General features: G+C 63.8%; 101 protein-coding genes, 1 tRNA gene and 1 pseudogene (1 of these 103 only partly in view). 48 read left to right on the top strand and 55 right to left on the bottom strand.

Translation table 11 applies throughout. The annotated features are described in order from the left end of the window. Nucleotides 1-524: the beginning of an NHL repeat-containing protein gene (locus EJA05_RS10270; RefSeq protein WP_125858151.1), read on the bottom strand. The gene continues 688 nt to the left of window position 1, outside the view; the window shows 524 of its 1,212 coding nt (coding positions 1-524); it begins with the start codon at nt 522-524; its stop codon lies beyond the left edge, outside the window. 490 nt (nt 525-1,014) lie between these two features. Here EJA05_RS10270 and EJA05_RS10275 point away from each other — a divergent pair. Continuing rightward, nucleotides 1,015-1,089, top strand: a tRNA-Gln gene (locus tag EJA05_RS10275). 35 nt (nt 1,090-1,124) lie between these two features. Here the strand turns inward: EJA05_RS10275 and EJA05_RS10280 are convergent. From EJA05_RS10280 to EJA05_RS10290, 3 genes are read right to left on the bottom strand one after another with little or no spacing between them, the layout of a single operon-like run. Next, nucleotides 1,125-3,533 carry a response regulator gene (locus EJA05_RS10280; RefSeq protein WP_125858152.1) on the bottom strand — a complete coding sequence of 803 codons (2,409 nt, stop codon included), beginning with the start codon at nt 3,531-3,533 and terminating at the stop codon, nt 1,125-1,127. 10 nt (nt 3,534-3,543) lie between these two features. After that, nucleotides 3,544-3,993 carry a response regulator gene (locus EJA05_RS10285; RefSeq protein ID WP_125463512.1) on the bottom strand — a complete coding sequence of 150 codons (450 nt, stop codon included), beginning with the start codon at nt 3,991-3,993 and terminating at the stop codon, nt 3,544-3,546. Nucleotides 3,994-4,007: 14 nt separating this feature from the next. Further along, nucleotides 4,008-6,254: an ATP-binding protein gene (locus EJA05_RS10290; RefSeq protein ID WP_223811899.1), complete on the bottom strand. Its 2,247-nt coding sequence runs from the start codon at nt 6,252-6,254 to the stop codon at nt 4,008-4,010. A 263-nt stretch (nt 6,255-6,517) separates the two neighbouring features. On the opposite strand from EJA05_RS10290, the gene EJA05_RS10295 reads away from it, so the two are divergent. The 7 genes from EJA05_RS10295 (at nt 6,518) to EJA05_RS10325 (ending at nt 12,850) form a co-directional block, all read left to right on the top strand. After that, nucleotides 6,518-7,042, top strand: coding sequence for a Csu type fimbrial protein (locus EJA05_RS10295; protein WP_407692092.1), 525 nt, complete (start codon nt 6,518-6,520; stop codon nt 7,040-7,042). Between the two features lie 29 nt (nt 7,043-7,071). Then, complete coding sequence (locus EJA05_RS10300; protein WP_125466171.1) at nt 7,072-7,605, top strand: Csu type fimbrial protein; 534 nt, start codon at nt 7,072-7,074, stop codon at nt 7,603-7,605. A 17-nt stretch (nt 7,606-7,622) separates the two neighbouring features. Beyond that, nucleotides 7,623-8,156 carry a Csu type fimbrial protein gene (locus tag EJA05_RS10305; RefSeq protein WP_125858155.1) on the top strand — a complete coding sequence of 178 codons (534 nt, stop codon included), beginning with the start codon at nt 7,623-7,625 and terminating at the stop codon, nt 8,154-8,156. A gap of 3 nt (nt 8,157-8,159) precedes the next feature. Beyond that, on the top strand, nt 8,160-8,663 hold the full coding sequence (locus EJA05_RS10310; protein ID WP_125858156.1) for a Csu type fimbrial protein: 504 nt from the start codon (nt 8,160-8,162) through the stop codon (nt 8,661-8,663). Between the two features lie 40 nt (nt 8,664-8,703). Then, entirely contained in the window at nt 8,704-9,477 is a 774-nt protein-coding gene (locus tag EJA05_RS10315) for a fimbrial biogenesis chaperone (RefSeq protein ID WP_190306047.1), read from the top strand. Nucleotides 9,478-9,551: 74 nt separating this feature from the next. Further along, entirely contained in the window at nt 9,552-11,879 is a 2,328-nt protein-coding gene (locus tag EJA05_RS10320) for a fimbria/pilus outer membrane usher protein (RefSeq protein WP_407692098.1), read from the top strand. Between the two features lie 38 nt (nt 11,880-11,917). Beyond that, nucleotides 11,918-12,850, top strand: a complete 933-nt coding sequence (locus EJA05_RS10325) for a Csu type fimbrial protein (RefSeq protein WP_125861279.1) — start codon at nt 11,918-11,920, stop codon at nt 12,848-12,850. A 125-nt stretch (nt 12,851-12,975) separates the two neighbouring features. On the opposite strand, the gene EJA05_RS10330 is transcribed toward EJA05_RS10325, so the two are convergent. The 3 genes from EJA05_RS10330 to EJA05_RS10340 form a co-directional block, all read right to left on the bottom strand. Beyond that, nucleotides 12,976-14,124, bottom strand: coding sequence for a M14 family metallopeptidase (locus tag EJA05_RS10330; RefSeq protein WP_125858158.1), 1,149 nt, complete (start codon nt 14,122-14,124; stop codon nt 12,976-12,978). Nucleotides 14,125-14,355: 231 nt separating this feature from the next. Next, nucleotides 14,356-14,871 (bottom strand): DUF4880 domain-containing protein, encoded by a 516-nt coding sequence (locus EJA05_RS10335; protein ID WP_125858159.1) that lies wholly within the window; start codon nt 14,869-14,871, stop codon nt 14,356-14,358. Nucleotides 14,872-15,303: 432 nt separating this feature from the next. Continuing rightward, entirely contained in the window at nt 15,304-15,618 is a 315-nt protein-coding gene (locus EJA05_RS10340; RefSeq protein WP_125463519.1) for a DUF6124 family protein, read from the bottom strand. A gap of 130 nt (nt 15,619-15,748) precedes the next feature. Between EJA05_RS10340 and EJA05_RS10345 the strand changes: the two genes are divergently transcribed. Next, on the top strand, nt 15,749-16,402 hold the full coding sequence (locus tag EJA05_RS10345; RefSeq protein WP_125861281.1) for a LexA family protein: 654 nt from the start codon (nt 15,749-15,751) through the stop codon (nt 16,400-16,402). A 355-nt stretch (nt 16,403-16,757) separates the two neighbouring features. On the opposite strand, the gene EJA05_RS10350 is transcribed toward EJA05_RS10345, so the two are convergent. The 4 genes from EJA05_RS10350 to EJA05_RS10365 all read right to left on the bottom strand — a co-directional run bounded on the left by EJA05_RS10350 (nt 16,758) and on the right by EJA05_RS10365 (nt 22,421). Then, nucleotides 16,758-18,713: an acetyl/propionyl/methylcrotonyl-CoA carboxylase subunit alpha gene (locus tag EJA05_RS10350; RefSeq protein WP_125463521.1), complete on the bottom strand. Its 1,956-nt coding sequence runs from the start codon at nt 18,711-18,713 to the stop codon at nt 16,758-16,760. Next, a complete protein-coding gene (locus EJA05_RS10355) occupies nt 18,710-19,525 on the bottom strand; it encodes a gamma-carboxygeranoyl-CoA hydratase (protein WP_125858160.1) in 816 nt (271 codons plus the stop codon). Before EJA05_RS10355 ends, EJA05_RS10350 begins: the two co-directional genes overlap by 4 nt. Nucleotides 19,526-19,528: 3 nt before the next feature. Then, entirely contained in the window at nt 19,529-21,136 is a 1,608-nt protein-coding gene (locus EJA05_RS10360) for a carboxyl transferase domain-containing protein (RefSeq protein WP_125463523.1), read from the bottom strand. Between the two features lie 121 nt (nt 21,137-21,257). Continuing rightward, the gene (locus EJA05_RS10365; RefSeq protein ID WP_125858161.1) at nt 21,258-22,421 is read right to left on the bottom strand and encodes an isovaleryl-CoA dehydrogenase; all 1,164 of its coding nucleotides are present in this window, start codon (nt 22,419-22,421) and stop codon (nt 21,258-21,260) included. Nucleotides 22,422-22,643: 222 nt separating this feature from the next. Here EJA05_RS10365 and EJA05_RS10370 point away from each other — a divergent pair, with 222 nt between their 5' ends. Further along, nucleotides 22,644-24,347 carry an AMP-binding protein gene (locus EJA05_RS10370; protein WP_125858162.1) on the top strand — a complete coding sequence of 568 codons (1,704 nt, stop codon included), beginning with the start codon at nt 22,644-22,646 and terminating at the stop codon, nt 24,345-24,347. On the opposite strand, the gene EJA05_RS10375 is transcribed toward EJA05_RS10370, so the two are convergent. Further along, nucleotides 24,289-24,564 (bottom strand): acyl carrier protein, encoded by a 276-nt coding sequence (locus EJA05_RS10375; RefSeq protein WP_125858163.1) that lies wholly within the window; start codon nt 24,562-24,564, stop codon nt 24,289-24,291. The genes EJA05_RS10370 and EJA05_RS10375 overlap by 59 nt on opposite strands. A gap of 112 nt (nt 24,565-24,676) precedes the next feature. Next, entirely contained in the window at nt 24,677-24,838 is a 162-nt protein-coding gene (locus EJA05_RS28180) for a hypothetical protein (protein ID WP_190306048.1), read from the bottom strand. Nucleotides 24,839-24,977: 139 nt separating this feature from the next. Here EJA05_RS28180 and EJA05_RS10380 point away from each other — a divergent pair, with 139 nt between their 5' ends. The 3 genes from EJA05_RS10380 (at nt 24,978) to glgB (ending at nt 32,798) form a co-directional block, all read left to right on the top strand. Continuing rightward, the gene (locus EJA05_RS10380) at nt 24,978-26,996 is read left to right on the top strand and encodes an alpha-1,4-glucan--maltose-1-phosphate maltosyltransferase (RefSeq protein WP_125858164.1); all 2,019 of its coding nucleotides are present in this window, start codon (nt 24,978-24,980) and stop codon (nt 26,994-26,996) included. Nucleotides 26,997-27,124: 128 nt separating this feature from the next. Next, nucleotides 27,125-30,442 (top strand): maltose alpha-D-glucosyltransferase, encoded by a 3,318-nt coding sequence (gene treS, locus EJA05_RS10385; RefSeq protein ID WP_125858165.1) that lies wholly within the window; start codon nt 27,125-27,127, stop codon nt 30,440-30,442. A gap of 142 nt (nt 30,443-30,584) precedes the next feature. Next, nucleotides 30,585-32,798 (top strand): 1,4-alpha-glucan branching protein GlgB, encoded by a 2,214-nt coding sequence (glgB, locus tag EJA05_RS10390; RefSeq protein ID WP_125858166.1) that lies wholly within the window; start codon nt 30,585-30,587, stop codon nt 32,796-32,798. Nucleotides 32,799-32,870: 72 nt separating this feature from the next. On the opposite strand, the gene EJA05_RS10395 is transcribed toward glgB, so the two are convergent. The 10 genes from EJA05_RS10395 to EJA05_RS28185 all read right to left on the bottom strand — a co-directional run bounded on the left by EJA05_RS10395 (nt 32,871) and on the right by EJA05_RS28185 (nt 47,945). Then, on the bottom strand, nt 32,871-33,791 hold the full coding sequence (locus EJA05_RS10395; RefSeq protein ID WP_125858167.1) for a hypothetical protein: 921 nt from the start codon (nt 33,789-33,791) through the stop codon (nt 32,871-32,873). A gap of 399 nt (nt 33,792-34,190) precedes the next feature. Next, nucleotides 34,191-35,267 (bottom strand): autotransporter domain-containing protein, encoded by a 1,077-nt coding sequence (locus EJA05_RS10400; protein WP_125858168.1) that lies wholly within the window; start codon nt 35,265-35,267, stop codon nt 34,191-34,193. 330 nt (nt 35,268-35,597) lie between these two features. Continuing rightward, a complete protein-coding gene (locus EJA05_RS10405; protein ID WP_125858169.1) occupies nt 35,598-36,392 on the bottom strand; it encodes an endonuclease/exonuclease/phosphatase family protein in 795 nt (264 codons plus the stop codon). 182 nt (nt 36,393-36,574) lie between these two features. After that, the gene (gene glgX / locus EJA05_RS10415; RefSeq protein ID WP_125858171.1) at nt 36,575-38,728 is read right to left on the bottom strand and encodes a glycogen debranching protein GlgX; all 2,154 of its coding nucleotides are present in this window, start codon (nt 38,726-38,728) and stop codon (nt 36,575-36,577) included. Nucleotides 38,729-38,881: 153 nt separating this feature from the next. Then, a complete protein-coding gene (locus EJA05_RS10420) occupies nt 38,882-39,127 on the bottom strand; it encodes a DUF2934 domain-containing protein (protein ID WP_125858172.1) in 246 nt (81 codons plus the stop codon). Between the two features lie 17 nt (nt 39,128-39,144). Further along, nucleotides 39,145-41,919: a malto-oligosyltrehalose synthase gene (locus tag EJA05_RS10425; RefSeq protein WP_125858173.1), complete on the bottom strand. Its 2,775-nt coding sequence runs from the start codon at nt 41,917-41,919 to the stop codon at nt 39,145-39,147. After that, complete coding sequence (gene malQ, locus EJA05_RS10430) at nt 41,916-43,985, bottom strand: 4-alpha-glucanotransferase (RefSeq protein ID WP_125858174.1); 2,070 nt, start codon at nt 43,983-43,985, stop codon at nt 41,916-41,918. The genes EJA05_RS10425 and malQ overlap by 4 nt, the downstream gene beginning before the upstream one ends. After that, on the bottom strand, nt 43,982-45,724 hold the full coding sequence (treZ, locus tag EJA05_RS10435) for a malto-oligosyltrehalose trehalohydrolase (protein WP_125858175.1): 1,743 nt from the start codon (nt 45,722-45,724) through the stop codon (nt 43,982-43,984). Before treZ ends, malQ begins: the two co-directional genes overlap by 4 nt. Nucleotides 45,725-45,738: 14 nt before the next feature. Next, nucleotides 45,739-47,298 (bottom strand): glycogen synthase GlgA, encoded by a 1,560-nt coding sequence (glgA, locus tag EJA05_RS10440; RefSeq protein ID WP_125858176.1) that lies wholly within the window; start codon nt 47,296-47,298, stop codon nt 45,739-45,741. A 479-nt stretch (nt 47,299-47,777) separates the two neighbouring features. Further along, entirely contained in the window at nt 47,778-47,945 is a 168-nt protein-coding gene (locus EJA05_RS28185; RefSeq protein ID WP_167409825.1) for a DUF6026 family protein, read from the bottom strand. Between the two features lie 201 nt (nt 47,946-48,146). Here EJA05_RS28185 and gnd point away from each other — a divergent pair, with 201 nt between their 5' ends. From gnd to EJA05_RS10465, 5 genes are all read left to right on the top strand, one after another. Further along, nucleotides 48,147-49,130 (top strand): phosphogluconate dehydrogenase (NAD(+)-dependent, decarboxylating), encoded by a 984-nt coding sequence (gnd, locus tag EJA05_RS10445; RefSeq protein WP_125858177.1) that lies wholly within the window; start codon nt 48,147-48,149, stop codon nt 49,128-49,130. Further along, nucleotides 49,127-50,635 carry a glucose-6-phosphate dehydrogenase gene (gene zwf / locus EJA05_RS10450; protein ID WP_125858178.1) on the top strand — a complete coding sequence of 503 codons (1,509 nt, stop codon included), beginning with the start codon at nt 49,127-49,129 and terminating at the stop codon, nt 50,633-50,635. Before gnd ends, zwf begins: the two co-directional genes overlap by 4 nt. 201 nt (nt 50,636-50,836) lie before the next feature. Further along, complete coding sequence (locus tag EJA05_RS10455; protein ID WP_125858179.1) at nt 50,837-52,648, top strand: glycoside hydrolase family 15 protein; 1,812 nt, start codon at nt 50,837-50,839, stop codon at nt 52,646-52,648. Between the two features lie 386 nt (nt 52,649-53,034). Next, on the top strand, nt 53,035-53,283 hold the full coding sequence (locus EJA05_RS10460; RefSeq protein WP_309475590.1) for a DUF1737 domain-containing protein: 249 nt from the start codon (nt 53,035-53,037) through the stop codon (nt 53,281-53,283). Then, on the top strand, nt 53,280-53,735 hold the full coding sequence (locus EJA05_RS10465) for a GNAT family N-acetyltransferase (protein WP_125858180.1): 456 nt from the start codon (nt 53,280-53,282) through the stop codon (nt 53,733-53,735). Before EJA05_RS10460 ends, EJA05_RS10465 begins: the two co-directional genes overlap by 4 nt. Before the next feature lie 590 nt (nt 53,736-54,325). Here EJA05_RS10465 and EJA05_RS10480 read toward each other — a convergent pair. Then, on the bottom strand, nt 54,326-55,171 hold the full coding sequence (locus tag EJA05_RS10480; RefSeq protein ID WP_223811900.1) for an EamA family transporter: 846 nt from the start codon (nt 55,169-55,171) through the stop codon (nt 54,326-54,328). 107 nt (nt 55,172-55,278) lie between these two features. Here EJA05_RS10480 and EJA05_RS10485 point away from each other — a divergent pair, with 107 nt between their 5' ends. The 4 genes from EJA05_RS10485 (at nt 55,279) to EJA05_RS10500 (ending at nt 56,867) form a co-directional block, all read left to right on the top strand. Continuing rightward, a complete protein-coding gene (locus EJA05_RS10485; RefSeq protein ID WP_228711101.1) occupies nt 55,279-55,770 on the top strand; it encodes an Lrp/AsnC family transcriptional regulator in 492 nt (163 codons plus the stop codon). A 102-nt stretch (nt 55,771-55,872) separates the two neighbouring features. Beyond that, complete coding sequence (locus EJA05_RS10490) at nt 55,873-56,151, top strand: type II toxin-antitoxin system RelE/ParE family toxin (RefSeq protein WP_125463547.1); 279 nt, start codon at nt 55,873-55,875, stop codon at nt 56,149-56,151. A gap of 14 nt (nt 56,152-56,165) precedes the next feature. Next, on the top strand, nt 56,166-56,453 hold the full coding sequence (locus EJA05_RS10495) for a HigA family addiction module antitoxin (RefSeq protein ID WP_125463548.1): 288 nt from the start codon (nt 56,166-56,168) through the stop codon (nt 56,451-56,453). A gap of 132 nt (nt 56,454-56,585) precedes the next feature. Next, the gene (locus tag EJA05_RS10500) at nt 56,586-56,867 is read left to right on the top strand and encodes a hypothetical protein (RefSeq protein ID WP_125858183.1); all 282 of its coding nucleotides are present in this window, start codon (nt 56,586-56,588) and stop codon (nt 56,865-56,867) included. Nucleotides 56,868-56,881: 14 nt separating this feature from the next. Here the strand turns inward: EJA05_RS10500 and EJA05_RS10505 are convergent, their stop codons facing one another. The 10 genes and pseudogenes from EJA05_RS10505 to EJA05_RS10550 form a co-directional block, all read right to left on the bottom strand. Then, a complete protein-coding gene (locus EJA05_RS10505) occupies nt 56,882-57,427 on the bottom strand; it encodes a hypothetical protein (protein WP_223811901.1) in 546 nt (181 codons plus the stop codon). 38 nt (nt 57,428-57,465) lie between these two features. Next, entirely contained in the window at nt 57,466-57,771 is a 306-nt protein-coding gene (locus EJA05_RS10510) for an NIPSNAP family protein (protein ID WP_125463550.1), read from the bottom strand. A gap of 69 nt (nt 57,772-57,840) precedes the next feature. Then, the gene (locus tag EJA05_RS10515; RefSeq protein WP_125858184.1) at nt 57,841-58,395 is read right to left on the bottom strand and encodes a lipocalin family protein; all 555 of its coding nucleotides are present in this window, start codon (nt 58,393-58,395) and stop codon (nt 57,841-57,843) included. A gap of 70 nt (nt 58,396-58,465) precedes the next feature. Then, complete coding sequence (locus tag EJA05_RS10520) at nt 58,466-59,044, bottom strand: hypothetical protein (protein WP_125463552.1); 579 nt, start codon at nt 59,042-59,044, stop codon at nt 58,466-58,468. Between the two features lie 100 nt (nt 59,045-59,144). Next, a pseudogene (locus EJA05_RS10525) lies at nt 59,145-60,160 on the bottom strand (XdhC family protein). 169 nt (nt 60,161-60,329) lie between these two features. Beyond that, complete coding sequence (locus EJA05_RS10530; RefSeq protein ID WP_125858185.1) at nt 60,330-61,670, bottom strand: c-type cytochrome; 1,341 nt, start codon at nt 61,668-61,670, stop codon at nt 60,330-60,332. Between the two features lie 16 nt (nt 61,671-61,686). Then, nucleotides 61,687-63,933, bottom strand: coding sequence for a xanthine dehydrogenase family protein molybdopterin-binding subunit (locus EJA05_RS10535; protein ID WP_125858186.1), 2,247 nt, complete (start codon nt 63,931-63,933; stop codon nt 61,687-61,689). Further along, a complete protein-coding gene (locus EJA05_RS10540; RefSeq protein WP_110993707.1) occupies nt 63,933-64,388 on the bottom strand; it encodes a (2Fe-2S)-binding protein in 456 nt (151 codons plus the stop codon). Before EJA05_RS10540 ends, EJA05_RS10535 begins: the two co-directional genes overlap by 1 nt. 318 nt (nt 64,389-64,706) lie before the next feature. Continuing rightward, nucleotides 64,707-66,671 carry a hybrid sensor histidine kinase/response regulator gene (locus EJA05_RS10545; RefSeq protein ID WP_125858187.1) on the bottom strand — a complete coding sequence of 655 codons (1,965 nt, stop codon included), beginning with the start codon at nt 66,669-66,671 and terminating at the stop codon, nt 64,707-64,709. A 204-nt stretch (nt 66,672-66,875) separates the two neighbouring features. Next, the gene (locus tag EJA05_RS10550; RefSeq protein WP_125858188.1) at nt 66,876-67,337 is read right to left on the bottom strand and encodes a GNAT family N-acetyltransferase; all 462 of its coding nucleotides are present in this window, start codon (nt 67,335-67,337) and stop codon (nt 66,876-66,878) included. 132 nt (nt 67,338-67,469) lie between these two features. On the opposite strand from EJA05_RS10550, the gene EJA05_RS10555 reads away from it, so the two are divergent. After that, nucleotides 67,470-67,964, top strand: a complete 495-nt coding sequence (locus tag EJA05_RS10555) for an NUDIX hydrolase (RefSeq protein ID WP_125858189.1) — start codon at nt 67,470-67,472, stop codon at nt 67,962-67,964. Here the strand turns inward: EJA05_RS10555 and glsB are convergent. Continuing rightward, nucleotides 67,933-68,853, bottom strand: coding sequence for a glutaminase B (gene glsB / locus EJA05_RS10560; protein WP_125463559.1), 921 nt, complete (start codon nt 68,851-68,853; stop codon nt 67,933-67,935). The two genes, EJA05_RS10555 and glsB, sit on opposite strands and share 32 nt — an antisense overlap. Nucleotides 68,854-69,078: 225 nt before the next feature. Here glsB and EJA05_RS10565 point away from each other — a divergent pair, with 225 nt between their 5' ends. From EJA05_RS10565 to EJA05_RS10580, 4 genes are all read left to right on the top strand, one after another. Next, nucleotides 69,079-70,308 (top strand): DUF1835 domain-containing protein, encoded by a 1,230-nt coding sequence (locus EJA05_RS10565; RefSeq protein ID WP_125858190.1) that lies wholly within the window; start codon nt 69,079-69,081, stop codon nt 70,306-70,308. A gap of 221 nt (nt 70,309-70,529) precedes the next feature. After that, complete coding sequence (locus EJA05_RS10570; protein WP_125858191.1) at nt 70,530-72,029, top strand: sensor domain-containing diguanylate cyclase; 1,500 nt, start codon at nt 70,530-70,532, stop codon at nt 72,027-72,029. 70 nt (nt 72,030-72,099) lie between these two features. Then, nucleotides 72,100-73,056 carry a bifunctional helix-turn-helix transcriptional regulator/GNAT family N-acetyltransferase gene (locus EJA05_RS10575; RefSeq protein WP_125858192.1) on the top strand — a complete coding sequence of 319 codons (957 nt, stop codon included), beginning with the start codon at nt 72,100-72,102 and terminating at the stop codon, nt 73,054-73,056. Between the two features lie 155 nt (nt 73,057-73,211). Next, nucleotides 73,212-73,853 (top strand): LysE family translocator, encoded by a 642-nt coding sequence (locus tag EJA05_RS10580; RefSeq protein WP_125858193.1) that lies wholly within the window; start codon nt 73,212-73,214, stop codon nt 73,851-73,853. Between the two features lie 3 nt (nt 73,854-73,856). Here the strand turns inward: EJA05_RS10580 and EJA05_RS10585 are convergent, their stop codons facing one another. Genes EJA05_RS10585 through EJA05_RS10600 form a run of 4 tightly spaced genes read right to left on the bottom strand, consistent with a single transcriptional unit; the run spans nt 73,857 to nt 77,380 of the window. Beyond that, complete coding sequence (locus tag EJA05_RS10585) at nt 73,857-74,786, bottom strand: LysR family transcriptional regulator (RefSeq protein ID WP_125858194.1); 930 nt, start codon at nt 74,784-74,786, stop codon at nt 73,857-73,859. 17 nt (nt 74,787-74,803) lie between these two features. Continuing rightward, nucleotides 74,804-75,313 carry a flavin reductase family protein gene (locus EJA05_RS10590; protein ID WP_125858195.1) on the bottom strand — a complete coding sequence of 170 codons (510 nt, stop codon included), beginning with the start codon at nt 75,311-75,313 and terminating at the stop codon, nt 74,804-74,806. Between the two features lie 25 nt (nt 75,314-75,338). Further along, nucleotides 75,339-76,370 carry a methionine synthase gene (locus EJA05_RS10595; protein WP_125858196.1) on the bottom strand — a complete coding sequence of 344 codons (1,032 nt, stop codon included), beginning with the start codon at nt 76,368-76,370 and terminating at the stop codon, nt 75,339-75,341. Between the two features lie 26 nt (nt 76,371-76,396). Next, on the bottom strand, nt 76,397-77,380 hold the full coding sequence (locus tag EJA05_RS10600; protein ID WP_125861283.1) for a DUF1852 domain-containing protein: 984 nt from the start codon (nt 77,378-77,380) through the stop codon (nt 76,397-76,399). Nucleotides 77,381-77,666: 286 nt separating this feature from the next. Between EJA05_RS10600 and EJA05_RS10605 the strand changes: the two genes are divergently transcribed. Further along, entirely contained in the window at nt 77,667-78,596 is a 930-nt protein-coding gene (locus EJA05_RS10605) for a malate dehydrogenase (protein ID WP_125858197.1), read from the top strand. Nucleotides 78,597-78,620: 24 nt separating this feature from the next. On the opposite strand, the gene EJA05_RS10610 is transcribed toward EJA05_RS10605, so the two are convergent. Both EJA05_RS10610 and EJA05_RS28190 read right to left on the bottom strand, forming a co-directional pair. Continuing rightward, a complete protein-coding gene (locus EJA05_RS10610; protein WP_125858198.1) occupies nt 78,621-79,328 on the bottom strand; it encodes a tellurite resistance TerB family protein in 708 nt (235 codons plus the stop codon). A 101-nt stretch (nt 79,329-79,429) separates the two neighbouring features. Then, nucleotides 79,430-79,606, bottom strand: coding sequence for a hypothetical protein (locus EJA05_RS28190; RefSeq protein WP_190306049.1), 177 nt, complete (start codon nt 79,604-79,606; stop codon nt 79,430-79,432). A 165-nt stretch (nt 79,607-79,771) separates the two neighbouring features. Here EJA05_RS28190 and EJA05_RS10615 point away from each other — a divergent pair, with 165 nt between their 5' ends. Beyond that, on the top strand, nt 79,772-79,930 hold the full coding sequence (locus EJA05_RS10615; protein WP_125858199.1) for a DUF2986 domain-containing protein: 159 nt from the start codon (nt 79,772-79,774) through the stop codon (nt 79,928-79,930). Between the two features lie 65 nt (nt 79,931-79,995). Here EJA05_RS10615 and EJA05_RS10620 read toward each other — a convergent pair whose 3' ends face one another. The 6 genes from EJA05_RS10620 to EJA05_RS10645 all read right to left on the bottom strand — a co-directional run bounded on the left by EJA05_RS10620 (nt 79,996) and on the right by EJA05_RS10645 (nt 84,811). After that, nucleotides 79,996-80,493: a GNAT family N-acetyltransferase gene (locus tag EJA05_RS10620; RefSeq protein WP_125858200.1), complete on the bottom strand. Its 498-nt coding sequence runs from the start codon at nt 80,491-80,493 to the stop codon at nt 79,996-79,998. Between the two features lie 69 nt (nt 80,494-80,562). Continuing rightward, nucleotides 80,563-81,834 (bottom strand): sensor domain-containing diguanylate cyclase, encoded by a 1,272-nt coding sequence (locus EJA05_RS10625; RefSeq protein ID WP_190306050.1) that lies wholly within the window; start codon nt 81,832-81,834, stop codon nt 80,563-80,565. Between the two features lie 102 nt (nt 81,835-81,936). Continuing rightward, nucleotides 81,937-82,413, bottom strand: coding sequence for a surface-adhesin E family protein (locus tag EJA05_RS10630; RefSeq protein ID WP_125858201.1), 477 nt, complete (start codon nt 82,411-82,413; stop codon nt 81,937-81,939). Continuing rightward, the gene (locus EJA05_RS10635; RefSeq protein WP_125858202.1) at nt 82,410-83,057 is read right to left on the bottom strand and encodes a hypothetical protein; all 648 of its coding nucleotides are present in this window, start codon (nt 83,055-83,057) and stop codon (nt 82,410-82,412) included. The genes EJA05_RS10630 and EJA05_RS10635 overlap by 4 nt, the downstream gene beginning before the upstream one ends. Nucleotides 83,058-83,129: 72 nt before the next feature. Continuing rightward, the gene (locus tag EJA05_RS10640; protein ID WP_125858203.1) at nt 83,130-84,152 is read right to left on the bottom strand and encodes an LLM class oxidoreductase; all 1,023 of its coding nucleotides are present in this window, start codon (nt 84,150-84,152) and stop codon (nt 83,130-83,132) included. Between the two features lie 23 nt (nt 84,153-84,175). Beyond that, nucleotides 84,176-84,811 carry a glutathione S-transferase family protein gene (locus tag EJA05_RS10645; RefSeq protein WP_125858204.1) on the bottom strand — a complete coding sequence of 212 codons (636 nt, stop codon included), beginning with the start codon at nt 84,809-84,811 and terminating at the stop codon, nt 84,176-84,178. Between the two features lie 124 nt (nt 84,812-84,935). On the opposite strand from EJA05_RS10645, the gene gcvA reads away from it, so the two are divergent. Next, on the top strand, nt 84,936-85,829 hold the full coding sequence (gcvA, locus tag EJA05_RS10650; protein ID WP_125858205.1) for a transcriptional regulator GcvA: 894 nt from the start codon (nt 84,936-84,938) through the stop codon (nt 85,827-85,829). 89 nt (nt 85,830-85,918) lie between these two features. On the opposite strand, the gene cuyB is transcribed toward gcvA, so the two are convergent. Together cuyB and EJA05_RS10660 are read right to left on the bottom strand one after the other, a co-directional pair. After that, nucleotides 85,919-87,391, bottom strand: coding sequence for a cysteate racemase (gene cuyB / locus EJA05_RS10655; RefSeq protein WP_125858206.1), 1,473 nt, complete (start codon nt 87,389-87,391; stop codon nt 85,919-85,921). 44 nt (nt 87,392-87,435) lie between these two features. Continuing rightward, nucleotides 87,436-88,716, bottom strand: coding sequence for a dicarboxylate/amino acid:cation symporter (locus tag EJA05_RS10660; RefSeq protein ID WP_125858207.1), 1,281 nt, complete (start codon nt 88,714-88,716; stop codon nt 87,436-87,438). Nucleotides 88,717-89,153: 437 nt separating this feature from the next. Here EJA05_RS10660 and EJA05_RS10665 point away from each other — a divergent pair, with 437 nt between their 5' ends. The 4 genes from EJA05_RS10665 (at nt 89,154) to EJA05_RS10680 (ending at nt 94,136) form a co-directional block, all read left to right on the top strand. Next, a complete protein-coding gene (locus tag EJA05_RS10665) occupies nt 89,154-90,059 on the top strand; it encodes a LysR substrate-binding domain-containing protein (RefSeq protein WP_125858208.1) in 906 nt (301 codons plus the stop codon). Nucleotides 90,060-90,164: 105 nt separating this feature from the next. Then, entirely contained in the window at nt 90,165-90,494 is a 330-nt protein-coding gene (locus EJA05_RS10670) for a DHCW motif cupin fold protein (RefSeq protein WP_125858209.1), read from the top strand. 773 nt (nt 90,495-91,267) lie between these two features. Next, nucleotides 91,268-92,572, top strand: coding sequence for a DUF1254 domain-containing protein (locus EJA05_RS10675; protein WP_223811902.1), 1,305 nt, complete (start codon nt 91,268-91,270; stop codon nt 92,570-92,572). Between the two features lie 76 nt (nt 92,573-92,648). Continuing rightward, nucleotides 92,649-94,136 (top strand): DUF1254 domain-containing protein, encoded by a 1,488-nt coding sequence (locus tag EJA05_RS10680; protein ID WP_125858211.1) that lies wholly within the window; start codon nt 92,649-92,651, stop codon nt 94,134-94,136. Between the two features lie 498 nt (nt 94,137-94,634). Here EJA05_RS10680 and EJA05_RS10685 read toward each other — a convergent pair whose 3' ends face one another. The 3 genes from EJA05_RS10685 to EJA05_RS10695 form a co-directional block, all read right to left on the bottom strand. Beyond that, on the bottom strand, nt 94,635-95,297 hold the full coding sequence (locus EJA05_RS10685) for a hypothetical protein (RefSeq protein WP_125858212.1): 663 nt from the start codon (nt 95,295-95,297) through the stop codon (nt 94,635-94,637). Nucleotides 95,298-95,601: 304 nt separating this feature from the next. Then, the gene (locus EJA05_RS10690) at nt 95,602-96,207 is read right to left on the bottom strand and encodes a hypothetical protein (protein ID WP_125858213.1); all 606 of its coding nucleotides are present in this window, start codon (nt 96,205-96,207) and stop codon (nt 95,602-95,604) included. A gap of 318 nt (nt 96,208-96,525) precedes the next feature. Then, nucleotides 96,526-97,440 (bottom strand): LysR family transcriptional regulator, encoded by a 915-nt coding sequence (locus EJA05_RS10695; RefSeq protein ID WP_125858214.1) that lies wholly within the window; start codon nt 97,438-97,440, stop codon nt 96,526-96,528. A 102-nt stretch (nt 97,441-97,542) separates the two neighbouring features. Here EJA05_RS10695 and EJA05_RS10700 point away from each other — a divergent pair, with 102 nt between their 5' ends. The 4 genes from EJA05_RS10700 to hutH all read left to right on the top strand — a co-directional run bounded on the left by EJA05_RS10700 (nt 97,543) and on the right by hutH (nt 101,804). Continuing rightward, nucleotides 97,543-98,511 (top strand): ABC transporter substrate-binding protein, encoded by a 969-nt coding sequence (locus EJA05_RS10700; protein ID WP_125858215.1) that lies wholly within the window; start codon nt 97,543-97,545, stop codon nt 98,509-98,511. 75 nt (nt 98,512-98,586) lie between these two features. Continuing rightward, complete coding sequence (locus tag EJA05_RS10705) at nt 98,587-99,438, top strand: ABC transporter permease (protein ID WP_125463585.1); 852 nt, start codon at nt 98,587-98,589, stop codon at nt 99,436-99,438. Beyond that, complete coding sequence (locus tag EJA05_RS10710) at nt 99,435-100,268, top strand: quaternary amine ABC transporter ATP-binding protein (RefSeq protein WP_125858216.1); 834 nt, start codon at nt 99,435-99,437, stop codon at nt 100,266-100,268. Before EJA05_RS10705 ends, EJA05_RS10710 begins: the two co-directional genes overlap by 4 nt. Before the next feature lie 12 nt (nt 100,269-100,280). Then, nucleotides 100,281-101,804: a histidine ammonia-lyase gene (gene hutH / locus EJA05_RS10715; protein WP_125858217.1), complete on the top strand. Its 1,524-nt coding sequence runs from the start codon at nt 100,281-100,283 to the stop codon at nt 101,802-101,804. Nucleotides 101,805-101,849: 45 nt separating this feature from the next. On the opposite strand, the gene EJA05_RS10720 is transcribed toward hutH, so the two are convergent. Beyond that, nucleotides 101,850-102,344, bottom strand: coding sequence for a GNAT family N-acetyltransferase (locus EJA05_RS10720; protein WP_125858218.1), 495 nt, complete (start codon nt 102,342-102,344; stop codon nt 101,850-101,852). Between the two features lie 246 nt (nt 102,345-102,590). On the opposite strand from EJA05_RS10720, the gene EJA05_RS10725 reads away from it, so the two are divergent. The 8 genes from EJA05_RS10725 (at nt 102,591) to EJA05_RS10760 (ending at nt 109,576) form a co-directional block, all read left to right on the top strand. After that, the gene (locus EJA05_RS10725) at nt 102,591-103,268 is read left to right on the top strand and encodes a thermostable hemolysin (RefSeq protein WP_125858219.1); all 678 of its coding nucleotides are present in this window, start codon (nt 102,591-102,593) and stop codon (nt 103,266-103,268) included. After that, a complete protein-coding gene (locus tag EJA05_RS10730; RefSeq protein ID WP_125858220.1) occupies nt 103,258-104,724 on the top strand; it encodes an AMP-binding protein in 1,467 nt (488 codons plus the stop codon). Before EJA05_RS10725 ends, EJA05_RS10730 begins: the two co-directional genes overlap by 11 nt. A gap of 8 nt (nt 104,725-104,732) precedes the next feature. Further along, a complete protein-coding gene (locus EJA05_RS10735; protein WP_125858221.1) occupies nt 104,733-105,413 on the top strand; it encodes a TenA family transcriptional regulator in 681 nt (226 codons plus the stop codon). Then, nucleotides 105,400-106,206, top strand: a complete 807-nt coding sequence (locus EJA05_RS10740; RefSeq protein ID WP_125858222.1) for an SDR family oxidoreductase — start codon at nt 105,400-105,402, stop codon at nt 106,204-106,206. Before EJA05_RS10735 ends, EJA05_RS10740 begins: the two co-directional genes overlap by 14 nt. After that, entirely contained in the window at nt 106,203-106,844 is a 642-nt protein-coding gene (locus EJA05_RS10745; RefSeq protein WP_125858223.1) for a hypothetical protein, read from the top strand. The genes EJA05_RS10740 and EJA05_RS10745 overlap by 4 nt, the downstream gene beginning before the upstream one ends. 2 nt (nt 106,845-106,846) lie before the next feature. Beyond that, on the top strand, nt 106,847-107,509 hold the full coding sequence (locus EJA05_RS10750) for a response regulator (RefSeq protein ID WP_125858224.1): 663 nt from the start codon (nt 106,847-106,849) through the stop codon (nt 107,507-107,509). After that, on the top strand, nt 107,506-108,870 hold the full coding sequence (locus EJA05_RS10755) for a sensor histidine kinase (RefSeq protein ID WP_125858225.1): 1,365 nt from the start codon (nt 107,506-107,508) through the stop codon (nt 108,868-108,870). Before EJA05_RS10750 ends, EJA05_RS10755 begins: the two co-directional genes overlap by 4 nt. Before the next feature lie 166 nt (nt 108,871-109,036). After that, nucleotides 109,037-109,576, top strand: a complete 540-nt coding sequence (locus EJA05_RS10760; RefSeq protein WP_125861286.1) for a cytochrome b — start codon at nt 109,037-109,039, stop codon at nt 109,574-109,576. A gap of 101 nt (nt 109,577-109,677) precedes the next feature. Here the strand turns inward: EJA05_RS10760 and EJA05_RS10765 are convergent, their stop codons facing one another. After that, nucleotides 109,678-110,085, bottom strand: a complete 408-nt coding sequence (locus EJA05_RS10765; protein WP_125858226.1) for an ACT domain-containing protein — start codon at nt 110,083-110,085, stop codon at nt 109,678-109,680. Nucleotides 110,086-110,748: 663 nt separating this feature from the next. Between EJA05_RS10765 and EJA05_RS10770 the strand changes: the two genes are divergently transcribed. Together EJA05_RS10770 and EJA05_RS10775 are read left to right on the top strand one after the other, a co-directional pair. Further along, entirely contained in the window at nt 110,749-111,348 is a 600-nt protein-coding gene (locus EJA05_RS10770; RefSeq protein WP_223277193.1) for a GNAT family N-acetyltransferase, read from the top strand. Further along, nucleotides 111,338-111,697 (top strand): cupin domain-containing protein, encoded by a 360-nt coding sequence (locus tag EJA05_RS10775; protein WP_125858227.1) that lies wholly within the window; start codon nt 111,338-111,340, stop codon nt 111,695-111,697. Before EJA05_RS10770 ends, EJA05_RS10775 begins: the two co-directional genes overlap by 11 nt. Nucleotides 111,698-111,730: 33 nt before the next feature. Here the strand turns inward: EJA05_RS10775 and cynR are convergent, their stop codons facing one another. Next, nucleotides 111,731-112,642: a transcriptional regulator CynR gene (gene cynR / locus EJA05_RS10780; protein WP_125858228.1), complete on the bottom strand. Its 912-nt coding sequence runs from the start codon at nt 112,640-112,642 to the stop codon at nt 111,731-111,733. Nucleotides 112,643-112,673 lie beyond the last annotated feature (31 nt).

The raw sequence follows: 112,673 nt of genomic DNA on the forward strand, positions 1-112,673 counted from the left end.
TCCAGATCGAACTGAGCAAGGCCGGAGTTTACTGCTTGACGCAACTTGCCATCGGGGAACTGGGGTACGCTACCGGCATATCCTGCAGCGCTGTCATTGTGCTGTGCAATGCTCGGGAGACCTGGCTCTTCAGGGTAAGCGCTGAGCTTGAAACCACGGTGACCAAAATTTACGTCCTGCACGCCCGTGCCTTTGTCCAGTTGGAAAATGGCAAAGTGTTCATTGGTGCGAAGTGCAACCCCACAAGTTAGGACATCACCGTTTTCGACGAAGCATAGCCAGTCACCTCGTTCGCCTGGCATGGTGATACGGACGGTCCCTTGCAGGCCAAATCCGGTAACGATGTGACCGGCGGGGGTGTGCTTGGTGATGACCATAGAATGTTGTCCCGTATCGTCCACGGCTGCGATCGAACTATAGAAAAAACCGCCCACAAAGTAAGGAGGCCGGCTGATGATCTCATTGGGTTGATCCGGTGGAAGTGGCAGGTCGATGCGAGTCCACGCTTGTTTGTCGGTAGCCATCTCTGGGTGCTCCTGCTAAGTGAGTGCACAGTTAGCGGCAGCTATGCAAAACCGTCACCTGGCAAAGTTATCAGTTGCCAGGCAAATTCTGGGTGCTATACGTGTGCCCATGCACGCCATGCATTGCATCCCCAACATCAGGCCAGTGGCCGCGCTGTAGACCGATCACGACAAGAGCGCCCAGGGCGGACAGTCCATGCTTTCAACCTTTGCGCTCCAGTTGTCGCTCGATCATGTTGTGCTGAAGCGAGGCGGGAGAAAAACGACGGACAGCCGCTTTGCGCCACCTCGCGAGCCATCCCGCGCCTACGTGCAAACCAGTGACAAATCGGTGAGCTTGAGTAACCTGCTGTTTTCCAGAGATTTTTTTCAAAAAAAGCTTCCCAACCGAAAACTTCGCTGGTAAAGTGCCGGCCATTCCCGAACAGAAACAATCTGAACGGTGAATGATCAGATCGACAGTGCATCAGTCACTTGTCATATCCGATACAGGGGCGTCGCCAAGCGGTAAGGCAGCAGGTTTTGATCCTGCCATGCGTTGGTTCGAATCCAGCCGCCCCTGCCATTTTCTCTATCTCTAAGCAGTATCTCGCCATCGCCTCAGGGCGATTTTTTCGTTTCTGTTCCCCGGTTTTTCAGCAGCTCGGCCAGTGCCAGGGCCAGCACGTGCTCGTGCACCGGTTTCTGGATCAACAGGCTGTTCGGCAGCTCCATGTTGTCCAACTCGGCGTAACCGGTGAGGAACACCACCGGCAGTTGCGGGAAATGCTCGCGGGCCGCCAGGGCCAGTTGCGCGCCATTGAATTCGGGCATGGCGAAGTCGGTAAGCAGCAGGTCGGTGCGCTCGTCGAGCTGGGCCAGGGCCTGTTCGCCGCTGTGCGCCTCGCGTACCTGGTAGCCCAGGCGGCGCAACAGGTCGCCGATCAGTTCACGTACCAGATGGTCGTCATCCACCAGCAGGATGTGGTGGTTGCCGCCGTCGGCCAGTTGGCTGCCAACCCTGGGCGGGGCTGGCAGCGTGGCGCTGGCCTGTGCCCGGACGGCGGGCAGGTACACGCTGACCTGAGTGCCGCGCCCGGGTGTAGTCTGCAGGCTCACGCCGCCTCCGGATTGCTTGGCGAAGCCAAACACCTGGGCCAGGCCCAGCCCCGAGCCCTTGCCGACGCCCTTGGTGGTAAAGAATGGCTCGAACACCTTGGCCGCGACCTCTTCGCTCATGCCGCAACCGGTGTCGCGAATGCTCAGCATCACGTACTCACCGGGCTCTGGGTCTTGCGGGTTGCGCGGCGAGGCGCTGATACGGGTGTTGCGGGTGGCCAGGGTCAGTTGGCCGCCGCCGGGCATGGCATCGCGGGCGTTGATCGCCAGGTTGAGGATGGTCATCTCGGTCTGGGTCGGGTCGGTCAGCGCTTGCCACAGCTGGGTGTCCAGCTCCAGGCGTACCGAGACGCTGCCGCCCAGGGTGCGCCGCAGCAACTCCTCGAGTCCGGACAGGGTCCGGTTGAGGTTCAACGGCACGGGCTCCAGGCGCTGCTTGCGCGAGAAGGCCAGCAGTTGCGCGGTCAGCTTGGCGCCGCGCTCGCCGGCCTCGCGAATGTTCTGCAGGCGCTTGGCGGCCTTGTCCAACCGGCCGTTGTCCAGCTCGTTCTGGAGGAAACTGGCGCCCGTGAGAATCACCGTCAGCAGGTTGTTGAAGTCGTGGGCCACCCCGGCGGTGAGCTGGCCAACCGCCTCCAGCCGTTGCATCTGTTGCAGCGCGGCTTCGACGCGCTCACGCTCGGCGATTTGCTCACGCAGGCGTTCGTTGGCCTTGGCCAGGTCCAGGGCGGCTTCGCGCTCGCTGCTGATGTCGCGGGCTACCACGTGCAACAGCGTGTCGTCCGCCACCACCACCCAGGACAGCCAGCGCTGCTGGCCGCTGGCGTGCAGAATGCGGCCGATGAAACGTGCGCTGCTGTGGCCGAGCGACAAGGCGGCGAGCTGCGTGAGCAAGGCGTCCTGATCATCCTCGGGCAGCAACTGCAGCAGCGAGATCTGCCCCAGGCGTTCACGGCTGAAGCCCAGGCAGGCCTCCCAGGCCGGATTCAGCGCCACGGGGGTGAGGTCCTTGTTCAGTACCGCCAGCAAGTCCTGGGACAGCTCCCAGGCGCGGTCGCGTTCGCGGGTGCGGCGCTCGACGCGCTCACCGAGCATTTCATTGAGTTGCTCCAGGGCACGGGTGGCCTGGCGCTGGCTGTGGATGTCCTGCAGCACCCCGGAAAACCGCACGCAGCGGCCCTCGCTGAACTGGGTCTGGCCGCTGGACAGCAGCCAGCGTGGCTCCGGGCTGCCGGCCTGGGCAATGCGGAACTCCACCCGGTAGCTGCCATCACTGTCCGGGTGCATGGCTTGCTCGACCGCCTCACGCACCCGCGGCAGGTCATCGGGGTAAATGCCGGCATAGAACAGGTCAAGGCTCATTGTGGCGTCGAGCGGCAGGCCGAACAGCAACTTGCAGCGTTCATCCCAGCGCATCAGGCCATCTTGCGGGTGATAGTCCCAGGTACCCATGCCAGCGGCATCGATGGCGATACGCGCGCGCGCCTCGACATCCGCCAGGGCTTGTTCGGCCTGGCGCCGGCGCTGACGCTCCTGCACTTCGCCCAAGGCCCGGCGCACGGCCTTGGGCAGCAGTGTCAGGTTCTTTTTCAGCACATAGTCGGTGGCGCCCAGGCGGATCATCTCTACCGCGTGTTCTTCGCCGTAGATTCCGGACAGGAAGATGAACGGTACGTCCGGTGCCAGGCGCTGGGCCGTGGCCAGCACGTCGGCGCCGGACGAACCCGGCAGCACGCAGTCGCAGAGGATCAGGTCGAAGCGGCCCTCACGCAGAGCCTGCTCGGCACCGACATGCTCGAACACCTGCGTTGGCTGCACCTGCAGCCCGCTGCGCTCCAGGCGTATCAGGATCAGCTCGGCATCCATGCTGCTGTCTTCGACCATCAGCAGTTTCAACGGTGTTTGTTGCATCGTGCCGGCCTCAGTGGTCCAGGTGCTTCGCGCCGGGCGCGGGTTCGTCGAGCAGTGCCCGGAACACCTCGAGGCCGGCGATCGCGCTGACGAAGTCCTTGAACTCCACGGGCTTGACCAGATAAGCGCTGACGCCCAGTTCATGGGCGCGCTGCAGATCGGGCTGCTCCTGGGACGAGGTCAGCATGACGATCGCGATACTGCGCAGTTGCGGGTGGGCGCGCACCTGCGCCAGTACCTGCAGGCCATCGACCTTGGGCAGTTTGAGGTCGAGCAGCATAGCGGCCGGGTTGCCCTCGGCACGCCCGGCGTAAGTGTTGCGCCGCAACAGGTAGTCCAGGGCATCGGCACCGTCGCGCAGCACGATCACCTCGTTGGCCAGCTGGCTGCGCTCCAGTGCCAGCAGGGTCAGCTCCAGGTCCCTGGGGTTGTCTTCGACCAGCAGGATGGGCTTGAGCATGATCGTCAGCGGCCTCAGGCAGTCGTCGGTTGGTGGGGCAGGGTGAAGTGGAAGCTGGCGCCCTGGTCGGGCTGGCCGTTGGCCCACACCCGGCCATCGTGGCGCTCGATGATTCGCCGCACGCTGGCCAGGCCGATCCCGGTGCCTTCGAACTCCTCCATGCGGTGCAGGCGCTGGAACACGCCGAACAGCTTGTCGACGTAGGCCATGTCGAAGCCTACCCCGTTATCGCGCACGTACACCTCGGTTTCGTGGCGGTGGCGCACGGCGCCGATCTCGATATGGGCGGATTCGCGGCCACGGCTGTACTTGATGGCGTTGGCGATCAGGTTGTGCAGGACCATGTTGATGAACGCCGGGTCGGCGATCACCTTGGGCAGCGGTGCCACCGCCCAGGTGATCGTCCGCCCGGCGTAGTCCGGTGCCAACTCCGTGCGGATTATCTCGACCAGCGCATTCAAGTCGACATCGCACAGACGCAGCGCCGAGCGGCCCATCTGCGAGAAGTTGAGCAGGTTGTCGACCAGGGTGCCGGCAAATTGCGCGGCTTCCTCGATATGGCCGAGGAAGCGCTTGCCACGCTCGGTCAACTGACCGCCTTCGATCTCGCCCAACAACTCGCTGTAGCCGGCGATATGCCGCAGCGGTGCGCGCAAGTCATGGGACACGCTGTAGGAGAACGCCTCGAGTTCCTGGTTCGAACGCTTCAGCTCGCCTGCCAGTTGCGCTAGCTCCTCGGCCTTGCGCAGGACAATACCCAGCACCGCGCCGCGCAGTTCGGTCACGCCTTCGATGATCAGTGGGTCCCAGGCGGCACTGAAGTCACGGACCTCCTGCTGCCAGCAGTCGAAACTGTGCCGCGGGTTGAGGTTGCCCAGCGGGCCTGCCTGTTTATCCGGGCGCCCGGCCCAGTTCACCGTGTGTGCCTGTTCGGGGCGGAACCACAGCAGGTAGTGCGAATGCAGCTGCGAGATGGCCACCGCCAGCACGCCGGCGGCATGCTCGGCCAGCTCTGGTAGCCCCTCGACGTCGCGGCGTGCGTTGTCGGTGTGGAACAGCGTCTCGTCGCCACGCTCGGCCAGCCAGCGCACCAGGGCATTGACCTGCGCCGCCGGCGGCGTTTTGCCAATCAGGTCGCAGCGCTCGGCGCTGATGATCGCCGCCCCCGAGGCCCCGGCAAACTGCAGCATCACCTCGGGCAGGGCCAGCAAGCCTGCGCTGACGCTGTCGTGGTCGGCCATCGACGCAAGCATGCGCACGATGTGCTGGCGCAGGTCGAGCAGCCGATGCGTGCTGGCATGCTTCTCGTGGGCTTCGATCTGCAGCGACAGCACATTGGCCAGCAGCTCGCAGGCGGTGCGGGTCTGGAAGCCTACTGCGCGGGGTTGGTCGTGGTGGCAGGAGATCAGCCCCCAGAGCTGGCCATCGACCACGATCGACAGCGACATCGAGGCCTGGGTGCCCATGTTGCGCATGTACTGCAGGTGCACCGGCGAGACGCTGCGCAATGCCGCGAAGCTCATGTCCAGGGCCCTGCCGGTGCGCGGGTTGGCGGCAGGCAGCAGCGGGGAGGGCTGGTAGTCGGCGTCCTCGATCACCCGGATGCGGTTGATGCGGTACAGCTCGCGGGCCTGGCGCGGGATGTCCGAGGCCGGGAAGCACAGGCCCAGATAGCGCGGGTAGCCGGGGTCGGCGTCTTCGGCGAGCACCGTGCCGATGCCCTGGGCATCGAAACGGTAGGCCTTGACCCGGCCGAAGCCGGTGATGCGCTTGATCTGCCGCGCCGATCGCTGCAGCAGTTCTTCGATGCTGGTGGCCTGGTGCAGGGTGCTGATGAAGGCACGTACCAGCGGGTAGTAGTCGCCTTGCTGGGCATCCGTTTCGCGACAGGTTTCGAATTCGAGGATGAGTACCTGGTCGTGGCGGTGGGCCAGTATCCGCAGTGTGGCCTGGCAGGGCGCTTGCGCGTGCAGGCGCACGTCACCGACATGAAAGGGGAAGACCTCGTCGACGGGCAGGCGGCCCAGCTGGCCACGCAGGTCGAAGGTACTGTCGAGCAGCGCGGGCAGGGCCTGGCCAAGCAGTTCGCTGGCTGACATGCCCAGCCATTGGTCGATGTTTTCGCTGGCCTGCAGGATGCGCAGGTCATGTTCGTCCAGTACCAGCAGAAAACCCTGGGGCTGGATGCTGCCAGGCACCTGGATCGGCTCCTCGGCGCAACGCTCGATGGCTTGGTCGAGCGGGTTGGCGGTAGTGCTCAAAGTTATCTCCTGCTGGTTCCGTCCATGCATGAGGCATGACGGTAACAGAAGGCTGGCTGTTTTTGTCGGAACAAGGTGTTTTGGGGTGTGGGATGTATTGATGCCCCCTGCGGTCAAGGTGAATTTCCGCAGAGGTTGTTGCGTGTTTCCCGCGCGTTGCCAGCCCTTTTCATTAATGCCAAAGAGAGGGATCCCACGGCTGTTCGGATCCGATCGCGCTGCTACGCTCAAGCTCAACCCTTCCAGACAAGGATCGACCGCTGATGCAACGCTTTATGGCCGCGCTGTTGGGCCTGTGGTTGAGCGGCAGTGCCGTGGCTGCAGAGTTTCTCGTGGACGTGCAGGTGCGCGTGCAACGCGGCTGCATGCTGGTCGGCCAGCAGCGCGAGGCAGGTGCCCAGGCTCTCGGGGTGATCGACCTGGGCAGCGCAGCCCGGCTGGACGGGCCGGGCGCGCCCTTGAGTGGCGCATTGTTCAGTCAGCGCCCGCCGCGGCTGGAGTGCAATCCTGACACCCCTTATCAAGTGCGCGTCGATGGCGGCCAGCATGGCGGTACCGGTGCGCTGCGTTACCTGGCCAGCGACGACCGCCAGGCCAAGCCGATCCCTTATCGCTTGTTCCGCGACGCCGCCTGGCGCGAGCCGCTCGAGGTGGGGGTGGCGCAGTCGGCGCGGGTGCCGGGCAGCGGCTCGGTGGAGTTGCCCCTGTTTGCGCGGATCGACACCCTGGCCTGGGTGCCGCGCGCAGGCCTGTACGCCGACCTGCTCAAAGTCACGGTCACCTGGTGAGGAGCCACGCCACCATGCACAAGGACGCGCTGCAACGCACTTCGCTACTGCTGCTCACCCTCGGCCCGCTGTTGCTGCCCAGTGGCGCCGCCCATGGCACCAGCACCGGCTTCATCCAGGCCCGCCTGGTGATCAGTGCGGCCTGCCAGATCGACAGCGGCCAGCAGCCGGCGTCGCTGGGTAACCCCGGGCTGATCGACTTCGGCGCCCGCGGCCCGACCTGGGACCAGGCGCTGACCAGCCGGGTGGACGAGGCGGGCGGCGAGGGCAGCCTGCAGATCAGTTGCTCGCCGCAGGTGCGTGCCTTCAGCGTGCGGATCAATGGCGGGCTCAATGGCAGCGACGGCGTGCGCCGGCTGAGCAATGGCCGTGAACTGATCCCCTACCAACTGGCGGTCGACCCAAGCGGCAACGGCCGCTATGTGGTCGGCCAGGCCCGTACCTTCACCATCAGCGGCACGCAGCAGGTGCCCGTGCCTATCTACGGCGTGGTGGTCGCGCAACCGCGCGCGCTGCCTGCCGGGCTGTATCGCGACACCCTCAGGGTGACACTGGACTGGTAACACGCAAGGAGACCCTCATGCCCAAGCACATGACCCGCTGCATCCTCGTCGGCCTTGGCCTGGCGCTGACAGCCCAGGCCCAGGCGGCCACGGTTACCGGCACCATCAACTCGACCCTGACGCTGACCGCTGCCTGCCAGGTCAACGGCACCGGCGGCACTTCGGGGCTGAACTTCGGCAACCTCAATTTCGGCACCCAGGATTCGCTGTTCACCACAGCCAACGGGCAAGTGCTCGGTGGCGGCGGTGGCGCCATGAGCATCCTCTGCTCTTCGGGCACCATACCGGTGATCAAGGTGCGCGGCGGCTCCCATGACGGGCAGTCAGCCGGTGGTACCCGCGCGCTGGCCGATGGCTCCGGCAACTTCGTGCCCTATGACTTCTACACCGACGCCGGGCACACGACCCCGCTGGCCATCGACGGCACCATCACCCTGCCGACCAGCACTGGCGTGGCGCAGACCGTCAACCTGTATGGCCAGGCACGCGGCAAGGCGGGCCTGCCGGCTGGGGTATACACCGACACGGTGGCGGTCGAGCTGAGCTTCTGAGCCATGCCAGGCGCATGGCGGCTGCCGGTTGTCGGGCTGGGCCTGCTGCTGGCGCAAGGCGCGCTGGCCGCGACCGGCAGCACCTTTCAGGTGAGCGCGCAGATCGTTGCCGGCTGCCTGGTGGTTGGCGGGGTGACTACCTATGGCGTGCTGGACTTCGGCACCAGTTCGGCATTGTCCACGGCCACCTTGAGCACTTCGCTCGGCGGCACCACGGTGACCTTCCAGTGCACCCCCGGGGTGGCCATGAGCATGAGCCTGGACGGCGGCCAGAACAGCGCCAGCGGCACCCGCAACCTCAAGCGCAGCGGCGGCAGCCAGCTGCTGGCCTACCAGCTGTTCCGCGACGCCGCCTTCAGCCAGAGCCTGGCCATCGGCAGCAGCGTCACCGTGAGCTACAGCGACCCGACGGCGATCAAGTTACCGGTCTACGGCCGTACCACCTTGCCCGGCACCCTGCCGGCGGGGACCTATACCGACGTGGTGCAAGTGACGGTGAGCTGGTGAAGCCGGCGCCGTGAACCATTGGATGCAGAAGGAGAGGGGCATGGGGGCAAGCGCGAAACTGGCGCAAACGCTATTCGGGATGCTGCTGGCCGGTACCCAGGCCATGGCGGCGACGTCGGTGCTGATCTGGCCGATCGACCCGGTGCTGGAGGCCGAGCAGAAGGCTGGCGCGCTGTGGCTGGAAAACCGTGGCACGGCGCCGGCCAGCCTGCAGGTCCGGGTATTCGCCTGGCGCCAGGGGGAGTACCAGGAGCAGTTCCAGGCCCAGCGCGAAATCATCGGCAGCCCGCCGGTGGCCAACATTGCGCCGGGGCAGAAGCAACTGATTCGCCTGACCCGCACCGGCAGTTCGCCGGTCGGCCAGGAGCAGGCCTACCGCATCATCATCGACGAAATCCCGTCGCCGATGCCGGCCGACACCGCCAGCGACGGGCCGAAGGCGGCAATCCGCCTGCAGATGCGCTATTCGGTGCCGTTGTTCGTCTATGGCGAAGGGCTGTGGGGCAAGCCCGACCCGGACGGCAAGCGCAGTGCCGAGGGCGTGGGCAAGCCGCAACTGAGCTGGCGCGCGGTGACGGTGCAGGGCAAGCCCTATGTCGAACTGCGCAACACCGGCCCGGTGCACGCCCGGCTCACCGATGTGGTGTTGCAGCAAGGCGGGCAGGACAAACCCCTGGTCGAGGGGCTGCTGGGGTATGTGCTGCCGGGTGCGAGCATGCGCTGGCCGGTGCCGGCCGCACCCGGTGCGGCCAGTGTGCTCAAGGGGCGGGTCAACGGTCAGGAGGTTGCGCAAGCCATCCGGCAAGGGCAGTGACGCGGCATTGAACGAACGACAGGGGCCAGGGAGGACCCGACAATGGTTGGACATCGTGCGTGAGTTGGGTGCGGGTGGCAGCGCACCGTGTGTGGCTGGGCCTGGCGGTACTGGTGCCCGGTGTGGGCGTGGCCGACGAATTGCCGCCGCCACCCACCGAGCAGGCCGCCATCACCGATGCCACGCTGTACCTCGACCTGTTGGTGAACCAGGTGGGCAAGGCTGAGCTGGTGCCGGTGCAGCAGCGCGCCGGGCGCCTGTACCTGGACAGCGAGGTGTTGCGCGCGGCCGGCATCAAGCTGCCCGGCGAGCCCCAGGGCGAGGTGGCGCTGGACGCCATTGCCGGCTTGCACACCGACTACGACAGCCAGAACCAGCGCCTGCTGCTGCAAGTGCCAGCGGCCTGGCTGCCCGACCAGCAGGTGGGCGGGCGCAGCCTGTACCCGGCCAGCGATACCCGCACCAGCTTCGGTGCCTTGTTCAACTACGACGCCTACCTCAACGACACCGATGACGGTGGCACTTATCTGGCCGCCTGGAACGAGCTGCGCCTGTTCGACGATTGGGGCACGTTGTCCACCACCGGGCAGTGGCGCCAGGCCTTCAACGGTGCGCAAAGCGATACCCGCCAGGGCTTTTTGCGCTACGACACCACCTTCCGTTACACCGACGAGCAGCGCCTGCTGACCTATGAAGCCGGCGACCTGGTCACCGGCGCCTTGCCCTGGAGTACCTCGGTGCGTATCGGTGGCTTGCAGCTGTCCCGCGACTTCGGGGCGCGTCCCGACCTGGTCACCTACCCGCTGCCGGCCTTTGCCGGTGAGGCGGCGGTGCCCACCTCGCTGGACCTGTTCATCAACGGCTACAAGAGCAGTACCACCGAGCTGCAGCCGGGCCCTTACACCCTGACCAATGTGCCGTTCATCAACGGCGCCGGCGAGGCGGTGGTGGTGACCACCGATGCCCTGGGCCGGCAGGTATCGACCACCTTGCCGTTCTATGTCACCAGCAGCCTGTTGGCCAAAGGCCTGACCGATTATTCGGTGGCCGCCGGCAGCCTGCGCCGCGATTACGCCGTCCGCGATTTTGCCTATGGGCCGGGCGTCGCCTCGGCGAGCCTGCGCCATGGCCTGTCTGACTACTTCACCGTCGAGACCCATGCCGAAACCGCCGCGTCGATGATGCTTGCCGGCCTGGGCGGCAACCTGCAACTGGGCACCTTCGGGGTACTCAACGCCGCCGTGGCCCAGAGCCGTTTCGACGGCGACACTGGCCAGCAGGTGGCGCTGGGCTACCAGTACAACAGCCGCCGGCTGGGCTTCAACTACCAGCGCATCGAGCGCCATGGCGACTATGCCGACCTGTCGCTGGTGGACAACCCCTACACCCGGCTGAGCCGACGCAGCGAACAGGCCACCGTGAGCCTCAACCTGGACAGCTACGGCAGCCTGGGCGCCGGCTATTTCGACATACGTGCCGGTGATGGCACGCGCACCCGGCTGATCAACCTGAGCTGGAGCAAGCCGTTGTGGGGTAACAGCAGCCTCTACCTGTCGGCCAACCGCGATGTCGGCGACAGCCAGTGGGCGGTGCAGGCGCAACTGGTGATCCCCTTCGACCTGCACGGCACCCTGGCCTTCAGCGCCGAGCGCAGCAAGGACGGCCAGGACCTGCAACGGGTCAACTACAGCCGCGCGGTGCCGGTGGGCGGTGGCGTCGGCTACAACCTGGGCTATGCCACGGGCGGTACCAGCGGTGACTATCGTCAGGCCGACCTGACTTGGCGGCTGCAGTCGGTGCAGTTGCAGGCCGGGCTGTATGGCAACCCCGAGCAGATGACCCGTTGGGCTGACGCCAGCGGCTCGGTGGTGCTGATGGATGCCGGGCTGTTCGCCGCCAACCGCATCGACGACGCATTCGTGGTGGTCAGCACCAACGGTTATGCCGATGTGCCGGTGCGTTACGAAAACCAGGAAATTGGCCGAACCGACCGCAACGGTCACTTGCTGGTGCCTTACAGCAGCGGCTACTACCGCGGTAAATACGAGATCGACCCGATGGAGCTGCCAGCCGATGTGCTGGCGCCGGAGGTGGAGCAACGCGTGGCGGTGCGCCGCGGCAGCGGCTACCTGCTGGAGTTCCCGCTCAAGCGCGTGCTGGCGGCGAGCCTGGTGCTGGTCGACGGCAACCAGCAGGAACTCAAGCTGGGCAGCCGGGTGTTGCACCGGGAAAGTGGCGCCGAAGCGGTGGTGGGCTGGGATGGCCTGGTGTACCTGGAGAACCTGTCGCCGAGCAATCATCTGCAGGTGAGCAAGGCCGATGGCGGGCAATGCCAGGTCGCGTTCGAACTGCCCGACGGGGAGGGGCCGATCCCGCTGATCGGCCCGCTGGTGTGCCAGTGAGGGCGGCGGCGCGTTGCCTGTGGTTGCTGGCCGGTTGGATGCTGCCGGGCGCGGCCTGGGCCCTGTGCTCCTCGGTGGCGACGGCGCCGGCGGCATTCGGCACGATCAATTCGACCCTGGTGCGCACCACGATACAGAGCGCTTCATCCAGCAACGCTGGGTTGCAGTGCACCGGCTCGTTGCTGTCGCTGCTGGCTACCAACGATCACTTCTATGCCACCATCACCTCCAGCACCAGCGGGCTGGTAGGGCCGACGGGCGACGTGATCCCCTACACGCTGTATGCCAATGCCACCACGAGCTACCCGATCAGCCGTGGTGTGCAGTTCGATTTCGCCCGTAACGGCATCATCGACGCCTTGGGGCTGCTCAATGGCACCACGCCCAAGAGCGTGCCGCTGTACCTCAAGACCGTGATCGGCGCCAACGTGGCGGCAGGCTTGTACCAGGAAACGCTGAACATCGCCTGGAGCTGGAACTACTGCGCGGGCGTCGGCGCCTTGGGCGCCTGTGTGCTGGGGCGCGATATTGGCAGCGGCAACCAGACCCTCACCGTCACCCTCACGGTCAGCAACGACTGCCAGATCACCAGCCCCAACATCAGCTTCGCCAGCGCGCCGGTGGTGGCCGGGTTCGGTACGGTGAACCAGAACATCAGCCTGTCGTGCACCAAGGGCAGCAGCTACACGGTGGGGCTGGATGACGGGCAGAACGTGGCGGGCGGGCGACGGCGGATGAAATCCAGCGCCGGCAACTACCTGGCCTACGACATCTTCAAAAGTGGTGGCAGCGTGCGCTGGGGGGTGCTGTCGTCGGCGCGGCGCTCAAGCAGCGATGCCGATGTGAATCCCGGCAATGGCACCGGCACGGGCAGCCAGACGTTCAACTACAACGCCAAGGTGTATACCGACCAGGCCACGCCGCCGGCGGGGAGCTATCTCGACAATGTGATCCTGGATGTGCAGTTCTAAGCCGGCCGGGGGATCGTGGGAGCGCCGGTGCGCCGCTGCGACTTGCCCCGCGATTGGCGTCAGAATACCTGGCATCGTTGCCTGACCTGGCGCCAATCGCGGGGCAAGCCCGCTCCCACGGTGGTTCAGCGCAGATCGTCGACCATCTTCAGTAGCGTCTCCAGCACCGCGCCCGCCAGTGCCTTCGACCGCTCGCCGGACCAGCCGGTACGCGGATTCGGCGCATCGTCGTGGTCCTTGAACGGCATCTCCAGGGTCAGCGACAGGCAGTCATGGGCTTGGCCCACGGCGTTGCAAGCCAAGGTCATGTTGGCCTGGCCGGGTTCGTCGCGGGTGTAGCCGTACTTGGTTTGGAAGTCCGGCGTCAGGCTGCACAGCGTGCTGCGGAACTGCTCTTCCAGCTTGGCGATACGCGGCGTGTAGCCCGGGTTGCCCTCGCAGGCAGCGGTGAATACGTGGGGGATTTCCTCGTCGCCATGGGCATCGACGAAGGCGTCCACGCCATGCAGTTTCATCTGGCTCTGGGCGAAGAACACCTCGGGGCTCAGTTCGACACTGGCGTCCTGCCAGGCGCGGTTGAGGTCTTTGCCCTTGAAATTGGTGCGCAGGTGGCCGAGGAAGGCGCCGTCCGGGTTCATGTTGGGGATCAGGTACAGATCGGCCTTGGTCAGCAATTGCTGGATGACTTCATCGTTGGCCTGCAGGCGATCGATCACGCCTTCCATGAACCATTCGGCCATGTGCTCGCCCGGGTGCTGCTGGGCGATGATCCACAGCTTGCGCTTGCCGACGGCACCGTCGCCTGCCCGCAGCAGCGGGATGTCACGGCCCTGCACGCTGCGCCCGTTGGCCAGCAGCGTTACGCCGGGGATCTGCTGGGCACGTTCGATCAGTTGGTTGTGGCGGGCGCGGGTGTAGGGTTCGAAGTAGGCGAACCACACCTGACTTTGCTCGGCCTTCAATTCGAAGCTCAGTGCCTTGCCGTCAAACTGGCTTGGTACGCGGAACCAGGTCTGCTGGTCGTAGGAGGCCACGGCGTGGTAACCGGTCCAGGCATTCTTGTAGGAGGACTCGGCAGCGTTATCCAGGCTGAAGCGATGGACCTGGCCAGGGGTGAGGCCGCTGACCTTGAAGTGGAACCACTGGAAGTGGCCACTGTTGGTGTCCGGGCGAATGTTCAGGCGGACCTGCGCGGGGTTGCTGGCGTCCAGCACCCGGATGTTGCCGGAATCGAAGTCGCAGTCGATCTGCAGCGGGGACAGCGTCACGGTCATTGCCAGGCTCCTGTCTTGGCGTTGTTGTGACGGTACTGTACACCGCATGGTGGCGGCATTGTGCAGCGAATGCTCTCAAGGGCTGACGTGATCCCTGTGTAGGAGCGGCCTTGTGTCGCGATAGGGGCGCGTAGCGCCCCCAGCAATCTACGCGGTGACGCTGAGATCCTGGGGCCGCGTTGCGGCCCTATCGCGACACAAGGCCGCTCCTACACAAAGATCGCGTAGCCTTCAGGCCCACAAACCCAATGCCACCAGTGCGGCGACACCCAGCCCGAGCGCAATCGAACACCCACCCAACGACAATGCGGCGCGCCCTTGCCGATACCAGCCGTCGTCACCCAGTTGGCGTGCCGGCGCGAGCAGGCTGCGCCAGCGCAGTTCGGTTTGCTGGAAGGCGTGCAGATGTTCGGGGGCCGCATCCAGCCAGCGGCGGAAGTCGATGCGTTCGCTGGCGGTCACTTCAGGGCTTTGCAGGCGCACATACCATTGCCCGGCAAGGCTGGCCACGGCATCGCCTTGTGCGCGGGTGGTCTGCAGGGCCTGGTTCATGTGGCGCTCGATGCTGATCAAGGGCAGGTCGAGGCGTTCGGCGATGGCGGCGAAGCCCAGCTGGTCGAGACGGTTGAGCAGAAAGACTTGCTGCACCCGGCGCGGCAGGCGCTTGAGCGCATGCATCAGGTTGTCCTGATCATGCTGCTTGGCGATTTGAGGGTCATGCTCAAGGGGCAGTAGCAAGCGGGTCATGAACAGCTCCTTGCTCATTGGGGGAGGGGGTGGGGGCATCTTCCTTGACGCGAGATCAGCTTAAGCTTAACGAGATTGATTCTCAAGTGCTGATTCGGCAAAGATTTGTAATGAGCGTTCACGTCCTGACACAGTTTTGCTATCATCGCCGGTATTAACGATCTTCATTAGCCTGAAGAGCCAAAAAAAATGACCCGGCAAAAAGCCGGGTCAAAAACCGTGATTAGCCTGATGAGGAGATAATCTGAGCGTCCGACCTGAGGACGTTGCAGGTTATCCAGCGGGTCTCGCGACCTGCTGAGCGCAATAATAATGGTTATCATTTGCCAGTCAAATGATTTTTCCAGCTATCGGTAAAAAAATCTTCCTGACGCGCTCCTCGTCCCCGGCAATCGGGGCTTTTGCCGTTCGTCGGCTGTCACGTTCTCCCTTCTATATCGCCCCTTGTTCCGTGGTTTTGCGCTGTTCCAGCAGGGCCCGCGCCATGTTGACCATGTGCATCAGGGCAAATACCACATCCCGTGTCGTGCCCTGCAGATGGGCGCCCGTTTCCTGTGCGGTGGCTGCCGCGCAGCGCAGCAGGGCCATGGCGTGTTCGTTTGCTTGCTCGCCGGTGACGCCTTCGCGCAGGGTCCACAGTGGGCGCTGCAGTTCCGACGGGGTAGGGGTGGGGTTGAGGTAGAAGTCGAGGGCGCGGCGGGCGGCCTCTTCGTCGAGATCTGTTTCTTCTTTTTTCGAATTGCTCATGACTGCACCTATGAAATCCGTTCCAGGACAATGAGCGAATGATGTTAGGTCATTCTGTATTATTGATATCTGTTAAGATAATTCAGGATGTGTATTGAAGCCATTCATCCAGTCCGTATCGTTCACAACCATGGAAAACTGGATCGAATTTCTCTCGCGCTACAAGCGCGAGCACAACCTCAAGCAATATCAACTGGCCGAACGCTTAGGGATGACCCAAGGCGGTCTCGGCCATTGGTTGCGTGGCACGCGCCGGCCGACCCTGGAGACCGTCAACGAGAAGCTGGAGCAGCTTGGGCTGGTGTCTCTGGAGGCCAGGGTGATGGTGGTCGAACGGAGTATCACCCGCGAAAGCCGAGGCGTTTATGCGGTGGACCGGCCGTTGCCGGTGAACGCACTGCGCCATGCCAGTTTCCGCTTCCCGGTGTTGAGCTGGGCCGAGCTGCAGGGGCCATTGCCCGAGTCCAGTGAAACCCAGGAACTGACTGGCTATATGCCTGCCGGCAATGCGTTCTGGTTACCGGTGGAGAATGACTCGATGAACGCCACCAGTGGCAGGAGCTTGCCGCAGGGGGTGCTGGTTTTGGTGGATGCCGGGATCGAGGTTGCGCCAGGCAGGCTGGTGGTGGCCCGGCAACCGGGCAAGCCAGCGGTGCTTAGGGAGTTGATCGAGGAGGGCGGGCAGCGGATGCTCAGGCCGCTGAATACCTTGTATCCCACCGTGCTGTGCGAGGAGGGGTGCGAGTTTTTGGGTGTTGTGGTGCGGATGCACGGGGTGCTCTAGGTTTGCTCGGGGACCGCGTTGGGGCTGCGAGGTGCCAGGCGGTAGCCTTGCAGCGCTCTTGAGATCGAGCGCCGCCCGCGCGGCGCTTCGCGGGTAAACCCGCTCCCACAGTTTGTTTCGGGCCAGTCTTTCCTGGGCCATCACCTGGTCCGCCTTGTTGGTACGACGCGGTTTCAGTGTGGGCGTTGCCGCCGCCCCACATGACTCAAGGCATGCACCAAGGCAGGCACCGGTACTTTCACAGGAATAATTGGCCCGAAACAGACTGTGGGAGCGGGTTTACCCGCGAAGCGCCGCGCGGGCGGCGCTCGATCTCATAGGCGCTGCAAACCTTTCGGCTAGCGCATTGCAGCCATCACTCCCCCTCCAACTCCACCAGCACTGTCCCCTCGCTGACCATATCCCCTTCCTGGCAGAACAACGCCTTCACCGTCCCGCCATGGGGCGCGCGAATGCTGTGCTCCATCTTCATGGCTTCAAGCACCACCAGCGCGGTGCCGGCCTCCACCACCTGCCCCGGCTCGACCAGCACACGCACGATGCTGCCGTTCATTGGCGCACCCAGGCCACCCTGATGACCATGGCTGGCTTCAGCAGCGGCAATCGGGTCATGCACGCTGACCGCATGCAGCTCGCCGTGCCATTGCAGGTACAGGGTGCCGCCCCGGCGCACGGCCAGATGGCGACGACGGATGCCGTCCTGGTCGTGGCACAGCTGTTCGCCAACCAGCTGGTAGGCAGACGGCGCAGTGCGCTCCAGGGCGACCGCCTGCTCATGCCCCTCACACTGCAAATGCAGGCTGCTACGCGCTGGCAGACCCAGACGCAGCCCCTCGTGGGCGGCCCACGGCGAGGCCGGGTCGTCCTCGCGTTGCAGGGCCGGCGCGCTTTGTAGCCAGGCTTCGGCGGCAGCTTCCCAGAACGGCGCGGGCAGGGCTTCGACCGCTGGCAGCAGGACGTCCTGGTGACGTGGGATAAACCCTGTGTCCAGCTCCGCCGCGGCAAACGCCGGGTGGGCGAGGATGCGGCGCAGGAAGGCGATGTTGGTCTTCAGGCCACCGATGGCGAATTCATCGAGCATCGCCAGCAGCCGCAGGCGCGCTTGCTCGCGGTCCTGGCCCCAGGCAATCAGCTTGCCCAGCATCGGGTCGTAGAACGGCGACACCACATCGCCCTCGCTGACCCCGCTGTCCACCCGCCGCCCTTCACCCGGCGCCGACTCGCGGTACAGCGCCAGGGTGCCGGTGGCCGGCAGGAATTCGTTGGCCGGATCCTCGGCGTACAGCCGCACTTCGATCGCATGGCCGAGCAGCGGTACCTGCTCCTGGGTGATCGGCAGCGCTTCGCCACAGGCGACGCGAATCTGCCAGGCCACCAGATCCAGGCCGGTGATGGCCTCGGTGACCGGGTGCTCCACCTGCAGGCGGGTGTTCATCTCCATGAAGAAGAACTCGCCACGGGCGTCGAGCAGGAACTCCACGGTACCGGCACCCACGTAGCCGATGGCCTGGGCCGCGCGCACCGCCGCCTGGCCCATGGCCTGGCGCAGTTGCGGGGACAGGCCCGGGGCTGGCGCTTCCTCCACGACCTTCTGGTGGCGACGCTGGATCGAGCAGTCGCGCTCGTTCAGGTACAGGCAATTGCCGTGCTGGTCGGCGAACACCTGGATCTCCACATGGCGTGGCTTGAGCACGTATTTTTCCACCAGCATGCGCGCATCGCCGAACGACGACTGTGCCTCACGCTGGGCCGAGGCCAGGGCGTCGGCCAGCTGGCTTTCCTCCTCGACCACCTTCATGCCCTTGCCACCACCGCCGGCGCTGGCCTTGAGCAGCACCGGATAGCCAATGCGTTCGGCGGCGGCGCGGAAGGTGTCGATATCCTGCGCTTCACCGTGGTAACCCGGTACCAGCGGCACGCCGGCAGCCTCCATCAGCGCCTTGGCCGCCGACTTGCTGCCCATGGCGTCGATGGCGCTGGCCGGTGGGCCGAGGAAGATCAGCCCGGCCTGTTCGATGGCGCGGGCGAAGCCGGCGTTCTCCGATAAAAAACCATAGCCCGGGTGGATGGCCTGGGCGCCGCTGGCCTTGGCCGCGGCGATCAGCTTGTCGATCACAAGGTAGCTGTCGGCGGCCTTGCTGCCGCCCAGGTCGACGCGGATGTCGGCTTCGCGGCTGTGGCGGGCGTCACGGTCGGTGGCGCTGTGCACGGCCACGGTGGTCAGGCCCAGGGCCTTGGCGGTGCGCATCACCCGGCAGGCGATCTCGCCGCGGTTGGCGACCAGCAGGGTGGTCAACGTGGGACGGCTCATGGGCGCGGTTCCTTCTTCTGTTCGGTTTGCCAGGCGGGGCGGCGTTTTTCCAGGAAGGCGCGCAGGCCCTCCTGGCCTTCGGCGCTGACGCGGATACGGGCGATGGTGTTTTCGCAGTAGCGGCGCAGGGCCGGGCTCAGCTCGCCGTCGTCCACTTCGCGCAACAGGTCCTTGGTGGCGCGCAGGGCCTGGGGGCTGTTGTGCAGCAGGTTGTCCACCCAGGCTTCGACCTGGGCGTCCAGTTCGCCGGCCGGGTACACCTCGGCCAGCAGGCCCAATTCACGGGCACGTACACCGCTGAAGCGCTCGGCGGTGAGGGCATAGCGGCGTGCGGCGCGCTCGCCGATGGCCTTGACTACGAACGGGCTGATCACCGCCGGGGCCAGGCCGATGCGCACTTCCGACAGGCACAGCTGCGCGTCTTCGGTGCCGATGGCCATGTCGCAGCAACTGATCAAGCCCAGCGCGCCACCAAAGGCCGCGCCTTGCACCACGGCCAGGGTCGGGGCCTTGAGGCGGTGCAGGGCATACATCAGTTCGCCCAGTTCATGAGCGTCATCGAGGTTGGTATTGAAGTCCAGTTGCGCCGACTGCTGCATCCAGGCCAGGTCGGCGCCGGCGCTGAAATGCCGGCCACGGCCACGCAGCAGCAGGAAGCGCAGGCTGCCGTCTTCGGCCAGCCGGTCCAGCGCGACGATCAGCTCGCGGATCATCTGGGCGTTGAAGGCGTTGTTCTTGTCTTCCCGGCTCAGCCACAGGGTAGTGAAGCCGCGGGGGTCGTGTTCCAGCTCGATAGTGGCGAAATCGGTCATGGGTCACATCCGGAAAATGCCGAAGCGGCTCTGTTCGATCGGGGCGTTCAGCGCGGCGGACAGCGCCAGGCCGAGCACGTCGCGGGTCTGCGCCGGGTCAATGACGCCGTCGTCCCACAGCCGGGCGCTGGAGTAGTAGGGGTGCCCCTGGTGCTCGTACTGGTCGAGGATCGGCTGCTTGAGCTTCTTCTCGTCTTCCAGGCTGAACACTTCGCCGCTGCGCTCGCTCTGCTCGCGCTTGACCTGGGCCAGTACGCCGGCCGCCTGTTCGGCACCCATCACGCCGATCCGCGCATTGGGCCACATCCACAAAAAGCGCGGGTCGTAGGCGCGGCCGCACATACCGTAGTTGCCGGCACCGAAGCTGCCGCCGATGATCACCGTGAACTTCGGCACCTGGGCGCAGGCCACTGCGGTTACCAGTTTGGCGCCGTGCTTGGCGATGCCGCCTTCTTCGTACTTCTTGCCGACCATGAAGCCGGTGATGTTCTGCAGGAACAGCAGCGGAATGCCGCGCTGGCAGGCCAGCTCGATGAAGTGCGCGCCTTTTTGCGCGGCTTCGGCGAACAGGATGCCGTTGTTGGCCAGGATCGCCACCGGGTAGCCGTGCAGGTGGGCAAAACCACAGACCAGGGTGGTGCCGAACAGCGCCTTGAACTCATCGAACACCGAACCATCGACCAGGCGCGCAATCACCTCGCGCACATCGAATGGCTGCTTGGCATCGGCCGGTACCACGCCATACAACTCTTCGGCGCCATACAGCGGTGCAATCGGTGCCTGGCATTGCAGCTTGCCGAGCTTGTGCCAGTTGAGGTTGGCCACGCTGCGCCGGGCGATGGCCAGGGCGTGTTCATCGTTGTCGGCATAGTGGTCGGCCACGCCGCTGGTGCGACAGTGCACGTCGGCGCCGCCGAGGTCCTCGGCGCTGACCACTTCACCGGTCGCGGCTTTCACCAATGGCGGGCCGGCCAGGAAGATGGTCGCCTGCTGGCGCACCATGATCGCCTCGTCGGCCATGGCCGGCACATAGGCGCCACCGGCGGTGCACGAGCCCATCACCACGGCGATCTGCGGGATGCCCAGCGCACTCATGTTGGCCTGGTTGAAAAAGATCCGCCCGAAGTGCTCGCGGTCGGGGAACACCTCGTCCTGGCGTGGCAGGTTGGCCCCGCCGGAGTCCACCAGGTAGATGCACGGCAGGCGGTTCTGCAGGGCGATGGTCTGGGCGCGCAGGTGCTTTTTCACCGTCAGCGGGTAGTAGGAGCCGCCTTTGACCGTGGCGTCGTTGGCCACGATCATGCACTCCACGCCCTCGACGCGGCCGATACCGGCGATCACGCCTGCGGCGGGTACGTCCTCGCCGTACACCTCATGGGCGGCCAGCTGGCCAATCTCGAGGAACGCCGAACCCGGGTCGAGCAGGCGGTCGATCCGCTCGCGCGGCAGCAGCTTGCCCCGTGAGGTATGCCGCTGCTGGGCCTTGGGCCCGCCGCCTTGACTGACTTGGGCGAGCAGGCCGCGCAGGGCCTGGACCTGCGCCGCCATGGCGGCCCGGCTCTGCGCGAACTCTGGTGACTTAACGTTCAACTGTGACTTCAGGATCATCATGACTCCTCGCGCAGAATCAAGCTTCAAGCTTCAAGCTTCAAGCTGCAAGATGGTTCAGTGTTGTGGCTACAAGCGTGCAGGGCTGTTACTTGCCGCTTGTAGCTTGCTGCTTGAAGCTTCTTCAGCGGGTTTCGTTGAACAGTTCGCGACCGATCAGCATCCGGCGGATCTCGCTGGTGCCGGCGCCGATTTCGTACAGCTTGGCATCGCGCAGCAGGCGGCCGGCCGGGAACTCATTGATGTAGCCGTTGCCGCCGAGGATCTGGATCGCCTCCAGGGCCATCTGCGTGGCGCGCTCGGCGGTGTACAGGATCACCCCGGCGGCGTCCTTGCGGGTGGTCTCGCCGCGGTCGCACGCCTGGGCCACGGCGTACAGGTAGGCGCGGCTGGCGTTGAGCTGGGTGTACATGTCGGCGATCTTGCCCTGGATCAGCTGGAACTCGCCGATGCTCTGGCCGAACTGTTTGCGGTCGTGAATGTAGGGCACCACCAGGTCCATGCAGCTCTGCATGATGCCGGTCGGGCCGCCCGAGAGCACCACGCGCTCGTAGTCCAGGCCGCTCATCAGCACCCGCACGCCGCCGTTGAGCTGGCCGAGGATGTTCTCTTCCGGTACTTCCACGTCATCGAAGAACAGCTCGCAGGTGTTGGAGCCGCGCATGCCCAGCTTGTCGAACTTGTTGCTGCGGCTGAAACCCTTCCAGTCGCGCTCGACGATGAACGCGGTGATGCCGTGGGGGCCCTTGTCCAGGTCGGTCTTGGCGTAGATCACATAGGTATTGGCGTCGGGGCCGTTGGTAATCCAGGTCTTGCTGCCGTTGAGCACATAGCGGTCGCCGCGTTTTTCGGCGCGCAGCTTCATCGACACCACGTCGGAGCCGGCGTTGGGTTCGCTCATGGCCAGGGCGCCGATGTGCTCGCCGCTGATCAGCTTGGGCAGGTACTTGAGTTTCTGCTCGTGGGTGCCGTTGCGGTTGATCTGGTTGACGCACAGGTTGGAGTGGGCGCCGTAGGACAGGGCCACCGAGGCCGACCCGCGGCTGATTTCTTCCATCGAGACCACGTGGGCCAGGTAGCCCAGACCGGCGCCGCCGTACTCTTCCGAAACCGTGATGCCCAAGAGGCCCATGTCGCCGAACTTGCGCCACATGTCGGCGGGGAACAGGTTGTCGTGGTCGATCTGTGCGGCGCGCGGGGCCAGCTCGGCGGCGACGAAGGTGCGCACCTGGTCGCGGAGCATGTCGATGGTTTCGCCCAGGGCGAAGTTCAGGCTGGGGTAATGCATGTGGGCACCTTCTTGTTCTTGAAATGGGAGCGGTTGCTGCGGCGTTGTGGGAGCGGCGCACCGCCGCTCCCACAACGCCGTCATGCTTATGGTTGACGTTAACGTAAACCTGCCTCTCGGCACTGTCAATCAGATCATTACCTTTACGTAAACGTAAATCTGCGCCAGAGTAATCGCCGCCTGCTTCAGTCATGCCCAGAACAACCACAAGAAGGGACAACCATGCCTCAACCAAGCTATACCCGCGGCCGCCAGGACCATCCTCTACTGACCCTGACCATCGGCCAGGCCTTCGACGCCACCGTGGCCCGCCATGCCGAGCGCGAGGCGCTGGTGGTGCGGCACCAGGGCCTGCGCTACAGCTGGCGCGAACTGGCCGTACAGGTCGAGCTGCACGCCCGGGCGCTGATGGCGCTGGGCGTGGCCGGCGGCGAGCGGGTGGGCATCTGGGCACCCAACTGCGCCCAGTGGTGCATCCTGCAGCTGGCCACGGCCAAGGTTGGCGCGATCCTGGTCAACATCAACCCGGCCTATCGGGTGGGCGAGCTTGAGTATGTGCTACGCCAGTCTGGCTGCCGTTGGCTGGTGTGCGCCGATGCATTCAAGACCTCCGACTACCACGCCATGGTGCAGGCGCTGGTGCCGCACCTGGCCGAGCATCCCGTCGGCCAGTTGAGCAGCGAACGACTGCCCGATCTGCGCGGGGTGATCAGCCTGGCCGCCGAGCCGCCCGCAGGCTTCCTGCCCTGGGCTGCGCTGGCTGGGCGGGCAGGGGAGACCGACCCCGCCACCTTCGAGCAGCGACAAAACAGCCTGCAGTTCGACCAGCCAGTGAACATCCAGTACACCTCCGGCACCACCGGCGCGCCCAAAGGGGCGACCCTGAGCCACTACAACATCCTCAATAACGGCTACATGGTCGGCGAAAGCCTTGGTCTCACCGAACACGACCGCATGGTGATCCCGGTGCCGCTGTACCACTGCTTCGGCATGGTCATGGCCAACCTCGGTTGCATCACTCACGGCAGCACCATGGTCTACCCCAACGACGCCTTCGACGCCGAGCTTACCCTGCGCGCCGTGGCCGAAGAGCGCGCCAGCATCCTCTATGGCGTGCCGACCATGTTCATCGCCATGCTCGACCACCCGTCGCGCCCGCAGCTGGACCTCTCGACCCTGCGCAGCGGCATCATGGCCGGCGCCACCTGCCCGATCGAGGTGATGCGCAAGGTCATCGAGCAGATGCACATGGCCGAGGTGCAGATCGCCTACGGCATGACCGAGACCAGCCCGGTGTCGCTGCAGACCGGCCCTGATGACGAGCTGGAACTGCGCGTGACCACGGTCGGCCGCACCCAGCCGCAGCTGGAAACCAAGCTGGTGGACGCCGACGGTTGCATCGTCCCGCGTGGCGAGATTGGTGAACTGTGCACCCGCGGCTACAGCGTGATGCTTGGCTACTGGGACAACCTGCAGGCCACCCATGACGCCATCGATCCGGCCCGCTGGATGCGCACCGGCGATCTGGCAGTGATGGACGAGCAGGGTTACGTGCGCATCGTCGGGCGCAACAAGGACATGATCATTCGCGGCGGCGAGAACATCTATCCGCGTGAGCTGGAGGAGTTCTTCCATACCCACCCAGCGGTAGCCGAGGCGCAGGTGGTGGGGATTCCGTGCAGCAAATATGGCGAGGAGGTGGTGGCCTGGGTTCGCCTGCACCCTGGGCACAGCGCCACGGCTGATGAATTGCAGCAGTGGTGCAAGGCGCGGCTGGCGCATTTCAAGGCGCCACGGCATTTCCGCTTCGTCGATGAGTTCCCGATGACGGTGACGGGGAAGGTGCAGAAGTTCAGGATGCGCGAGATCAGTGTCGAGGAGCTAGGCGCCGCGGCTGGGCATCAATCGCCTGGCGCACCAGCTTGAGCAATTGATCGAAGGTGACGTCGACGGAAATCTCCGTTTCGATCAGGATGTGCAGCTCTTCCTCGATCCGTGCCTGCAACTCGACCATGTCGAAGCTGTCGGCGCCCAGTTCGCCCATGCCATAGCCAGCCCTGAGCGCCTTGTGCCTGCCATTGAGTTCAAGGAAGTCGTCGATGATCCACAGCAGGATCGAGGTGACACGGTCGTCGGCGGGCATGAGGGCGGCTGGCGTCAGGGGGTGAGTGCTCTGTTTAACCAGCTTCGCCCGCCTGCGCTACTGGCAAAAATATCAGGTGCCCCGCCAGCCTCACCCCCAGCCTTGTCTATCCTCAAGCTTTCACCGGCGGCTCCTCGCTCGGCGGGTCGCCCACCGTGGGCGGCACGCTCGGCTTGATCGGCGCTTCGTCCGGATCTTCCTCGGGCACCGGCGGCGGTAATGTCGGGTCGTCGATGTTCGGGTCGGGTGTCTCCGGTGGAATGGGAATACTCATGGGCCTGACCTCGCGGGATGAATGAAGAGGTGTCGCAGGCTTCGACCCACGCCTGGCACCATTCGCTCAATTTTATTGAACCCCACCCTCGGGCACGGCTCTGAACCCTTACCGCCACAATCCCCACGGAGCGAGTGCGATGACAGGTAGTGAGCCCTTCGAAAGCGTACCCATGGCAGGTGACCACCCGGACCAGGCCATCAGCCTTTCCCAGGCGTTGCTGGCGCCACGCATCGTGATTGAGGACGCGACGCCCGTGATAGACGGCGGTACCTTTGCCGCCAAGGCAGTGCGCGGGCACAAGGTCGACGTCAGCGCCAAGGTGTACGCCGACGGCCACGACCGCCTGGCGGTGATGCTGTACTGGCGCCAGGCCCACAGCCGTCGCTGGCACGGTGTGGCCATGCACTCGCCGGGCAACGACCTGTGGCTGGCCGACTTCACACCCGGCGAGCTGGGCCTGCACCTGTTCAGCATCGAAGCCTGGATCGACCCGTTCGCCACCTATTGCCACGACCTGGAGAAGAAGTACGCCGCAGGCCAGGACGTACAGCTCGAACTGCAAGAGGGCCGTGTGCTGCTGGGGCAGGGCATCCAGCGCAGCGAAGGCCTGTTGCGCGAGCAGTTGCAAGCCTTGCAGCAGCGCCTGCCGGAGTTGTCGGTGGATGACCAGGTGGCGCAGCTGCTGCACCCCGATGTCACCCGGTTGATGAGCGAGGCCGAGCACCGCAGCTACCTCACCCGCAGCCCCGAGTTCCCCCTGGACGTGGACCGCGAAGCCGCGATGTTCGCCAGCTGGTACGAGCTGTTCCCACGTTCGGTCACCGACGACCCCGAGCGCCACGGCACCTTCAACGACGTGCACCAGCGCCTGCCGATGATCCGCGACATGGGCTTCGACGTGCTGTACTTCCCGCCCATTCACCCCATCGGCCTGCAACACCGCAAGGGCCGCAACAACGCTTTGCAGGCCGAGCCCGGCGACCCCGGCAGCCCCTACGCCATTGGCAGCCCCGAAGGCGGCCACGATGCCATCCACCCACAGCTGGGCAGCCGCGAAGACTTCCGCCGCCTGGTGGCCGCCGCCGCCGAACACGGCCTGGAGATCGCCCTGGACTTCGCCATCCAGTGCTCCCAGGACCACCCCTGGCTGAAGGAGCACCCCGGCTGGTTCAGCTGGCGCCCCGACGGCACCATCCGCTATGCCGAGAACCCGCCGAAAAAGTACCAGGACATCGTCAACGTCGATTTCTACGCCGCCGAGGCGGTGCCCAGCCTGTGGCTGGCCCTGCGCGACGTGGTGGTCGGCTGGGTCGAGGAGGGGGTCAAGACCTTCCGCGTCGACAACCCGCACACCAAGCCGCTGCCGTTCTGGCAATGGCTGATCGCCAATGTGCGCAGCCAGCACCCCGAAGTGATCTTCCTCGCCGAAGCCTTCACCCGCCCGGCGATGATGGCGCGGCTGGGCAAGGTGGGGTACGCCCAGAGCTACACCTACTTCACCTGGCGCAACAGCAAGCAGGAGCTGCGCGAGTACTTCGAAGAACTGAACCAGCCGCCGTGGAGCCTGTGTTACCGGCCCAACTTCTTCGTCAACACGCCGGACATCAACCCGTTCTTCCTGCACACCTCTGGCCGGGCAGGCTTTCTGATCCGCGCTGTGCTGGCGACCATGGGCTCAGGGCTGTGGGGCATGTATTCGGGTTTCGAACTGTGCGAAGGCACGCCGCTGCCCGGCAAGGAGGAGTACCTGGACTCGGAGAAGTACCAGATCCGCCCGCGCGACTTCAACCAGCCCGGCAATATCGTCGCCGAAATCGCCCAGCTCAACCGCATCCGCCGGCACAACCGGGCCCTGCAGACCCACCTGGGCGTGCTCTTCCTCAACTGCTGGAACGAGCAGATCCTGTTCTTCGCCAAGCGCACCGCCGAGCGTGACAACTACATCCTCGTCGCCATCAGCCTCGACCCGCACAACGCCCAGGAAGCCAGCTTCGAGCTGCCACTGTGGGAGCTGGGCCTGGATGACAACGCCGACACCCAGGGCGAGGACCTGATGACCGGCCACCGCTGGACCTGGCACGGCAAGACCCAGTGGATGCGCATAGAGCCCTGGCACCAGCCGTTCGGCATCTGGCGCATTGAACGGATGGGGTAAGCGATTTTGTGGGAGCGGGTTTACCCGCGAACACCGGCAACGCCGGTGCCACACACCGCGGAGTCTGTTTCGCGGGTAAACCCGCTCCCACAGGGGCGCGTCAAACCGAGAACCGAAAGGAGTCGCACATGGCCAAGCGTTCCCGCCCGGCAGCCTTCATCGACGATCCCCTCTGGTACAAGGACGCGGTGATCTACCAGCTGCACGTGAAATCGTTCTTCGACGCGAACAACGACGGCATCGGCGATTTCGCCGGCTTGATCAGCAAGCTCGACTACATCGCCGAACTTGGCGTCAACACCCTCTGGCTGCTGCCGTTCTACCCCTCGCCACGGCGCGACGACGGCTACGACATCGGCGAATACAAAGCTGTGCACCCGGACTACGGCGGCATGGCCGACGCCAAACGTTTCATCGCCGAGGCCCACAAGCGCGGCCTGCGGGTGATCACCGAACTGGTCATCAACCACACCTCCGACCAGCACCCCTGGTTCCAGCGCGCCCGCCACGCCAAGCGCGGCAGCAAGGCTCGGGATTTCTACGTGTGGTCGGACGATGACCAGAAGTACGACGGCACCCGGATCATCTTCCTCGACACCGAAAAGTCCAACTGGACCTGGGACCCAGTGGCCGGCCAGTACTTCTGGCACCGCTTCTACTCGCATCAGCCGGACCTGAACTTTGACAACCCGCAGGTGCTCAAGGCCGTGATCGGGGTGATGCGCTTCTGGCTCGACATCGGCGTCGATGGCCTGCGCCTGGACGCCATCCCCTACCTGATCGAGCGCGACGGCACCAACAACGAGAACCTGCCTGAGACCCATACAGTGCTCAAGGCGATCCGCGCCGAGATCGACGCCAACTACCCCGACCGCATGCTGCTGGCCGAGGCCAACCAGTGGCCGGAGGACACCCGGCCGTACTTCGGCGAAGGTGAAGGCGACGAATGCCACATGGCCTTCCACTTCCCGCTGATGCCGCGCATGTATATGGCCCTGGCCATGGAAGACCGCTTCCCGATCACCGATATCCTGCGCCAGACTCCAGAGATCCCTGCCAACTGCCAATGGGCGATCTTCCTGCGCAACCACGATGAGCTGACCCTGGAGATGGTCACCGACCGCGAGCGCGACTACCTGTGGAACTACTACGCCGAAGACCGTCGCGCGCGCATCAACCTAGGCATCCGCCGCCGCCTGGCGCCCTTGCTGCAGCGCGACCGGCGGCGCATCGAGCTGCTGACCAGCCTGCTGCTGTCGATGCCCGGCACGCCCACGCTGTACTACGGCGACGAACTGGGCATGGGCGACAACATCTACCTGGGCGACCGCGACGGCGTGCGCACCCCCATGCAGTGGTCGCCGGACCGTAACGGCGGTTTCTCCAAGGCCGAGCCGCAGCGCCTGGTGCTGCCCCCGATCATGGACCCGCTGTACGGCTACCAGACCATCAACGTCGAGGCCCAGGCCCACGACCCGCACTCGCTGCTCAACTGGAACCGCCGCCTGCTGTCGGTGCGCAACCAGCAGAAGGCCTTTGGCCGTGGCACCTTGAAAATGCTCACCCCGAGCAACCGGCGCATCCTCGCCTATATCCGCGAGTACACCGATGCCGAGGGCAACAGTGAAGTGGTGCTGTGCGTGGCCAACGTTTCACGCGCCGCCCAGGCCGCGGAGCTGGAGCTTTCGCAGTACGCCGAACGGGTGCCGGTGGAGATGCTCGGTGGCAGCGCGTTCCCGCCCATCGGCCAGTTGCCGTTCCTGCTTACCCTGGCGCCATACGGCTTCTACTGGTTCCTGCTGGCCGCCCACGACCGCATGCCCAGTTGGCATGTGCAGCCCACCGAAGGCCTGCCCGAGCTGACCACCCTGGTGCTGCGCAAGCGCATGGAAGAGCTGCTCGAAGCACCGTCCCGGGGCGCCCTGGAAAGCGCGATCCTGCCCCAGTACCTGCCCAAGCGGCGCTGGTTCGCCGGCAAGGAAGGGCCGATCGACCAGGTGCACCTGCGGTACGGCGTACGCTTCGCCACCGCGACCTTGCCGGCATTGCTCGGCGAGCTGGAGGTGCACAGCAACGGGGTGGTGACCCACTACCAACTGCCGTTCGGGTTGTTGCCGGAGGAGCAGATCAACGCCGCGCTGCCCCAGCAACTGGCGCTGTCGCGGGTGCGCCGTGGTCGTCAGGTGGGGCTTATCACCGATGCCTTCGTCCTCGAGCCCTTCATCCGTGCGCTGCTGCGCGGTTGCCAGGACGGCCTGCGCCTGCCCTGTGGCAACGGCATGGGCGAACTGCGCTTCCAGTGCACCAAGCAGCTGGCGGCGCTGGCGCTCGATGAGCAGAGCGAGGTGCGCTACCTGGGCGCGGAGCAGTCCAACAGCTCGGTGGTGGTGGGCGGCAGCCTGGTGCTCAAGCTGATCCGCCGGGTCAACCCGGGGATCCACCCGGAGCTGGAGATGAGCGCCTACCTCACTGCTGCCGGTTTCGCCAATATTTCACCCTTGCTGGCCTGGGTCAGCCGCGTCGACGATAGCGATCAATCAACCCTGCTGATGATCGCCCAGGGCTACCTGAGCAACCAGGGCGATGCCTGGGACTGGACCCAGAACACCCTGGAACGGGCGATCCGCGACGAGATGGAACCGACCCGCAACGAGCAGGAAGCGCACACCGACGCCCTGGCCGAACTCACCGGCTTCGCCGCCTTGCTGGGCCAGCGCCTGGGCGAGATGCACCTGCTGCTGGCGGCGCCCACCGGTGATCAAGCGTTCCAGCCGCGGCCGAGCGATGCCCGCGACAGCGAGCGCTGGAGCCGGCAGATCAGCACCGAGCTCGAGCATGCCCTGGACCTGCTGGCCGAGCACCGCAACAGCCTGGACGGTGACAGCCAGGCCCTGGTCGACGACCTGCAGCAACAGCGCCAAGGCTTGCGGCAGCACATCGACAACCTGGCCCGCCAGGCCCAGGGCGGGTTGTTGATGCGCGTGCACGGCGACCTGCACCTGGGCCAGGTGCTGGTGGTGCAGGGCGATGCCTACCTGATCGATTTCGAGGGCGAGCCGGCGCGGCCGCTGGACGAGCGCCGGGCCAGACACAGCCCATACAAGGATGTCAGCGGCGTATTGCGATCCTTCGACTATGCTGCTGCCATGATCCTGCGCAGCGCCTCGGCGGTAGACCTCTCCGACGCGGCGCGCCAGGCCCGTCAGCGGGTTGCCCGGCAGTACCTGCACCAGTCGCGTCACGCCTTCGTCGAAGCCTATGGCCTGGCCACTGCCGCCATGCCCCATGCCTGGCAGCAGGCCGAGGGCGAGCGCGCCGCACTGGAACTGTTCTGCCTGGAAAAAGCCGCCTATGAAATCAGCTACGAAGCCGAGAACCGGCCGAGCTGGCTGGCCGTGCCTTTGCATGGCCTGCATGGGTTGATCAGCACCTGGGGGGAGTCATGAGTTTCGTAGTTTCGTGGGAGCGGCGGTGCGCCGATGCGACTTGCCCCGCGATGGGGCCGCTACCCTCATCGCGAGGCAAGCTCGCTCCCACGCCCCAAAGGTCGTCAAGCAATCTTGTGAATACATGGAAAGGGGCAGTGAGATGAATGCAACCACGCGTGACAACGGCAGCCTTCGGCAACGGGACCTGGACGCCCTTGCCAGCGCCACGCACGCCGACCCGTTCGCCGTGCTCGGCCCGCACCCCGATGGTGCAGGCGGTCAGTTTATCCGGGCCTTCCTGCCCAACGCCCTGAATGTGCGCGTGCTGGCCCGCGATGGCGGGCACGTGCTCGCTGAAATGCAGCAACAGCGCCTGCCAGGGTTGTTCACCGCGCACATCGACGATGCACAACCGTATCTGCTGCAGATCGGCTGGGCCGGGGGCGAGCAGGTCACCGAAGACCCTTACAGCTTTGGCCCGCAACTGGGCGACATGGACATGTACCTGTTCTCCGAAGGCAACCACCGCGACCTGTCCGGCCGCTTCGGTGCGCAACCGACCCAGGCCGACGGCATCGACGGCGTGTGCTTCTCGGTGTGGGCGCCCAACGCCAGGCGGGTTTCGGTGGTGGGCGACTTCAACAACTGGGACGGCCGCCGCCACCCCATGCGCCTGCGCCACAGCGCCGGGGTGTGGGAATTGTTCGTGCCGCGCCTGGGTGTCGGCGAAACCTACAAGTTCGAAGTGCTCGGCGCCGACGGCGTGCTGCCACTCAAGGCCGACCCGCTGGCCCGCGCCACCGAGCTGCCACCGAGTACCGCCTCGAAGGTGGCCGGCGCCCTGGCCCACGACTGGCACGATGAGCAATGGATGGCGCAGCGCGCCCAGCGCCACGCCTACAACGCACCGCTGTCGATCTACGAGCTGCACGCCGGCTCCTGGCGCTGCGAGCTGGACGATACCGGCGAGGTCGCGCGCTTCTACAACTGGCGCGAACTGGCCGAACGCCTGGTGCCTTACGTGCAGGAACTGGGCTTCACCCATATCGAGCTGATGCCGATCATGGAGCACCCGTTCGGCGGGTCCTGGGGCTATCAGCCGCTGTCTTTGTTCGCCCCGACCTCACGCTACGGCACGGCGGAAGATTTCGCCTTCTTCATCGACGCCTGCCATCAGGGCGGCATCGGCGTGATCCTCGACTGGGTACCGGCGCATTTCCCCACCGACGAACACGGCCTGGCGCGCTTCGACGGCACCGCGCTGTACGAGTACGACAATCCGCTGGAAGGCTTCCACCAGGACTGGAACACGCTGATCTACAACCTCGGCCGCAACGAGGTGCGCGGCTTCATGCTGGCCTCGGCGCTGCACTGGCTCAAGCATTTCCACATCGACGGCCTGCGCGTCGATGCCGTGGCGTCGATGCTCTACCGCGATTACTCGCGCAAGGCCGGCGAGTGGGTGCCCAACCGCCATGGCGGGCGCGAGAACCTCGAAGCCATCGACTTCATCCGCCACCTCAACGGCGTCGCGGCCCACGAGGCACCGGGCGCATTGATCATCGCCGAGGAATCCACCGCCTGGCCCGGCGTCAGCCAACCCACGCAACAGGGCGGCCTGGGCTTTGCCTACAAGTGGAACATGGGCTGGATGCACGACACCCTGCATTACATCCAGAACGACCCGATCCACCGCACCTACCACCACAACGAGATGAGCTTCGGGCTGATCTATGCCTACTCCGAGCACTTCATCCTGCCCATCTCCCACGACGAGGTGGTGCACGGCAAGCACTCGCTGATCGACAAGATGCCCGGCGATCGCTGGCAGAAGTTTGCCAACCTGCGCGCCTACCTCGCGTTCATGTGGGCCCACCCAGGCAAGAAGCTACTGTTCATGGGCTGCGAGTTCGGCCAGTGGCGTGAGTGGAACCACGACAGCCAACTGGACTGGTACCTGCTGCAATACCCCGAGCACCAAGGAGTACAGCGCCTGGTCGGCGACCTCAACCGGCTGTACCGCGAGCAACCGGCACTGCATGAACAGGACTGCCAGCCCCAGGGCTTCCAGTGGCTGATCGGCGACGATGCGCACAACAGCGTGTACGCCTGGCTGCGCTGGAGCAGCCAGGGCGAACCCTTGCTGGTGGTGGCCAACTTCACCCCGGTGCCGCGCGAGGGCTACCGGATCGGCGTGCCGTTCGGCGAACGTTGGCAAGAGTTGCTCAACAGCGATGCCGGGCTGTATGCAGGGTCGAACGTGGGCAACCTGGGGGCGGTGGCCAGTGATGAGATTGCCAGCCATGGGCAGCCATTGTCGCTGGCGCTGAACCTGCCGCCGTTGGGGGTGTTGGTGATGAAGCCGGCTGGTTAGCTCCCGGTAATGACTTCTTGGCGGGGTCTCCCGCCAAGAAGTTGCCTGAGCTACAGCGTTGAAGAAAAGCGGCTAGCCCCGGCGCGTATTATCTTCGATAAATTCCCGTTTAACGATGACTTGCAATGCGACTTGACCATTGGAGACCACGCCTTCCCTAGTGCTGGTTGCTTCATTTTGTATGTTGTCTATTAACTCGTTGAAGGATTTGGATTTTAGAGTCGATGGTAGGTCAATTGGTGTCACTGAAATTGAGAATATATAGGTCCCGCTGTAGTCTGGACTTTCAGTGCTGCGATTGATCTGGAATCCGATGTCTTTATTTGAAGCGTGCAATAATTCGGCGCAATGTACAGCGTCGGTGAACATGGTGGCGTAATGTCCAGGTATGCCATTAATCCCGTAGATCTCCATCCCTGCAAAGGGGCCTGGGGATGCTAGGTATAAAAAACTGCGATATTCTTCTAGGAATGATTCGGCTTTGCTGGCTGCGAAGATCTTCAACGCCTCTATGAATTCGTAATGATCGGTTTCTGGTATCGGAGTCAACGTGCTATCTGGTAGGTCCTCTGTTTCGAGTAAGTTTGAAATGCTATTGTTGTATGCTTTCAGGAATTCGCTATTATACAAGTATCTATTGCTAAGCGAGGTGTCATTAAATGGATTTGAAAATTCGGCGAATGTCCTCTTGAAGTGAGTGCTTGTCACAGGCTGTGTTACTTTAACTTCGGCTCGTTCAAGGTCTGCTTTAGTTGCATCGCTTGGTTCTTCCAAGGCGCGCCGGATGGCAGCATTCATCAATAACGAGTGATGGTTTTTGGTGAGATCTTCTGGCGCGCGTTGCGTAGCCAGGGCGGCGATTACAGGATGAATCAGATCGAGGAACTTGTATGCCTGTTTCAGTTTGTTCGGGTCATTGATGGCGTATATATTGTTTAATTGCTCGATGTATTTTTTGCTTTGTTCTTCGTCCGCCAAGGGTTCGGTTGTCATGATGTTTTCCCTCAAATCTATGCTTCAGTTAGGCTGGGTGGCTACCTGGGGTCGATATCAATTTCCAAGTGGATTTTTTCGCAGTGGCAATTGATCGACCTGCAGAGTTTTTTCGCCGGTTCATAGAGCACGGCAACTGATAAAAATGTCAGGTGCGACATAGCGCTGGCGGCTTTATCATGGCTATTCAGGCCGCCAGGCAGTGTCCGGAAACAGAGTGCGCGATGCTTGCAAGTATTGATGTCGGCATTCAAGTGAGCCTGTCGGAATCTGCTACCGCGTTTTGCAAATTCGAGCATGGCTCTATCTGTTTTCACCTCGCGTGGCTGATATCCAGCGTCGTGAATAACCCGCAAGCCAGAGTTCCAGTGTGCCTGGGCAATGGGTGCGTTCGCTTGTCTACCAGCGCATCCTCACCCCGAGGCTGCCAATCAGCCCATTCAGATCGTTGTCATCCACGTCGCTGCTGTAATCGGCACTGACGAACAGCGCCACGTTCGGCGTGACCCGCGCCACCAGCCCCAACCCCAGGTCCACCGAGGTCGAACTGCGCGAGCTGGAGATCTTGTCGACCTGGTCCAGCTTCACCGAGTCGCTGTTGCTGAAGTCGTACCAGACGTTGGTGCGCACATAGGGCTCGATGGGCATGCCTTTCACTTCATAGCGCGCCGACAGCTTGGCACCGACCCGGCCGCTCCAGCTTGGCTGGCTGTCGAACGCCTGCAAGGTTTCCTCCTGCACCTGGCTGCCAGGGAAGAACTGCTGGTTGATCAACTGCGCCTGGGGCTCGATCACCCAGCCGCCCCCCAGGCCGATGGGGAAACCACCCTCCACCGAAAAGGTCATCGCATGGCCACTGTCGTCCACTCGCTGGCCGGCCTGGGAGCGGCCATTGACGTCGATGCGCGTACCCATGGCCACGGCGTCCACGTGCCAGCCCTGCTCATGGGTCATGCTCCAGTACACGCCCAGGCTCTCGCCGCTGAGGTTCACCGCATTGCGTTGTTTGTCACCGAGCAAGGGGCGCATGCCGTTGAAGCTGCTCTGCAGGTTGTTGTGGCCGACGAAGATCCCGGCACGGTGAACGTTGCCTGCGCTGGTTTCGCGCACGAACAGGTCGGGGCCGATCATCAACTGCTGGCTGGGCGCCTCCAGCTGCGCCGGCGCCTGGGCTGCTGGCCTTGGTGTGCCGGGGAAGAACTGCGCCCACTGGCTGGCGATCATGTCGCTGGCCAGTGGGCCGTGGCGCTCGCTCATCTGCGTGGAGAATGCCGAGAGCATGCCCTGGTTGAGGCCATTGACGCTCAGCGGGTCGAGTGAGAGTTGGGGGACCTCGGGCTGTTCCAGGAACCGGGCGAAGGGTTCGCCCTCCTGCAGTTCGAAGGCGAAGGTTTCCACCGGGGTTGCCAAGAGCAGCGACGTGGAAACCGCGCAGCAAAAAGCTTCGAAACGCAGGGGGTTCGAGGTGCTTTTCATGGCGGATCTCCTGTTGTTGTGTGTTGGACAGCACGTTGAACAGCCGGGCAATCTGGCCTGATGTCACGGGCTGTACGACAAAAACAGGGGCGACCCAAGCCAGCGCGCCAGCCTGCTTGAGCGCGCACAAAGGCGCGAGCTAGAGGCCCGGCACGAATTTTTACGTCTGTTGGTTCTGTTCAGCTAAGGAGAGGACAGGGCTTGCGTCAAGAATGTGTGAAGGCTTTGGCAAGGGTTCGTTGAGTAATTCAAGCCATTGAATTTGTACAGAATTGGCGAGGCCATATCGTCAATGGTGATTGCTCGCCGGGCGGCTATGCCGAATCGTTGCTACAGGCGCACTTCCACGGCCAGCGGCAGATGATCGGACAGGTGTGTCCAGGGCTTGTGGCCGAGGATCTTCGGCCCATGGCTGTCGGCGTTGCGCAGGTAGATACGGTCCAGGCGCAGCAGTGGCAGGCGCGCCGGATAAGTGCGGGCGAGCAGGCCGTGATGGCGTTCGAAGGCTTCGTGCAGGCCCTGTTGCCTGCCCAGGGTGCGATTGCCGTGCAACTGCCAGTCGTTGAAGTCACCGGCGATGATCACCGGGGCGTCGGCGGGCAGTGCATCGAGCAGCTTGCTCAACAGTTGCAGCTGTTTTTGCCGATGGCTTTCCAGCAGCGACAGGTGCACGCAAATGGCATGTACCGGTGCTTGCCCGGGCACGTCGAGCACGCAGTGCAGCAGGCCGCGCCGTTCAGGGCCGGTGATCGACACGTCGAGGTTGCGGTGTTCGATGATCGGGTACTTGGACAGCAGAGCGTTGCCGTGGTGGCCGTCCGGGTACACCGCGTTGCGCCCGTAGGCGAAATCGCTCCACATGCTGTCGGCGAGGAATTCGTACTGCGAGGTCTGCGGCCAGCCGGGGTAGCGGCTGGCGTGGCGATCGTGGCTGCCCAGCACTTCCTGCAGGAACACGATATCGGCCTGGGTGCTGCGCACCGCCTCGCGCAGCTCCGGCAGGATGAAGCGCCGGTTGAAGGCGGTGAAACCCTTGTGGGTGTTGACCGTCAGCACCTTGACCCGGTGCACGGCCGGGGCCTGGCTGACGCTGGCGAAACCTGGACTGCCGGCTTCGGGGTTCACAGGAACTCCTGTAGCGATTTACACGATTCTTGTGGGAGCGGGTTTATCGAGCCGTCGAACCGCCGCGAACACGGGCGTAGCCCGTGCCATGCACCGTAGTGTGGTCTTCGCGGGTAAACCCGCTCCCACAGGTATTTTGGTGATCATGGCTACGGATTAGGACCGCCCGTCCGTTGCCAGGTTCAGTCCTCTTCCCGCTGCAACGCCATCAACAGCAACGAACGCCCCTGCACCTCGAACACCGTGTCGAACTGCAGATGCTGCGGCTTGCGCAGCTCCGGTCGATCGGTGTCGACCAGGCAGCTCCAGTATTCGCCCTGCGGCACCGCCGGCAGCTTGAACGGCACCACGTCGTGGTAGGCGTTGACGATCAGCAGCAAGGTCGCCTCGGCCCCGGGCCGGGCAATGCCGCTGACCTGGGCGCGGCCGTCCATCAGCATGCCCAGGCAACGCCCGTGCGGGTCTTCCCACTGCTCCACGGTCATCTCGCTGCCGTCCGGGGCCAGCCAAGTGACGTCCTTGACCCCGATCGCCTCGTTGTAGTCACCCACCAGAAAGCGCGAGCGGCGCAGGATCGGGTAGGCCAGGCGCAGGCGGGTCAGGCGTTTGACGAAGGCCAGCAAGGCCTTGCCGTCCTCGTCCAGCTCCCAGTTGACCCAGCCGATCTCGCTGTCCTGGCAATAAGCGTTGTTGTTGCCATGCTGGGTGCGGCTGAACTCGTCGCCAGCGACAATCATCGGCGTGCCCTGGGCCAGCAGCAGGGTGGCGAAGTAGTTGCGCATCTGGCGCATGCGCAGGACATTGATCGCAGGGTCGTCGGTCGGGCCTTCGACGCCGCAGTTCCACGACAGGTTGTTGTTGGTGCCGTCCTGGTTGTTCTCGTCGTTGTCCTCGTTGTGCTTGTCGTTGTACGACACCAGGTCGCGCAGGGTGAAGCCGTCGTGGGCGGTGACGAAGTTGACCGAGGCGTAGGGCCGCCGGCCACGGTTGTTGAACAGGTCGCCGGAGGCTGTGATGCGCGCGGCGAAGTCGGCGAGCATGCCTTCGTCGCCTTTCCAGAAACTGCGCACGGTGTCGCGGAAACGGTCGTTCCACTCCGCCCAGCCGGGGGCGAAGTTGCCCACCTGGTAGCCGCCGGGGCCACAATCCCAGGGTTCGGCGATCAGCTTGACCTGGCTGAGCATCGGGTCCTGGCGGCAGGCCACGAGGAAGCCGTGGCGTTCGCTGTAGCCATCGTGGTAGCGGCCGAGGATGGTCGCAAGATCAAAGCGAAAACCGTCCACGTGCATCTCGCCCGCCCAGTAGCGCAGCGAGTCGGTGACCAGTTGCAGCACGCACGGATGGCTCAGGTCCAGGGTGTTGCCGGTGCCGGAATCGTTGATGTAGAAGCGCTTGTCGTCGGGCATGAGGCGGTAGTACGAGGCGTTGTCGATGCCGCGCATCGACAGGGTCGGGCCGCGCTCGTTGCCCTCGGCGGTGTGGTTGTAGACCACGTCCAGAATCACTTCCAGCCCGGCGTCGTGCAGGTGCGCGACCATCTCCTTGAACTCGGCGATCTTGCCGCTGGCCAGGTAGCGCGGGTGCGGGGCGAAGAAGGCGATGCTGTTGTAGCCCCAGTAGTTGTTCAGGCCCTTGTCGAGCAGGTGCTGGTCGTTGACGAAGGCGTGGATCGGCAGCAGCTCGATGCTCGATACCCCAAGCGCCTTGATGTGCCCGAGCAGTTCGTCGTTGGCCAGGCCCGCGAAGGTGCCGCGCAGCGCCTCGGGCACCGCCGGGTGGCGCATGCTGATGCCGCGGGCGTGCGCCTCGTAGATGATGGTGCGCTCCCAGGGGATCTGCACACGTTGGTCGCGGCCCCAGGTGAACGCCGGGTCGATGACCTTGCATTTGGGCACGAAAGGCGCGCTGTCGCGCTCGTCGAACGACAGGTCGTCGTCGGGGTGGCCGATGGTGTAGCCGAACAGGGCCTCGGACCATTTCAGTGTGCCGACCAGTTGCTTGGCATAGGGGTCGATCAGCAGTTTGTTGGGATTGAAACGGTGGCCGTTCTGCGGTTCATACGGGCCATGCACGCGGTAGCCGTAGACCAGGCCAGGGTGTGCATCGGGCAGGTAGCCGTGGTAGATCTCGTCGGTGTACTCGGGCAGCTCGATGCGCTCGAGCTCCTGTTCGCCGGTTGAATCGAACAGGCACAGTTCGACTTTGCTGGCGTTGGCCGAGAACAGAGCGAAGTTGACCCCCAGGCCGTCCCAGGTGGCGCCCAGCGGGAAGGGCATGCCTTCGCGGATGCGCGACGGGGCGACGGAGCGGGTTTTCTTCGGGGTGCGGGGGCTCATGGCGGTCCTCGTGGTGCGGGGGGGAACGGGGGCCGCAGCGCGGCCCATCGCTGGCAAGCCAGCTCCCACAGGTACAGCGAGACCACAACGCTGCGCCGGCCTTGTGGGAGCTGGCTTGCCAGCGATGAGGCCGGTACAGGTATTACGACAGGCTCAGCTCGCCGCCGGCTTTTTCACAGCCTTTGGCTTCTTCGCCGCCACAGGCTTTTCAGCAGCCACTGACGCCTTCGGCTTGGCCGCCGCCTTCTTGCGCGGCGCGGCCTTGGGCGCTAACGCTTCAGCCTCGGCCAGCTTGCGGGCCATCTCCCAGTGGCGGATTTCCTGGCCCTCCGGCTTGCCCTCCGATTCCCAGATTTGATAGGCGAATTCGCGAACACGTTTTTCTTCGACACTCATCACGACGCTCCTGAATGCAGTTAGGCATGATCAATCAACACATTGACCGGGAACTCCATCAGTACGGTGCTCAACTTCAGCTCCTTTGAAGGGCTGACAGCACCGCCACCGAAAAGTCCCGAGCAGTTGGCAGGCGACAAGGCAAACGGCAGGATCAGCCGCGTATCGTCCCAGTTCTGTGCCGGGATCAATGGGGTTGTGGCGTTACCCAGCAAGCTGCTGGCAAGCCGTGGTGCGACAACGATGGCGCGCTGCTCCTCGCCCAGTCGGGCGAAGGCCAGCACCTTGTCGGCGTGGCGCCCCTGCACGTTCAGCGGCAGGTAGGCGCCACCCCGGAACAGTTCGGGATGGCTCATGCGACAGTCCAGCAGCCGGGCGATCAGTGCCTGCTTGATGCGCCCGTCCTGCCAGTGGCCGAGCAGTTCGGCCAGGGGCGTGCTGGCGTCCAGGCTGGCACGCCTTGCAGCGTAGTCCACCGGGCGCCGATTGTCCGGGTCGACCAGGCTGAAGTCCCAGTACTCGTTGCCCTGGTACAGGTCGGGCACGCCCGGCGTGGTCATGCGCAGCAGGCATTGCACCAGGCTGTTCAGCGCGCCGGGGCAGGCGATCTGCCGCGCCGCCTCGTGCAGCGACTGGCGCAGCTGCTGGTTCTGCGCGTCCAGCAGCAGGCCGTTCACATAGGCGGCGCAGGCCTGTTCATAAGCCTCGTTCGGCGCCGCCCAGCTGCTGCGCAGCTTGGCCTCGCGCAGGGCCTTCTGTTGCCAACCGCCGATGCGCTCGGCGTAGTGGCGCAGTGCGTTGGCGTCATGCAGGTCGAGCGCCAGCGGCCAGCTGCCGAGCAGGGTCTGCCACAGCAGCAGCTCATCGCCCGGGCCGGGCGCGGCGCCATCCTCCAATGCCTCGCGCAGCGGCGCTGCCAGTTCGCGCCAGTGCTCCACCCGGCTGGCCAGCCAGGCCCCGCGCTCGCTGAGCACCGCCAGGCGCGCCCGGCAGTCTTCGCCACGCTTGTGATCGTGGGTGGCGGTGGCCAGCAGGTTGTCGGGGAAGTCGCGCAGGCGGCGCTGGGCTTGCGTGTGAAACCATTCAGGGGCGGCACTGAAACGCTCGGCCTCGAAGCCCACATCGTTGCGCGACAACAGCCGGGCGCTGCGGTAGAAGGCGGTGTCTTCCACGGCCTTGGCGGCGGTTGGCGCGGTCAGCTGCTGGAAGCGCACGCAGGCGTGACGCAGGTGCTTGCGTGGTCGGCCCGGGGGCAGGCGCCGCCAGGGCTGGCCACCAAGCCACTGCGCCAGGTGCTCGAGCAGCGGCCAGTCGGCCTCGCCCAGTGACTGGCGGGCGTCAGCGAGGGCTTGCTGGAAGAACCCCTCGTCCTCGGCCGGGCGGCCACAGGCGTTGATGTAGGTGCGGTACACCGGGTAATGCTCGGCCAGCGCCTGCAGCGCGCGGCGGATGGCACCGAGGGTGAGGTCACGGGTCATCAGGTCGTCGCGGGCCACCTGCAGCAAGGCCAGGGCCACCGACTCGCAGTCGCCGGCCAGGCCGGCGTTGAGCACCAGGTGGCGAGCCTGGCGCACTTCCTCGGCAAATGCCGGCCGTTCGCTGACGGTGCTCCACAGCTCGGTCAGCGGTGCTTCGCCCGCCGGGTCGTGTTGCAGCAGCGAGGCCTGGTTCATGAACTCGTAGCCGGTGGTGCCGTCGGTGAGCCAGTCGCGGTGCAGGTGTTCATCGGCGCCGAGGATTTTCTCGACGTAGATCGGGAAGTGCTCCACGCCCGCCTGCAGCGGCCGGCGCGCCAGCAACCCGTCGACCCGCCGGCGCAGGTTGCGGCAGTAACGACGCGGGTCGGCCAGGCCGTCGATATGGTCGATGCGCAAGCCATCCACCAGCCCGCGCTCGATCAGCTCGAACAGCTTGGCGTGGGTGGCTTCGAACACCACCGCACGCTCCACCCGCAGGCCGCCTAGTTCATTGATGTCGAAAAAGCGGCGCCAGTTGATGTCGTCGGCGGCGGTGCGCCAGCTGGCCAGGCGATAGGTCTGGCGCTCCAGCAACTGGTGCAGGCGCTTGAAGCCGGCTTCGGTGCGGCTGTCGAAGGCGGCCAGGGCGGCTTCGAGGCTGGCCCCGGCGCTGACCACCAGGGCCAGGTCGCGGTGCAGCGCCACGGCGTCGGCCAGCGGTTCGGCGGCCTCCTGCAGAGCACTGAAGTGTTGCGCCAGGGCCTGCAACCGTGGGTCTTCGGCACGGCCGAGAATGCGCTCGTAGTCCAGCGGGCAGATCGGGAAACGATGCTCGTGATGGGCGACCTCGAACCGGCCATGCTCGGCGTCGAAGGTCAGGGGCATGTCACCGTTGAGCAGCGCCACGCCATAGTCGCTGCCGAGGAACGGCAACAGCAGTTGCCCGGCCAGCAGCGGGTCGCTGGAGTGCCACTGGATATCGAAGAACTCTGCATAGGGGCTGCGCCGGCCCCAGGCCAGCAGGCTCTGCCACCAGGGGTTGTCGGCGCCGCCCACGGCCATGTGGTTGGACACCGTGTCGAGGATCAGGCCCATGCCGTGCTGGCGCAAGGCGGCCACCAGGCGCTCCAGCGCGGCCTCGCCGCCCAGCTCGGGGTTGACCCGGGTCGGGTCGACCACGTCGTAGCCGTGGCGCGAGCCTGCACGGGCAGTGAGGATCGGCGAGGCGTACACGTGGCTGATGCCGAGCTGGGCGAAGTAGGGCACCAACGGCGTCGCGTCATCCAGGGTGAAGTCGCTGTGCAGCTGCAGGCGCAGGGTGGCGGTCAGCGCCTTCATCGATCACGCTCCCAGGCTTGTTCGCGGGCCTGGGCCAACAGCTCCAGGCGCCGCGCTGCGTCCTCGTCGTCGAGCAGCCCGAGGGCGGTGGCCTTGAAGCGGCGCCGCCAGTTGGGGTGGCCAGCGGTGGTGCCGGGCAGGTTGGGTTGCTCGTCGCAGCCCAGCAGGTCTTCCAGTGGCACCAGCACCAAGGGGGCGCGGGTGTGGCCGACGTAACGGATCGCCGCGTCAATCAATGCGCTGTCGTCCGCCAACGGGCCGTAGTTGTGCTCCAGGGTGCGGCGCAGGCCGTCGCGCTCCAGCGCCCGGCTATCGCGCCAGTGCCCTTCGGTGGTGGCGTCGATCAGTTGCAGGCGGTTGTGCCAGTCGATGTCACGGGCTTGCAGCCAGCCGGCCAGCGGCGCCAGGTCATGGGTGCCGGTGGTGGCCAGGGCGTTGTCCGGCCAGTCGAGGATCGGCTTGAAGCGCCCGGGCGCATCCTGCTCGAAGGGCAGCACGCGCATGCCCAGCACGGCCTTGGCCGCCAGGCGCTCGCGCAGGCCTTCGGGCACGGTGCCCAGGTCCTCGCCAAGGATGATCGCCCGGTGCCGTACCGATTCCAGGGCCAGCAGGCGCAGCAGGTCGTCGAGCGGGTAGTTGAGGTAGGCGCCCTCGCGGGCAGTGGCGCCACGGGGGATCAGCCACAGCCGGCGCAGGCCCATCACATGGTCGATACGCAGGCCGCCGGCGTGGGCCAGGTTGGCTCGCAGCATCTCGATGAAGGCGCGGTAGCCGTTGCGCTTGAGCCCTTCGGGGGAGAAGGCGCAGATGCCCCAGTCCTGCCCCGCGCGGTTGAGGATGTCGGGCGGCGCGCCGACCTTGAGGTCGGCCAGCAGCTCGTCCTGGCGGCTCCAGGCCTGGCTGCCGGCGCCGTCGGCGCCCACCGCCAGGTCGGCGATCAGGCCGATCGCCATGCCATTGCTGCGCGCCGCGTCCTGGGCGCGTTGCAGGCTGCGTTCGCTGAGCCACTGGCAGAACGCGTGGAATTCGACACGGGCCGGGTAGGCGGCGGCGAAGGCTTCGACTTCCGGGTGATAGGGGTCGTGCCAGGCCTTTGGCCAGTTGCGCCAATCGGCGCCCAGGCCCTGGTCCACTGCCTCGCTTTGCAGCACTTCGAAACGGCAATGGTGTTCGAGCCGTTCGCCGCCGGCCTCGCGGAAACTGGCGAAGTCTGCGCGCAGCGGGTGGTCGCCCTGGCTGAAATCCTGGTACAGCGCTTCCAGTAAACGCTGTTGGGCCTTGGCCGCGCGTGGCCAGTCCACCAGCGGCTGTTGCTGCAGGTCTTCCAGTGTCTGCGCAAGCCCGCAGGCCTCGATGGCCATGCGCACGGCGCGTTCGCCCAGCAGGGCTGCGGGGCTGGCGTACAGCGCGTTGAGCAACAGCCGGCTGGACGGTGAATAGGGGCTGAAGTGCTGTTGGTCGAAGGCCGACAGCGCGTGCATCGGGCTGATCGCCAGGGCATCGGCGCCGCGCTCGGCGGCACTGCGCGCCAACTGCTCCAGCGCCAGGCAGTCGCCATAGCCGCCATCGTCGGGGCGGCGCAGGCTGTACAACTGCACCGCCAGGCCCCAGCAGCGCGAGGGCGGTTCGGTAATGGCATCTTCGAGCGCGTGGCAGCGCTGCGGCGCCACGGCGAGGGTGAAGGTGCGGCCGTCGATGGCCAACTGGTGATAGCCGGTCGGCAGCCCACCCGGCAGGCGTGCTTGGGCGTCCAGCACCAGCGTGCGCTGGCTGGCGTCCTCCAGGGTGCAGTGCACCTGGCTGCCGGCGCTGAACCAGCGTTGCAGGCTGAGGGGCTGGTCGATATCGACGGTCAGCAGCGGCGGCAGGTGTTCGCTGTCTTCGGCCTGTTCGACCAGGCGCAGGCTGCTGGCGATGGCCTGGTCGTTGTCAGCGGGGTGGCCAAGGGCTTGCAGCACCTGGCGCAGCACCTCGTCGCTGACCTGCTGCGGGCGGTTGTTGGCGTCGATCCAGTCGCGGGCCAGGCCGACGCGGGCGGCCAGGCGGTGCAGGGGCTGTTCGCTCATGGCGTCTCCGGTTCGGGGGGCAGCAGGCTGACCACGCAGCTGTACGCGGCGAGTGTCGAGTCGGGGTGGGCGTTGTCGCTGCTGTCGTACAGGCGCAGCGCCTGGGCCGGCAGTTGCACGGCCTGGGGCTGGGCGCCGAGGTTGAGGTCGATACGCAGCTGCTGGCCGTTGCCCAGGCGCCAGCGCGCAGTGAGCGCCTTGTCGCCCAGCACCTCGGTGCCCAGTGCGCGGGTGCCGGGCAGGTGCGGGATGAGGTGGCGTTTACGCAGGTCGAGCAGCTGCTGATAAAGGCCGTGCCAGCCGGCCAGCACGTCCTTTGGCTGCGGCCGGGAACGTTCGAAGGTGGTTTCGGCGTTGGGGTCGGGGATCTGTGCGCGCCTGGCGGGGTCGGCGAAGGCGTCGAAGTGGGCGAACTCACCACGCCGGCCCTCGCGCACGGCATCGGCCAGCGCGTCGTGGAAGTCGGTGAAAAACAGGAACGGCTTGCAGCTGCCGTCGTCGTCGCCCATGAACAGCAGCGGGATCATCGGCGCCAGCAGCAACAGCCCGGTGGCCGCGCGCAGGGCCTGCGGCGGGCAAAGGCGGGTAAGGCGCTCGCCCAGTGCGCGGTTGCCGACCTGGTCGTGGTTCTGCAAAAACAGCACGAACGCGCTGGGCGCAAGGTGGCCGCTGGGTTCGCCCCGTGGCGTGCCATGGCGGTTGGCCTGGCCCTGGAACACGAAGCCTTCGGCCAGGCAGCGTGCCAGCTGCTCGATCGGCCGCTGCTGGTAGTCGGCGTAGTAGCCCTCGGTTTCGCCCGTCAGCAGTACGTGCAAGGCGTTGTGGCCGTCGTCGTTCCACTGGGCGTCGAAGCCCTGCTCCAACAGCGCGGCCTGGTTGTGTTCGTTTTCCAGCACCAGCCAGATCTGCCGGCCCGGCGCTACCGCCGCGCGCACCCGCTGCGCCAGTTCGACGAGGAAATCCGGCTGGTCGATGGCGTGCACCGCATCCAGGCGCAGGCCGTCGCAGCGGTAGTCGCACAGCCACATCAGCGCGTTCTGGATGAAGTACTCGCGCACCGCTGGCCTGCGAAAGTCGATGGCCGCGCCCCAGGGTGTCTGCCGGTCCTGGCGAAAGAACGGGCTGGCGTACTGGTGCAGGTAGTTGCCGTCCGGGCCGAAGTGGTTGTAGACCACGTCCACCAGCACCATCAGTTCGTGGCCGTGGGCTTGGTCGATCAGTGCGCACAGCTCCTGCGGCGTGCCGTAGCTGTGCTGTGGGGCGAACGGCAGCACGCCGTCATAGCCCCAGTTACGTTCACCGGGGAACTGGCCCAGCGGCATCAGCTCGATGGCGCTGATGCCCAGCGTGGCCAGGCGTGGTAGCGCCTCGGCCACGCCGCGGTAACCGCCGAGCAGGCCCACGTGCAACTCCTGGATCACCGCCTCGTGCCACGGGCGGCCCTGCCAGGGGTGTTGCCACGGATAGCCGGCAAGGTCCACCAGCTCGCTCGGCCCCTGCACGCCCTCGGGCTGATAGCGCGAAGCCGGGTCGGCCACCTTGAGCTGCCGGTCGATAAGCAATTGATACCGCTCACCTGCCTGGCACGGGGCAACGCCGACGTACCAACCGTCATCAACGGGCGACAGCTCAACGGCGGGCTGCCGCTCGACTTCCACGCTCACGCTGCGCGCATCCGGCGCCCAGAGGGCAAAGCGCGCCGACGTGGCGTCCACTACTTGCGCGCCATGCCTGTGCATCGTCCGCTCTCCGCTCAGTAGTGGGCGATCTGGGTCTGCTTGACCAGGTCCTCATACAGCCGCGCGTAGGGTTCCACCGCCTGGCACCAGTTGAAGGGCTGGGTCATCGACAGGCAGCGCATGGCGTTGAGCAGGTGCTTCTTGCCATACACGTAGAAGGCGCGGCTCAGCGCTTCGCGGTAGCTGTCCAGGGTCGAGTCGTCGAACAGGAACCCGGTGACGCCGTTCTCGATGGTGTCGGCCAGCCCGCCGGTATTGCGCGCCACCGGCAGCGAACCGAAGCGTTGCGCGTACATCTGGCTCAGGCCGCACGGCTCATAGCGCGATGGCATCAGCAGAAAATCGCTGCCGGCGAACATCCGTCGGGCATCGGTTTCGTTGAAGCCGATGCGCACGCCGATGCGGCCCGGGTGACGCAGTGCCAGCTCGCGCATGGCCTGTTCTTCCTCGGGCTCGCCACGGCCGATGATGGCGATCTGGCCGCCTTGCTCGACGATGTAGTCGGCCACGCCCAGGGTCAGGTCCAGGCCTTTCTGGTAGACCAGCCGCGAGACCACGGCGAACAGCGGCCCCTTGGACGCGTCCAGGCCGAACAGCTCGCGTACCTGCTGGGTGTTGCGCGCCTTGCCGTCCCAGTCATTGAGGCTGAAGTTGTGCACCAGGTGCCCGTCGGTGGCCGAATCCCAGCTCTCGTCGATGCCGTTGGGGATGCCGCCGAGCAAGCCTTGCTGGGCCTTGCTGGCAAGGAATCCGTCGAGGCCGCAGCCGAACTCGGGGGTGGTGATTTCCCGGGCGTAGGTGGCGCTCACCGTGGTGATGTGGCTGGAGTAGGCCAGGCCCGCCTTGAGGAACGACAGCTTGCCGTAGAACTCCATGCCTTCCTGTTGCATGGCGTGGTCGGGGATCGCCAGCTCCGGGCTGCAGGCGCGGCTGTACACGCCCTGGTAGGCCAGGTTGTGGATGGTGAACAGGGTCGGGGTGCTCAGCCCGCGCCAGTGCATGTAGGCCGGGGCCAGGCCGGCCGGCCAGTCGTGAGCGTGCACCAGGTCGGGGCGCCAGTGGGCCATGCCTTCACCGGCGGCAATTTCTGCGGCGGCCAGGCCCAGGCGGGCGAAGCGAATATGGTTGTCCGGCCAGTCGCGGCCGTTGTTGGCGCCGTAGGGAGTGCCTTCGCGCTGGTACAGCTCGGGGCAGATCAGCACATAGATCACCAGGCCGTCGGCCAGGTCCATGCGGCCGATCTTGCACGGTGGCAGTGCCGCGTGGCCGCCCAGTTCACCGACGATATGGATGGGGTTGTCGCTCTCCATCACCTGGGGGTAGCCGGGGATCAGCACCCGCACATCGTGCAGGTGGGCCAGAGCCCGTGGCAGGGCGGCGGACACGTCGCCCAGGCCGCCGGTCTTGACCAGGTCGGCGATTTCCGAGGTGACGAACAGGACCTTGCGCTTGTTGGGGTTGTGCTGGCGCTGGGCGCCGGGTGCCTTGACTGTCGGGGCGAGGCTGGGTGGCAGCGGCTCGCGGCTATCCGATTTGAATGCATCTACGTGAGGTTCGACAGCGGCACTGATCATACTTCTCTCCGTCCCTTGTTTTTGCGGGTGCGGGCACCCGTTGCGTTATTTCGTGCTGGTTCTCTCTGATCGGTAGTGCATCTTCGTAGTGCGGTCCTTGCCCGATATCGGTGCGCGCAGGCACGGCACGCTCGGCAATCCGGCCGAAAAGCGTGTAGGCGGGTGGGGGTGGGTGGGCCTGGCGTGAGGAAGTCCCTTTGCGTTGGCCTACTTAGCTCCTGACCTGCCCGCATTTCGGAAAGTTCGACTTTTTTACGTCACTTTTTCCGAGCAAAACGCGGGCCGAATCTGGAGTGTAGGGGACGAAACGACATTCTTGTGACTTGCTGGTCATTTTTATGATGACCGTTCGTCCCCGCAAACGTTGGCGGGTGTTACAAAATTTGTACAGGTAGGGAGGTGCCTGGTCGGCGGGTAGGGCGGGAGGTGAAAACGGGCAGGGCGGGGAGCCGCTTGGCTCCCTGCGCAGGGGCGGTGACTCAGAGGCTGGCGGGCTTGCCTTGCAGGCGGGCCTGTTCCAGCAGTTGGTTCAAGTGCGCCACTTGCTGGCGCAGCTGGTCACGTTCGTCCTTCAGCTGGCGCAGTTCATCACGGCGTACGGACACGTAGAGGGTCTGGGTGGGAGTAGCAGGCATCAGGGTACCCATGAGCACACCTCGCAGGGCTGGCTGGTGACAAATCAAAGCGTAGTCGCTTCACGCGGCGCGCATTCTGAATTCTTTCCCTGGCCATGGGAACTTTTTTGTTTATCGTGGTCTCGCCGTTCGTCGGTGAACCCTCTGCGGGTACGCTGGACTAATCTGAAATCCTTAACGGCTGTAATCCATTTCTAACGGGAGCGTCACCACATGCAACTGGGAATCGTCGGGCTGGGCCGCATGGGCGGCAATATCGCAAGGCGGCTGATGCGCGCCGGCCACCGCACCGTGGTGCATGACCGCAACCGTGAAGCGATCACTGGGCTTGAGGGCGAGGGCGCGCAAGGGGCTCACGACCTTGGTGCGCTGGTGCAGAAGCTCAAGGCGCCGCGCGCGGTGTGGGTCATGCTGCCGGCGGGCGAGCCCACCGAGCAGACCATCGCCCAACTGGCCGAACTGCTGGAGCCGGGCGATGCGATCATCGACGGCGGCAACACGTTCTATAAAGACGACATGCACCGCGCGGCCGAGCTGGCCAAGCGTGGCCTGCATTACCTGGACGTGGGCACCTCCGGTGGCGTGTGGGGCCTGGACCGCGGCTACTGCATGATGATCGGTGGCGAGAAGGAGGTGTTCGAGCGCCTGGAACCGCTGTTCAAGGCCCTGGCCCCCGGCGTCGGCGACATCCCCCGCACTCACGGGCGCAGCGGTGAGCACGAGCGTGCCGAGCATGGCTACATCCACGCCGGCCCACCCGGCGCCGGCCACTACGTGAAGATGGTGCACAACGGCATCGAGTACGGCCTGATGCAGGCCTACGCCGAAGGCTTCGACCTGCTGCGCAGCAAGGGCGGCGACGAACTGCCCGAAGACCAGCGCTTCGACCTCAACCTGACCGAGATCGCCGAGGTGTGGCGCCGTGGCAGCGTGGTCACCTCCTGGCTGCTGGACCTGACCGCCGACGCCCTGGTCGCCGACCCACAGTTGTCCGCGTTCAGCGGTTCGGTGTCTGACAGTGGCGAAGGGCGTTGGACCATCGATGCCGCCGTGGAGCAGGCAGTGCCGGTGCCGGTGCTGTCCAGCGCGCTGTTCGCCCGCTTCCGCTCGCGCCAGCAGCAGGGTACTTACGGTGACAAGATCCTCTCGGCCATGCGCCTGGGCTTCGGTGGCCACGTCGAGAAGAAAGGCGAATGACCAAACCAAACATCCCTGCCGCTCCACCCTGCACCCTGTTCCTGTTCGGCGCCAACGGCGACTTGGTCAAGCGCCTGCTGATGCCGGCGCTGTACAACCTGAGCCGAGATGGCCTGCTGGACCGCAACCTGCGCATCGTCGGGGTCGATCACAATGCGGCCACCGCCGAAGCGTTCGCCGAGCGCCTGCATGCCTTCATGCTGGAGCGTGACCAAGGCCGCGAAGGCAGCGAGCGCTGCCTGGACGACAAGCTCTGGGCGCGCCTGGCCAAGCGCCTGGACTACCAGACCGGCGACTTCCTCGACCCGGCGACTTACCAGGCCTTGGCCAAACGCATCGACAAGACCAGCCACGGCAATGCCATCTTCTACCTGGCCACCTCGCCGCGCTTCTTCCCGGAAGTGGCCCAGCGCCTGGGCGATGCCGGCCTGCTCGACGAGTCTGCCGGGGGCTTCCGCCGGGTGGTGGTGGAGAAGCCCTTCGGCACCGACCTGGCCAGCGCCGAAGCGCTGAACGCTCGCCTGCTGAAGGTGATGAGCGAGCGGCAGATCTACCGCATCGACCATTACCTGGGCAAGGAGACGGTGCAGAACATCCTGGTCAGCCGTTTTTCCAATGGCCTGTTCGAGTCGTTCTGGAACAACCATTACATCGACCACGTGCAGATCACAGCGGCCGAGACTGTCGGCGTCGAGACCCGCGGCGCCTTCTATGACAGCACCGGCGCCCTGCGCGACATGGTGCCCAACCACCTGTTCCAGCTGCTGGCGATGGTCGCCATGGAGCCGCCGGCCGCCTTTGGCGCCGATGCGGTGCGTGGCGAGAAGGCCAAGGTGATCGGCGCCATCCGCCCGTGGACGACGAAGATGGCACTGAAAAATTCGGTGCGTGGCCAGTACACCAGCGGCAAACAGGGGCGCAAGCCGCTGGCCGGTTACCGCGACGAGCCCAATGTTGGCAAAGACAGCCAGACCGAGACCTACGTCGCCCTTAAAGTGATGATCGACAACTGGCGCTGGGCCGGCGTGCCGTTCTACCTGCGCACCGGCAAGCGCATGAGTGTGCGCGACACCGAGATCGCCATCTGCTTCAAGCCCGCGCCTTATGCGCAGTTCCGCGAAAGCGAGCTGGAGCGGCCCAAGCCCAACTACCTGAAGATCCAGATCCAGCCCAACGAAGGCATGTGGTTCGACCTGCAGGCCAAGCGGCCCGGGCCGGAGCTGGTCATGGAAAACGTCGAGCTGGGGTTTGCCTACAAGGACTTCTTCAAGATGACCCCGGCGACCGGTTACGAGACCTTGATCTACGACTGCCTGACGGGTGACCAGACCCTGTTCCAGCGTGCCGACAACATCGAGAACGGCTGGCGCGCGGTGCAGCCGTTTCTTGATGCCTGGGCCAGCGAGGCGGGTGAGGTGCATGGCTATGCGGCCGGGGAGGATGGCCCGGAGGCAGGCAACGAGCTGCTGACCCGCGACAAGCGCGAGTGGCACAACTTGGGTTGATGGTTGCCTGCACTGGCCTCATCGCGGGGCAAGCCCGCTCCCACGAAAGTGGGCTGCCCCCAAGAAGTTGGACACCAATTTAAGCCTTGGGGGTGGTCCAAAGCGTGGGAGCGGGCTTGCCCCGCGATGAGGCCGACTTAGGCGGAACGACTAGCGCCCACCAGGCATCCAACCTCAGGCCCACCCGCCAAAGGAGCCCCGATGCCTGCCCTCATCGAAGACTACGCCCTCATCGGCAACTGCCGCAGCGCCGCGCTGGTCAGCCGCGACGGTGCCATCGACTGGCTGTGCCTGCCACGCTTCGACGCCCCGGCCGTGTTCGCGGCATTGCTGGGCAACGAAGAAAACGGCCGCTGGCGCATCGCCCCCAGTGACCCGGTGGAACACTGCACACGCCGCTACCTCGACGACACCCTGGTGCTGGAAACCCACTGGACCACCGCCAGCGGCCGTGCCCGAGTGCTCGACTGCATGCCCCTGGGTGACAGCAACACCATCGTGCGCATCGTCGAAGGCCTGGCGGGCGAAGCCGCGTTCGAGATGGACCTGGTGCTGCGCTTCGACTACGGCCGCAGCGTGCCCTGGGTGGAAAAGCTCGACCCGCTGACCCTCAGCGCGGTGGCCGGCCCCGACCGTCTGATATTGCGCAGCAGCGTCGAAGCCCATGGCCAGGACCATCACAGCGTTGCGCGTTTTCGCGTGGGCACTGGCGAGCGTCAGGTGTTCAGCCTTTGCCACCAGCCCTCGCACCTGCCCGTGCAGCCCGGGTGCGATGTCGATCATGATTTGCAACAGACCATCGCCCAATGGCAGGCCTTCGCCGCCCGCTGCCCGGACGTCGGCCCCTACACTCATCTGGTGCGCCGCTCGCTGCTGACGCTCAAGGCCATGACCTATGCGCCCACCGGCGGCATGGTCGCCGCCGTCACCACCTCGCTGCCCGAGCGCGTGGGGGGCGAGCGCAATTGGGACTACCGCTACTGCTGGCTGCGTGACGCCACCATGACCTTGCTGGCCCTGATGAACCTCGGTTACTTCGACGAAGCCCAGGCCTGGCGCGAATGGTTGCTGCGTTCGGTGGCCGGCAACCCCGAGCAGATGCAGATCATGTACGGCCTGGCGGGGGAGCGTGACCTGCCCGAGTTCAGCTTGCCCTGGCTGGCGGGCTACGAGCACTCCCGGCCGGTGCGCGTCGGCAATGCCGCCTCCGAGCAGTTGCAGCTCGATATCTACGGCGAACTCGCCGACGCCATGACCCAGGCCATCAAGGGCGGCCTGCCACGCCATCCGCGCAGCTCCGCCATCGCCAGGCTGATCCTGCCCTACGTGGAAAGCATCTGGCGCGAGCCTGACGAAGGGCTGTGGGAGGTGCGCGGCGGCCGTCAGCATTTCGTGCATTCCAAGGTCATGGCCTGGGTCGCCTTCGACCGCGCCGCCAGCCTGGCCGAGACCACCGAGGAAGACCGCGAGCGAGGCAGGCATTACCGACGCGTTGCCGAGCAGATCCGCGCTGAGGTCTGCGTGCGTGGCCTGGACCCCGGCGGGCAGCACTTCGTGCAGGCCTATGGCTCGACCGAGCTGGACGCCAGCCTGCTGCAGATTGCCCTGACCGGTTTTTTGCCGGCGGATGATCCGCGCTTTCTGCGCACCCTTGAGCAGGTCGAACAGCGCCTGCTGCGCAACGGCCTGCTGCTGCGCTACGACAGCGACAGCTGCAGCGATGGCCTGACGCCGGGGGAGGGCACGTTCCTGGTGTGTTCGTTCTGGCTGGCGGATGTGTATGTGCTGCTCGGGCGCCAGCAGGATGCGCAAATGCTGTTTGAGCGGTTGACTGGGTTGTGCAATGACGTCGGGCTGCTGGCCGAGCAGTACGACCCGGTGGGTAAGCGGATGCTGGGGAATTTTCCGCAGGCGTTCAGCCATATCGGGATTATCAATACGGCGTTGAATCTGCACCGGGCGCGGTGTCCGGTGCGGGATAGGGCGCATAGGGAGGGTCGGGATAGTGGGTGAGGGCTACCAGGTGCCTGCCGTTGTTTTTGCAGCGCCTATGAGATCGAGCGCCGCCCGCGCGGCGCATCGCTGGCAAGCCAGCTCCCACAGTTTGTTTCGGGCCAGTTACTCCTGTGGAAGTACCGGCGCCTGCCTTGGTGCATGCCTTGAAACATGTGGGGCGGCGGCAATGCCCACACTGAAACCGCGTCGTACCAACAAGGCGGACAGTGATGAACATGCAGGAGTAATTGGCCCGAAACAGATGTGGGAGCTGCGGTTCGCCGCTGCGACTTGCCAGCGATGCGCCGCGCGGGCGGCGCTCGATCTCGAGGGCGCTGAAGATCTATCGCCAGGCATCAGGTAGCCCAGACTCAATCCGAAGACGAGCGCCAGATCGCTATGACATGATGGCCGCCCCCGTGCACATCGACACCCGCATCGAAGAGGACTGCCCAATGACTTCATCGCCCCCCGACGGCCTGCCGGTCTACCGCCTGATCACCGGCAAGGACGACGCCAGCTTCTGCCAGCGCATTTCGCAGCTGCTCGCCTTGGGCTACAAGCTGCATGGTTCGCCCAGCGTCACCTTCGATGCCAACCTGGGCCACGTGATTGCCGCCCAGGCGGTGCTCTGGCCAACGGTGGAAGAATGAACGCCATCACCCTGCGACAGGCCGTAGTAGAGGATGCCGACGCCATCGCGGCGCTGGTCAGCGAAGCCTACAGCCCTTACATCGCCAGAATTGGTCGCGAACCGGCACCGATGCTCGACGATTACCAGCAGGTCGTGCACGAGGACGATGTGTTTGTTGCCACGCTGGCCTCGCGCATCGTCGGGCTACTGGTCATGCGCCGGGAAGAGCGTGAGCTGCTGTTGGTGAACGTCGCGGTTTTGCCCGCGTGCAAAGGGCAGGGCATCGGGCGGATGCTGATGGACTTCTGCGAGGCACATGCCTGCGCCGCCGGGTGTGAAACCATCCGGCTCTATACCCATGAGCGGATGACCGAAAACATCGAGATCTATGCCCGGTTGGGCTATCACGAGACGCATCGGGCTGCGCAGGATGGGTTTGAGCGGGTATTCATGCGTAAGTCATTGCTGTAACCACGGCCTGCGCAGCCCTTTCGCGACACTGGGGAATATCCCGCAGGCGTTCAGCCATATCGGGATTATCAATACGGCTTTGAATCTGCACCGGGCGCGGTGCCCGGTGTTGGATAGGGCGCAAGTGGCTGATCGGGAGAGTGGGTGAGGGCTGCCAGGTGCCTGGCGGGAGAATAGGTGAAGGCCACCAGGTGCCTGGCGGTGTTTTTGCAGCGCTCTCAAGATCGAGCGCCGCCCGCGCGGCGCATCGCTGGCAAGTCGCAGCGGCGAACCGCAGCTCCCACATTTGTTTTGGGCCAATTATGCCTGTGAGGGTACTGCTGCCCGCCTTGGTGCATGTCTCAAGTCAGGCGCAGGGCCTTCAGCGCCCACTTCGAAATCGAGTCGGGCCAAAAAGGCGTACAGCGATGTAGTCACAGGAGTAACTGGCCCGAAACAGTTGTGGGAGCTGGCTTGCCAGCGATGCGCCGCGCGGGCGGCGCTCGATCTCATAGGCGCTGCAGACCTGTCGCCAGGCACCTGGTGGCCCACACTCGATCCCCGGACGGACGCCAGATCGCTAAGAGGCAGACAACTGCAAAGCGCCCCCGCTACCTTGCCCGCCTCACCAAAGCAGCCCCCGCACAAGCCACCGCAATCGCCAAAATCCCCACACACTGCAGCAAGCTCAACGTCTCTCCCAGCACCAGCCAGCCGGCAATCGCCCCGGCGGCCGGCGAGGCGCTGAGCAGTACGCCGAACACGCTCGGCGGCAGGTGGCGCATGGCGAACATGTCCAGCAGGAAGGGCAGCGTGCTGGACAGCAATGCCACTGCCAGCCCCACGGCCAGCACCGTGGGTTGCAGCAGCTGGCTACCGGCCTGCAACGCGCCCAGCGGTACGCCGAGCATCGCCGCCACCAGCATGCCGCTGGCCACCGCCTGGCGGCCATGCACTGCCACTCGCGTGCCCAAGGTCACGTACAGCCCCCAGGCCAGCGCGGCGGCCAGGGCAAAGGCCACGCCGCGCAGGTCCAGCCCGTCTGCACCGGCCCCCCAGGGCAACAGCACCAGGCCGAGCGCCGACAAGGCGATCCACAACAGGTCGATGCGCCGCCGCGAGCTCAACAATGCAACGCCCAGTGGGCCGATCACTTCGATCGAAACCGCGATACCCACCGGGATGTACAGGAACGCCCGGTAGATCAGCAGGTTCATCAAGCCCATCATCAGCCCGTAGCCGACCAGGTCGCGCAGGTTGGCCTGGCGCCAGATACGCCACGGGCGCAGCACTACCAGTAGAATCAGCGCCGAGAGGCCCAGGCGCAGCGCAGCCACGCCTTCCGGCCCCACCAGTGGAAAGATGGCCTTGCCGACGGCGGCGCCCGATTGCACTGACACCAGCCCCAGCAGGGCGGCAAGGATGGGGGTGAATGCCCCCGGGTTGGCTTGGCGCACAACGACCTCCACGCAGATTCGTGGCAGGATTCTACTGCGCCGGCCCTGAAGCATTGGCTGTATAACGCGCCGCAGGATGAGTGAATTGCTTTTTTCGGACCCTGAACATGAATGATTTGCCCAAGCGCCCGCTCGACAGCTTCGACCAGGCGATCCTGCGCATGCTGCAACAGGACAACAAGACCTCGCAGCGGGTGATCGCCGAGGCCATCGGCCTGTCGACCCCCGCCGTGCAGCGGCGCATCACCCAGCTCGAAGCCAGTGGGGTGATTCTTGCCAATACCGCCGTCATCGCCCCGGAAGCACTGGGCCAGGAGCTCACCGCCATCGTCGAGTCGCGCCTGTGCGACGACCGCTCGCTGGTGATGGACCGCGCCAAGCGCTACTTCGCTGGAGTACCGGAGGTACAGCAGTGCTACTTCGTCAGTGGCGGGGTGTCGTTCATCATCGTCATGCTGGCGCGCAACGTCGCTCATTTCGAAAAGCTGGTCAGGCAACACTTTGCCGACAACGACGATATCCAGACCTACCGCACGCTGATCGTGCTGGACAAGGTCAAGGTGGGGTTGGGGGTGGCGTTCCAGGCTGATGCCGGGTAGCAGGAATATATGTGACGCATCGAGTCACACATGATACTTTGCTGCCTGTGACTCATGGGGTCACACTCGCGCCTCTCGCACTGAATGGATACGGCGCGCCCCATGATCATCAGCTTTCGCCACAAAGGACTGCGGCTTTTCCACGAAACGGGCAACACCCGCGGCATCCAGGCTGCCCACGCCCAGCGCTTGAAGCGCCAACTGCAGTTTCTCGACAGCGCTCTCGTCGCCGACGACATGAGTGTGCCGGGCTGGCAGTTGCACCCACTCAAGGGTGAGTTGGCCGGCTTCTGGTCAGTCAGCGTGTCAGGCAACTGGCGGGTGGTGTTTCGTTTTGCGGGTTTTGATGTCGAATTGGTCGATTACCTCGACTATCACTGATCAGGAGGCTTTCCATGGCTATGTTCAACCCGCCTCACCCCGGTGAAACCCTGCGCGAGGACGTGTTACCCGCGCTGGGCCTGACGGTGAAGGCCTTCGCTGCGCACCTGGGCTTTTCCCGCGAAGCGCTGTCCCGTGTACTGCATGGCCGGGCGGCCGTCTCTCCCGACCTTGCCGTGCGCCTGGAGATGGCCGGCATCAGCACCGCGCGGCTGTGGCTGACCATTCAGGTCGACTACGACATCTGGCAGGCGCGACAGCGCCAGCAACCAGTGATCACGCGGCTGCACCAAGCTGCCTGAAGCGCCGCGATCAGAAGATATCCGAACGGGTGGCAAGGTGATCAAAACGGCCTATCCTGCCTACTGATCCCGAGGCCAGGGAAAAGGGCCGTGCAGGCCCTTTTGCCTTTTTGATGACAGAAGGAGCCTGCCATGCCCCGCCATGCCGCCAATCCCCAATCCCATGACGCCGGTCTGCTGCGCTGGATCGGCGAAGCATTCACTGCCACCGAACGCCAACACATCCTGGTTGAGGCCCTGGCTACCCGTAACAACAGGCTGGTGGACCCCTACAACAGCGATGATTATCGGGTGACGTTCGAAGACGAGCAGGTGCTGATCGAGCGCCATGACGAAAAGGACCGGCCTGCTGTGCGTGTACCGCTGGACGTATTCATCGCGGCACTGCGGGCAGGGCAGCAGCCCGGCGCCTGACCGGGCAGCCCTCTTTACACATCGCTGTCACTGACCACGCAGTGCGCGACCCCTTTGACACCACTGGCGTGGGCACTCACATGGCGCACCTTGAACCCTGGGCTCTGCACCGTTGCCTTGGGCGTCCAGCCATCGCCGTTGTCTACCTGGTAGCTGATCGAACCATCGGCATGCCAGGCCAGGCGCAGGCCGTACTGGTCGTTGCGATTGGGCGCGTTGAGGAAGTGGTCGCTGATGACGGCAGTGGCGTTGACGAAGGTGCGCAGGTGGAACGTGCGCTGATCGCTGCCGTTGCTCTGCGGTGAGCTGGACAGGAACAGGGTGTAGTCCTCGCGCTCGTCCTGGGCGGCGGCGAGGATCACCGAGGGCACCCATTTGTCGCCGGTGTGGTTTTCCTCGATGCTCACCTGGCAGGTCAGTTGTCCGCGGTCGCCCACGTATTCACGCAGGAAGTTCTCGTAGTGACCGTATGGCACATCGAACGGCAAGCGTTGGCCCGGCGTGCAGCCAAGCAACAGCCCAAGGCCAGCCATACCCAGTGTTCTTGCGAGATGCTTCACGTTGCGTTCCTTGCTTTGGAAAGGGTATTTGCCAAGGCTCAGCCGTGCACGGGCCGCAGGAAGCTGCGTTCGTAGCTGAGGATGAAGCGCTGCTCGGTGGCCAGGGCAAAGGCGGCGATGCACTCGGGGTCGGTTTCCGACGCCGTGCGGTACTGCTCGTAGGCGGCCAGGCTGGGGAAGCTGAACAGGGCGTAGGCGACGTTGTTGGCGCCTTCGCTGGGCAGGAAGTAGCCGTGGTGAGTGCCGCCCATGCGGTTGACCAGGCCAATCCACAGCTTGCCGTAAGCCTCGAAAGCAGGGATCTGATACGGGTCGATGATGTACTTGAGGTGGCAGGTGATCATTGCACGCAATCCTTTGGGTGAGCCGGGGAGGCTCACCTTACAGGGGGCGGCGGCGGGCGTCGATGGGTGTTACGGCGTGTCCGCCTGGCGCCAGATCAGCTTCTCGGTGGGATAGCCCTGCTCGCGTGCCCGTTGCAGCAACTGCTCGCGGGTCTGGCTGCTGACCGTCGGGCTGCGCGACAGCAGCCACAGGTACTCGCGGTTGGGGTGGCCGACCAACGCCACGCGGTAGTCCGGGTCGTGGTACAGCACCCAGTACTCGCCCTTGGTCAGGTCGGGCGCAAGGCGGCTGAACCAGTTGTCGAAGCGCACCCACAGCTTGTCGGTGCGCCCGGGCACTTGCGCCTGGGCGATGCCGTGGGCGGTGTTCCACTGGCCGTCCTGTTCCTTGCAGCGATTGTCGACGTCGATTCTGCCATCCGCGCGCACCCTATAGCGCGCTTCGGACTGCACGCAATTGCGCTGGAAGAACATCGGCAGCCGCGCCAGCTCGTACCAGGTGCCCTGGTAGCGTTGCAGGTCGACTTGCTGGGTGGTGGGGGGCGGCAGCTGCTGCGCTGAGCTGGAGCAACCGGCCACTGCGAGGGTCAGGCAGGACAGCAGCAAAGCCGTGCGCATCGTCATGGGTACCTCCTGGCAAAGTGAAGGGTCACCTGATGTTCGATGCGCAGGCCGGGCAAAAGGTTTTACCGGATCAACGCGAAGTTTCTATGCGCAGCACTTCGGTGTAGATGGCGTCCACGGTCTGGTCGACCTTGAGGTTCTTCATGCGCTTTTGCAGCTCGGGGTCTTCGACCTTGACCACCTGCAGCTTGCCTTCCGGCGGCAGCAGGCTGACTTCGTGGGTCTTGAGGTCGATCTTCTTGATCTGCGAGGTGACCTTCACCTGACGGAAGGCTTCGCCACCGGGGTTGGGGTTGTCCTTGGTGGCACGGATGGTGCCGGCCTCTTCCGAGGCTTTAGGTGCGCCGCCGACGTTGGTGTTCAGCACGTAGGCGACGGCACGGGTCACGTAGATGTCGACATTGTCGCCAACCTTGAGGTTGGGCAGGGCCTTGGCTTGTTCCGTGAGCTGGAAGGTCACGTCCTTGTCATGGGGGCCCTTGACGGTGACCTGGCGGTTGGCCTGGTCGATGGCGGTAACTTGCGTGCTGACATGGCTTTCCAGTGCTTCGCTGGCGATCGGCAGTTGGGCGGCGTGGGCGGTGAAGCTGGCGGCGGACACTAACGAGGCGAGCGCAATGGCGCGGGCGAGGGAACGGGTTGGATTCATTGGCCTGTCTTCCTTGTGATCGATACCGGTGAGTGGCATGCGAGGTTCAAGCATAGTCACAGGTTGGCCAGTGTGTGAGCGACCTGGTGTCGCTGTGGTCTCAGGCCAGCGTGTGAGCGGCGGTTCGCTGCTGCGACTTGCCCTGGGATACCGTGGGGACCGGCACCGCATTCTTCGCCGCCAGCACCTCGGCCATCACGCTGACCGCGATCTCCGCCGGGGTCTTGCTGCCGATATGGACGCCGATCGGCCCGTGCAGGCGCTCAAGCGATTGCTCGGTCTCGCCAAAATGCTCGATCAGCCGTTCGCGTCGCAGCTGGCTGTTGCGCCGCGAACCGATGGCGCCGACGTAGAACGCCGGGCTGTGCAGGGCTTCGAGCAGGGCCAGGTCATCGAGCCTGGGGTCGTGGCTGACGGCGATGACGCAGCTGCGCAGGTCGGCCCGGAAGGCGCGCACCACGTCGTCCGGCATGCCCGCGAGGTGCTCGACGCCGGCCAGCGCCCAGCTGGCCAGGTACTCCGGGCGCGGGTCGCACACCGCCACGCGAAAGCCGTTGAACAGGGCCATGGTCGCCAGGTATTCGGCCAGCGCGCCGGCGCCGATCAGCAGCATGCGGTAGCCGGGGCCGAGGGTGTTGCGCATGTGCTGGCCGTCGAAGCTGAACTGTGCCGGGGTGGCGCTGGCCTGGAGGGTGACGCTGCCGTCTTGCAGGGCAAGGTCGCGGCATACCAGTTGGCCGCTGTCGAGCTGCTCGAGCAAGCGCTGCAACAGCTGGGGCTCGGGGTTGAACTCGAGGATCAGTTCCAGCGTGCCGCCGCACGGCAGGCCGAAGCGGTGCGCCTCGTCGGCGCTGATGCCATAGCGGACCACCTCGGGGGCGCCGGCAGGCAGCCCGGGGCCGCCATGGGCGCTGGTATAGCGCTGGATCAGGTCGTCTTCGATGCAGCCGCCGGAGACGCTGCCAACCACCCGGCCATCACCGCGCAAGGCCATCATCGAGCCCACCGGGCGCGGCGACGAGCCCCAGGTACGGGCCACGTGGCGAGCAGCACGCGGTGATTGGCCTTGAGCCAGTCGTGGGCGGTGCGCAGGACCAGCAGATCGATGCTTTCCATGGTGTCCTCTGAATCGTGCTGACGTGTTGCAGGGCTATCTGTAGGAGCGGCCTTGTGTCGCGAAAGGGCTGCGAAGCAGCCCCCGGCAATCTTCATCTCGGCGCAGAAATCTGGGGCCGCTTCGCGCCCCTTTCGCGACACAAGGCCGCTCCTACAGGACAGCGTTGGGTTAACGCATATGCAAAATGATCGGGCTGCTGCTGGCCGGGTCGGTATGTTCACGCAGCTTGCCGACCGCCTTGGCGTCCACGGCGCCGCCCTGGTTGCCCCAGGTCGCGCGGGCAAAACTCAGCACCTCGGCAATCTCCCGGTCATTGAGCTGCTCACGAAACGCCGGCATGCGGTAGGCATCCGGCACCCCGGCGGCGACGATGCGCTGCGAGCCGTTGAGGGTGATGTTGATCGCCGAGGCGTTTTCGCTGGCCAGCATCGAGGTGGCGCCCGCCAGCGGCGGCATCCACTCGGCCTGGCCCTGGCCATCCAGGCCATGGCAGCTGGCGCAGCGGGTCACGTAGGTGTGCGCGCCGGGCGCCTCCAGGCGGCTGGCGGCGGACACGGCCTGGTACTGCCAGGGCGCGCCGTCGCGCTGCGGGTCGCCCGGCAACGATTTCAGGTAGCGGGCGATGGCGGCCAGGTCATCGTCGGCCATGAACTGCGTGGAGTTGTTGAATGCCTCGGTCATCGAGCCGTACACCACGGCGTGCTGGTTGCGCCCGGTCTTGAGGAACTGCACGATCTGCGCCTCGCTCCAGCGCCCCAGCCCGGTGTTGGGGTCCTGGCGCAGGCTGGGTGCGTACCAGCCGTCGAGCAGGGCGCCGGCGAGGAAGGGCACACCGGCCTCGTCCAGCGCCTTCTCGTTGAACGCCAGGCCGCGCGGGGTGTGGCAACTGCCGCAGTGGCCGGGGCCCTGGACGATATAGGCGCCACGGTTCCACAGCGCATCCTGCCCGGGTTTCTGTGCATAGGGCGTGTTCGGCGCGAACAGGCCGTTCCACAGGGCGATCGGCCAACGCAGGTTGAGCGGCCAGGGGATGCTGCTGGGGATGTTGGCCTGGTTGGCCGGCTGCACGCCCTGCATGAAGAAGGCATACAGCGCGCGCAGGTCGTCGTCACTGAGCTTGGCGTAGGACGGGTAGGGCATGGCCGGGTACAGCCGGCGCCCGCCCGGTGCGACGCCGTGGCGCACGGCGCGGTCGAAGTCGGCCAGGCTGTAGTCGCCGATGCCGTGCTGGCGATCGGGGGTGATGTTGGTGGCATGGATCGCCCCCAAGGGCGTTGCCATCTCCAGCCCGCCGGCGAACGGCGCCTGGCCGGGCAGGCTGTGGCAGGCCACGCAATCGCTGAGCCGGGCGACGTACTCGCCACGGTTGACCAGCGCCGCGTCCACTGGCGTGTCGGCGCTGAAGGGCGAGGCAGGTTCGCGGGTGACGTACCAGGCCAGCAGGCCTGCCGCGACCAGGCACGGCAGGGCCAGCCAGCCCGCGATTGTTGCGAAGCGACGGTTGTTCATGGGCGGTCCTGTCGGGTCAGCTGAAGCTGTAGCGGCTAAGGGGCAGGCTGCGGATGCGCTGGCCGGTCAACCGCGCTACCGCGTTGGCCACCGCTGGCGCTACCGCCGGCAGTGGCGGTTCGCCTATGCCGCCCATCTTCGCGCCGCTCTCGACGATGCGCACATGCACCCGGGCCATGCGCGAAGGCGGCAGGATCGGGTACAGGTCGTAGTTGCGCGCCCTGGGCATGCCGTCGAGCCACACCGCTTCCTCCACCAGCGCCTGCGACAGCCCCAGGGCCACCGCGCCATTGACCTGGGCCTCGATGATCGCCGGGTTGACGATGCTGCCCGGGTCGATGGCCTGCCAGATGTCATGCACCTTCACCTGGCCGCCGTCGATCGACACCTCGGCGATCACCGCTGCCTCCGAGCCGAACGGCGAGGCCATGGCCACGCCCCGGGCGCGCTTGCTGCCGTCTTCGGCGGTGAACGGCCCGCGCTTCCAGCCGCCGGACAGTTCGCCCACCGCTTGCAGCAGATGGGTCAGTCGCGGGTTGTCGCGCAGCAGGTGCAGGCGCAGTTCGAACGGGTCGTGGCCGCCCTTGTCGGCCAGTTCGTCGAGGAAGGCTTCATAGAAGAAGTCGTTCAACGAATTGCCCACCGAGCGCCAGTAACCGAGCATGGCCGGGCCTTTCACATACACCTGCGCAATGCGCTTGTTGGCGATGGCGTAGGCCTTGCCCGACAACCCTTCGAGGGCGGTGGGGTCGAGTTTTTCGCCCTGCTGGCCGGCCAGGGCTTCGGTGGGGCCTTCGGTGGCGCTGACGGCCTCGATGGCTACCGGCAAGCCTTCGGCGTCCAGCCCGGCGCGGAACTTGACCGCAGCCACCGGGCGCAGCACGTCGCGCAGGAATTCTTCCTCACGGGTCCAGATCAGCTTCACCGGGCGCCCGACCGCCTTGGCCAGGGCAATGGCCTGGGGGTAGGGGTTGGCCGAGTCGTAGAGGAAGTGCCGGCCGAAGAAACCGCCCAGCAACGGCGAGTGCAGGGTGATCTGCGCAGCGTCGAGGCCGGTACGTTTGGCGATATCGTCGCGGAACATGTCCGGCGCCTGGTTGGGCAGCCACACCTCCAGGGTGCCGTCGGGGTTGAACCGCGCGGTGGCGGACGGTGGCTCGAGCTGGGCGTGGTTGAGGTACTGGTTGTGGTAACTGGCCTCGACCGTGGTCTTGGCGCTGGCCAGGGCGGCGGCCACATCGCCTTCGTTTTCGTCGTCGCGGGGCGTGCCGGGCTGGCTGGCCAGGTGTTCAAGCCAGGCGGCGCTGGAAAAGTCCGCCGGCATCGGCCGCACCTTGCTGTCGGCGCCAGGCGCCTGCCAGTCCACCTGCAAGGCTTCGACCGCCCGTTTGGCATGCCACCAGCGTTCGGCGACCACCGCCACCGCGCCGGGCAGTTGATGCACCGAGTGCACGCCCTTCATGGCCTTGACCTGGTCTTCGTTGCGCAGGCTGCCCACCGTCATCCCCAGGCGCGGTGCATGTTGCACGGCGGCGTGGAGCATGCCGTCGAGCTTGACGTCGATGCTGTAGACGGCTTTGCCGGTGGACTTGTCGTAGGCATCCAGGCGCCGCACCGGCTTGCCGATCCAGCGGAACTGGCTGGGGTCGCGCAGGGTGATGCCGGCCGGGTCCGGCACCGGCAGGTCCATGGCGCGGCTGGCCAGTTCGCCGTAGCCCAGCGAGCGGCCCGAGGCGGCATGGATCACCTTGCCCGGCTCGGTGCCGAGTTCGCTCACCGGCACCCCCCACTGCTCGGCGGCAGCCTGCATCAGCATGGCCCGGGCCAGCGCACCGAGGCGGCGCATGGTCGGGTAGCTCATGCGCACCGACATGCTGCCGCCGGTAATGCGCATGCCGTTTTCCATCACCACATAGGCCTCGCCGGGCGGGGCGCTGTCGACCACGAAGCTGGCGGGGTCGGCGTCCAGTTCTTCGCCGACGATCTGCGCCATGGCGGTGAAGGTGCCCTGGCCGCCTTCCATGAACGGGCTGAGCAGGCGAATGCTGCCGTCCGGGCGGATTTCCAGGAACGCCGGCACCTGGGTGCCGCGCTCGGTAGTTGCCGCCGCAGCCTGTACCCGTGGCGCGCCCAGTGGCAGGCCGAAGCCGAGCACCAGGGCACCCACGGCTGTGCCGGCGAGGAAGCGGCGGCGCGACAGATTGACGGTTTCGCCCACGGGCAGCTTGAGCAAGTCTTCGGGGGTGTCGATGCGCATGCTCATCAGGCGTTCTCCCCTTGGGCCAGCGCATGCACGGCAGCATGGATGGCGTTGTAGGTGCCGCAGCGGCACAGGTTGACCATCGCCGCGTCGATTTGCGCATCGCTGGGTTTGGCGGTGTGCTTGAGCAGCGCGGTGGCCGCCATCACCTGGCCGGACTGGCAATAACCGCACTGCGCCACCTGGTGCTCGACCCAGGCCGCGACCACCCGCTTGCCGATGGCGTCGGCCTCGATCGCCTCGATGGTGGTCACCTCGCGGCCCACCACCCCGGCCACCGGCGTCACGCAGGCGCGCACCACATTGCCGTCCACCAGCACCGAACAGGCGCCGCACTGGGCCAGGCCGCAGCCGTACTTAGTGCCGGTCAGGCCGAGATCGTCACGGATCACCCACAGCAGCGGGGTGTCGGCTTCGGCGTCAACCTGGTAGGTCTTCTGGTTGATTCGTAGTTCCATGATGGTGGGCTCCATGGCTCATCGTGCTGATCATCGGTTGATGTCGGATCGTTATGGGCAGGGTGGCGCAGCGAGGCGCCGCCTCTGGTGGCAACAGTTGTCGAACCTGAGCGAACTTTAGTCCTGGGGCGCCGGGTTTCCCATCCATGGGCCTGCAGGTTCAGAGGATCAGGCAAGCATTCCAGCGGATTGCGCTAGTGCGCCAGGGCAATGGCGCGTGGCGGGCCTCATCGCCGGCAAGCCGGCTCCCACAGAGACTGGCGTGAACCCTGTGGGAGCCGGCTTGCCGGCGATGAGGCCGGTGCAGGCAGCCCCCGTTCAGGACCGCTTGGTCGCAGCCTCGAACGCACGCAACAACTGCTCGGCCGAGTACGGCTTGTTCAACAGCTCCACGCCAGGCTGCGCATCGTCGGCCAGCACCTGGCTGTAGCCGCTGGTCAGCACCAGCGCGATGTCGGGCCAGCGGCGCTTGATGGTGCGGGCCAGTTCCATGCCGCTGACCCCGGGCATGACCACATCCGACAGCACCAGGTCGATGCGCGGCTGGCCGGCTTCCAGCAGCGCCAGGGCGCTGATGCTGTCGTGGGCCAGGCTGGTGGCATAACCCATGTCGGCCAGCAGGTTGGCGGTGAATTCACGTACCTGCAGGTTGTCCTCGACCACCAGGATGCGGCCCTTGGGCTTGGCCAGGGTGGCCTCGGGCGTCGCTGCCAGGTCGGGGGCGGGGGCGGCCACCGCGGGCAACGACACGGTGAAGGTGGTGCCCTGGCCGGGAGTGCTCTGCACGCTGATCGCACCACCGGATTGATGGACGAACCCGTACACCTGGGACAGCCCCAGCCCGGTGCCCTTGCCGACTTCCTTGGTGGTGTAGAACGGGTCGAAGATCCGCTCCAGATCGGCGGCGGCGATGCCATGGCCGTCGTCGGTCACGGCGATGGTGACCTGGTCATCGGTGGCTTCGAGGGTGAGGGTGATGGTGCCTTGCCCCTGCATGGCATCGCGGGCATTGACCACCAGGTTGACCAGGGCGGTTTCGAATTGGTTCAGGTCCGCCTCGATGTAGCAGGGCTGCGCGGGGCCCTGCACCAGCACCTGCATGTGCGCGCCGACGATGCTGCGCAGCATTTCGGCGATCTGTTCGACCTGATGCAGCACCGCGAACACTTCCGGGCGCAGTGCCTGGCGGCGGGCGAAGGCCAGCAGTTGGCTGGTGAGCTTGGCGGCACGGTCGGTGGTGTCGAGGATGGCGTCCAGGTAACGCTGCTGGCGCTCTGCGGGCAGCGGCTTGCGGCGCATCAGCTCTGCGGCGTTGCGGATCACCGTCAGCAGGTTGTTGAAGTCGTGGGCCACCCCGCCGGTGAGCAGGCCGATGGCTTCGAGCTTCTGCATCTGGCGCATCTGCGCTTCGGCCGCCTGCAGGTCGCGAGAGCCGGTTTGCACCTGGACTTCCAGTGCTTGGTTGAAGGTGCGCAGTTGCTGCTCGGCGTCATGGCGGTCGTGCACGTCCACCGCGGTGCCGTACCAGCGCAGCAGGGCGCCGCTCTCAGGGTCGCGGTAGGGCTGGGCGCGCACCATGAACCAGCGGTAGCTGCCATCGTGGTGGCGCAGGCGGTGTTCGCTCTCGAACACCTGGCCGCTGGCGCGGGCCTGGGCAAAACCTTGCTCGGCGGCGGCGATGTCGTCGGGGTGCACGCAGGTTTCGGCATACCAGTGGAAAGCCTCTTGCTGGCCGGTTTCGCCGAAATAGTCGTGCCAGCGCTGGTTGAAGAATTCGAAGCGCCCGTTCTGGTCGGCCACCCAGACCAACTGCGGCACGGTGTCGGCGATGGTCTTGAATGCCGATTCGCTCTCGCGCAGGCGGGCCATCATTTCGTGCTGCTGGGTCACGTCCACCGCAGCGCCGAACCATTCGCTGATCTCGCCGTGGTCGTCGAAGATCGGCACGGCCCGCGACAAGGTCCAGCCGAAGCGGCCGTCTGGCAGCCATACGCGGTGTTCCAGTTCGAAGATGGCCCGCTCGGCTATCGCCTTGGCGATGGCGGCGAGCACTTTGGGCCGGTCTTGCGCAGGTATGTAGGTTTCGATCCACTGCGGGTCGGGTTGTGTGGCGTCTTGCAGAAACCCCTCGCCGCTGAGTTGATGCATGGCCTGCCAGTCAGGGCTCATGCGATAGATCGCGGTGCTGCTCGCGGTCGCCAGCAAGCGCAAGCGCAGCTCGCTGTCCAGCAGCGCGCGGCCCAATGTGGGGACTGCCGGGGGTTCTGGTCGGCTGTTGGGCATGTGTAATGGTCCTGAAGTCTCGTGCGCCTGGCGGGCTCCTCAGGTGCGCGCGCCTGATGATCGAATGTTCAGATTAGCCGCTGCGCCCCGACCTTGCGGGGATCAGCGCAACACCTGCACCTGCAAAAAAGTGTCTGCGACATCCGATCCCCTGATGTGGCAAAAAATTCCCTGTGGGATCACGCGGGCCAGCGCCTTGGCGTTTCAGCCAAGCTCGCGTGACATCAACCAATGTTCCTCGCCCCAGGCCTCGAAGCGCTCCAGCAGGCGCCAACCGCGCTTTTGGTAATACGCCTGCTGATCGTGGGTATGCAGGTAAAGGGTCGTGATGCCAGTTGTGCGCGCCTGTTCGCAGATGCCGTCGATCAGTTGCTCGGCCAGGCCCTGGCCACGCGCCTGCGGGGTGACGAACACGCAGGCCAGCCAAGGGCCGAGGTCGGGGCGCTCGGGCAGGTCGTCAGTGGCCAGCGCGGCGCTGCCCAGCAGCTGGTCGCCGTCGAGGGCGATCAGGCAGCGCCACTGGCCATTGTATTGGCCATCGGAGAATGCCTTTTGCCAGTCGGGCAGGGGCAGGTCGGCGAATTCGTAGTGGAACTGCTGGTGCAGCCATAGCGCCAGGGTGTCGCTGTGCTGCATGTGGTTTTCGAGCCAATCCAGGCGGAGCATGGGCATTCCTTTCAAGTGAGGCCTTGTTGCAGGCCAGGGGTACCGGCGCTGGGGCGCTCGCGTATGATGGCGCACTTTTTGGCCCGGGCGCCATTGCCAGGCCTGTTAACCCACGCGAGTAAGGACACGTAAATGCGCGAGCGCAAATCGGCACGACTGCTGGTCATCAACCCGCAGCGACGGGTGCTGTTGTTCAGGTTCGTGCACACGCAAGGTGCGTTGGCCGGTGACGATTACTGGGCTACGCCGGGCGGCGGGCTGGAGGCGGGCGAGAGCTTCGAGGCCGCGGCCATTCGCGAGTTGCGTGAAGAGACCGGCATCGTCATCGATGCGGTGGCTGAGTCCATCGCCGAGCGCCGCTTCCCGCTGGTGCTGCCCAGCGGCGAAGAGGTGCTGTCGGTGGAGCGCTATTTCATCGTGCAGGTGGTGCAACGCGCGCTGTCCAACGCCGAGTGGACTGCAAACGAATGCGCGGTGATTGCCGACCATCGCTGGTGGTCGGCCGAGGAGCTGCGGGCGACCACCGACACCGTATGGCCGCAATGGTTGGTTGGCAAACTGGAGGAAGAGGGCGTGTTTGCTTCGGCGCCGGATCTTACGACAGCGCCGCAAATACCGACCCGGTAATCCGCTCGCTCAACAGCTCCAGTGCCCGCAGCCCCGCCAGCGAATTGCCCGCGGCATTGAGCGCCGGTGACCACACGCAGATGCTGTAGCGCCCCGGCACCACCGCGACGATGCCGCCGCCCACGCCGCTCTTGCCGGGCAAACCCACCCGGTAGGCAAAATTGCCGGCCTCGTCATACAGCCCGCTGGTGGCCATGATCGCGTTCACCTGCTGCGCCTGGCGCGCGCTCAGCACCTGCTCGCCGCTGTTGGGGCAATAGCCGTTGTTGGCCAGAAAGGCGAACCCACGCGCCACGTCGACGCAGCTCATCGACAGCGCGCAGTGGTGGAAGTAACTGCGCAGCACCGCGTCGACATCGTTGTGGAAGTTGCCGAAGGCCTGCATCAGGTAGGCCATGGCCGCGTTGCGCGCGCGGTGCTGGTATTCCGACTCGGCCACCACGCTGTCGCTGACGATCTTCGGGTTGGCCGCCAGGCGGCGGACGAAGTCGCGCATCGACAGGGTCGGGGTGGCGTAGCGTGACTGGTTGATGTCGCAGATCACCAGGGCGCCGGCGTTGATGAACGGGTTGCGCGGGCGGCCTTTTTCCACCTCCAGCTGCACCAGCGAGTTGAACGCCTGCCCCGACGGCTCGTAGCCCAGCCGCGACCAGATGCCTTCGCCGCTGTGGTTGATCGCCTGGACCAGGCTGAACACCTTGGAGATGCTCTGGATCGAGAACGGCGTTTGCGCGTCACCCGCGCAGTGCAACTGGCCGTCCAGGCCCTGCACGGCGATGCCCAGCTGGCGCGGTTCGACCTGGGCGAGGGCGGGGATGTATTGAGCCACCTGGCCTTGTTCGAGCAGGGGGCGGACGTGGTCGAGGATCTCTTGCAGAAGTGCTTGCATCGGGGGACCTGGGGCGAAAGGGCAGCGCTTGCGGGAAGTCCTGATAGACGCAGGCCAGCGGCTTCGGAGCACATCGATTGCATCAAGCGCTGCCAGCCGCTAGAGTCTCGCCCCAGGCGTTCGCTGCGCCCGCGGTCCGCGCGAAGGGGTTGCCCAGGCACAGCACGATTTCTTTACATTCCAGCTCCCGGCTTGTCGGCGGACCGAGCCCCACAAGGAGTTGGCATGCCCGCCATTCATGCATCCCGCCATCACGGCCTGATTGACCTGCCCGCCTTGCGCAAGCGCGCCAAGCGCCTGCTGAAAACCCTGGACGACGAAACCTGCGCCCAACTGCGCGCCCTTGGCTTGCCCGGGCCCGAGTATCGGCTGGCCGACACCCAGTGGCTGGTCGCCCGCGAAGCCGGTTTCCCCAGTTGGCCAAAGCTCAAGGCCCATGCCGATGCCGTCGATTTCGCCGCCCGCCACCCCGGTTTTGCCAGCGACGGCGAAGCGCAGGTGCAGCATTGGCGCTGCGGCAACGATATCGAGCACAGCCTGCGCATCGCCGGGTTTACCGGTGCCTTCCACATGTTCGACGACCCCATGGTCATGGGGCCGGTGCCGGCGTTGCCGGAGGCTGCGTACTGGCAGGTACGTACCGAGTATGTACTGCGGGCGTTCAAGCTCCCGGCGCAGGATATCGAACAGCGCCATGCCAGGCAGCGCGCAGCATTGGCGCAGTTGAACAGCGACAGCGAAATGGTCCTCTGGTGCGAGGCGGACGCCTACGACCAGCTGTTCCTGATTCGCGTACTGGCCAGCTTGCCGTGCCTGCCGCGTCGCCTGGAACTGATCGAAACCTGCCAGGTTCCCGGCGTGCAGCACTTTGTCGGTATCGGCCAACTGGCCCCTGATGTACTGGCTTGGCTGTGGCCACAACGGCGCGTCCTCGGCGAGGACGCCTTGGCCCTGGCGCGGCAGGCCTGGGCCGCCTACACCGCACCAGACCCGCGCGCCTGGGCGCAGCTTGCCAGCCGCCCGCATGCGGCCCTGCCGCTGCTGCAGGGTGCGCTGGCGCGTCAGCTGCAGGAGCTGCCCGGCGCCGAGGATGGCCTGAGCCTGACCGAGCGTTTGACCCTGCGCATTCTCGCGCGCCTGGGCGAGCAGCCGGCGGCGCGGGTGTTCGCCGAACTGATGGCGAATGAGGAGCCACTGCCATACCTGGGCGACATGATGTTCGGCGTGCTGCTGCGCCCGTTGATCGACAGCCCACGGCCATTGCTGCTCGAAGGCGAGGGCGACAGCTGGCAACAACGTCAGTTACGCCTTACGGCGCTGGGTGAGCAGGTGCTGGGCAGGCAGGCCAACTGGCTTGACCAACAGCCGGCCGAGCGTTGGGTGGGCGGGGTGCGGATCGCTGCTGGCCAGGCGCCCTGGGTAGTGAATGAGGCAGGGCAGGTGTGGCAGCGATGAACACCTGAGTTCGCAACGCCGCGTGTCGTCGCTTTTCAAGCGTCGACACCGCGGCAAAATGCGTCGCGCATAGCAAACGTTTTCCCCTTGCAGCGGTTGTGGTTACTGCGCTGCTACGCGACTCCTTGTATCCTTGCCCATGGCCAGGAATGCGCCTTGTGCCGTTGCCTGCAGGTAATGGCAGCCAGCTTGAGAATTCGGAATCTCCATCAGGTACTGACGTGAAGCGTGACATCCACCTCGTTGTGCTCTTGCTACTGGTTATTGGTTGTTCGCTGGCATCGCTGACCCTGTGGAAAGTCATGGCTTCCCGGGAGCGTGCGCTGGAGGAGGTGAACGTCCACGGGCTGAACCTGACCCAGGCCCTGTCGACCTATTCCGAAGGCATCGTGCGCCAGAGCTCGTTGCTGCTGCTTGGTTTGGTCGAGCGTCTGGAGACCGAAGGCAGCGGCCCGGCGCAGATCGAGCGGCTGAGAACCCTGGTGAGCCGTCAGCAGCCGCTGATGCCGCAGCTCAGCGGCGTCACCATCTACGACAACCAAGGCCGCTGGCTGATGTCGTCCAACCGGCCGATCCCGTCGGGTGCCAACAGCAGCGACCGGGCCTATTTCATCCATCACCGCGACGATCCTTCGCGCGAGCCCTTCATCGGCCTGCCGATCCGCAGCCGCTCCAACCAGGAGTGGGTGATCACCATCAGCCGCCGTTTCAATGACGCCGATGGCGCGTTTGCCGGGGTGGTGGCCGTGACGCTGGGGGTGCAGAACTTCCTGAGCCTGTTCGGCCAGATCGATGTCGGGCAGGAAGGCGCGATCGGCCTGTCCTATACCGACGGCTCGATGCTGGTGCGCTATCCCTTCCGTGAGCAGGACATGGGGCGCAACTTCGCCAAGTCGCCGATCTATGCCAAGTACCTGGTGGAGCAATCCGTGGGGACTGCGTCGTTCACCTCAAGCCTTGATGGCGTCGAGCGGTTGTATGCCTTTCGCAAGAACGACCGGCTGGGGCTGGTGACCACGGTCGCGGTGGGCAAGCACGAAGTGCTGGCGGCATGGAAGCTCGAAGCGCTGGTGTCGCTGTTGGTGGTGGCCGGCCTGCTGGGCCTGACGGGCGTCATCGGCTGGATGCTGATCCGCGATATCCGCCGCAGGACCGCCGTGGAGGGTGAACTGCGGGTCACCCAGCAACAGTTGCTTGACTCCAACCAGCAGCTCGAACGCCTGGCGATGAACGATGCCCTGACGGGCCTGGCCAACCGCCGCTGTTTCGATGAAACCCTGGCGCTGGAAGTGCAGCGCGCCCAGCGCCAGGGCACGAGCCTGGCGTTGCTGATGATCGATATCGATTACTTCAAACTGTACAACGACACCTACGGGCATGTTGCCGGCGACGCCTGCCTGCGCGAAGTCAGCCACGTGCTGCAGGCCTGTGTCCGGCGCGCCGGTGACCTGGTGGCGCGCTATGGCGGTGAGGAAATTGGCGTCATCCTGCCCAACACCGAGCGCGATGGGGCAGAGGCGGTGGCACGGCATGTGCTCGAGCGGCTGAGCCAGCGAAGCATCGAGCATCGCACCAGCCCCTTTGGGCAGGTTACCGTGAGCGTCGGCATTGCCTCGGTGCCGGGGGCGCAACTGCACAGCGGCCAGGCCTTGATCGACGGGGCTGACCAGGCGCTTTATGGCGCCAAGGGCGCCGGGCGCAACCAGCAGGCCTGTGCCTGACGCAGGCGAGCTGGACAGCATTTTCGGTATATGGTTGTATGTTGCAACTAATTACTGGCGAGGCTGACAGATGAACATCGATCCTTCCCTGGTGGAGCAGATCCGTAGCGCTTCACGCACCATGGTTCGCGAGCTGGGCTTCATGGGCAACACCCTGGCGGGCACTGCCCATTCGCCCTCGGCGGTGCATGCGTTGCTGGAACTGGGCAACTGTGGCGCGTTGACGGCGGCGCAGTTGGTGCAGCTGCTGGGCCTGGAGAAGTCCAGCGTCAGCCGCATGGTCGCCAGGTTGATCGATGCCGACGAGGTCGAAGAAGCCGCTGGCGAAGCAGACGGCCGTACCAAACGCCTCACCCTGACCGCCAAGGGCCAGCGCACGGTCGAGGCGATCCATGCCTTTGGCCAGGCCCAGGTCAGCAGCGCGCTTGCCGTACTTGATACCGCGCAACAGCAGGGCGTGGCGCAAGGGCTGCAAGCCTATGCCCAGGCGCTGCAGGCTCATCGCCTGGGCACCGAGACAAAGCCAGCCAGCGCGATCCAGATCAGTTCCGGTTACCGCCCCGGTCTGATCGGCCGTATTGCCGAAATGCATGGGGTGTACTACGCCCGGCACTCAGGCTTCGGGTCGTACTTCGAGCGCAAGGTCGCCACTGGCGTGGCCGAGTTCATCGGGCGCCTGGACGATCCGCGCAATGCTATCTGGGTGGCCAGCCAAGGGGAGCGCATCGTTGGCTCGGTGGCCATTGATGGGCAGGGCCATGGCGACAGCACCGCCCATCTGCGCTGGTTCATTCTGGACGACGGCTGCCGAGGTGCTGGCGCGGGCCGCCGCTTGCTTCACGAGGCCATGACGTTCTGCGACCGGCAGGGGTTCTCGGCCATCGAGCTCTGGACATTCAAGGGGCTGGACGCGGCGCGGCGCCTGTATGAGTCGTTCGGCTTCGAGCTTACCCACGAGGCGCCCGGTGATCAGTGGGGCGCGAAGGTCATCGAGCAGCAGTTCGTGCGGCGGGTGGGGCCGCGGTAGCCTGCCATTGCGCTCACTTGCCCTGAGCATCCGCGTCCGCAAGCCTGTGCTCAAGCGCATGCGCACGGTGCACTGGCCCGCTCTAGTACGGGGGCGAGCGTTTATCAGCAAGCTTCTGTAAGCTGCTGGCTCCACCCTCCGCAGAGTCCTTGAAAATGGATGCCCACTCGATTCTTGCCTTCACCCTGGTCGCCGCGATCGCCATTGCCAGCCCTGGCCCCGCAACGCTGATGGCGATCAATAACAGCCTGGCTCACGGGCAACGCAGCGCGGTGTGGTCGTCGCTGGGCAACGCCAGTGGGCTGTTCTGCCTGTCGGCGGCGGCGATGCTGGGCCTCGGCGCATTGCTGGCCAGCTCCGAATGGCTGTTCAACGCGGTGAAGATCCTCGGTGCCGGCTACCTGTTCTACCTGGGCGCCAAGCAGTTGCTGAAGAAAAGCCCGATGCTGGTGGACGGCCTCGAGGACGGCGCGAAGAAGGCCAGCCCCACGCCGCGGAAACTCTACAAGTCGGCATTCCTCACGGCGGTGACCAACCCCAAGGCGACCATGTTCTTCACTGCGCTGTTCCCGCAGTTCATCGACCAGGGCGCCGCGCTGCTGCCGCAGTTCCTGATCCTCACCAGCATCTTCATGGCGTTGTCGCTGGCGTCGCTGAGCCTGTATGCCGCGCTCGCCACCCGGGCCAAGGGCGTGCTGACCCGGCCGGCGCTGTCGCGTTGGGTGAGCCGAGTGGTGGGGACCACCTTCATTGGTTTTGGCGCGGCGATTTTGACCATGCGCCGGCAAGGGGTGTAACGCTCAGGCCACGGGCGTCGACACCGTATTGACGCCCTCCAGCGTGGCAAAGGAAATGTCCTTTGCCGTGAGCAGGAAATCACTCATGTAGGGTACTTCGAGCATGTCGCTGCGAACCGCTGCGTACAGCGTGGCGTGCAGGCCTTGCTCGCCCAGGCGCTTGGCAATCACATAACCGCGCAAGCTGTACTCATGCACCGCCCAGTTTGGCAGGCAGCAAACCCCACGGCCGCTGGCCACCAACTGCATCATCATGATCGTCATTTCTGCGGTGCGCACCTGTGCCGGCTCGATCTCGGCCGGTTCGATGAAGCGGGTGAAGATATCCAGGCGGTTGCGCTCGATCGGGTAGGTGATCAGGGTTTGGCTGGCGATATCGGCAGGTTCCACATAGGGCTTTTCACGCAGGGCATGGTGCTTGTCGATGGCCAGCATGGCTTCGTAGCCGAATAGCGGCACGTAGGTAATGCCGGGCAGGGGGATGGGGTCGGAGGTCACCACGAGGTCGAGGTCCCCGCGTTCCAGGGCCGGCAGCGGCGCGAACGACAACCCCGATGCCAGGTCCAGTTCGACGTCTGGCCAGGCGCTGCGGAATTCGTCCAGCGAGGGCATCAGCCATTGGTAGCAGCTGTGGCATTCGATCGCGATATGCAGCCGGTCGGCTGTGCCGCCAGCCAGTTTGCCCAGGTTGCGTTCCGTCGTGCGGATCAGGGGCAGTACCTGGTCGGCCAGTTGCAGCAGCTTGAGGCCGGCGGTGGTAAAGCGCACCGGCTTGGACTTGCGCACGAACACGGGCATGCCGAGGCGGTTTTCCAGCTCGCGGAACTGGTGCGACAGCGCCGACTGCGTGAGGTGCAGGCGCTCGGCGGCGTCGGGCAGGCTGTCCGTTTCGCGCAAGGCATGCAGTGTACGAAGGTGTCTCAAGTCGATCATGAGCAGAAGGCAAAGCCTCAAGCCGCGTCAGGCGCGGCGAGGTTGCAATAGTTTCCTTTGAAATACAGCAGGGGTTGCGTAGCCGAGGCTTCATGCAGCTTTAACGCTTTCACTTCGCCGATGACGATCAGGTGATCCCCGGCTGCGTGTTCGGCGTGAATCTGGCAATCAAGCCAGTGCAGGCTGCCGGCGATGACCGGGTTGCCCAAAGGCGAGGCCTGCCATTGGACGCCATGCCACTTGTTTGTGCCTTTGCGGGCGAACTGGTTGGAAATCCCGACCTGCTCACCCGACAGGATGTTCACCGCAAAGCGACCCGCCTGGCGCATGCCGGGATAGCTGGCCGAGCTGGCCATCACGCTGAATGACACCAGCGGCGGGCTCATCGACACGCTATAGAACGACTGGCAGGTGAAGCCGAGCGGCTCGCCATCGATGAGCGAGGTGATGACCGTGATGCCGGAGGCGTAGTGCCCGAGCGCTTCGCGAAAGCGCGAGGGCTCGATGGCAGTGGTGGAAAGTGACATGGAGGGACCTGATGTTTACCTGCCCTTAATTGGCCAGGAGTTCTCTGCGGACGATTTCTGCGCCTGCACTCAAGGCACTCAGCTTGCCGCGGGCGACCTGACGGGGCAGGGGGGCCATGCCACAGTTGGTGCAAGGGTAGAGCTTGTCGGCATCGACGAACTGCAGTGCCTTGCGCAGGGTATTGGCCACTTCCTCGGGTGTTTCAACGGCGTGGTTCGCCACGTCAATGGCGCCGACCATCACTTTCTTGCCGCGGATAAGCTCGATCAGCTCCATGGGGACATGAGAGTTGTGGCATTCCAGCGAGATGATATCGATGCTGGATTTTTGCAGCTTGGGGAAGGCCTCTTCATATTGCCGCCACTCCGACCCCAGGGTCTTTTTCCAGTCGGTGTTGGCTTTGATGCCATAGCCGTAGCAAATATGGACGGCGGTTTCACACTTGAGGCCTTCAATGGCCCGTTCCAGGGTGGCAACCCCCCAGTCATTGACTTCGTCGAAGAACACATTGAATGCCGGTTCATCGAACTGGATGATGTCGACACCGGCAGCTTCCAGCTCCCTGGCTTCCTGGTTGAGGATCCTGGCGAATTCCCAGGCCAGTTTTTCGCGGCTTTTGTAGTGGTTGTCATACAGCGTATCGATCATGGTCATGGGGCCTGGCAGCGCCCATTTGATCGGCTGCCCGGTTTGCTGACGCAGGAACTTGGCATCTTCGACAAACACCGGTTTTTGCCGCGCTACAGCGCCCACCACTGTCGGTACGCTGGCGTCATAGCGATCACGGATGCGCACGGTTTCACGCTTCTCGAAATCAACGCCGCTCAGGTGCTCGATGAAGGTGGTTACAAAGTGCTGGCGGGTTTGCTCGCCGTCACTGACGATATCAATGCCGGCGTGTTGCTGCTCCTGCAATGACAGGCGCAAGGCATCCTGTTTACCTTCGATCAATGCCTGATCTTGCAGCTTCCAGGGTGACCAGAGTGTCTCGGGTTGTGCCAGCCAGGAGGGCTTGGGCAAACTACCTGCCGTCGACGTGGGTAACAGCTTTTTCATGAAGATGGCCTTGTATTTCCAATGGATCAGGCAGCGTAGTTGGCGGACCACTGCTCAAGTATCGAGTGATAAGGTTTGATGAAGTGTTCCTCGACGAAGCGCCCCTGCTCGATAGCCAGGCGGCTACGTTCCTCTCGGTCGTAGACAATGCGCGTCAGCGAATAATCTTCATGCTTCAGGCTGGGCTGGTAGGATTTCCCTGCCGCAGAATTGGCATTGTAGATTTCGGGGCGGTAGATCTTCTGGAAGGTATCCATGGTGCTGATGGTGCTGATCAGCTCAAGGTTGCTGTAGTCACCGAGCAGGTCGCCGGAGAAATAGAAGGCCAATGGTGCCACACTGTTCGGTGGCATGAAGTAACGCACCTTCATGCCCATTTTGGCGAAGTAGTCATCGGTCAACGAGTGTTCATCTTGCTGATATTCATAACCCAGTACCGGGTGCTGGTTTTCAGTGCGACGGTAGGTCTTGCTGCTGGAAATACTCAGGCAGATGACAGGTTGTTTGGCAAAGTGTTCTTTATAGGTTGTTGAGCTGACGAAGTGCTTGAATAACTTTCCGTGCAGTTCTCCAAAGTGCTCTGGCGTGCTGAACGCTGGCTGGTTTTTATTGTGCCCCAGGAGTAGCACGCTAAAGTCGTAATCGCGCACGTAAGACGAAAAGTTGTTCCCCACCATGCCGGCCGTGCGTTCGCCGGTTTTTCGATCGACTATTTGTGTTTTCAATAGTTCGATCAGCGGCAGGCCGTTTTCGGCGCTTGCGACATCGATGTTCATTTCGACGGAAATGATTTCAAGCTCGACGCTGTAACGATCCCCGTGTGGATTGTCCCAGTGCGCCAAGGCATTGAAGCGGTTGTCAATCATCCGCAGGGTGTTGCGCAAGTTCTGCCGGCGACTCGCACCTCTCGCCAAGTTGGCGAAATTGGTCGTGAGGCGGGTATTTTCGGAGGGCTGATAATTTTCGTCGAAGCGAATGCGCTTGATAGAAAATTCAAAGTCCGTTTTCACCATGATCGGGGTCCCACTCAAATATTCATAGATACTGCAATTGGTATGTATTTTATGTGGCGGTACTGAGCGAGTGGAACTGAATTGATTTCACAAGCCCTTTAGTCACGCTCATGACCGCTGCGCTGCTCAATGCGACCAGCAAGGCGGAGCAGCATGGGGCGATGCAATGAAAGGCGGCTTTGGGTCGATAACGCAGCTTCGAGTGGCCTTCTGGCGCCAGGGGTCGATACTTCTCTGTACAGGCGTGCGCGCTGCGGGTTTCGCGCACTGCGGGAGGTGGTAGATGAACAAGCTATCGATTGTAGGTGCCGGCATGGTGGGCGAGGCGGCGGCCCAGGTCATCGCCCGGGAAGAGTTGTGCCGCGAGTTGATGTTGATCGATGTGCAGGGCGAGTTGGCGCAGGGCAAGGCGCTGGATGTGTGGCAGGCGGCCATCGAGTCGGGGTCCGATACCCGGGTGCTTGGCGGGTCCGATGCCAAGATGCTGCAAGGTTCCGACCTGGTGGTGATTACCGCGGGTGTGCCGCGCAAACCAGGGCAATCGCGTCAGGATGTGTTGAGCATCAACCTGCCCATTCTCGACAGCATCCTGCTGGATATCATGCGCCATGCGCCGGCGGCGACGCTGCTGGTGGTGTCGAACCCGGTCGACGTGCTGACCTATCGGGCCTGGTCCAGCAGTGGGCTGGTGCGCAACAAGGTGTTCGGCCAGGCGGGGGTGCTGGATACCGCGCGCATGAAGTGTTTCATCGCCGAGGAAACCGGGTTTAGTGCTCGCGACATCACGGCGCTGGTTCTCGGCGGCCATGGCGATAGCATGGTGCCGCTGATGCGCTACTGCGCGGTCGGTTCGGTGCCTTTGTCCCAGTTCCTGTCAACCGAGCAGATCGAGCGGATCGTGCAGCGCACCCGCCAGGGTGGCGGCGAGATTCTGGGCTTGAAGAAGCTGGGAAGCGCCTGCGATGCACCCGGTGTGGCCATCGCGCAGATGGTCGATGCCATCGCCAATGGGCGTAACCGCATTTTGCCGACGGTGGCGATTCTCGACGGCGAGTACCGGCGAAAGGATATCGCGATGGGTGTGCCCTGTGTGCTGGCAGAGGCAGGGATCAAGCGTGTGATCGAGCTGCCCCTGGATGCGCAGGAGCAGGCGATGTTCGATCATTCAGCCGACCAGGTGATGCGTGACATCGCAGAGATGAAAGCGATGTAAGCAGGTGAGCGCATCGCAGCCCGCTCAGGCGCCTCCCTTGGCCTGCTGTTCAAGGTGCAACTGCAAGGTCGGATCGATTTGCAGTGCGCTGGCCAGTTCGTCGAGGTAGGCCCGCTCTGCGTCCTGCTGGTCATCCACCAGCATCACGCTGGCCAGGTACATCTCTGCGGCCATGGCCGGGTCCCGGGCGGACTGAGCCACTTGCACGGCATCGAGCGGCCTGCTGACTTCTTCATCCAGCCATTGCTGAAGTTGCGGGTCGCTGGTCTGACGTTTGATTTCGGCGTAGATCAACTGCTCTTCCTGTTCGTCGATGCGGCCGTCCGCCTTGGCGGCCGCAATCAGCGCGCGCAGGATGGCATGGCTGTGGTCCTCGGCCTCGGGGCCGGACAATTGATCGACAGTACGCAGCGCCTGTTGCGGGGCTGCCGCCTGGCTGCGCTGCCAGCTTTGATAGGCCTGGAACGCCATCATGCCCAACGACGCCAGGGCCGCGTAATTGGGGCCACCCGCGGAGCGCCCCTGGCCAGCGCTGCCGCCGCCACCCAACAGGCCGCCCAGCAAACCACCCAGGCCGCCGCCAGCCGAACTGCCGCCGCCGCCAAGCAGGCCGCCAAGCAAGCCACCCAAACCGCCCAGGCTGTCTTGCGCTGAACTGCCGGCGCTCCCTTGTTGCGCTCGCGAGCTTTGCCCGGCCCGGAGTAACTGCTCGAGCAGATCACTGGTGTTCATGGCGCCGCCCTCGGTTGGTAGTGGTTGCCCAGACAGCAACGATAGCCCTCTCAAGGCGATCTGCCATGACCGCCTGACCGATGGGAAAGCAGGGGTAATGCTCAGGTGGACTTGCGCTGACGCGAACGTTGATATCGGTTAAAGCCGATCTGTATCGCTGCTGCCACCAGGCACAGCAGGCCGATTTTCAGCGTCGGGTCCATGGCGTAGTGTTCGCACACTTTGCCCACGGCAATCACGCTCACGAAAATGGCGATCGGTAACAACAGCTTTTGCATCCCATGCTCCTGGCATCGAGTCTTCAAGACTTCTGTGTGGTGGGCGAGGGTATCGCGTTGCCGACCAACAAGCAGCAATGCCGTGCAGCGCTTGCCGTCGCCGACGGTGCTGCAGGCCGGTATGATGGCGCCTGTGCATCAAGCCCGACCTACCCGGACAACCCAATGAACCGCCAGAAAAAGATCAAGCAGCTCCTTAAAGCCCACGCGAAAAAGGCCAGTGCCAAGTTGGCGCCGCGCAAGCCCAAATACATCTGCAAGGCCGACCGGGCGAAGCTGGCTGCCGAAGCCGGCGCCCTGGCAGATACCAGCGCCGAAAGCTGATCCTGCCCCTGCGCGCACTCATTGCGCGGCAGATCATCCGGTTGACGCAGGCCCGCTGATGGGCCTCAGCCCGGCAGCACCATCACCATCTCGTGCCAGGCCATGCCGCCATGGTCGGAAGCCGAAGGCTTGACGTAGCGGTAGCCCATGCGCGCATACAGCTCGACATGGCGCTCCTTGCACATCAGGTGAAGGGTGCGCTTGCCCATCGCCTGCATGCGCTCAACGAAGGTGCGCATCATCAGGCTGGCGTAGCCTTTGCCCTGGTGGGCCGGGTCGATCACCACCGACATGATCACGGCGTTGGGCGCCGCGCTGTCATGGCCCACCAGCTCCTTGAATGCCTCGTCGGACATCACCACCTGGTGGGCGCAGCCACAGTTGATGAAGCCGATCACTTGCCCCGCCAGTTCCATGATCAGGAAGCCTTGTGGGTACTGGGCGATGCGCGTGGCGATCTTCTCGCGGGTGGCGGCTTCGTCGCCTTCATAGGCGCTGATTTCGATTTCGAAGCAACGGTCGACGTCGGCAGGGGTGGCGGTGCGGAAGGCGGGGAGGGGCATGGCGGTCTCGGGTAAAGAATCAGAGGCCGCCATGATAGAAAATGCAGCGCAAGGGTGCTGCATTGTTTTTCAGCCATTACGGGCGCGCAGCGCCTGCGCCTGGCCCAGGCGGTACTGGTTGTCGCCGCTGCGCTTGGCTTCGTACATCGCCAGATCGGCAACATGGATCAGTTGGTCGCGGGTCTGCCCGTGATCGGGGAACAGGGCGATGCCCAGGCTGACGCCGACCCGCTGCGACCTGTCGCCCAGGCGGATGGGGGCCTCCAGCGGCAACAGCAACCGCTGCGCGATCACCCGAGCCTCTTCCTCGGGGGCGCGCTCGGCCGATAGGCCTTCCAGCACGGTGACGAACTCGTCGCCACCCAGGCGCGCCACGCTGTCCGAGTTGCGCAGTGCTTCGTGCAGGCGGGCCGCGGTGGCCTGCAGCACCTGATCGCCCGCTGCGTGGCCAAGGTTGTCGTTGATCGCCTTGAAGCCGTTGAGGTCAATGAACACCAGTGCAACGCGGCCGTGGCTGCGCCGGGCCGACGCCAGGGCACCCTCCAGGCGCTCCTCGAACACCAGGCGGTTGGGCAGGCCGGTCAGCGGGTCATGGTGTGCCAGGCGGTGCAACTGGTTGGCCCAGGCTTTCTCCTCGGTGATATCACGCACCACGCCCATCATCTTTATGGGCGTGCCACGTTCGTCCTTGACCACGTTGCCGGTCTCGCGCAGCCAGTGCAGCGTACCGTCCGGCCAGACCACCCGGTATTCCTCGTCGTGGTTCTCGCCGGTTTCGATGCAGCGCAATTCGCCGGCGCGCACATGGGCGCGATCGTCCGGGTGAACCGCGTTGCAGAACAGTTCGTAGCTTGGTGTCACTTCGTCGACCGCATAGCCGAACATGCCGTAGATGGCGTCGGACCAGTACAGATGGTTGGTGTCGATGTCCCAGTCCCAGGTGCCGATACGGGCGAAATACTGGCTGCGCTGGAAGCGTTCGGCCTCGGCCAGGATCGGACGGATCAGCAGCCATTGCCTGGCATTGGCCGTGCCTTGCTGGCTGATGTAAAGCGCGCGCGGCTGGCCATCGTCTCCCGTGACCTGCACCGAGCCGGCTGGCGTGGCCAACTGCGGTAGACGTTCTTGCAGGCGCAGGCCCAGCAGCGGCGTGTTGGCGCAGCCAAGCAGTTCGGCCGCGGCCGGGTTGTGCCAGCACACCCGGCCATCACGGCCCAGCTGCACCATGCCCACGTCCAACCCTGCCAGCAGGGTGCGGTGCTGCTGGCGCTGGCGCTGCAGCAGCCATAGCAGTGCCAGGCTGGGCAGGGTGGCGAGCAGGATGACGAACAAGGTAATCATCGGGCAGCGACTGATCCAAGAGGCTAAAAAATAGCTGCATTATGCCCAACCAATGATGGCAGTTCGCCGGCAAATGTTATCAACCCCGTTTCACAGATCCAGCTAACCCGGATTACCCGCCCGAAGCTGCGCCGCATCGACCTTGCACACCGCATCGCGCAATATCCCAATCAATGACTGCCGCTCCAACGGCTCCCATTGTGCAATATCGCTCTTGCGTGCCACTTCATCCCCCAGGGCGAAGGACTGGGAGAAATACACCCGGCCGAACTCCGCCATTTCATCCCGCTCGCAGTTGATCACCCGGGTCGCCCGCGAACTGCGGATTACTGGAGGTTTATCGCTGGGGGCGGGTGCGAGGTAGTTGTTGATCAGGTAGAACTGGCGCAAATGCCGATTGCCCTTGTACAGGGCGACGGAATGGGCGTCGAAGTAGGTTGCCAGTTCGGCGTTCTCCAGCAGTTTGAACATGCCTTTAGGGGCCGTGGCCGGTGCTTCGGTCACGGTTTTGTGCGGCACAGTGCCGTGGGCGCATCCGCCCAGCAGCACGACCGCAGCCAGGCATGGCAGGCGCTTCATCGTGTGGTTCCTTGCGCCACATCCGGGCGTTCCTGCTGCAACAGACGCTCATCGACGCTGCCCTGCAACGAACAGAGCAAGCGGGTCTTGCCGTCCTCGACGCTGAGCATCAGCAGCTTTTCCGCAGAGCCCGCCGCCGGAGCGATGCCCTCGGCAGCGGAGGTATTGTCCTGCCAGGCGGAATTGGCGTTCAGCTTGATCCGTGGCCTGGAAATGAAGTACTCGCCGGCCTCCTGCCAGTTGGCCTGCGGCAACTTGGCCATGACTTGCTCGCGGCTGGCATCGATTTCGAAGCCCCAGAAGTAGTAAGTGCCTTGCTTGCCCAGGTCCATGACCCGGTCGTAGTAGCTGGTCAGGCGCAGGCCCTGGTCGTCGACAGCGGGGGTGAAGTGCTGGAACGCGGTGTCGAAGTCGCGGCGGTCCGGCACCGGCAGCCAGGCCAGGCCGCGCTGATCGTCGCGGGCCAGCTTGACGGTCTTGCCCAGGTCGGCGCGCTGAGCGTACAGGTGCTTGAAGAATGACGGCTCACACGAGACCAGGCTTTCGCTGAGGCCGCTGGCCAGTGCATTGCCGGAACACATTGCGAGGAAAAGGGGCAGGACCGCTTTACTGCAGGAGAAGGATAAAAGGCGACGCATGTCCATTGCTTGGAGATTCCTGGTGAGTTGAAAGGACGCGATTTTAATAGCGTCAGGACGCTGTTACAAACTCAGAAACTACCAGCCTTGCGCATGCGGCCCTGGCCCCGCCAATGCCGGAAACAGCGGCAGCACCTCTTCGGCCAGCTCCTGAATCACCTCCTGCGCCGGGCGCCGGGCCATCTGCACGCCCAGTGCCGCATGGTTGACCCCGGCCTCGCGCCATTCCCCCAGCAAATCGACCAGCCCGTGGCGCCCGGTGCGCAGCACATAGCCGCCTTGCTGCGGCGTACGCGGGTAGTGCGGGTCGTCGTCCAGGTCGATCCACTCATTGGTCATGTGCGGGCGGAAGCCGCCGCCGGGGATCGCCGCGCGCCAGGCGCGGATCTTTTCGGCCAGGCGGCGTGGGCCGAGGCTGTTGTGGGTAGCGTCGGGGTAGGTGAGCCAGCCGTCGGCATGCTCGCCCAGCCATTGCAAGCTCTGACGCGACGAGCCGGTCACCACCAGTGGGATGCGCCCGCTGACGGGCCTGGGCAGCAGCCGGGCAGCGCTGAGTTGCCCCAGCGGTGAGTCGATCGGCCCGGGGTGCTCGGCCAGCAGCCGGCGGAAGTAGTCCACGCTCTGCGCGAAGCGTTCGCCACGGCTGCGATGGTCAATCCCGTACGCGGGGAACTCTACCGGTCGGTCACCCGAGGCGATGCCCAGCACCAGGCGCCCGCCTGAAAGGCAGTCGAGCGTGGCGGCGGCCTTTGCCAGGTCGATGGGGTGGCGCAAGGTGAAGATCGCGCTGCCGGTCACCAGGGCGATGCGCCGGGTGTGGGCGGCCAGGTAGGCCAGGTAGGTGAAGGGGTCGAACACCTGCCCGGCGTCGCCGAAAGCTGGGTCGAACAACGGCACGTCGCGCACCCAGGCTGCGGCGAAGCCCAGCCGGTCGATCTCGCTGAGCAACTGCGCCTGCCCTTGGAGCACAGCCATGTCGCCGTCATAGAAGCGCAGCGGCAGGAAGATGCCCAGGGTCAACTGGTCGGGGGCGAACATGCGCCGGTAGCCGGGGTGATGGGCGAAGGCGGCGGCATTCGCGCCGCAGGGGGTGGTGTGCATGACCGTTCCTTGGTTGAGGAGTTTTATGGGCCGGTGGCCGGGGCGGGCAAGCGCAGGCCGCGCTGCACGGCGGGGCGCTGGTCGACTTGCCGGTACCAGCGGTTGAGGTGCGTGTGGCTGCTGAAATCGAAGCCCACCAACGCTGCGATATGCAGCCAGGCGAAGGTGGCGATGTCGGCGATCGAATAGGCTTCGCCAGCCAGCCACGGTCGGCTGGCAAGGTGCTGGTCGAGCGTGGCGAAGGTGCTCTCGGTAAGGTGGCGATAGCGCTGGATTGCCACAGGGCAGGGCGTGGCCTCGAAGCATTCGAAGTGCACGCGCTGGCCAAGCAGAGGCCCCATGCTGGCGCTGTGGTACATCAGCCAGGTGATCGCCGCCCAGCGTGGCTGCGACTGTGGGGCGAGCAACTGGCCACTGAGCTGCGCCAGGTACAGCAGAATGGCGGCAGACTCGAACAGCACGATATTGGCGCTGCCGTCGACCAACACCGGGATACGGCCTGCCGGGTTGAGCGCGAGAAAGGCCGGTTGCAGGTGCTCGCCGTGCTCGATGTTGACGTGCTCCAGACGGTAGGGCAGGCCCATTTCTTCGAGGGCGATGGTTATCTTGAAACCGTTGGGCGAGCTGTCGGTGTAGAGGACGAGGGTGGGGTCGTGCATGCTGGATACCTCAGGGAAACTAACGTAAGCTGTTTGGCCTGAGCGCTATCCTATGCATGCTGGCTTGAATACAGAAACGATAGCTTTAGCAACTAGCATTAGTTTTTCTAAATCGAGGAATTCCATGGGGGCCGTTCTGCCACTGCTCGCTTTGCGCTCCTTCACCGAAGCCACCCGCCTGGGCAGCCTGAAAGCTGCCGCCGAGCACATGGGCGTCACCCCCGGGGCCATCAGCCAGCAAATCCGCCAGCTGGAGGACCGCCTCGGCGTCACCCTGCTGACCCGCAGCCGCCATGGCCTGCAGCTCACCGAAGCCGGAGCGAGCCTGTACCCCGGCCTTTCACGCGGTTTCGGCCAGATCGAGCGTGCGCTGCTCGATCTCGAGATCCAGACCAATGCCAACACCCTGACCATCAGCACGCAGCCCTCGTTCGCCGCCAGTTGGCTGGTGCCACGCCTGGCCAGTTTCAGCGCGCAGCACCCCGGCATCGAGGTGCGCGTGGAGGCGACGGCGCGGCTGGTCGACCTGCAGCGCGAACGCATCGACATCGCCCTGCGCCATGGTTTGGGCGATTACCCAGGGCTTGTGTCGAAAACACTGCTGTCGCCCGCGTTACTGCCAGTTGCCAGCCCCGCTTTGCTCGCCAGCGGGCCGGCACTGCACGCCCCTGAAGATTGCCTGCAGTACCCGCTGTTGCAGGATGCCGAGCGCGCCGACTGGGCGCTGTGGTTGCAGGCCCACGGCATCGAGCCCGACCACCGCAGCCGCCGCGGGCCGAGCTTTGATGAGGACCTGCTGTTGCTGCGCGCCGCCGCCAGCGGCCAGGGCATCGCCCTGGTGCAGGCGCAGCTCGCCGAAGATGACCTGCGCAGCGGCAGGCTGGTGGTGGCCGTTGACCGGCCATGGCCATCACGCTTTGCCTACTATCTGGTCGCGCGCAAGGAGACCCTGAAACGCCCGCAGGTGCGGGCTTTCATAGACTGGATCGAGGGCCAGCTTGCAACCGGGGCAAGCTGAAAGTGGCAAGAACGGCCGGGAAGCCCGGCTGTCAGTTGCGCATCAACTGCAAGCCCCAATGCAAGTGACTGGCCGCAAAGGCCAGGCGGTCAGGCCAGGCTGGTGAGGTCCCCCTGGGCCAGTGCGACGCAGCGTTGCGCGAGCACATTCGTGGGGTCGACCAGGGCTACCCGGGCCGTGCCGATGGGAAAATCATCGGCCATTGGCAGGATCAGCGGCAGCTCGGTACAGCCAAGGATCAAAACGGTCGCACCTTGCTCCACCAGCTGTGCTGCAGCCGTGAGCAGGTCGTCCTTGCACTGGCCAGTGGTGTGTCCCGCCTTGACGCCTTGCTCACCGTAGATGGCGCGCATGACCAGCGCCTGCGCGGCCTCATCAGGCACCATCAGGTTCAAGCCGACCCGTTCTGCAGCCGCGTGGTAAACCCGGCTTTGCAGGGTGCCGGAGGTTGCCAGCAAGCCGACCTTGCAGGTGTTGCCATACGCCTGCCCAATGAACTCGATGGTTTGCGTCAGCATGTTGATGATCGGGATGTGCAGATGCCTCTGGATGCGCTCGACATAGGCATGCGCGGTGTTGCAGGGAATGGCGATGGCCTTGGCGCCTTCGCATTCCAGGCGCTTGCAGGTCGCGTACATGGCCACTGTCGGGTCCATCTCCTGGCGCAGCAGATTGGCCGTTCGGTCGGGAATCTGCGGGTTGTGCTCGACCACCATCCTGATGTGGTCCTGGTCCCTGCCGGCTGGCGTGTTCTTGACCACCTTGCCCATGAAGTCGACGGTCGCCGCCGGGCCGACCCCGCCAACAATGCCCAGTTTGAACGGCGCGGCGGTTCGCATGGATTCACTGGATGCGGCGTAGTCGGCATACACCTGGTTCACATCGATGCAGCGGATGCCGCGTCGTTGCAGGTCGGCTGCCACCAGGGAAATCTCCGTCATGCCCGGCAGCAGCAGGTGTGCCCCTTGGCTGTTGAGGTCCAGGCAGGCCTGGTGAAGCCGCTCCAGCGCAACCCCGTCGAGGTGGCCGGCCTTGATGCCCGCTGGACCGTATACAGCCTCCATCAGCGCCGCCTGATTGGCAGGCGACGGATACACCAGCGCAAAGTCGGCGCCGAAGTGCTGCTCGAACAAACCGGCAGCGCGGACGTAGTCCGAGGCCAGCACACCGAGGCGTGCACCTGGTTCGGCTACCTGGGCCAGGTGCTGCTTCAGCGCAGCCATCAGGTCGACAATCGGGATGTCCAGTTCCGCTTTCAGCTCATCCATGAACGTCTGGCTGGCGAAGCACGGAATCAGTACGGCATCCACCTCGCTGTCGGTATAGCCCTGGCAGACCTGAAAAACATACAGCTTGCGGGAGGTCATGCTGGCGTCGGTGCTCAGTGGCAGCGACAGGTCCTTGAAAGGATGTTGCTCAAACAGCAGGTGGTAGCGCCCCTGGTCCGCCAGCACCGGCTCACTCTTGAGCAACTTCAGGAACAAGTCCCCGCCCGCCAGCGAACCCAGGCCGCCGATGATGCCGAGCGTACGGGTAGAGTGATTTTTTCTCGACGGTTTCATGTTCGGTTCATCCAGGCAGTAAGGGGAGTGGGCGGGGTGGTGGATCAGGCGTTCTGTGGGCGGCTGCCGGCGCTGTGCGCTTGAGGGGTGTCGCCGTGCTTGCTCTCCAGGTTGGCAATCACTGCCGTGGCAATGCTGTTACCCACTACGTTGGTGGCGGTGCGGCCCATGTCCAGGAACTGATCGATCGCCAGGATCAACAGCAGGCCCGCTTCCGGCAGATGGAACATGGGCAGGGTAGCTGCGACCACCACCACCGAAGCACGGGCAACGCCGGCCATGCCTTTGCTGGTGATCATCAGGGTCAGCAGGATGAGCAGTTGCTGGGTAAACGACAGATCGACGTTGTAGGCCTGGGCGATGAACATGATCGCGAAGGCCTGGTACATCATCGAACCGTCCAGGTTGAAGGAATACCCCAGGGGCAGGACGAAGCTGGATACGCGCTTGGGAGCACCGAATTTCTCCAGCGCATCGATGGTCTTGGGGTAGGCCGACTCACTGCTGGCGGTGGAAAACGCCAGCAACACCGGTTCACGGATCAGCTTGCCGAGCGTGAACACCGGGCGGCCGAGGAAGCCGTAGCCGACCGCGAACAGCACCACCCAGAGCAGCAGGATGCCGATGTAGAACTGGCCGATCAGCTTGCCGTAATCGAACAGCAGGCCAATGCCTTGGGTGGTCACCGCGGCGGCGAGGGCGGCAAACACACCGACGGGGGCAAACATCATCACGTAGTCAGTAATACGGAACATCACCTTGGCCAGGTCGTCGACCAGGTCGCCGATTTTCTCGTTGCCCTGTTTCTTCACGTAGGCCAGTGCCAGGCCGAAGAACAGCGAGAACACCACGATCTGCAGGATCTCGTTGTTGGCCATGGCTTCTGCAATGCTGCGCGGGAAGACATGGCTGATGAACGTCTTGAGGCTGAAATCACCGGCGTTGACGGTCAACGCGCTGCCCGCCTGGGCCTGCTGGATACTCAGGTTAAGGTCAGCCCCGGGCTGGAAGACATTGACCAGCAACATGCCCAGGGCCAGCGAGAATAGCGAGGCACTGACGAACCAGATCATCGAGCGCAGACCAATGCGGCCTACCGAGCCGGAGTTACCCAGGCTGCTGATGCCGGCCACCAGGGTGGCGAACACCAAGGGGGCGATGATCATCTTGATCATGCGCAGGAAGATATCGGTGACCAGGCTGAAGTAGCCGGCAATCTCCTTTGCCGAATCAGGGGTGGGCGCAAATGTGTTGCAACCCCAACCGACGACGATGCCAAGCATGATTGCCACGGCGATGTATTTGGGTAGTTTCTTGTTGTTCATCTCGACCTCATTGTTTTTGCGGCGCGTCGAAGCTCGTCCGGCGCTGTAGCTACAGCGGCGGGCCAGGTGTCGGGTCAGTCAGCGGTTTGCGATCGGGCAGTCTTTGGCGGCGGCCAGCGGATACTGAAACCGACAATCCAAAGGGCTGCGAAGGGTGTTCATGGCTGCTTCGTTCCAGCCAACGCGCTCAGATTACGCCCAGTGCTTTGATGAGTTGATGAGGAAGCGCGATAGTTTGATGCGTTAATTTCATAGTTGGTTAAGTGCGGCCAATGTCGTCTAAATCATTGCATCAAGCAGTTAAGATTGTTTATCTCCTGGCTTGGTTCTGCCTCGCTATTTAACGCTGGCCTGGAGTGGCGCCTTGAACAGTGCAAAGCTTTCAGGGACATGCTGTTGCTGATCGAGTCAGCGCCGAACATTTGCCCGAGCCTGCCATGCAAACCAAGTGGATAGATGACCTGCTAGCGGTCGCCGAAACCAAGAACTTCTCCCGTGCCGCCGAGATCCGCTGCATCACCCAGTCCGCGTTGTCACGGCGGATCAAATCGCTCGAGGAGTGGGTGGGCGTCGATCTCGTCGATCGCGGTACTTATCCTGTGCAATTGACCAAGGCTGGCCAGATCTTCTGCAGCGAAGGGCGCGAAGCCCTGTCGGCCTTCATGGACCTGCGCTCGTCCTTGCGCCGCGGCGAGCGCATGCCCGGGCGGTCGATCCAGGTGATCGCCGGCCATACCCTGTCGATGACCTTCGTGCCGAAATGGTTCGCCGGCTTTCAGCGCCGCTATGGCTATTTCAATGCCCGGGTGCTGGCGGCCAATGTGCAGGAAGCGGTGATTGCCCTGGCGGAGGGGGGCTGCGACCTGATGATCGGCTACAGCCACCCACGCGCGCCGATCGTGCTCGACCCGGACAAGTTCATCGGCTTGCGCCTGGGCCTTGATGCGTTCTTTCCGGTCTCGGCCCCCGACGCCGAAGGCCGACCGTTGTTCGAACTGCCAGGGATCCCCGAGCAGCCCATTCCCTACCTGGCATACACCGCAACGTCGTTCCTCGGGCGGGTGGTCGATGTGATTATCCAGGCTGAACAACGCCAGCCCGAACTCAACCGTTTTTACGAAGCCGACATGGCCATGCACCTGTTGCGCATGGCACGCGAGGGCTACGGCATCACCTGGGTCCCCGAATCGGCGGTGGAAGAGGAAATTGCCGCAGGCAAACTGGTGCGCGCAGGCGGGCCTGAATGGTCTGCGCAGCTGGAGATCTGGTCGTTTCGCTCCATCGGCAATACCAACCAGACGATGCTGGACCTGTGGAAGTCGCTGGAGAAGGACACGCGTTGAAGGCACGCGTATGGGGTGCTGTATGAAACAAATGCAGCCGGTCTGTATCTATCGATGAGTGCTGCGCAGCGGTAAGTTCGAGGCCCTCATTCACAGGAGTTGAACATGCAACTGACCGCCATTCCCTTCGGCACTACCGACTGGTCGCAGATCGAGCCTGTCGCGCACCCCGGCGAGGTGGGCACCGCGTACTGGCGCACCTGCCAGTTCGGCAGCATCCGTGTGCGACAGGTGGAGTACAGCGCCGGCTACGTCGCCGACCATTGGTGCAGCAAGGGCCATATCCTGCTGTGTCTGGAGGGCCAGCTGGACACCGAGCTGGACGATGGCCGGCGCTTCACGTTGAAGGCCGGCATGAGCTATCAGGTTGCCGACAATGCCGAGGCGCATCGCTCATCCACCTTGATCGGGGCCAAGTTGTTCATCGTGGATTGAAGGGGTGCTGCCAGTTGGTGCGCCAAAATCATTGACTCCGGAATGCCAGATTCAGGGAAACCTGGATTGCTGTGAACGGCTGCAACGGGTTGATGGCGTGATGTCGGGAACGGCAGATATCGACCCGTAGCTGACAGTCATGCCAGAGGTGATCTCTGTCGGAGCGGGTTTATCGAGGCGTCGAACCGCCGCGAACACGGGCGAAGCCCGTGCCACTCTCCGCGTCGCCTGCTTCGCGGGTAAACCCGCTCCCACAAGGTTCGCGCCAGCCTCGAAAAATGAGCAAGAGCAGCACCATCGCAATGGCAGCTTTGGGTCGAAAGCTGACCGTAGTGGATGAGCTCTATCGACCCCAAGCTGACGCTCATAGGGTCTGTCTCAGCCATGGCCCACGCAGCTTGATCCACGATAGAGGCACAGAGGGTTAGCCGCTCGTCAGGCCCGCCAGCTATCACCACTGGCTATCGAGCGCGCTTCGTTGCGTAGCCGCCGATGCAATCTAGACTGGCAAGGTCACGGAGCCGGAATGTTGAGCGTGTGCGTTTAACGACTGCCCACCGTAGTTCGCAAGTTCGCTTCCTTAGCAAATTCCCAACGCAAGGATGTCGACGATGCCTCATTCGATGAAATTGCTTTGCGCCGCTGTCTTGTTCATCTCCCAGAGCGCGCCAGTGCTTCACGCTGCCGAGCAGGCGCCCACCCCTGGATCGCCAATCACCCAACCAGCCACTGGGGTACTGATACACCCAGAGTACGCAAAGGCGATAGCGCGTATGGCTTACATCTGGGGATGGCCGATGGTGAACATGCTCAATCGCAACGACACCATCACCAGGGCACCGCATCCTGGCCTGCTGGGCGGCATCCTGCCAGTGGCGCCGCAAGGCCAGCTGGGCATGCTGCATGACTACATCACCCCGGCCGAAACCTTCGTCACCTGCCCGAACCAGGACGTGGTGTATGGGCTGGGCTTCTTCTCCCTTGATGACCAACCGGTGATTGCCCAGGTACCGGACTTCGGGGAGCGCTTCTGGGTCTATTCGATCTATGACCAACGCACCGACCAGGTGGGCGAACTGGGCAAGCCCTATGGCAGCAAACCGGGCTTCTACCTGTTGGTGGGGCCGAACTGGAAAGGCGAAAAACCCGAAGGGGTGGAAGCGATCATCCGCAGCCCCACTGCGTTGGCTAACGCCATTCCGCGCATCTTCCTGGATGACACTGCCGCAGATCGGGCCGCGATCCAGGAGAAACTCAACCAGGTTGCCTTCTACCCGCTGAAGGATTTCGACGGGAAGATGAAGAGCATCGACTGGAAGAACACCCCGGACATTCCCAATCCGAACGCCGCCAAAGCCAGCGGCGGGGAAACCAGATGGGTGATTCCCGAGAAGTTCTTCGAGCAACTGCCCAAAGTGCTGGACATGGTGCCGCCACTGCCGGGTGAAGAGGCGCTCTACGGTCAGTTCCGCTTGCTGATGGAGAGTGCAGCCAAGGATCCGGCGCTCAAGAAACTGCTGGTGCAGACCGCAGTGGAAAGCGAAAAGGACATCATCAAGCCGTTCTTCGAGTGGAAGCACAACGGGCGTCCGGCCGGCAACGGCTGGAACCGTTCCACCAACAACGCCCAGTTCGGCATCGACTACTTCAACCGTACCGGTACCGCCAAGTCGAACATGTTCGACAACCGCCCGAATGAAACCCAGTACTTCTATACCGACTTCGATAATGCCGGCGCCCCGCTCAACGGCGCGCACAGCTATGAAGTGAACTTTGCCGCCGGCCAGGAGCCGCCGGTGAACGGTTTCTGGTCGCTGACGCTGTACAACGAAAAACACCTGTTCAGCAGTAACCAGCTCAACCGCTATTCCCTGGGCACCAAGAACAAGGACCTCAAGCGCAACGCCGACGGCTCGCTCACGCTTTATATCGCTCCCACCTCACCTGGTAAGGGCAAGGAGAGCAACTGGCTGCCTTCACCGAAGGAGCCGGTCTCCTTGTACATCCGCGCTTACTGGGGCAAAGAGCCGATCCTCGATGGCACTTGGCAACCGCCGGTGATCAAGAAGATCAAGTAAGCCACTGAGCCGATAAATAGGCCCGTCGGTGACGACGTATCGAACGCCGCCGCGCCTTGTTCTGGAGATTACTTTCATGGGTTCGATGCAACGCATGTTCGCACTTTCTGCACTGGCTGCTTCGCTGACGGCCCTGCCGATGGTGCAGGCGGCCGACCAGGCGCCGGCTTCGCCGCTGATCAAGCAGATCAACAACGGCAATTGGCTTGATCCCAAGGAAGCCGAGAGCCTTCGCGATGAGCTGTATTACCAGCGTGCGGTCTTCGCCTACATGACGATGCTGCCGGCGCTCAACACCATCGGCATGAAGGATGGCTCGGAGCAAGCATTCGGCGCCGGCTACAACGTGCTGCCGATCTGGAAGCAACGCATGGACGCACGGACCATGGTGCCCACGCCCAACGCCGATGTGATCTATTCCATGAGCTATCTGGATCTCAAACAGACGGGGCCGTTAGTGGTGAAGGCCCCGGCGAATGTCATTGGCATGTTTACCGATTTCTTCCAGAGAACCCTCACCGACGTGGGGGCCGTGGGGCCAGACCGTGCGCGTGGCGGTCTGTACCTGCTGTTGCCGCCGGACTACAACGGGCCGGTGCCTGGTGGCTACTTCGCGGTCAAGTCGCGGACCTACAACGTTTTCCTGTTCTTCCGCACGATCATGGCCAAAGGCGAAGGTCAGCCGGACCCCGCACCGGCGGTCAAGAACGCCGAACTGACCCGCGTCTATCCGCTGTTCACGGTGGAAAAAGACGTGAAGCCCATGGAGTTTCCCGACGCCAGTGGCAAGGCGCTGAACATGATGTACCCGGTGGACAACAACTACTGGGCCAAGCTCAAGGCCTTCGTCGACTATGAACCGGTCGAAGCCATTGATCCCGAATTGCGCGGCGTGCTGGCGTCCATCGGCATCATCAAGGGCGCGCCGTTCAAGCCTACGGACAAGCAGCAAGAACTACTGAAGAAGGCGGTGGAAACCGCACCGAAAATGATCCTCGCCAACCGCCAACTGGGGCGCGAAGACAAACGCAACCTTTACTATCAGGACCGTCAGTACGAGAACACCTGGGCCGGCGGCACCAATGACTGGATGCAAGAAAGCTACTTGGACGTAAACCAACGCGCCAACTTCTTCCAGTTCGCCTATTCCTCGGCACCGGCGATGGTGATGCACACCACGGGGGCTGGTTCGAAGTACCCGTTCACAGGGCGTGACAAGGATGGCAAGTTCCTCGAGGGCGGGGGTACCTACAAGCTGCGCCTGCCGCCGAATCCACCTGCTGCGCTGTTCTGGGCGGTGACCGCTTACAACATCACAGACGGCACCATGCCCGAGACTAAACAGCTGTTGCCATCCACCAATGGCTACTACGACATCCCCAAACAGCAGGATGGCTCTATCGAAATCTGGTTCGGCCCCGAGAAACCGGCGGATGTTGCCGATGCAGCGTTCATCCAGACAATCCCAGGCCGCAACTTCCTGGTTGCACTGCGCTTGTACGGCAGCGAAGACGCCTTCTACGACCAGACATGGAAACCGGATGACGTGGTGAAGGTCAAGTAACGCCTCTGGCCAGGCTGGCGGTTTGAGCTGTGCGCCAGCGAACCAATCCAATGACAGCAATAGGTCGATGGCAGCTGGTCGCGGACGAGCGCTTTCGGACCGTAGCTGACAGTCATGCCAGAGGTGATCTCTGTGGGAGCGGGTTTATCGAGGCGTCGAACCGCCGCGAACACGGGCGAAGCCCGTACCACCCTCCGCGTCGCCTGCTTCGCGGGTAAACCCGCTCCCACAAGGTTCGCGCCAGCCTCGAAAAATGAGCAAGAGCAGCACCATCGCAATGGCCGCTACGGGTCGTTAGCGGTCAGTCGCAGACGGCTGCCCACGCCCCATGGCTGCTGTTCGTTAAGGGCGGCTAACGGCCAATAGCGGTCATTCGCCGTTATCAAAATCTAGGGGATTCAGCTGCCTTGGTCACTCGAGATGCTGGTGTCTGGATACAGTCCTCCAAAAACCCAAAGCCCCGCTATCGCGGGGCTCAACACAAATGGAAGCACGCGGTCAGAACGACTCGACTGGCTTCTTGGCTTGTTGAACAAGCTTGTTTTCGTCCAGTTTCGGAAAAGAAAACTTAATGATGATGCTGGACTCGTCACCCTCGCCAGAGACGATCAAATCAGCGCCCCTAATGTTGGCAGGTGCCGACTTCATCAAGCTATGGACGTTGGCGGCCCTCTTGTCGGGGGTGAGCCCTTCAACAAAGGAGTAGGTCAGCTCATTGGCGGCCAACGCAACATTCTCGTAGTTCGTGAGCTTGGCTGTGTATTCATCCTTGTTTTTTGCTTTACCCGCGAACTCAATGATATCCAGCACGGATTTCCCGTCGGCGAGCGACACCAGAGTAAATGTTTTTGCAAGAGCGCCAATGGCGCGACCGAACAGGTCACGATCATAGGGTGCAAACAGCGAAACCATCATCAGTTTGTCACCACTGAATAGCAGGGCGGCTGTGAACTTCTGATCCAGAAAATCCACATCGTCCAGGCATCGTGCAGTAGCGCCTATCTCAGTTGAACAGTCGTAGTAGCCTGCTGCCTCGGTATATTTGGCAATCGGCGTGTCATAAGCATATTTTTTGAACAGGTTGTCTTCAGCCACCGCATTCTGCATGCCGGTCAACATCCCCATAACGCCCAGTGCTGCAGCAAGTGCTTTCTTTGACATGGATCCCTTCCTGAATGAGCATTGAGGTTGCTGGCTAGATGCTATCAGTCAGATATGCACCGCTCAATACCGGTATGTCACTTGCTATTGGACAGGGGGCAGATTCGGCAGCCCATTCGGTGACGCCGCAGGCAATCTGTCAGTCTCGCCACAGGCGAACCGCGAAATCTCAGTGCCTGCGCACTCTAGATCGAGAGCCGCCCTTCGCGACCTGCGGCTCTCAACAGGCCCGGCGCATCGAGCTTGGATTGAACTACTTGCGCTTCAATTGCAGCTGGGACTGTTTCATTCGAAGAGCTGGGGCTTAGGAGGCGGCTGAGCGATTCTTTCTCTGCGTACACGGATTAAAAATCTGGCGAATACTCTCGCTGGTTCCTACATAGGTTCGGGTGCCTGGGACCGCCACAGCCGAGTAATTCTTACGATCGGTGACCTGAATGAAATTTCCTTGCGCAGCCGTGAAACTCTCAGTATTTGGCGGCACTAGCACGCTCAGGAACTGGGCTTTCTTGTCGAGGGCCAAGGCACCGCCCACGGTAATGGGCGCCAGCATGGCGGCCCAACGTTCACTGAATAAGTAGAAGGTATCGGCTGCGGCTCTGCCACTTTGCAGGTGGGCACACTGCACATTGCTTGCTTTGATGACTTCAGCTTGCTGGTAGGCACCGCCCTGATAAAGGGCCAGCACTAGCTTGCTCTTGGTCAGCACACCCAGGCCTTGCTTGGGTCTGCACACTTGCAAGTCACCATAGGGAAATATGCACCAGTTGGTTTCGGTGACTGTGACGATTTCGTCTGCATTGAGCTTTAGATCGCGTTCAATATTGGCGCGGGCTTCGGGGGTCTCGTAAGGGATGGCACAGGCGCTCAATAGAGATGCGAGGGTCAGGGCGAGTAGCGGGGTTCTCATCAAGCGTCCTTTGCTGCTGGAAGGTATCGGTAAATGACGAAGCTCTCCGCCGGTCTGCGCACGGAAAAACTATAGAGATCGCGCTGAGTTTAAAGAGTTGTTGGAGAAGGTGCTAAAACTCGTCGTTTGAATGTCTCGACAGCTGGGTATTGCACGAAACGTATGGTCATCCATCGTTGTGGGAGCGGCGCACCGCCGCTCCCACAAAACTCTTCGTACAGAGCCTAAGTGAGTACTTGCGTGGCCGGTAGACCGAGCTCGCCGGGCGTCTCATCTACCCGCCAGCAGTCGTCATGTGACATTCGCCCCACCCGTTGTTCATTCGGATGCAAACGACGGTCGCTCCGCGAACCATGCCACCGCCAGCGCCTTGAAAGCCTCGGCCGAAGGCGTCAGTGGATAGCGCTGATCATGCGCCAGCACGATGCTATGGGTTGGCAGTTTCTCCTGAGTCGGCCGACAGACCAGCGCTTGGCCATCATAACTACGGTCACCGAATGGCCGGGTATAGATCAGCGCCACGCCAAAGCCATTGGCGACGAGGCTGCGCTGCAACTCGAAGGTGCGCACACGGTGCACAACGGCGGGGGAGAGGTCGTAAAAGCTGAACAGATCCAGCACATGCTGCCAACTGTGAACCTGATCGGTGACTACCAGGGTGTACTCGGCTAGCGCTTTGAGACTGACGCGTGACTGCTTGGCCAACGGATGATCGGCCGACAGCAGCACCTGGGCGGTCAGCTGGCACAACTGCGTGCAATGCGTGTTCGGCGGTAAACCCAAGTCATAGGTGATGGCCAGTTCTATCGCGCCCTCACTGAGCCGCTTGCCAACATAATCGAAGCTGCCATCGCGCATATCGACCGTGACCCTTGGGCAGGACTCCTGCATCCGTCGCACGATTTGTGGCAGGCAATAGGGCGCCAGATCTTCGAAACAGCCGACCACCAGTTCGCCGACACACTCGCCGGCATTGGCATGGATTTCGGCAAAGGTCTGGGCTTCTGTCAGCACGCGACGGGCCTGGACCATGACGGTACGCCCGAATGGGGTCAGCGATATCCCGAGGCCACGTTGGCGTATGAAGATTGCTTGACCCAGCACCTCCTCCAGTTCGGTGATGGCCGCCGAGATGGAAGGTTGTGAAACATGAAGCTCCATGGCGGCAGTGGTGAGGTTTCCGTGCTTGGCCGCTGCGAGCGCGTAGCGAAGCTGGCGCAGTGTGAACTTCATAGGTTTTTCCGTGGTGATGCATCAGGACTTATTATTTTATCCTTTTTTGAGGTTGTGAAATATTTCTCCTGCGCAGTGATCATCTTGTTTGGGAGCGTCACAATGACAATTACAAAGGCTCTGCTGACCACGACACTTTCTTTAGGGCTCCTGGCGTGCGCTGGCGCCAGCCAGGCGGCCGGTTGGTGTGAGTCCGGCAAGCCGGTCAAGTTCGCCGGTCTGAACTGGGAAAGCGGGATGCTGCTCACTGAGGTGATGCAGTTCGTGCTGAAAAATGGCTATGGCTGTGACACCGACAGCCTGCCGGGTAATTCCATCTCCATGGAGAACGCCCTGAGCAGCAACGATATCCAGGTGTTCGCCGAGGAGTGGGTAGGGCGCAGCGAGGTCTGGAACAAGGCTGCGAGCGCCGGCAAGGTCGTCGGCGTCGGCTCGCCGGTGGTTGGCGCGGTCGAAGGCTGGTATGTGCCGCGTTATGTGATCGAAGGCGATGCCAAGCGCAAACTCGAAGCCAAGGCACCGAACCTCAAGAGCATCGCCGATCTGGGGCAATACGCCCAGGTGTTCAAGGATCCGGAAGAACCGGACAAGGGGCGCTTCTACAACTGCCCGGCCGGCTGGACCTGCGAGCTGGACAACAGCCAAATGCTCAAGAGCTACGGCCTGGAAAACACCTACACCAACTTCCGCCCGGGCACCGGCCCGGCACTGGATGCCGCCGTGCTCTCGAGCTACAAGCGTGGCGAGCCGATCCTCTTCTATTACTGGTCGCCCACCCCGCTGATGGGCCAGGCCGACCTGGTCAAGCTGGACGAGAAGCCAGGCGTGGATAAATCCGTGACCATCAAGGTGGGGGTGTCGAAGACCTTCCACGAACAGGCGCCGGAACTGGTGGCCGTGCTGGAAAAGGTCAATCTGCCGATCGATCTGCTGAACCAGAACCTGGCGCGCATGACCAGAGACCGTATCGAGTCGGCGGAATTGGCCAAGTCGTTCCTCAAGGAGCACCCCGAAGTTTGGCACAGCTGGGTCAGCGAAGACGCAGCCAAAAAGGTAGACGCGGCACTCTGAGGGTGTGTGCCGGTCCGGCGCCTGCCGGGCATGCCACATAGCAGTCCGCTTCAAGCACTTGCTCGAGATAAATCCATGTTTCCCAAAAACTTCACGTTTTCCATTGCCGATTGGGTCAATGGCTGGGTCGATGCGCTGGTCACCAATTACGGTGACGTGTTCCGGCACATTTCCGACACCCTGCTGTGGGCCATCGTCAACCTCGAAGGCCTGCTGCGCGCAACACCCTGGTGGCTGATGCTGGCCATCGTCGGCGCTATTGCCTGGCACGCCACCCGTAGAATCGTGCCCACGGCGGTGATCGTCGGTTTGCTGTTCCTGGTCGGTGCGGTCGGCCTCTGGGACAAGCTGATGCAGACCCTGGCGCTGATGCTGGTGGCAACGCTGATCTCGGTCCTGGTCGGCATTCCGCTGGGTATCCTGTCGGCGCGCAACGATCGCTTGCGGGCGGTGTTGATGCCGCTGCTCGACATCATGCAAACCATGCCCAGCTTCGTGTACCTGATCCCGGTATTGATGCTGTTCGGCCTGGGCAAGGTGCCGGCGATCTTTGCCACCGTCATCTATGCCGCCCCGCCGCTGATTCGCCTGACCGACCTGGGCATTCGCCAGGTGGATGGCGAAGTCATGGAGGCAATCAACGCTTTCGGTGCCAATCGCCTGCAACAACTGTTCGGCGTGCAGTTGCCACTGGCGTTGCCGAGCATCATGGCCGGTATCAACCAGACCACCATGATGGCCCTGTCGATGGTGGTCATCGCCTCGATGATCGGTGCCCGTGGCTTGGGTGAAGACGTGCTTGTCGGCATCCAGACCCTCAATGTGGGCCGTGGTCTCGAAGCGGGCCTGGCCATTGTGATCCTGGCGGTTGTGATCGACCGCATTACTCAGGCCTATGGCCGGCCACGGCATGGGGTGGGCAAATGAGCGCCAAGCAGACGATGAACAAGATCGAAGTCAAACAGGTCTTCAAGATCTTCGGTGCGCGTGCCGAAGATGCGCTGAAACTGATCCGCCAGAACAAGAGCAAAGAACAGGTGCTGGCCGATACCGGCTGCGTGGTCGGGGTCAACGATCTGTCGTTGTCCATCGGCAGCGGTGAGATCTTCGTGATCATGGGGCTGTCGGGCTCGGGCAAGTCGACCCTGGTGCGTCACTTCAACCGCCTGATCGACCCCACCAGCGGCCAGATCCTGGTCGACGGCGAAGACATTCTGCAGTACGACATGCAAGCCCTGCGCGAATTCCGCCGGCGCAAGATCAGCATGGTGTTCCAGAGCTTCGGCCTGTTGCCGCACCGCACCGTGCTGGACAACGTCGCCTACGGCCTTAAGGTCCGTGGCGAAAGCAAAGCCCTGTGCACCGAGCGTGCCCTGCACTGGATCAACACCGTGGGCCTCAAGGGTTACGAACGCTCGTACCCGCACCAGTTGTCGGGCGGCATGCGCCAGCGCGTGGGCCTGGCCCGTGCGTTGGCTGCCGACACCGACATCATCCTGATGGACGAAGCCTTCAGTGCGCTCGACCCGTTGATTCGCGCCGAAATGCAGGACCAGTTGCTGGAACTGCAAAAGACCCTGCACAAGACCATCGTCTTCATCACCCATGACCTGGACGAAGCGGTGCGCATCGGCAACCGAATTGCCATTCTCAAGGACGGTCGCCTGATCCAGGTCGGCACGCCGAAGGAAATCCTCTACCAGCCTGCGGACGAATACGTAGATCGTTTCGTGCAGCGTCGCGTAGCTTCGCTTTAAGGAACCGCGTGTATGTCGTTTGCCAAAAAAATCATCATTGCCGAGGCGCCCGTTCGCTGGCAGGACGTGGTGGCTGTGGCCCGGCATGGAGCGCAGCTTGAGCTGGCCCCATCGGCCTGGGCGCGGATCGACAACGCCCAGGCGATTGTCCAGCGCATCGTTTCCAGCGGTGACCGCGCCTATGGCGTCAACACCGGGCTTGGCGCCCTGTGCAATGTCTCGTTGCAGGACGAACAGCTCAGCCAGCTGTCGCACAACACCTTGCTCAGCCATGCCTGTGGCGTGGGTAGCGCGCTGTCGGACGAACAGACCCGGGCGATCATGTGCGCGGCGATCATCAACTTCTGCCAGGGCCGTTCCGGCCTGCAGCGCAAGGTGGTCGAGGCGCTGCTGACCTTGCTCAACCAGCACATCACCCCGCAGGTGCCGAAGCAGGGGTCGGTGGGGTACCTGACCCACATGGCCCATATCAGCATCAGCTTGCTGGGCGTCGGCCAGGTCAGCTATCGCGGCCAGATCGTGCCGGCGCAGCAGGCCTTGGCCGAGGTCGGCCTGGCACCGGTCAAACTGGGGGCCAAGGATGGTCTGTGCCTGGTCAACGGTACCCCGTGCATGACCGGCCTGAGCTGCCTGTCTCTGGATGACGCCACGCGCTTGAGCCAATGGGCGGACGTTATCGGCGCCATGAGTTTCGAAGCCCTGCGCGGCCAACTCGATGCCTTCGACCCTGAAATCATCGCGCTCAAACCCCACCCCGGGATGCAGCGCGTGGGCCGCAATTTGCGGCGCCTGCTCGAGGGTAGCGAAATCATTGCCAGCAGCCATGGCATTCGCACCCAGGACGCCTTGAGCATTCGCTCGATCCCGCAGGTTCATGGCGCCGCGCGCGATCAGTTGGAACACGCCGCAAGGCAGATCGAAACCGAACTCAACTCCACCACCGACAACCCGATGTTGCTGGGTACGCCCGAGTCCTATCGGGTGGTTTCCCAGGCCAATCCCCACGGCCAGTCCGTGGCCATGGCGGCCGACTTGCTGGCCATTGCGGTGGCCGAGATCGGGGCGATTGCCGAGCGCCGTCTCGATCGCCTGATCAACCCGTTGGTCAGCGGCTTGCCGGCCTTCCTGGTCAGTCAACCGGGTGTGAACTCGGGCATGATGATTGTCCAGTACGTGGCCGCTTCACTCTGTGCCGAAAACCGTCAGTTGGCCCAACCGGCCGTCATCGACAACTACGTCACCTCCGGCCTGCAGGAGGATCATCTGAGCATGGGCACCAATGCCGGGTTGAAGCTGCACCGTGCCCTGGAGAACTGTACGCAGATCCTTGCCATCGAATACCTGTTGGCGGCCCAGGCATTCGAGTTCCTCAAGGAGCAGCGCTTTGGCGCAGGTACCCAGGTTGCCTGGCGGTTGCTGCGCGAACGGGTCCCGGCCTATGCCCAGGACCGTTGGCTGGCCCCGGATATCGCCAGCAGTGCATCGATCCTGAAGGACCCCGGCCTGCTTGGCGCTGCCTTCCCCGAGCTGTTGTGACAGGTGCAGGTACCGCCAAGGGCGGGATTGGGTCGAGGGCAATCACTACCCAGTAATGGCTTTGGCCATTTCCGACGTGCCAGCCCAACCGATCTGCTCATAGACCGGTTTGCCCGTCGCGGTGGCGTGCAGGACTGCGAAGCTGATGCCTCGGCGAGCGAACTCGGCTTCGGCCGCTTGCATCAGGGCCGAGGCCAGGCCGCGGCGGCGGTAGGCCGGCTGGACGTACACATTCAGCACGTAGCCACGCTTATCCAGGGTTGGGTGGGAGGGATGGGGCGGCCAATCGATGCTCATAAGGCCAATGGCTGCGACCGGTTGGTCGCCATCCAGGAGTTTGAACCCGTAATACCGACCGTCACCGAGCCGCTCTTCCAGCCAGGGGCGAAAGTGCTGGGTCATGATCCGTAGTTGTTCAGGATCCCCGCCTGCCTCAAGGAACATGTCCTGGCGATGGGCGCAGATCATTTCTGCGTCAGAGGGGCCGACGGGCCGGCACTCCAGACCGGAAAACGCTGTACATCCTTGTAGTTCGATCATCGTTTATCCAGTGTCAGTGGCATTGATTGATGAAGTGGCAGCCTATGGCATCTCCCGGCGTGTATGCAATGGCACGGCGGGGAAGGTGGGAAACATGAGAGGGCGAGGGCGCTGACCTTGCTGTGGCCGAGTGCTCGAGCTCCTGCGACTTGGCATGCGCTCGGACGCTTTGTGCTGTTTGACTTCAGATTCCATTCAGATTCGACCCTGATAATTCCCTGAGCCGAACCCAATCGGGGGAGTTTCATGAACGAATCTCAATGGAGCAGTCTGCTCCCGCTTCCTATAGGCAGCCATGCCGACCATCACGCGCGGCTGTCGCTTCATCTGGCAGGCGACGCTTCACGCGGGGATCTGGAGCACTTCATCCACCAGTGCTTTGCCACCGTGCACCAGGCGGATGTGCAGCATTACCTGCCAGAGCTGCTGGCATTGCATGACAGCCATGGACGGTTGATCGCAGCGGCCGGCATGCGACCAGCCAGCGACGGACCTCTGTTTCTCGAGCGATATCTGGACGCGCCATTGGAGGCCGCCGTTTCCCAGGTTGCTGGCATTGACCTTGACCGTACCTGCCTGGTCGAAGTGGGCAACCTGGCTTCACTCAGCGCTGGCAGCGCCCGAATCATGATCATTGCCGTGACGTGGTTGTTGGCCTCGCGTGGCCTGGAGTGGGTTGCATTCACCGGCGCGGCGACGCTGATCAACAGCTTTCAACGGCTGGGCCTGATGCCTACCGTTTTGGCTGCCGCCGATCCTGGGCGCTTGCAGGGGCTGGCGAATCATTGGGGGACGTACTACGACCAACGGCCACAGGTGTTCGCCGGCAACATCGGCTATGGCTTCGATGCCCTGAGCCGGGCGGGGGTGTTCCAGCGCCTTGGATTTCCCAAGCTGGCCCAGGAGACCGGTCATGCCGCATGAACTGCAGCTCTTTCAGGCGTTGTTGCGCCAGCATGCCCAGCAAAAACCTGATGCTGTAGCTGTTCAGGGCCCGGTTCGGCGTTTCACCTACCGGCAATTGCTCGACGAGGTCGAATTGCGCGCAGCCCGCTTGCTGAGCCAACCAGCGGGCACGTTCGTCATGGTGCTGGATAACGGGCCCGAATTGCTTTTCTGGGACCTGGCGGCTCTTTTCGCCGAGCGCACTTGTGTGATCGTACCGCCGTTCTTCAGCGCGGCTCAGTTGCGACACTGTCTGCAGCAGAGCGGTGCCACGAGCGTGCTGTGCGAGACGCAGTGGACTGCCCAACTCCTTGAGCAAGGTTTTACCCAGCAGCCGGCAGAAGGTTTCCTGGCGCGTGACGTTGTCGCGCCTGAATTGCCGACGGGCACCGCAAAGATCACCTATACCTCCGGCAGTACCGGGAGGCCCAAGGGCGTATGCCTGGGCGCCGAAGCCATGCTGCGTGTTGCGCGGGAACTGGAGGCTGCAAGCCGACCAACCGAGCCGCAGCGATACCTGGCGGTACTGCCACTGGGTGTATTGCTCGAGAACCTCGGCGTATATGCCGCGCTCATGGCAGGCGCCTGCGTCCAGCTCTACCCGCAGCAGCAGTTGGGCATGGGCGGCGCAAGCCAGGTGGATTTCAAGCGCTTGCTCGCTGCGATTGCCCTGAGCGGTGCACACAGCCTGATCCTCGTGCCGCAACTGCTGATGGGGCTGGTCACCGCCATCGAGCGCGGGCTCATGCGCGTCGGCCCACTGCGCTTCGTGGCAGTGGGCGGCGCCCGGGTATCAGCGAAGCTGTTGGCTCGGGCCGATGCGGTCGGCTTGCCGGTGTTCGAAGGCTATGGCTTGTCCGAATGTGCCTCGGTGGTGGCGCTGAACCGACCGGGGGCCGTTCGCCCTGGCAGCGTCGGTAAGCCCTTGCCCCATGTTCAGGTGCGCATTGCTGAGGATGGTGAGGTGCTGGTGGCTGGCTCGACCTTGCTGGGCTACCTGGAAGAGGCGCCGGTCACCGGCGAGTGGTGGGCGACGGGCGACCTCGGCCACCTCGACGAAGAGGGCTACCTGTACCTTGACGGGCGCAGAAAGCACCAGTTCATCACCAGCTTCGGTCGTAACGTCAACCCGGAGTGGGTGGAGTCGGAGCTGACTCAGGGCGGCGTGATTGCACAGGCATTCGTGCATGGCGAAGCCTTGCCGCACAACCTGGCACTGCTCTGGCCGCTGGACCCCACTGCCAGCGACGAGGCTATCGAGCAGGCCGTGCAGCGCTGCAACGCGCAACTGCCCGATTACGCCCAGGTGCATACCTGGCGTCGTTTACCGGCCCCGCTAAGCCCCATTGATGAAACCCTGACTGCCAACGGCCGCCCACGGCGCGAGGCGATCTTGCAGCGTTACCACGCCCTGTTATCCGACATCTCGTTGTGAGGTTAACCATGTCTTTTTTCGATACTTTGCAAATACAAACTGCCGAGGAGCGTCAGGTGTTGTTCGCAGTGCCGGTAATCCGGGACGCGTTGGCCGGGCAGGTCAGCCTGGACAGCTACCTCGCCTTCCTGACCCAGGCCTACCACCATGTCCGCCATACGGTGCCACTGATGATGGCTTGTGGCGCGCGTTTGCCGTCGCGCCTGGAATGGCTGCGCGGGGCGGTGTGCGAATACATCGAAGAGGAGTACGGCCACGAACAGTGGATCCTCAACGACATCAAGGCTTGCGGCGGCGACTGGGAGGCCGTGCGTGATGGTCGGCCAGCGCTGCCAATCGAGCTGATGGTCGCCTACCTCTACGACCTGATTGCACGCGGCAACCCTGTCGGGCTGTTCGGCATGGTCAATGTGCTCGAAGGCACCAGCATCGCCCTGGCCACGCAGGCGGCGGGCACCATCCAGAGCACGTTGGGCTTGCCTGGCCAGGCGTTCAGCTACCTCAGCTCCCACGGTGCGCTCGACCAGGACCACATGGTGACCTACAAGCAGTTGATGGACCGCCTTGATGAAGAGGGCGACCAGCAGGCTGTGATCCACGCTGCAAAGGTCGTCTATCGCTTGTATACCGAGATGTTCCAGGGATTGCCGCGCGCCGGGCAGCACGAGGTGCGTCATGCGCTTGCCTGAGTCCGTGGTGGTCCTCACCGGCGCCAGTGGGGGTATTGGCTTGGAGCTGGCCGAGCAGCTGTGCGCTGCCGGGGCCCAGGTGCTGGCGGTCAGCCGGCACATGGGCAAGCTGGCTGGCCTGATGAATCGGTATCCGGACCGCTTGCGTTGGCAAGAAGCTGACCTACGCAGCCACGCAGGGCGCGAACAAGTGGTCGACCGAGCCCGCAAGATGGGCAATGTCAACGTTCTGATCAACGCCGCCGGGGTGAATCGCTTTGCCTTGCTCGATCAGTTGGACGAACACGCACTCGACGAGCTGCTGGACATCAATCTGAAGGCCCCGCTGCAACTGACGCGTGCCTGCCTGCCCTTGCTGCGTGCGCAGCCAAAGGCGTTGGTGGTCAATGTCGGGTCCACCTATGGCTCGATCGGCTATCCCGGTTACGCCACCTATTGCGCCAGCAAGTTCGCCCTGAGGGGATTCTCCGAAGCGCTGCGGCGCGAGCTGGCGGACACCACGGTAAACGTCTTGTATGCCGCGCCCAGGGCAACCCGCACCGCCATGAACAGCAGCGCGGCGACAGCGCTCAATCAGGCGTTGAAAGTCGGCATGGACGACCCGGCGGATGTCGCCCGTGCAGTGCTTGAGGCGGTGCAGTCTGAGCGCAGCGAGCTTTACCTGGGCTGGCCGGAAAAGCTCTTCGTGCGCATTAACGGCATGTTGCCGGGAATAGTCGACCGCGCGTTACGCAAGCAATTGCCTGTCATTCGCCGCTACCTCGGTAGCCACTCCAAGGAGTCGATCAAATGAAGCGACTGTTCATCGCCAGCTTGCTGGCATTCGCCCCCTCCATCTGGGCACTGGATCAGACAGGCACGCAGCACCTGAGTGACCTGCAGCAGCGCTGGGCACAGATCCAGTACCAGTTACCCAAGGACAAACGTGCTGACGCCTTCGAAAAGCTGGCGGGTGACGCGACGGCCTTCGTTCATCAGTACCCCGGTACACCAGAGCCATTGATTTGGGAGGGCATTATCAACAGCAGCTGGGCGGGGGCCATCGGTGGCCTTGGCGCACTAGGCAAGGTCAAGGCGGCGAAAGCTAGCCTTGAACAGGCCATGAAACTGGACCCCAACGCCCTGCAGGGCTCGGCCTATACCAGCCTGGGCACGCTGTACGATCAAGTGCCCGGATGGCCGATTGGTTTCGGTGATGCCGAGATGGCCGACAAGATGCTGCGCAAAGCCTTGCAGATCAACCCCAGCGGTATCGACAGCAACTATTTCTGGGCTGACCATCTGTATCGGCAAAAGCGCTACCCGGAGGCCACCGCAGCCCTGCACAAAGCCTTGCAGGCACCCCCACGGCCGGGGCGAGAGCTGGCTGATCAGGGCCGTCGCGCGGATATTGATGCTTTACTCAAGGCGATCAAGGACAAACAGGACTGAACATGCGGCTTTTGCTGGTTGAGGACGACATCGCGCTGGGAGAGGGGATCTGCGACGGTTTGCGCCAGGAGGGCTACACCCTCGACTGGTTGCGTGACGGTGTCAGTGGCTTGCATGCGTTGCAGCACGAGACCTTCGACCTGGTGATCCTGGACCTTGGATTGCCCCGCCTGGATGGCATTGAACTCCTGCGGCGGGTACGTGCCGGCGGCGACAGCCTGCCGGTGCTGATCCTCACCGCACGGGATGCCCTCGATGATCGCATCACCGGCCTCGATGCCGGCGCCGACGATTACTTGGTCAAACCGTTCGACCTCAATGAGCTGAAGGCGCGCTTGCGCGCGTTGCTCAGGCGCAGCGCCGGACGCGCCCAGGTCATGATCGAGCATGCCGGAGTCAGCCTCGACCCCGCTACCCAGCAAGTTCATTACAACGGCGTCGAAGTGGTGCTGACCCCCAAGGAATACATGCTGCTGCACGAGTTGCTGGCCCATCCAGGCAAGGTCTTCACCCGCGAACGCCTGACCCAGTTGCTGTATGGCTGGGATGAGGAGCCCGAGAGCAATACGCTGGAGGTGAACATCTACCACCTTCGCAAGAAGCTGTTCAACGGGCTGATCCGTACGGTGCGCGGCATTGGCTATCTGGTCGAGGCCAAGGCATGAGCTCGCTGCGCCAACGCACCCTGTGGCGGGTGATGTTGTTGCTGTTGCTGGGGACCGGCCTGCTGGCGCTCTATAACTATCACGACAGCCGCCATGAGATTAACGAGGTGTACGACGCGCACCTGGCCCAGAACGCTCGCTTGCTGCAGGGCGTCATGAGCCTGCCGGTGCAAAGCGGCTCGCGTGAAGCGATGTACCAGGCATTCAACGAGGCATTGGCCCAGGCGGGTCACCATCGGGTAGGCCACCCCTACGAGAGCAAGCTGGCATTCCAGGTCTGGCAGGACGGCGCCGGCCTGCTGGTGCACACACCCAGTGCGCCGACCATCGACCCGCCACCGACGGTCCCCGGTTTCTACGACTTTTCCAGTGGTGGCGAGCAATGGCGCGGTTTCGTGCTGCCGGTGCCGGAACGACACTGGGTGATCTGGGTGGGCGAGCGTGACGATGTGCGCTACGACTTGATCGACCGCATCGTTCGCCACACCCTGTTCCCGTTCCTGCTCGGCAGCCTGGTGTTGGCACTGTTGGTTTGGGCCGCTATCGGCTGGGGACTGCGGCCGTTGCAGAACATGGCCAACATCATCCGTGGGCGTCACGCCGATTCGCTGGAGCCGCTGCAGTTGGTACCGCTGCCCTCGGAGCTGGAGCCCATGCAGGCCGCCATCAACCGCCTGTTGGCGCAGATCGAGGACCTGCTGCGGCGTGAGCATCGGTTCATTGCCGATGCCGCCCACGAAATGCGCACCCCCCTGGCCGTTCTGCGCCTGCACGCGCAGAACGCGCTGGAGGCCAGCAACGAGGCCGAGCGGCACAAAGCGCTGGGCTTTCTGATGGGTGGGGTCGATCGACTCACCCGGGTTGTCAACCAGTTACTCACCCTGGCCCGTGTCGAGCCAAGGCTGGGGCAGCGAGCCAGCACTCGGATCGACCTGGCCGAAGTGGTCACCGAGACCTTGGCTGACCTGACCCCGTGGATACTGGACCGCGGCCTGGAGCCCTCGTTGGACATCGGCGAAGGCGACCACCACCTGGCAATCGATGCCGGCGCCCTGGGCATCGCGCTGCAGAACCTGGTGTCCAACGCGGTGGAGCACTCACCGCCCGCTGGCCGCATCACGGTGTCACTCAGGCACCTGGACAATCACTTCGAACTGGTCGTCGAGGACGAGGGGCCGGGTATCGATGAGGCGAGTCTGTCGCGCGTATTCGAGCGTTTCTACAGCCGTAACAGCCCCAATGGTGCAGGCCTTGGGCTTTCCATCGTGGCGACCATCGTTGACCGGATGGGCGGGCAGGTGCGTTTGCGTAATCGAGCAGGCGGCGGGCTAGCCGCCACCTTGCTGTTTCCAGTGAGTTGAATACCCCAGCAGAGTCGCTGCCAACGATACGCCTGGCATCTGACGCTGGTCACTTCAGACTTCCTTAAGCTTGAGCCAGCAACCTGACACTGTCCGGTTGCTGGGAATCGCTCCTGCATCGCACCTGGTGGCAACGGATCTTTCTCTCATTTTCGAGGCCATGGATATGACGCGTAATTCAACTATCGACCGCTACGGTCGCCTGTCCATCATCATGCACTGGAGCATGGTCGTCTTGTTCATCGGCATTTATGCCGGCATCGAGCTGCGCGGGGCATTGCCAAGAGGCAGCACACTGAAGAGCCCACTGCTGGGATTCCATGCGCTGATGGGTATCGCCGTATTCGCGTTGGTATGGGTACGCCTGATTGGTCGGCTGAGACCACGTCCTCCCATCCTGCCCACGCCACCTACCTGGCAGGCGGTGATGGCCAGCATCACGCACCTGGCCTTGTACGGTTTGATGATCGTTACTCCGTTGTTGGCCTGGCTGATGCTGAGCGCTGCGGGTAAGCCGTTGCCGTACTGGGGCATCACTCTGCCTTCGCCTATTCCTGTCGACCCTGCTTTGGCCAAGACACTGAAGGACTGGCATGAGCTGGTAGGTAACGCTGGTTACGCGCTGATTGGACTTCATGCTTGCGCAGGCCTGGCACATCACTACTTGATCAAGGACAACACCCTCAGGCGCATGCTGCCACGGTGATACGGGCTACCTCGCCCTGCCGACACAAAAGCCTTGTTTGCGGAGGTCTTACCATAGCCAGCGATTGCCAATAGGTAAACCGCAAGCATCATGGCCGGGCGCTAACTGGATTCACCTGCGCGAGATAAGGCTTGGAGGACATCCATGGCTTTAGCGGCATCATCCTTGGCTACGAAAATGTGGTCATGGTAGAAGGCTGCGATCACGTTGCAACTGATGCCAGCCTTGCCGAGCGCGGTCGCGAATGCGGCCGTCAAACCCACTGCATCAAGAGCGGAGTGGATTGTGAGTGTGATCCAAGCTGCCACAAAACTGTACTCAAGGCCCAGTGCATCAGCGCGTTCGCGCTCAATGATTGCAGTGAGGCCTTCTTTTTCGCGGAATGTACCCAGCACATCGGTACCCTGGAGCGCGGTAGCGTGCGCCACTGTGCAGAACACAAAGTCGCCTTCATTGAGGACTGGGCTCATGCCACGGAGCAGAGCTGAGATCGATTTTTCACCTGACATAGGGTTACTCCCGTTTGAAAGACGGCAGTGTGCATTTCAGTGAGGCATTAGTTTAATCAATACTGCTCATTACCGATTAGTGTCGCTTATGCGATTCCCTGCCCAATTCACCTTACGCCAGCCGGGCTAGACCAGGTCTGAATGGCTCGAATGGCAGCTTTCGACCCAAAGCTGCCATTGCGATAGTGCTGCTCTTGCTCATTTTTCGAGGCTGGCGCGAACCTTGTGGGAGCGGGTTTACCCGCGAAGCAGGCGACGCGGAGGGTGGCACGGGCTTCGCCCGTGTTCGCGGCGGTTCGACGCCTCGATAAACCCGCTCCCACAGAGATCACCTCTGGCATGACTGTCAGCTACGGGGCGGTAGCTGCCTTTCGTGAAATACGATTCCCTACGCAGGTAACCCTGCTCTGATTCCGGCCATCCCGCCATGGAAGTACAGGTCGCTCCGCTTCTCGTCTCACTACCTCCGGCAGTTGCACGATCGACTCCCCAGGCCTGAGCCATTGGACGGCCACGCGCCTTTGAGCATGGGGCCGCGTCGCACGCCGTGCTGACGGTGTTCGCCCAGAGCATGATGGGAACCGTTCAACCTGCCTACCCTGCCACCATGCCAAGGGCGTAATCCTTGAAAGCCAACCACCCGATCCCATGGGAACACTGTTCATGTCTATCGACTTCAGACCCGCCCAAGCCTCGGACGCGCATGATATTGCGCGCTTCTTTCAACTGACATCGGAGGGCATGGCCGATTACATATGGAGCAAGCTTGCCGCACCTGGAGAAGCGTTGCTGAGTGTCGGTGCGTCTCGCTATGCCAGGGAGCAGGGCGACTTCTCCTACAAGAACTGCCTTATGGCCACTTTCGAAGGGCGCGTCATCGGCATGATGCATAGCTATGCCTTGCGCGAGGCCCCTGACAGGCCTGTCGAGACAGACCCGGTCCTCGCGCCTTACGCCGACATGGAAATACCCGACACCTTGTACATATCCAGCCTGGCCCTGGATGAGGCCTGGCGCAGTCAGGGGCTGGGTGTCGAGTTTCTTCGCCACGCCCAGCAGCGCGCTGAGGACTCTGGCCTGGATGGGCTATGCCTGATCGATTATGCAGAAAACCACGGTGCACGCCGCTTCTACGAACGTCACGGTTTTCAAATTGTTAAAGCCTGCCAGATCGTTCCGCACCCGATGCTGGGCGTGACCGGTGAAGCCTATTTGATGTATCGCCCTACCCACAACGTGCTCGAGAAAAGCCATGAACAATAAACTGACCGTGTTCCGCGAACTGGATATCCAACCGGTGCGCGACCTTCCATTTTTTGAAGAGGTCTTGCAAGGCACCCCCCATACGCTGACGTCCAAGTACTATCACGATGAGCAGCAAGGCCGCATTTCCGGAGAATGGCAAGCCAGCACCGGAGCGTGGCGCATCGACTACAAAGTTTGGGAGTTCTGCCATGTCCTGAGTGGATGCTGCGTCATCGAACTTGAGGGTTGCGCCCCCATCACACTGGCCGCTGGCGACACGTTCATTATCGAACCGGGCGCCAAGGGCAAATGGACCGTGCTGGAAGACATGAAAAAGAACTTTGTGATCCTCTTGCCCGCGAACTAGGGGTTGAACTGGCCTGATGATTTTGGCTCCCTTCTAAATCAGCCGATCGGAGCAGCCTGGCTCCTCGAGTTGCTTGGCCACTTTCATCGCCAATTCGACGAAGGCCCTCGCTGCAGCCGTTTGGTAAACCCCTTTCCGTTGCATCAGAACGGCAGTGCGTTGCAAGCGCTGCTGATCCAACTCGATAGCAACCAACTGCTCGTGAGCCAGGGCGATGTTGGCCGGCAACAAGGTCGCGAGCGTGGTTCTGCTGACCACCTCGATAAGCGCACTGATGGTATTGGCTTCCACTTGTACGTGAGGGCGAATGTTGTGTTGGCGGCAGTAGTTGTCGATCTGCTCACGCGTGGCGAATTCGGCGCTCAAGAGTATCAACGATTCTGAGTTCAACGCCTCCAGGCCAATACTGCCCGTGGTGGCGAGAGGATGATGCTTGCCGACTACCAGGGCGAGGGTTTCGACCAGTAGCGCCTGGGCCTCAAGGTCCAGATGATGGCCGTTGTCGAACGCAATGCCCACATCTACCTCGTCGGCCAACAACAGCTCTTCCAGCGCCTCTTGAGCGATCTCTCGCAGCACCAGCGTGATGTTCGGGTAGCGGCTATGGAACGCCTCAACCAGCGGGCCAACGAGGTAGCTGGTGAATGTCGGTGTTACCCCCACCCGAAGTGATCCGCGGCTCAGATCGCTGAGGTCATCAATGGCTCGTTTTGCCTCCTGCAGTTCCTGCGCGGCTCGCTTGGCATAGCGCAGGTACACCTCGCCGGCATCGGTCAATCGCGTGGTCCGGCCGGAACGATCGAACAACGGCGTGCCGAGACTCTCTTCCAGTTGGCGGACCTGCTGCGACAAGGCCGGTTGAGACACATGCAAGGCCGCTGCGGCGCGCGTGAAACTGAGGTGGTTTGCCACTGCGATGAAGTACTGGATGTGCCGGGCAAGCATGGGTGCACCTATAAGATTATCTGATTCACCT

This window comes from Pseudomonas oryziphila, assembly GCF_003940825.1.
In the GTDB taxonomy this organism is placed as follows: domain Bacteria; phylum Pseudomonadota; class Gammaproteobacteria; order Pseudomonadales; family Pseudomonadaceae; genus Aquipseudomonas; species Aquipseudomonas sichuanensis.

What these genes read in the sequence shown, in the direction of transcription:
- EJA05_RS10325 (WP_125861279.1), top strand. Translation starts at nt 11,918, where the DNA reads ATGCTGCCGGGCGCGGCCTGGGCCCTGTGCTCCTCGGTGGCGACGGCG.
- gcvA (WP_125858205.1), top strand. Translation starts at nt 84,936, where the DNA reads ATGGGGGCCGTTCTGCCACTGCTCGCTTTGCGCTCCTTCACCGAAGCC.
- EJA05_RS10350 (WP_125463521.1), bottom strand. Translation starts at nt 18,713, where the DNA reads ATGAGCCGTCCCACGTTGACCACCCTGCTGGTCGCCAACCGCGGCGAG.
- EJA05_RS10610 (WP_125858198.1), bottom strand. Translation starts at nt 79,328, where the DNA reads ATGAACACCAGTGATCTGCTCGAGCAGTTACTCCGGGCCGGGCAAAGC.
- EJA05_RS10625 (WP_190306050.1), bottom strand. Translation starts at nt 81,834, where the DNA reads ATGATTACCTTGTTCGTCATCCTGCTCGCCACCCTGCCCAGCCTGGCA.
- EJA05_RS10285 (WP_125463512.1), bottom strand. Translation starts at nt 3,993, where the DNA reads ATGCTCAAGCCCATCCTGCTGGTCGAAGACAACCCCAGGGACCTGGAG.
- EJA05_RS10670 (WP_125858209.1), top strand. Translation starts at nt 90,165, where the DNA reads ATGCAACTGACCGCCATTCCCTTCGGCACTACCGACTGGTCGCAGATC.
- glgB (WP_125858166.1), top strand. Translation starts at nt 30,585, where the DNA reads ATGAATGCAACCACGCGTGACAACGGCAGCCTTCGGCAACGGGACCTG.
- EJA05_RS10340 (WP_125463519.1), bottom strand. Translation starts at nt 15,618, where the DNA reads ATGAGCAATTCGAAAAAAGAAGAAACAGATCTCGACGAAGAGGCCGCC.
- EJA05_RS10765 (WP_125858226.1), bottom strand. Translation starts at nt 110,085, where the DNA reads ATGTCAGGTGAAAAATCGATCTCAGCTCTGCTCCGTGGCATGAGCCCA.
- glgA (WP_125858176.1), bottom strand. Translation starts at nt 47,298, where the DNA reads ATGATCAGTGCCGCTGTCGAACCTCACGTAGATGCATTCAAATCGGAT.
- glgX (WP_125858171.1), bottom strand. Translation starts at nt 38,728, where the DNA reads ATGAGCCCCCGCACCCCGAAGAAAACCCGCTCCGTCGCCCCGTCGCGC.
- EJA05_RS10365 (WP_125858161.1), bottom strand. Translation starts at nt 22,421, where the DNA reads ATGCATTACCCCAGCCTGAACTTCGCCCTGGGCGAAACCATCGACATG.
- EJA05_RS10605 (WP_125858197.1), top strand. Translation starts at nt 77,667, where the DNA reads ATGAACAAGCTATCGATTGTAGGTGCCGGCATGGTGGGCGAGGCGGCG.
- EJA05_RS10580 (WP_125858193.1), top strand. Translation starts at nt 73,212, where the DNA reads ATGGATGCCCACTCGATTCTTGCCTTCACCCTGGTCGCCGCGATCGCC.
- EJA05_RS28190 (WP_190306049.1), bottom strand. Translation starts at nt 79,606, where the DNA reads ATGCAAAAGCTGTTGTTACCGATCGCCATTTTCGTGAGCGTGATTGCC.
- EJA05_RS10315 (WP_190306047.1), top strand. Translation starts at nt 8,704, where the DNA reads ATGGGGGCAAGCGCGAAACTGGCGCAAACGCTATTCGGGATGCTGCTG.
- EJA05_RS10510 (WP_125463550.1), bottom strand. Translation starts at nt 57,771, where the DNA reads ATGATCACCTGCCACCTCAAGTACATCATCGACCCGTATCAGATCCCT.
- EJA05_RS10740 (WP_125858222.1), top strand. Translation starts at nt 105,400, where the DNA reads ATGCGCTTGCCTGAGTCCGTGGTGGTCCTCACCGGCGCCAGTGGGGGT.
- EJA05_RS10635 (WP_125858202.1), bottom strand. Translation starts at nt 83,057, where the DNA reads ATGGACATGCGTCGCCTTTTATCCTTCTCCTGCAGTAAAGCGGTCCTG.
- EJA05_RS10575 (WP_125858192.1), top strand. Translation starts at nt 72,100, where the DNA reads ATGAACATCGATCCTTCCCTGGTGGAGCAGATCCGTAGCGCTTCACGC.
- hutH (WP_125858217.1), top strand. Translation starts at nt 100,281, where the DNA reads ATGTCGTTTGCCAAAAAAATCATCATTGCCGAGGCGCCCGTTCGCTGG.
- EJA05_RS10615 (WP_125858199.1), top strand. Translation starts at nt 79,772, where the DNA reads ATGAACCGCCAGAAAAAGATCAAGCAGCTCCTTAAAGCCCACGCGAAA.
- EJA05_RS28185 (WP_167409825.1), bottom strand. Translation starts at nt 47,945, where the DNA reads ATGGGTACCCTGATGCCTGCTACTCCCACCCAGACCCTCTACGTGTCC.
- treZ (WP_125858175.1), bottom strand. Translation starts at nt 45,724, where the DNA reads ATGCACAGGCATGGCGCGCAAGTAGTGGACGCCACGTCGGCGCGCTTT.
- glsB (WP_125463559.1), bottom strand. Translation starts at nt 68,853, where the DNA reads ATGCAAGCACTTCTGCAAGAGATCCTCGACCACGTCCGCCCCCTGCTC.
- EJA05_RS10375 (WP_125858163.1), bottom strand. Translation starts at nt 24,564, where the DNA reads ATGCCCGCCGACGACCGTGTCACCTCGATCCTGCTGTGGATCATCGAC.
- EJA05_RS10770 (WP_223277193.1), top strand. Translation starts at nt 110,749, where the DNA reads ATGTCTATCGACTTCAGACCCGCCCAAGCCTCGGACGCGCATGATATT.
- EJA05_RS10360 (WP_125463523.1), bottom strand. Translation starts at nt 21,136, where the DNA reads ATGATGATCCTGAAGTCACAGTTGAACGTTAAGTCACCAGAGTTCGCG.
- EJA05_RS10590 (WP_125858195.1), bottom strand. Translation starts at nt 75,313, where the DNA reads ATGTCACTTTCCACCACTGCCATCGAGCCCTCGCGCTTTCGCGAAGCG.
- EJA05_RS10455 (WP_125858179.1), top strand. Translation starts at nt 50,837, where the DNA reads ATGCCTGCCCTCATCGAAGACTACGCCCTCATCGGCAACTGCCGCAGC.
- EJA05_RS10395 (WP_125858167.1), bottom strand. Translation starts at nt 33,791, where the DNA reads ATGACAACCGAACCCTTGGCGGACGAAGAACAAAGCAAAAAATACATC.
- EJA05_RS10460 (WP_309475590.1), top strand. Translation starts at nt 53,035, where the DNA reads ATGATGGCCGCCCCCGTGCACATCGACACCCGCATCGAAGAGGACTGC.
- EJA05_RS10330 (WP_125858158.1), bottom strand. Translation starts at nt 14,124, where the DNA reads ATGACCGTGACGCTGTCCCCGCTGCAGATCGACTGCGACTTCGATTCC.
- EJA05_RS10725 (WP_125858219.1), top strand. Translation starts at nt 102,591, where the DNA reads ATGAACGAATCTCAATGGAGCAGTCTGCTCCCGCTTCCTATAGGCAGC.
- EJA05_RS10485 (WP_228711101.1), top strand. Translation starts at nt 55,279, where the DNA reads ATGAATGATTTGCCCAAGCGCCCGCTCGACAGCTTCGACCAGGCGATC.
- EJA05_RS10595 (WP_125858196.1), bottom strand. Translation starts at nt 76,370, where the DNA reads ATGAAAAAGCTGTTACCCACGTCGACGGCAGGTAGTTTGCCCAAGCCC.
- EJA05_RS10515 (WP_125858184.1), bottom strand. Translation starts at nt 58,395, where the DNA reads ATGACGATGCGCACGGCTTTGCTGCTGTCCTGCCTGACCCTCGCAGTG.
- EJA05_RS10735 (WP_125858221.1), top strand. Translation starts at nt 104,733, where the DNA reads ATGTCTTTTTTCGATACTTTGCAAATACAAACTGCCGAGGAGCGTCAG.
- EJA05_RS10665 (WP_125858208.1), top strand. Translation starts at nt 89,154, where the DNA reads ATGCAAACCAAGTGGATAGATGACCTGCTAGCGGTCGCCGAAACCAAG.
- EJA05_RS10310 (WP_125858156.1), top strand. Translation starts at nt 8,160, where the DNA reads ATGCCAGGCGCATGGCGGCTGCCGGTTGTCGGGCTGGGCCTGCTGCTG.
- zwf (WP_125858178.1), top strand. Translation starts at nt 49,127, where the DNA reads ATGACCAAACCAAACATCCCTGCCGCTCCACCCTGCACCCTGTTCCTG.
- gnd (WP_125858177.1), top strand. Translation starts at nt 48,147, where the DNA reads ATGCAACTGGGAATCGTCGGGCTGGGCCGCATGGGCGGCAATATCGCA.
- cynR (WP_125858228.1), bottom strand. Translation starts at nt 112,642, where the DNA reads ATGCTTGCCCGGCACATCCAGTACTTCATCGCAGTGGCAAACCACCTC.
- EJA05_RS10425 (WP_125858173.1), bottom strand. Translation starts at nt 41,919, where the DNA reads ATGAAGGCGCTGACCGCCACCCTGCGCCTGCAGCTGCACAGCGACTTC.
- EJA05_RS10500 (WP_125858183.1), top strand. Translation starts at nt 56,586, where the DNA reads ATGCCCCGCCATGCCGCCAATCCCCAATCCCATGACGCCGGTCTGCTG.
- EJA05_RS10490 (WP_125463547.1), top strand. Translation starts at nt 55,873, where the DNA reads ATGATCATCAGCTTTCGCCACAAAGGACTGCGGCTTTTCCACGAAACG.
- EJA05_RS10530 (WP_125858185.1), bottom strand. Translation starts at nt 61,670, where the DNA reads ATGAACAACCGTCGCTTCGCAACAATCGCGGGCTGGCTGGCCCTGCCG.
- EJA05_RS10535 (WP_125858186.1), bottom strand. Translation starts at nt 63,933, where the DNA reads ATGAGCATGCGCATCGACACCCCCGAAGACTTGCTCAAGCTGCCCGTG.
- EJA05_RS10495 (WP_125463548.1), top strand. Translation starts at nt 56,166, where the DNA reads ATGGCTATGTTCAACCCGCCTCACCCCGGTGAAACCCTGCGCGAGGAC.
- EJA05_RS10555 (WP_125858189.1), top strand. Translation starts at nt 67,470, where the DNA reads ATGCGCGAGCGCAAATCGGCACGACTGCTGGTCATCAACCCGCAGCGA.
- EJA05_RS10520 (WP_125463552.1), bottom strand. Translation starts at nt 59,044, where the DNA reads ATGAATCCAACCCGTTCCCTCGCCCGCGCCATTGCGCTCGCCTCGTTA.
- EJA05_RS10675 (WP_223811902.1), top strand. Translation starts at nt 91,268, where the DNA reads ATGGCTTACATCTGGGGATGGCCGATGGTGAACATGCTCAATCGCAAC.
- EJA05_RS10695 (WP_125858214.1), bottom strand. Translation starts at nt 97,440, where the DNA reads ATGAAGTTCACACTGCGCCAGCTTCGCTACGCGCTCGCAGCGGCCAAG.
- EJA05_RS10700 (WP_125858215.1), top strand. Translation starts at nt 97,543, where the DNA reads ATGACAATTACAAAGGCTCTGCTGACCACGACACTTTCTTTAGGGCTC.
- EJA05_RS10640 (WP_125858203.1), bottom strand. Translation starts at nt 84,152, where the DNA reads ATGCACACCACCCCCTGCGGCGCGAATGCCGCCGCCTTCGCCCATCAC.
- EJA05_RS10380 (WP_125858164.1), top strand. Translation starts at nt 24,978, where the DNA reads ATGACAGGTAGTGAGCCCTTCGAAAGCGTACCCATGGCAGGTGACCAC.
- EJA05_RS10775 (WP_125858227.1), top strand. Translation starts at nt 111,338, where the DNA reads ATGAACAATAAACTGACCGTGTTCCGCGAACTGGATATCCAACCGGTG.
- EJA05_RS10690 (WP_125858213.1), bottom strand. Translation starts at nt 96,207, where the DNA reads ATGAGAACCCCGCTACTCGCCCTGACCCTCGCATCTCTATTGAGCGCC.
- EJA05_RS10305 (WP_125858155.1), top strand. Translation starts at nt 7,623, where the DNA reads ATGCCCAAGCACATGACCCGCTGCATCCTCGTCGGCCTTGGCCTGGCG.
- EJA05_RS10345 (WP_125861281.1), top strand. Translation starts at nt 15,749, where the DNA reads ATGGAAAACTGGATCGAATTTCTCTCGCGCTACAAGCGCGAGCACAAC.
- EJA05_RS10280 (WP_125858152.1), bottom strand. Translation starts at nt 3,533, where the DNA reads ATGCAACAAACACCGTTGAAACTGCTGATGGTCGAAGACAGCAGCATG.
- EJA05_RS10400 (WP_125858168.1), bottom strand. Translation starts at nt 35,267, where the DNA reads ATGAAAAGCACCTCGAACCCCCTGCGTTTCGAAGCTTTTTGCTGCGCG.
- EJA05_RS10645 (WP_125858204.1), bottom strand. Translation starts at nt 84,811, where the DNA reads ATGCACGACCCCACCCTCGTCCTCTACACCGACAGCTCGCCCAACGGT.
- EJA05_RS10620 (WP_125858200.1), bottom strand. Translation starts at nt 80,493, where the DNA reads ATGCCCCTCCCCGCCTTCCGCACCGCCACCCCTGCCGACGTCGACCGT.
- EJA05_RS10355 (WP_125858160.1), bottom strand. Translation starts at nt 19,525, where the DNA reads ATGACCGATTTCGCCACTATCGAGCTGGAACACGACCCCCGCGGCTTC.
- EJA05_RS10465 (WP_125858180.1), top strand. Translation starts at nt 53,280, where the DNA reads ATGAACGCCATCACCCTGCGACAGGCCGTAGTAGAGGATGCCGACGCC.
- EJA05_RS10710 (WP_125858216.1), top strand. Translation starts at nt 99,435, where the DNA reads ATGAGCGCCAAGCAGACGATGAACAAGATCGAAGTCAAACAGGTCTTC.
- EJA05_RS10540 (WP_110993707.1), bottom strand. Translation starts at nt 64,388, where the DNA reads ATGGAACTACGAATCAACCAGAAGACCTACCAGGTTGACGCCGAAGCC.
- EJA05_RS10685 (WP_125858212.1), bottom strand. Translation starts at nt 95,297, where the DNA reads ATGTCAAAGAAAGCACTTGCTGCAGCACTGGGCGTTATGGGGATGTTG.
- EJA05_RS10335 (WP_125858159.1), bottom strand. Translation starts at nt 14,871, where the DNA reads ATGACCCGCTTGCTACTGCCCCTTGAGCATGACCCTCAAATCGCCAAG.
- EJA05_RS10705 (WP_125463585.1), top strand. Translation starts at nt 98,587, where the DNA reads ATGTTTCCCAAAAACTTCACGTTTTCCATTGCCGATTGGGTCAATGGC.
- EJA05_RS10755 (WP_125858225.1), top strand. Translation starts at nt 107,506, where the DNA reads ATGAGCTCGCTGCGCCAACGCACCCTGTGGCGGGTGATGTTGTTGCTG.
- EJA05_RS10680 (WP_125858211.1), top strand. Translation starts at nt 92,649, where the DNA reads ATGGGTTCGATGCAACGCATGTTCGCACTTTCTGCACTGGCTGCTTCG.
- EJA05_RS10550 (WP_125858188.1), bottom strand. Translation starts at nt 67,337, where the DNA reads ATGCTCCGCCTGGATTGGCTCGAAAACCACATGCAGCACAGCGACACC.
- EJA05_RS10760 (WP_125861286.1), top strand. Translation starts at nt 109,037, where the DNA reads ATGACGCGTAATTCAACTATCGACCGCTACGGTCGCCTGTCCATCATC.
- EJA05_RS10565 (WP_125858190.1), top strand. Translation starts at nt 69,079, where the DNA reads ATGCCCGCCATTCATGCATCCCGCCATCACGGCCTGATTGACCTGCCC.
- cuyB (WP_125858206.1), bottom strand. Translation starts at nt 87,391, where the DNA reads ATGAAACCGTCGAGAAAAAATCACTCTACCCGTACGCTCGGCATCATC.
- EJA05_RS10370 (WP_125858162.1), top strand. Translation starts at nt 22,644, where the DNA reads ATGCCTCAACCAAGCTATACCCGCGGCCGCCAGGACCATCCTCTACTG.
- EJA05_RS10720 (WP_125858218.1), bottom strand. Translation starts at nt 102,344, where the DNA reads ATGATCGAACTACAAGGATGTACAGCGTTTTCCGGTCTGGAGTGCCGG.
- EJA05_RS10295 (WP_407692092.1), top strand. Translation starts at nt 6,518, where the DNA reads ATGCAACGCTTTATGGCCGCGCTGTTGGGCCTGTGGTTGAGCGGCAGT.
- EJA05_RS28180 (WP_190306048.1), bottom strand. Translation starts at nt 24,838, where the DNA reads ATGAGTATTCCCATTCCACCGGAGACACCCGACCCGAACATCGACGAC.
- EJA05_RS10730 (WP_125858220.1), top strand. Translation starts at nt 103,258, where the DNA reads ATGCCGCATGAACTGCAGCTCTTTCAGGCGTTGTTGCGCCAGCATGCC.
- EJA05_RS10750 (WP_125858224.1), top strand. Translation starts at nt 106,847, where the DNA reads ATGCGGCTTTTGCTGGTTGAGGACGACATCGCGCTGGGAGAGGGGATC.
- EJA05_RS10545 (WP_125858187.1), bottom strand. Translation starts at nt 66,671, where the DNA reads ATGCCCAACAGCCGACCAGAACCCCCGGCAGTCCCCACATTGGGCCGC.
- malQ (WP_125858174.1), bottom strand. Translation starts at nt 43,985, where the DNA reads ATGAGCGAACAGCCCCTGCACCGCCTGGCCGCCCGCGTCGGCCTGGCC.
- EJA05_RS10585 (WP_125858194.1), bottom strand. Translation starts at nt 74,786, where the DNA reads ATGATCGACTTGAGACACCTTCGTACACTGCATGCCTTGCGCGAAACG.
- EJA05_RS10660 (WP_125858207.1), bottom strand. Translation starts at nt 88,716, where the DNA reads ATGAACAACAAGAAACTACCCAAATACATCGCCGTGGCAATCATGCTT.
- EJA05_RS10630 (WP_125858201.1), bottom strand. Translation starts at nt 82,413, where the DNA reads ATGAAGCGCCTGCCATGCCTGGCTGCGGTCGTGCTGCTGGGCGGATGC.
- EJA05_RS10745 (WP_125858223.1), top strand. Translation starts at nt 106,203, where the DNA reads ATGAAGCGACTGTTCATCGCCAGCTTGCTGGCATTCGCCCCCTCCATC.
- treS (WP_125858165.1), top strand. Translation starts at nt 27,125, where the DNA reads ATGGCCAAGCGTTCCCGCCCGGCAGCCTTCATCGACGATCCCCTCTGG.